The sequence below is a fragment of the Variovorax sp. PBL-E5 genome, assembly GCF_901827185.1.
Classification (GTDB): Bacteria; Pseudomonadota; Gammaproteobacteria; order Burkholderiales; family Burkholderiaceae_C; genus Variovorax.
This window is the reverse complement of record NZ_LR594671.1, coordinates 4073267-4177500: the sequence shown is the minus strand read 5'-3', so window position 1 is coordinate 4177500 and position 104234 is coordinate 4073267. Positions and strand designations below refer to the sequence as shown.

The window sequence follows — 104234 nt, the reverse complement described above, 5'->3', positions numbered from 1 at the left end:
AAGTGAATAAGAGCATGTGGTGGATGCCTTGGCGATGATAGGCGACGAAGGACGTGATAGCCTGCGATAAGCTTCGGGGAGCTGGCAAATTAGCTTTGATCCGGAGATTTCCGAATGGGGAAACCCACCGAAAGGTATCGCATGATGAATACATAGTCATGCGAGGCGAACCGGGTGAACTGAAACATCTCAGTAGCTCGAGGAAAAGACATCAACCGAGATTCCGAAAGTAGTGGCGAGCGAAATCGGAAGAGCCTGTTAGTGATAGCACAAGACTTAACGGAACAGCTTGGAAAGGCTGGCCATAGCGGGTGATAGCCCCGTACGTGAAAAGACCTGTGTGGTACTGAGCTGACGAAAAGTAGGGCGGGACACGAGAAATCCTGTCTGAATATGGGGGGACCATCCTCCAAGGCTAAATACTCATCATCGACCGATAGTGAACTAGTACCGTGAGGGAAAGGCGAAAAGAACCCCGGGAGGGGAGTGAAATAGATCCTGAAACCGCATGCTTACAAAAAGTAGGAGCCCGCAAGGGTGACTGCGTACCTTTTGTATAATGGGTCAGCGACTTACATTCAGTGGCAAGGTTAACCGAATAGGGAAGCCGTAGAGAAATCGAGTCCGAATAGGGCGATAGTCGCTGGGTGTAGACCCGAAACCAAGTGATCTATCCATGGCCAGGATGAAGGTGCCGTAACAGGTACTGGAGGTCCGAACCGACTAGTGTTGCAAAACTAGCGGATGAGCTGTGGATAGGGGTGAAAGGCTAAACAAACTTGGAAATAGCTGGTTCTCTCCGAAAACTATTTAGGTAGTGCCTCAAGTATTACCGTCGGGGGTAGAGCACTGTTTTGGCTAGGGGGTCATGGCGACTTACCAAACCAAGGCAAACTCCGAATACCGACGAGTACAGCTTGGGAGACAGAGCACCGGGTGCTAACGTCCGGACTCAAGAGGGAAACAACCCAGACCGCCAGCTAAGGTCCCTAAAATTGGCTAAGTGGGAAACGAAGTGGGAAGGCTAAAACAGTCAGGATGTTGGCTTAGAAGCAGCCATCATTTAAAGAAAGCGTAATAGCTCACTGATCGAGTCGTCCTGCGCGGAAGATGTAACGGGGCTAAGCCAGTTACCGAAGCTGCGGATTTGCAATTTATTGCAAGTGGTAGGAGAGCGTTCTGTAAGCCTGTGAAGGTGCGTCGTAAGGCGTGCTGGAGGTATCAGAAGTGCGAATGCTGACATGAGTAGCGTTAAAGGGGGTGAAAAGCCCCCTCGCCGTAAGCGCAAGGTTTTCTACGCAACGTTCATCGGCGTAGAGTGAGTCGGCCCCTAAGGCGAGGCAGAGATGCGTAGCTGATGGGAAACAGGTCAATATTCCTGTACCGATGTGTAGTGCGATGTGGGGACGGATCTTAATAGGTCATCCGGGTGTTGGATATCCCGGTTTAGGCAGAAGTAGGCGATGGGTAGGCAAATCCGCCCGTCATATACCGAGGCTGCCGATCGAGCAAGCTTGCTTGTGAAGTGACTGAACGAGGTTCCAGGAAAAGCCACTAAGCTTCAGCTACACACGACCGTACCGCAAACCGACACTGGTGCGCGAGATGAGTATTCTAAGGCGCTTGAGAGAACTCAGGAGAAGGAACTCGGCAAATTGACACCGTAACTTCGGAAGAAGGTGTGCCCTATTAGTGTGAAGTGAACAACGGAGCATGAATGGGTTGCAAAAAATCGGTGGCTGCGACTGTTTATTAAAAACACAGCACTCTGCAAACACGAAAGTGGACGTATAGGGTGTGACGCCTGCCCGGTGCTGGAAGATTAAATGATGGGGTGCAAGCTCTTGATTGAAGTCCCAGTAAACGGCGGCCGTAACTATAACGGTCCTAAGGTAGCGAAATTCCTTGTCGGGTAAGTTCCGACCTGCACGAATGGCGTAACGATGGCCACACTGTCTCCTCCTGAGACTCAGCGAAGTTGAAATGTTTGTGATGATGCAATCTCCCCGCGGAAAGACGGAAAGACCCCATGAACCTTTACTGTAGCTTTGTATTGGACTTTGAACAGATCTGTGTAGGATAGGTGGGAGGCTTTGAAGCAGGGTCGCTAGATCTTGTGGAGCCAACGTTGAAATACCACCCTGGTGTGTTTGAGGTTCTAACCTAGGTCCATTATCTGGATCGGGGACAGTGCATGGTAGGCAGTTTGACTGGGGCGGTCTCCTCCCAAAGCGTAACGGAGGAGTTCGAAGGTACGCTAGTTACGGTCGGACATCGTGACGATAGTGCAATGGCATAAGCGTGCTTAACTGCGAGACTGACAAGTCGAGCAGATGCGAAAGCAGGACATAGTGATCCGGTGGTTCTGTATGGAAGGGCCATCGCTCAACGGATAAAAGGTACTCTGGGGATAACAGGCTGATACCGCCCAAGAGTTCATATCGACGGCGGTGTTTGGCACCTCGATGTCGGCTCATCTCATCCTGGGGCTGTAGCCGGTCCCAAGGGTATGGCTGTTCGCCATTTAAAGAGGTACGTGAGCTGGGTTTAAAACGTCGTGAGACAGTTTGGTCCCTATCTTCCGTGGGCGCTGCAGATTTGAGGAAGCCTGCTCCTAGTACGAGAGGACCGGAGTGGACACACCTCTGGTGTATCGGTTGTCACGCCAGTGGCATTGCCGAGTAGCTAAGTGTGGAAGAGATAACCGCTGAAAGCATCTAAGCGGGAAACTCGTTTCAAGATGAGATCTGCCGGGGCCTCGAGCCCCCTGAAGAGTCGTTCAAGACCAGGACGTTGATAGGTCGGGTGTGGAAGCGCAGTAATGCGTTAAGCTAACCGATACTAATTGCTCGTGCGGCTTGACCCTATAACTTTGATCTCCGATCAAGGTGTTATGCCAAGTTGACGCATTCAAAATACCAAAAGCTGATTCCAAACTCTATGAATTCGTTGTCTTGATCTACCCTCAAGACAGCAACCAGTTATGCCTGATGACCATAGCGAGGTGGTCCCACTCCTTCCCATCCCGAACAGGACAGTGAAACGCCTCAGCGCCGATGATAGTGCGGGTTCCCGTGTGAAAGTAGGTCATCGTCAGGCTCTTACAGCCCCCTGAACCGCCCAACCAATCCCTTGGTTGGGCGTTCTTGTTTGTACGCTAGCAGTTTCGAATGTGCTCGCGATCTGAGTGGCGCATGCGACTTCGTTGAACCTCCCGCCGCGGTACTGACGGAAATTCTAGCAATCACCTGCCTTCGGCCGGGCGCATCCGGCACCCGAACGCGAGCGCGTCAGAAGAGCGATGCCGTCCTCGCTGCCGGCTCTTCGGCACGGAGCGCCCGCTGGCCGCTCATTACCGAGGCAGTGCCTGCGCGAGCATCGGCACTGTCAGCCTTCACCAGTGCGCCGACCCGTACGCCCAACAGACGCAGCGAGCGCGCGAGCGGCACGCGTTTGAGGCACTGGCCGGCCGTATGGCGGATCTCCTTTCCATCGGCCGTGAAGCGATCGATGGTCTGATCGCGCGTTGCGATCTTGAAGTCGTCGTAGCGCAGCTTGATGCCGATGGTCTTGCCGACATAGCCCTTGCGCTGGAGGTCTTCGGCGAGTTTCTCGCACAGGTGCGTGAAGATCGCGCCGAGCTCCGCGCGGTCACGTGTCGCATGCAGATCGCGATCGAATGTCGTCTCGCGGCTCATCGAGATCGGTTCGCTCTCTGTCACCACGGGACGGTCATCACGGCCCCACGCCACCTCGTGCATCCAGGCGCCCGTGGCCTTGCCGAAGGTCGCGATCAGCCAGTCGCGCTCCCTGGACGCCAGTTCGCCGATGGTCCGGATCTCGTGGCGCTGAAGCTTCTCGTCGGCCTTGGGGCCGATGCCATTCACCTTGCGGCATGGCAGCGGCCAGATCCGTGTCTGCAGGTCGCTCTCGAACACGATCGAGATGCCGTTGGGCTTGTCGAACTCGCTCGCCAGCTTGGCCAGCAGCTTGTTGGGCGCCACGCCGATCGAGCAACTCAATCCCGTGGCCTCGAAGATCGATTTCTGGATCAACCGTGCCAGCACACGCCCGCCCTCGCGCTGGCCGCCTGGAACCTCGGTGAAATCGATGTAGACCTCGTCGACACCGCGATCCTCCATTACCGGCGCGATCTCCGTGATGATCTGTTTGAACTGCCGCGAATAGCGCCGGTATTCATCGAAGTCCACCGGTAGAACGAGTGCCTGCGGACACAACTTGGCAGCCTTCATCATTCCCATCGCAGAGCCGACGCCGAACTGCCGGGCCGGGTAGGTCGCCGTGGTGATCACGCCGCGTCCGACATAGTCCTTGAGCAGCGGAAAAGTCTCGACCGGAATGTCGGCCAGCGTCCCGCCCTCGGGCAGGTTGCGCAGCGCTTCATCGACCCTGCGGCGGCTGCCCCCGATCACGACCGGCAAGCCCTTGAGCTGCGGGTAGCGCAGCAACTCCACCGACGCATAGAAGGCGTCCATGTCGAGATGCGCGATGCGGCGAATCGGTGCGGTCGTCACATCCGCCATTGTCGTCGGAGCCTCCGATCTTCGCTTCGACGGGCGCCGTTCGACTCGCGCGGCCATGTCGCCTGAACATGATCCAGGTCAGGGTTGCGCGGAGCGGGCTGCCGGTGCCATCATGCGGCGGATGCAAACCGTCGCTTCCATGCTCTGGCGCCGGCTCGGAACGCCGGGCCATGACGTCTGTCGCCTCGAGCGTGCCGGCGAACACTGGCAGATCGACGGCGCCGCCGTGTTCCGCGGCGAAGACGGCCGCGCCGCGCAGCTGCACTACCGGGTGCGCTGCGACCGGGCCTGGCACACGCAATGGGGCACCGTGCGCGGCTGGCTTGGCGGCGAGGCGATCGACCTCTCCATCGTGCACGACGCCCATGGCGGATGGAAGCTCAACGACACGCCCGTGCCGGAACTCGGCCACTGCGTGGATCTCGACATGGGCTTCACCCCGGCCACCAACCTGCTGCAGCTGCGCCGCCTGCACCTTGCGCCCGGCGAGGCTTCCGACGCGCCGGTCGCATGGATCGATCTGGACAACGGCAGCCTGGCCGAGCTGCACCAGCGCTACGAGCGGCGCAGCGAAAGCGGCTACTGGTACACCGCGCCGCGCTTCGACTACGCGGCGATGCTCGAGGTCACGGGCGACGGTTTCGTGCGCAGCTATCCGAAGCTCTGGGAAGCCGAGACCTGATCCGGTCGCCGCAGCGCGAGCCCGCAAGCCACGGGCCCTTGCCCGCCTCAATGATCGTGATGCAGGTAGCTCGCCTGCCGAGGCAGCCGCAAGCTCACCAGGAAGGCAATCACCATCATGCCGGTGACGTACCAGTAGAACGCCGATTCGTGGCCCATCGACTTCAGGCCCAGCGCCACGTACTCGGCCGAGCCACCGAAGATCGCATTCGCCACCGCATAGGCGAGCCCGACGCCGAGCGCGCGCACTTCGGCCGGAAACATTTCGGCTTTCACGATGCCGCTGATCGAGGTGTAGAAGCTCACGATCGCCAGCGCCACGACGATCAGAGCGCACGCGACCACCGGGCTCTTCACGCCTTGCAGCACGGTCAGGATCGGCACCGTCGCGATCGCGCCCAGCGCGCCGAACAGCATCATGTTGGTACGCCGTCCGATGCGGTCCGACAGCGCGCCGAACAGCGGCTGCATGCACATGTAGACGAACAGCGCGAAGGTCATCACATAGCTGGCGGTCTTGATCGGAATGCCGACCGTGTTCACCAGGTACTTCTGCATGTAGGTCGTGAAGGTGTAGAAGATCAGCGAGCCGCCCGCCGTGTAGCCCAGCACCGTGAAGAACGCTGCCTTGTGATGGCGAAACAGGCCGGCCAGGCTGCCGGCCTCCTTGTTGGCGCGCGCCTCGGCGCTCTGGGTTTCGTGCAGCGTGCGGCGCAGGAAGAGCGCCACCACGGCCGCGACCGCGCCGACCACGAAGGGAATGCGCCAGCCCCAGGCCTTGAGCTCGGCCTCGCTGAGCAACTGCTCGAGCACCACGATGACCAGCACCGCGAGCAATTGGCCGCCGATCAGCGTGACGTACTGGAACGATGAGAAGAAGCCGCGCTGCCCGCGCAGCGCGATCTCGCTCATGTAGGTGGCCGTGGTGCCGTATTCGCCGCCCACCGAAAGCCCCTGGACCAGCCGCGCGACGAGCAGCAGGAACGGCGCCAGCGCGCCGACGGCCGCATAGGTCGGCAGGCATGCGATCGCGAGCGAGCCGGCGCACATCATCGTGACCGAGATCAGCATCGAGATGCGGCGCCCGTAGCGATCGGCGATGCGACCGAACAGCCAGCCGCCGATCGGCCGCATCAGGAAGCCGGCCGCGAACACGCCGGCCGTGTTGAGCAACTGCGCCGTCGGATCGGACTTGGGAAAGAAGGAGGGCGCGAAATAGAGCGCGCTGAAGGCGTAGACGTAGAAGTCGAACCACTCGACCAGGTTGCCCGAAGACGCCGCCATGATCGCGAAGATGCGGTGCCGTTTCTCCTCGGCGGTATAGGCTCGATGGACAGGCATGGAGCCGGCCGGAACCGAACCGGCGGCGGGCGTGATGGTGCTCATGCGATCGCCTCTCTACATGTTGTGGTGGCGACGGCATCGTGCGCCACCGGCGGCGCACGCGCTGTCAGTCAGCGCCGCATATCCTTCTCCATCAGAAGGTGCCCGGCAGCAGAATGCTCGAATCGACCTCGTCGATCTGCGTGCGACCGCAAAAGGCCATCGTGAGGTCGAGCTCGCGCTGGATGATCTGCAGCGCGCGCGTCACGCCGGCCTCGCCGTAGGCACCCAGGCCATAGAGAAAACTGCGGCCGATCATCGTGCCGCGGGCACCCAGCGCACGTGCCTTCAGCACATCCTGGCCGCTGCGCACGCCACTGTCCATCCAGACCTCGATCTCGGTGCCGACCGCTTCGGCAATGGCCGGCAGCGCCTCGATCGACGAGGGTGCGCCATCGAGCTGGCGGCCGCCGTGGTTCGAGACGATCAGCGCATCGGCGCCGCTGGCCGCCGCGAGGCGCGCGTCTTCGACATCGAGGATGCCCTTCAGGATCAGCTTGCCGCCCCACAGTTTCTTGATCCATTCCACGTCGGCCCAGTTCAGCGTGGGGTCGAACTGCTCGGCCGTCCACGAGGACAGCGAGGACAGGTCCTTCACGCCCTTCGCGTGGCCCGCGATGTTGCCGAAGGTGCGGCGCTTGGTGCCCAGCATCCCCATGCACCACCGCGGCTTGGTGGCGAGGTCGATGAGGTTCCTGAGCGTAGGCTTGGGCGGCGCGGTGAGGCCGTTCTTGATGTCCTTGTGCCGCTGGCCGAGGATCTGCAGGTCGAGCGTGAGCTGCAGCGCCGACACGTTGGCCGCGCGCGCTCGCTCGATCAGGCGCTCGATGAAGTCGCGGTCCTTCATGACATAGAGCTGGAACCAGAACGGATGGCGGTCGGTGTTCTCGGCGATGTCCTCCAGCGAGCAGATGCTCATGGTCGACAGCGTGAACGGAATGCCGAAGGCCTTGGCCGCACGCGCGCCGAGGATCTCGCCGTCGGCATGCTGCATGCCGGTCAGGCCCGTCGGCGCGATCGCCACCGGCATCGTGACCTCCTCGCCGACCATGGTGCTGCGGGTCGAGCGCCCGTCCATGTTCACGGCCACGCGCTGGCGCAGCTTGATCTTCTGGAAGTCGCTTTCGTTGGCACGGTAGGTGCCCTCGGTCCAGGCGCCGGAATCGGCATAGTCGTAGAACATCCGCGGTACGCGCCGCTGGGCGACCACGCGCAGGTCTTCGATGCAAGTCATTTTCGAGAGGTCGGGCACTCGGGGATCTCCTGGGTCGTTCGCTGATTGCGCAAGCCCGCATTATCCGCAGCGTGAACAACAAAAGTTCACAAGCGCAGAATTCGCCTTTCATCCACGCGAAGAGGAAGAATGCAATGAGGTTCCTGGTTGTAGGCGCCGGTGCGCTGGGCGGGTATTTCGGTGGGCGGCTGCTGGAGGCCGGCGAAGACCTGAGCTTTCTCTTGCGGCCGCGGCGTGCGGCGCAGATCGCGCAGACCGGCCTCGTGGTCCGCAGTCTGTTCGGCGATCTCCACATTCCGTCGCCGCCCCACGTGCTCGCGAACGGCATCGGCGCGCCCTTCGACGTGGTCATCGTCGGCTGCAAGGCCTATGACCTGGCGGACACGATGGCCTCCTTCGCGCCCGCCGTCGGGCCGCAGACCGCCATCCTGCCGCTGCTCAACGGCATGCGGCATCTGGACGAACTGGCACAGCGCTTCGGCCGCGAGCGTGTGCTCGGCGGCCTGTGTCTGATCTCGGCCGTGCTCGACCCGCAGGGCACGGTGCTTCATCTGAACGACACGCATGGCCTGACCTACGGCGAACTCGACGGCTCGCGCTCCGCCCGCGTGCAGGCGCTGGAGGCGGCCTTCTCGAAAGCCAAATTCGAGGCGCGCGCCTCCGGCGAGATGCTGCAGGAGATGTGGGAGAAGTGGATCTTCATCGCCTCGGTGGCCGGCATCACCTGCCTGATGCGCGCGACCATCGGCGACATCGAGCAGGGCGGCGGCGCCGGCATCGCGAGCGGCCTGCTCGACGAATGCGCGGCGATCGCGGCCCACAACGGCTTTGCACCGCGTGCCGCGATGATCGCGCGCGCACGCGGCATGCTGACCGCGGCCGGCTCGCCGATCACGGCGTCGATGTTCAAGGACATCCAGCGCGGCGCGCAGATCGAGGGCGAGCACATCATCGGCGACCTGCTGCGGCGAGCGCCGAACGACGGCCGCGATGCGCACCTGCTGCGTGTCGTCCATGCGCATCTCAAGGCCTACGAAGCAGGGCGAGCGCGGACCGCCGAAGCGGCAGCTTGAGTCGCGACCATCGCGCGGCGCACGCCTACTGCGCCGAGATGTGCTGCTCGTGAATCACCTTGCCCCAGCGCGCCGATTCCTGCGCGAGACTGGTGGCGAGCGCGGCCGCTGGCAGGAAGTCCGGCACCGCGCCCTGCACCGCGGCAGCCTGCGCCATGTCGGGCGCGGTCATCACGCTGCGGACCGCCTCGCCGAGCCGGTCCACGATCGCGGCCGGCGTGCCGGCCGGTGCCAGCAGGAACAGGCGCGGCGCCACGTCGATGCCGGGCACGGCCGTCGACAGGGCCGCGACGCTTTCCGCGCCGGGCAGCCTGTCGTTGCTCATGATGGCCAGCGCGCGCAGGTTGCCGGCCCTGGCCTGCGCCATGCCGGCGGTTGCGCTCACCACGCCGAGCGGCACCTGTCCGCTGATCACGTCGGGCACGATCTGCGCCGCGCCGCGGTACGGGATGTGAAGCGCGAAAGTGCCGGTCTGGCCCTTCATCATCTCGAAGCCCAAATGCTGCACCGTGCCGACGCCGGAGGTCGCGAACGCGTAGACGCCCGGCCTGGCCTGCAGCGCGGCCACCAGCTCGCGCGGCGTCTTCGCCGGGAAATCGTTGTTGGCGACGATCAGCAGCGGTGACTTGAACACGCCCGCGATCGGCGTGAAGCTCTTGATCGGATCGAAGGCCAGCTTCGGCTGCATGTACTTCGCGATCAAGGTCGAGCTGTCGCCCAGCAGCAGCGTGTAGCCGTCGGGCGCTGCCTTGGCCACCACATCGCCTGCGATCACGCCGGCCGCGCCGGCCCGGTTCTCCACCACCACCTGCTGGCCCAGCAGCGCCGACAGGCGCGGTGCGAGCAGGCGCGCCACCGCGTCGACCCCGCCGCCGGCGGAGTAGCCGACCAAGAGGCGGATCGGCCGCTCGGGATAGGTCTGTGCGTGGGCCAGCGTGGCGCCTGCGGCGAGCAGGGCAGCGCCGAATGCCAGCGCGGTGCGCCGTGAGGTGAATGCGTTCATTTGTCTTGTCTCCGGAAATCGTTCGAGGGTCGCTGCGCGCATCAGGCCTTGCCGACGCCGTGCGAGCCGGGCCGCTTCGCGAGTTCCGCCACGCGCTCGCGGTTGGGCGCGAAGCCGAGCCCCGGCAGTTCGGGCAGCGCGAGCACGCCGTTCGACGGCACCGGCAGATCGTCGAACACCAGCTTGCAGCAATCGACCGCCACCGAGTGGTACTCGACCAGCGAGCCGTTGGCCAGGCCCGCATGCAGGTGCATGTTGTGATGCGGCCAGGCGCCGCCGTTGGCGAAGCGGGTGTTGAAGGCCGCGGCCATGCCGGCGATGCGCATGCATTGCGTGAAGCCGCCGGTGATGCAGGCGTTGGGCTGCACCACGTCGACCGCCTGCGCCACCAGCATGTCGCGAAAGCGGCTGGCCAGGCCTTCGTTCTGTCCGGCGGCCAGCGGGATCGAGGTCTTCTGGCGCAGCTTCACGAGATTGGGGATGTCGTTCTGCGACACCGGCTCCTCGAAGAAGCTGATGCCGAAGTCCTCGATGCGCCGCGCCAGCGAAAGCGCGTGGAAGTAGTCGAGGCTGCAGTTGGCATCGATGTAGATCTCCACCTCGGGCCCGACCGCCTCGCGCACCGCGCGCACGCGCTGCATGTCCTCGGCGATCAGCGCATCGAGCGGGCGCGGCTCGTCGCGCCGCTGCAGGCCATGGTGGCCGACCGTCATCTTCAGGCGCGTGAAGCCGCGCTCGACCCAGCTGCGCGCCGCGGCGGCGAGCTCGTCGCGGTCGAAGAAGGCGAAGCCGAAGGTCGCGTACACCGGCACCTCGGCGCGCGCGCCGCCGAACAGGCGCCAGCACGGCTGGCCCAGCGCCTTGCCCTTCAGGTCCCACAGCGCGAGGTCGATGGCCGCCATCGCATGGCTCGCATAGCCGGACTGCCCGCGCGGCGCGAGCAGCCAGTAGAGCCGTTCCCAGACCTGCTCGTGCCGCATCGGGTCCATGCCGACCAGCGCGTGCGCCGCGATCTCGTTGACCACCGAGGCGATCACCTCCTCTTCGGTGATGGCGGTCATGCCGGTGCCGACCAGGCCGTCGTCGGTCTCGATGTCGACCAGGCACAGCGACAGGGAGGTGGTCTTGCTGCGACCCGACACCTCGACCGATATCGGCAGGTGCAGCGGCGTGGCGGTGACGCGGGCGATCTTCATGCGAATGTCTCCAGGTTCGCGCGCAGTCTAGGGAGCACCCGTGGCCGCCCACAAGCACGCGCGCCGAACGCCGCTTTCGCCAATGGCGAAATCAAGGGTTTGCCCGCAGTGGATGCTCAGCGCGTGAGCAACTCGACCAGCGTGCGCGTGGCCGGCGCCGGCGGTGTCCCGCTGCGCAGCGCGATGCGGTGCGTGCGCGCGGCCCAGGCATCGCTCAGGCGCACCGCGCGCAACGGCAAGCTCGCCAGCTGCGGCGCCACCGCTTCCAGCGGCAGCACCGCCACGCCCAGGTTGCCGGCCACCATGCGGCAGACCGTGTCGAAGCTGCGCATCTGCATGCGGATCTTCAGCAGCTTGCCGAAGACCGAGGCCGAGGCCACCAGCCGGCTCGACAGCGCGGTGCCGTTCGAGAGCGCGATGAAGTTCTCGTCCAGCGCATCCTCGAAGGCGATGGTGCTCGCACCGGCCAGCGCGTGGACGGCGGGCACCACCAGCACCAGCGTGTCGGTGAAGCAGTCGCGCAGCGTGATGCCGTGCGGCGCATGCGCCATGTCCACGATGCCGAGGTCGGCGCGGCCGTCGAGCAGCAGCATCGGGATGTCGAGGCTGCCGTGCTCTTCGACGTCGATGCGGATCAGCGGATGCTCGCGCGCCATCTGCTCGAGCCGGGTGGGCAGCAGTTCCAGCATTGCCGAGGTGTTGGCGACCAGCCGCACGTGGCCCTGCAGGCCCTTGGCATAGTCGTGCAGATCGACCGAGAGACGGTCGGAATCGGCGAGCAGTTCGCGCCCGCGCCGCACCAGCATCTGGCCGGCCGGCGTGAGGCGGACGCCGCGCGAGGAGCGCTCGAACACGCGCAGGCCGAGCGCGTCTTCGAGCGCCGTCACGCGCGCGCTGGCCGCGGCCACGGCGAGCTGCAGCCGATCGCTCGCCGCGCTGAGCGAGCCGAGCTCGGCCGCCGCGACGATCACGCGCAGCGTCGTGAGATCAAGCGGCGCGTTCAAGAGCCCGTTCGGCTGCGAAGAGCTGTCCGTGCCCGGGCGACGAGGCATCGAGTCCGGCGGCCCTCATCAGGTCCCAGAAGCCGGCCGGCGAGCTCGACGTGACCGGTAGCCCGAGCCTGTCTTCGAGCGGTACGTGCAGGTCCAGCGTCAGCAGCCCGCCGCAGGAAATCAGCAGGCCCTGCGCCGAAGGGTCGGCCGCGACCGTGCGTTCGGCCAGCGCCATCAGCGTTTCGGCTGGCACCTGGCCCACGGCATCGACGTCGGTGATCGACAGGCCCTCGATGTGCGTGACCGTGATGCCGCGGCTCGCGAGATAGGCGACCAGCCGGTGGTTGAGCGTGTCAATGTACGCCGTGGCGACCGCCACGCGCTCGATGCCCAGCCAGTGCAGGCTGGCGATGATCGCATGGCTCATCGTCGTGCAGGGCAGGCCGGTGGCCTCGTGCATGCGGTCGCGCAATGCATCGGTGAAGTCGGCGCCGCGGTAGAAACTCAGCGAGGTGCCCATCAGCGAGATGGCCTGCGCGCCGGCATCGCGCAGTTCCACCCCGCACTGCAGGATGCGGTCGACCACGGTGTCGAATCCCTCGGGCGAGATGGCCGGCAAGGCCAGGCCGCGGGCGATGAAGCGGACATCGCGGCCCGCGTAGAGCGCCCGCCCGTCGATGGGGACGCGTCCGGCCGCAGGGGGCACGATCAGGCCGAGGGTGGGGGTCTTCATGGTCCGTGTCGGCGCAAGCCTTGGTTCTTCCAGCGCGGGATTGTGCGGCAATCCGCAGCGCGCGTCAGCGTTTGGTGCTTTTCACGACGCCGGCGCCGCGCACTTCGAGCCGCACCCGATCGGCCACCTGGCCGTCGGCATCGAGCAGTTCCACGACATGCCGGCCCGGCCAGGGCAGCCACTGCGCGCTGGCGCCGCGTGCGAAGGGCCGGCCGTCCATGCGCCACCGGAGGCCGCGTCCCTCGGCCTCGAAACGCACGCGCTGGTGCTCGGGGGGAATGTCGGGGTCGAGCGCGATGATGGTGCCGTCCGAGGGTGCGGTGATGCGCGCCGCCGAGTCGGCCGCGGAGGCCGCGGGCGGGAGCGTGAACAGGGCCTGCTGGGTGCCAGCGACGAACCATTCGCTGCGCGCCGCCTCGAGCTCGTTGCCGAAGCGCACGTGCGTCTGCACCAGGCCTGCGGGCGGCGCCGGCGCGCGGCTCGGCAGATCGCGGTGCAGGAATCCCATCACCTCGGCCCACACCGGCGCGGCGCCGCTGGTGCCGCTCACGTCCCACATCGGCGCGCCGCTCGCATTGCCGACCCACACACCGACGGTGTAGCGCTGGGACCAGCCGACGGCCCAGTTGTCGCGCATGTCCTTGCTGGTGCCGGTCTTCACCGCCGTCCAGAAGCGGGTGCCGAGCACGCTGTCGAAGCCGAAGGTCCGCGCGCGTGCATTGCCGTCGCTGAGGATGTCGCCAATGATGAAGCTCGCGCGCTCATCGAGCGCGCGCCGTTCGCTCCCTCTCCCGCTGGCGGAAGAGGACCGGGGTGGGGGTGGCGATACCGGCAGGAACCGCGTCTCCCCATACCGCCCCCCGTTCGCCAACGTCCGGTACGCATTGGTCAGCCCCAGCAGCGACACTTCCGCGCTGCCGAGCGCCAGGCTGTAGCCGTAGTAGTCCCCGCTCTGCGGCAGCGCCAGCCCCGCGGCACGCAGCTGCCGTGCGAAGGCTTCGGGCGACACCATCACCAGCGTGCGCACCGCCGGTACGTTCAGCGAGGCGGCCAGTGCCGTGCGCACCGACACATAGCCCTTGAACTGGTGGTCGTAGTTCTGCGGAATGTAGAGCCCGCCGGCCGTGTTGATCTGCGCCGACGAGTCGTCGAGCAGCGAGGCCGCCGTGAGCCGACGCTCGGCGATCGCCTGCGCGTACAGCAGCGGCTTGAGCGTCGAGCCCGGCTGCCGCTGCGCGAGCACGCCATCGACCTCGGCCGCGCGGCTGAGCGCGCCCGAGGAGCCGACCCAGGCGAGCACCTCGCCGCTCGCGTTGTCGAGCACCACCAGCGCGCCGTCCTCGACATGGCGTCCGCGCAGCTCGCGCAGATGCCGCTGCAGCGTGCCGAGTGCGAAGCGCTGCAGCGGCGCGCGCAGAGTGGTGCGGATCCCGGCTTGCTCGCTCTCCCTTTGGGAGAGGGCTGGGGTGAGGGCCGCAGCCTCCTGATTGCGCGCAACTTCCCTCAACACATGCCGCGCCAGATGCGGCGCGATCCCCTCGCTCGCATCGAAGTCGCGCCGCTGCAGCGCGGCGCTCGCGAACATGTCGAGCGCTTCGCAGTCCGTCTTCTGCGGCGCTTCCATCGCGCGCATCACCTCGCAGGCGCGCTGTGCCACGCGCGCCGCACTGGCGTTGGGTGCCCGCACCAGCGCCGCCGCCACCGCGGCCTCGCGCACGTCGAGTCCGTGCGGCGCCTTGCCGAACAGCGTGCGCGAGAGCGCGTCGATGCCGACGATCTCGCCGCGGAACGGCACGATGTTGAGGTAGGCCTCGAGGATCTGGTCCTTGCGCCAGTTCAGCTCCAGCCTTTGCGCCGCCATCGTCTGGCCCAGCTTCTGCGCCAGATTGCGTCCGCCGCTGCCACGCCGCAGGTCGTCGTCGAGCAGGCCGGCGAGTTGCATGGTGATGGTCGAGGCGCCGCGCGTGCGCGTGGCCCACAGATTGCCCCAGGCCGCCGCGGACACGGCGCGCCAGTCGACGCCACTGTGTTCGTAGAAGCGCTTGTCCTCGCTCAACACCATCGCCGTGCGCAGGGCCGGCGAGATGTCGGCCAGCGCCACCCATTGGCCGCGCCGCGCGCTGGCGTCGGTGCGCATGCGCTGCAACAGCGCGCCATCGCGGTCCAGCACCCGCGTGTCCGAAGGATGGAAGTCGCGCCGCACCTCATCGAAGCTGGCGAGCGCCCAGGCGGAGCGCGCCAGCGTGCCGGCCAGCGCGATGACCAGGAGAAGAGGGCGGATGGAGCGAAGGCGCGGCACCTCGCTAGCTTGCCACAGCCCGGTCGTCCGGGCGCCGCAAGACGAGAACGAGGCCTACCCGCAGACGGGCGTCCGTCCCGGCCTTCCCTGCGCGGCGGCGGGGCACTTTGGGGTCTTTCAGGAAACAGGAGATCTCATGAAAACACTCGCCGCATTGCTCATCGCGTCCGCCACGCTCGCCGGTTGTATCGCCGTGCCCTACGACAACGGCCGCCCGCCGCCGCGGGCCTATGGCGACCGCGATCGCGACGGCGTTCCGAACCGCTCCGACCGCGATCGCGACAACGATGGCGTGCCCAATCGCTACGACCGCGCGCCCAACAATCCGAATCGCAATTGAAGCGCCTCAGCCCGGGCGCTTGGCCAGCAGCGCCCAGACGCCGGCCGCGGACAGCAGCGAGCCGCCGGCCAGGTGGAAGCGCTTCTGCGCGCGCGGCGACGCGAGCAGCTTGCGTGCCGAGCCGGCAAACACCGCATAGAGCGTCGCATTGATCGTCGCCATCGCGACGAAGGTCAGCGCCAGTACCCAGAGCTGGTGCGTGACTTCGCTGTGCGGGTCGATGAACTGCGGCAGGAAGGCGACGAAGAACACGATGCCCTTGGGATTGAGGGCCGTCACCAGGTAGGTGTTGGCGAACAGCCGCCAGCGCGAGCGGGGTGCGGCGGGCGCGGCCAGTTCGGCCGTCGAGACGCCGGCACGCAGCAGCTTGATGCCGAGGTACAGCAGGTACAGGCCGCCGATCCACTTGATGACCATGAACCAGAACGCCGAGCTGGCCAGCAGCGCGCCCAGGCCGAGCAGCGACACCACCAGCGCGGTCGAATCGCCGAGCGCGACGGCCGCGACCAGCGGCACGTTGGCGCGCCGGCCGTGCGCCATGGAATAGCTGATGACCGTCAGGATGGTCGGGCCGGGGATGATCAGCAGCACGGCCGAGGCGGCGACGAAAGCGAGCCAGAGTTCAACAGGCATGGGAGGCACTCCTTGGGATGACGGAGATTACAACGCGGCGGCGGGCCGCATCGTCGTTGCGCTCAGGCCTCCATCACGAGCTGCGTCTGCGTGACGACCGCGCACAGCTTGCCTTCGGCCGTCCGGATGCTGGTCTGCCACACCATCGTCGTGCGGCCGCGGTGCAGCGCGATCGATTCGCCCGTCACCGTGGTGTCGATGCGCGCGCCGCCGATGAACTTGGTGCTGGAGTCGGTGGTGGTGGTGCGTTTGCCCGCGGCCAGATTGATGATCGTGCCGACCGCACCGAGCGTGTCGGCGAAAGCCATGTAGGCGCCGCCGTGCAGGATGCCGCCGGCGGTGCAGAGCGCGGCGCGCACCGGCATTTCGGCCAGCACGCGTTCGGGTTCGAGCGCCAGCAGGCGCACGCCCATGAGTCCGGGGAACAAGGGTTCGAGAGCCCGTTGCATTTCTTCGATCGAGGGCATGGCGTCAGTCCGGCGAGATGACTTTGTACGGGGCGGCGAAACGCGCAGCCGACCGGGCCTTCGCCCGCACCGCCTCGATCTCGCGGTCGCGCGGATCGGCGGTGGTGACCAGCGATTCGATCAGCGTGCGCGCGCTGGCGGCCACCTCGGCCACCGCGCGATCGAAGGCCGCCTGGTTGGCCTTGGAGGGCGCCGTGAAGCCGCTGAGCTTGCGAACGAACTGCAGCGAGGCGGCGCGCACCTCGTCGTCGGTGGCGGGCGGCTCGAAATTGAAGAGGGTCTTGATATTTCTACACATCGTCGCTCCATGGAGGGCCGCCGTCGGCCCGACGGCAGCGCGAGGTTTCATCTATTTTGCGATGCCGCGCGGACCTCGGTTCGGCTCGGACGCGCCCTTCGCCAGGCGCCGGTGGTACCAGGCCGCGGCCTCGCCGCGCGAGGCCAGGTCCAGGCGATCGAGAATGCGCGCCACGTGGCGCTTGACGGTGTGCGGGCTGAGGTCCAGTGCGCGCGCGATCAGCTTGTTGCTGTCGCCCGCGGCGATGTGCGTCAGCACCTCGAACTCGCGCGCGCTCAGCGGGGTGTCGAGCGACGCCGCCGGCGGGGTCGCCTCGGCGGGATGCGCACCGACCTGCAGCGCCTGCGAGCGCTGCGCCCAATGCTGCAGCTCGGCGAGTCCTTCGCGCGGCACTTCGCCGGGCCATGGGAAACGGGCCAGCTCGGCGAGGGCGGCCGGTCCGCAGAACAGCACGCCGAGCACCTCACCGGAACTCCGGATCTTCCCCACCAGCGGCTCGACCGCGCGCCATGCGGCCGTCGCCGAACCGGTGCGCATCTCGGCGATGGCCAGAAAGACGCGCACCAGCGCGTCGAAGCCGAAGCGATCGCGATCGCTGGAGGTCTTGACGCATTCGCGCAGGAGCGCGAGCGCATCTTCATCGCGCTGGTCGTGCAAAGCGAGCCTGGCCTCGAACAGAGCCGGGAAAATGCCCCAGTAGGAGAAGCTCAGATTGGGGTGCTGAGTCAATCCCGCGAGAGCGCCCGCGACCATTTCCATGTTGCACAGCGTGATGCCGGTGACGCCCAGCGTGCCGTATTCGAGCGTGGTCAACCGCCGGAAGAATTCTGTCGACTTGCCTCGTGAATCCTGCAGGACTGTGCGATCGCCGGTCACCATGCCTGCGACGCCCAGCAGGCTCCACGAGCCGAAACGCGACTGCGCCGGCCGGCCGGCCCATTGCTCGTCCAGCTGCAATTGCCGTATCCGCTCCTGGGCTTCGTCCACGCGTCCTTGCCAGAAGAAGAGATACGCTTCGGCGCTTCGGGCCTGCAATTGCAGCGGGAAATACCCGTCCCCCGCCGCGGCCAGCGCACCCGAGACCAGACGCATGGCCAGCGCGCGCGCCCCCGGTATCCCGAAGTGGAAGTGCACCCAAGGGAAGAAGCTGAACCAGAGTGCGGGCGGGGCGCCGCTTTCCAGCAGTTCGGTCAAGCGCGCCAGGTGCTGGTGGACTGCACTCTGCGGCCCGTTGAGGACCGCCCTCCAGTGCAGGTGGCTGGCCTTCGCCAGTTCCGTTTCGAGGTCCGGGTCGGCGTCCTCGTGGTCCAGCGCTGCGGCGATGGCCTCGGATGTCGCGACATGGGGTCGCAACGTGGCGTTGGCATGCGCTTGGTGCGCGAGCGCACGCCGCATGCGCCGCAGGTCGCCTTCGCGCTCGAAACCCGCGGCCGCCTCGCCCATGTGCTTCGTGCTCGCGATATCGATTTCGCTCCAGGCCACCACGCCGCGCACATAGGCCAGACGCGGTGAGCGCGCGCGCGCGTCGGCCGGAAAGCGCTCCATCAGGCCGGCGATCCGGCCGCTGTCGCCCTGTGCCAACAGGATCGGCGCCACCTCGCAGAGCAGTTCCTCGGCCTCGCGCCAGGCGCCGGCACGCAGCAGCATGTCGGTCTTGCGCATCGGATCCGGTTCGTCTTGTGCAGCGCGCAGCAGCAGTTCCGGAATCTCTTCGGCATGTTCACGGCGCAGGCGATCGTCGAGGAAATCGCGGAACAGATCATGCATGCGCAGCGTCAGCTCTTCGCCATCGAGCACCGAGACGAACATGCCGCGTTGCTCGATCTCCTCGAGCATGCGGGCCGAATTCGCGTTGCCGCTGACCCTCGCGCAGCGCGTGGCCGTGAGTTCCGGGAGCACCGAGCAGCGCATGAGGAAGTCGCGCCATGATTCGGACATGCTCCCGAACACTTCGCTGGCCAGATAGTCGAACTGATGCCTCTGGCTCAGGCGCCGGCCGGCCGTCGGCGTGCCGGCGCGGCTCAGGACATCCAGCGTGAGGCACAACCCGGCCACCCATCCCTGCGTGCGCTCGAGCAGGCTCTCGGCCGACTGGTCGTCATGGTGCTGGCCGGCGGCGTTGCAGAGGCTGCGAATCTCCTGCAGGCTGAAGCTCAGATCCGAGGCCCCGAACTCGGCCAGTTCGTGATGCACCCGAAGACGCGCCAGCGACAACGGCGGAGCGATCCGCGAGGCGATCGCGAAACTCCAGTTCGTCGGCGCGCGTTCGATCAGCAGTTGCAGGAACTCGAACACCCTGGGGTCGGCGACCAGGTGCATGTCGTCGAAGGCGATGACGCCGTGATCGACCTGCATGGCGGCGAATGCGTTCGTCAATTCGGCGACGACCGCGTGCAGTTCCCGCGCTTTGGACACCTGCTCGACGAGGCTCTGGGTCGCGACGCGCCACGGCGGGTCGTGCGCTTCGAGCGCCTCCGTCAGGCAGGCCAGCAGTCGCGGCAAGTCGTCCTGCTCGTCCGCCGTGATCCAAGCGGTCGCGCAGCCGGGCGGCAGGTTCAGCAGCTGGCGCGACAGTGCCACCGTCTTGCCGTAGCCCGCCGCTGCGATCAACAGCACCAGGCGACGGCTCAGCAGCGCCGCGCCGAGGCGTTCCTCAAGGCCACTGCGCTCGACCAGGCCGGCACGAAAGCGCGGCGGCTGGACCTTGGTCTGGGCGAAGGAAATGGAGGTCTCGTTTGGCATGCATGGGCATTCGACGAACTGGCGCTTGCGCTGAAAACATCGCGCGGGAAATATCCTACGCTGGATTCGCCGGCACACCCCATCGCGTGCCGGCGCCAAGTTCAGGAACGCTTGCGCGCCGTGACTTCGATCTCGATCTTCATGCGCGGATCCGCGAGGCCGGCGGAAATCATCATCGCGGCCGGCCGCACCTCGCCGAAGTAGCGGCGCAGCACCGGCCAGCAGGACGCGAACGCGGCCCCGTCGGGCAGCACGTAGGTCACGCGCACCACGTCCGCCAGGCTGGCGTCGGCCTGCCGCAAAGCGGACTCGATGTTCTTCAGGCACTGCTCGGCCTGCGCGACGACGTCGTCGGCAATCGACATGGTCGCGTAGTCGAAGCCGGTGGTGCCGGAGACGAAGACCCAGTCGCCGTCGACGACGGCGCGCGAATAGCCGATCTCGGCTTCGAAGGTCGAGCCGGAGCTGATGAATCTGCGGGTCATGGGATTTCCTTCATCGTGATGCGGCGCGTGCCGCTGGTCTATTTCACCGCCTCCACCTTGATACGCTCGTTCGGCGCCTCGCCGAACATCTCCGGCGCATACAGCGCCTCGACGCGGCTCGGCGGCAGCGCGAAGTCGCCGACGTTGTTGAGGCGCACCGTGTACTCCATCTTCACCACGCCCTTGGGCAGGTACTCGTAGTAGCTGCGGAAGGCCTCGAAGCTGCGCTCCTCGAAGGCGGCCCAGCCGGCGCCCGTCTTCTTCTCGCCCTGGGTCGCGATCTGCGAGTCGCGACCGAGGCCGCCGCCGAGGATGGTCGCGCCGCCGGGGATCGGGTCGGTCACCGCGACCCAGGTCATGTCGGCGCTGGCATTGATCTCCAGCGTCACGCGCAGCACGTCGCCGCGCGTGTAGATGCCCTTCACGGCCTGCTCGACCGGCGTGACGGTCTTCTTGATCGCATAGCCCGCCGCGAACGGCGCCTTGAGCTGCACCGCGGCGATCGACTGCAGCGTGAGCCAGGGCTTTCCGCTGCCGCTTTGCGTCACCAGCAGCGTGTCGTGCGCCGCGCCCGCGGGCCACGGAAGGAACATGCTGTTGTTGCGCAGGTTGCCGGGCGAGGCCGGTGCACCGAAGAAGGTGGTCTGGTTCGGTGCGCCACCCGCGTCGCCGGTCTTGATGCGCTCGACCTTGCGCCAGTCGACCTGCGCCTTGGCCGCGCCGAGGGTCGCTGCGGTGATGCCGGCGACCGGCGCGCTCTCGAATTGCTTGGAGAACTTCTCCAGCGCGAGCCCGCCCCACAGGTTGGCGGTGGTGGTGTGCCAGGCGCCGTTCTGCTGGCGGCCGATGAAGCCGTTGACCAGCTTGGCCGTATCGTCCTTCCAGGCCGGGTCGTCCATCACCGCGAGCAGCAGGCGCGCGGTGTTGACGTCGCCGTTGACCATCAGCCACCACCAGTAGTCGTCCTGCTCGGTGCTGAAGATCAGCTTGGTGCCCTGGTAGCTCAGGCGCGCCTTCAGCACGTTGTTCGCCTCGTCCATGCGCTGCTGGCGCTGCGGCACGTCCGTCACGCGCTTGAGGATGTTGAGCCAGTCGATCACCGCACTGGTCGGCCATTGGTTGGGCGCGATGGTGATGCTGCCGGTCATGCGGCCTTGCGCCTTGCCATAGCGCGACAGCGCTTCGAGCGCGGCGAGCTTGCGCACATCGAGGTCCTTGCGCGGGCTCCAGAAGTCGCGCTGAATCTTGCCCTCGACGAAGGCGATCAGGCCCTCGGTCATCGGCGTCACCACGTCGTCGGGCAGCGCGAAGGCGGGGTCGAGCGCCGCGGCTTCGTTGGTGGCCGCGAGCACGTAGGCGGTCAGCGTGTCGCTGCCGCGGTTGGCCTCGCCGTCGCGCGGCGGGAAGTAGCTGGCCAGGCCGTCGCCGTCGAGGTAGCTCGGCAACTGCGCGACCACCTGCTGCCAGGCCTTGCCGTCGCGCAGCCCGACTGACTTGCTGGTCTTCTGCTCCAGGCAGATGTAGGGATAGTTGGCGAACCAGTCGCGCACGCCGGTCAGCCCTTCGGCCAGCCGCGGCTGCAGCGAGAGCTTGAGGCCGCCGCGCCCGGGCAGTGCATCGGCGGGCGGCGCGACGTCGAGCGTGAACGGCCCGTCGAGCTGCACCAGCGTGGCCTGCTGCACGGTCAGCGGCACGGCCGGCACGATGCGCTGGCGCACCTTCAGCGCATCGCGCGCGCCGCCGAGCGTGTCGTGGGCCTCGATCTCCCACAGGATGGCTTCGGCGCGCGTCTGCGCGAGCTGCGCGGGCGCGGTCACCGTCCATGCGAGCTCGCGCGCTTCGCCGGCCGGGATGTCGACCGTTTGCGGCGCCAGCGTGAGCAGCGTCGCGCGCGGCGCGGCCTCGACCTTCATCGGCTTCTGCGTCGTGTTGCGCAGCGTGATCTGGGCGCGGAACTGGTCGTCCTCGCGCACCAGCGGCGGCAGGCCGCTGACGATCTGCAGGTCCTGCGTGGCCTGGATCGAGGTCTGGCCGGTGCCGAAGAGGCCGGTGCCTGCATCGGCCACGGCGACGATCCTGAAAGTGGTCAGCGCGTCGTTGAGCGGCACGGTCACGGTGGCCTGGCCGTTCGCATCGAGCACCACTGCGGGGTTCCACAGCAGCAGGGTGTCGAGCAACTCGCGCGTCTGGGCCTTGCCCCCGCCGCCGCCCGCCGGCACGGCCTTGCGGCCGTAGTGGCGACGGCCGACGATCTCCATCTGCGCGGTCGAGGTGCTCACGCCCCAGCTGCGCCGCTGCAGCATCGCATCGAGCAGGTTCCAGCTGTCGTTGGGCATCAGCTCCAGCAGCGCCTGGTCGACCGCGGCCAGCGCCACTTCGGCGCCTGCGGCCGGCTTGCCGCCGGGCAGCCTGGCCGAGATGGTGATCTGCGCCTTGCCGCGCACCGGATAGCTGGGCTTGTCGCTCGTCACCTTGACGTCGATCAGGTGCGCCTGCGTGCCGACGCGGATCTCGGCGAGGCCGAGCCGGAAGGCCGGTTTGCTGAGATCGACCAGCGCGGTCGGCGCGACGTACTCCTTGCCCTCGTACCAGAAGGCGGTCCACCATTCGCGCGGCGCCTTGTAGCCCCAGGTGAAGAAGCTGTACCACGGCACCTCGCGCAGCCGCCCGCGCAGCGCGAGCACGCTCACGTAGGCGTTCGGCCCCCACTCGGGCTTCACCTGCAGCGTGACGGTCGGGTCCTTGCCGTCGAGCTGCACCACGTGGGTTTCGATCACGCCCTCGCGCTCGACCGACACCAGCGCGGTCGAGAAGCGGAACGGGCTGCGCACCTGGAACTTGGCGGTCTCGCCGGGCTGGTAGTTCTTCTTCTCGGGCAGCACGTCGATGCGGTCATGGTCCTCGCCGCCGAACCAGAGTTCGCCCTGCTTCGTCACGTAGACTGAACTCGCGGCGCGGCTGTCGCGGCCGTCCTTGTCCGTGGCGCTGGCGATCAGTTCGACCTCGCCCGCCTCCTTGAGTTCGGCCTCGCACAGCAGCAGGCCGCGCGCGTCGCTCTTGCCACTGCAGATGGTGCCGATGTCCTTGACGTCGGTCTTGTTGTCGTAGGTGTAGAAGCCGCCCACCATGCGCTTGCGGCTGGTGGTGGTGATGCGGGCGACGGCGCGCACGTTGAGCGTCACGCCTTCCTGCGGCTTGCCCGACAGGTCGAGCGCCAGCGCCTGGAACCTGAGCTTCTGGCTGGTGGAGACCCAGCCTTCGGTCTTCACGCCCGCGATCACCGAGGCCGGCCACAGCGTCTGCACGCTGCTCAGCGTCTGCACCTCGCCGTTCGGGTCGGCGTAGGTGGCTTCGAGCAGCAGCTCGCGCGGCGTCGCCTTGGCGAGCGGGATCTTGTCGATGCTGAGCTTGCCGGCGCCGTTGCGGTCGAGCGTGAGCGGCAGCTTGTCGGCGATGACGCGCGCGTCATCGCCGACGGCGGGCGCATCGCCGGTGTCGGTGGCGACGGTGCCATCCTTGGTCGGCGGCGAGAAGCTGAAGGCATCGAAGTCGGCGAAGGCGAGGCTCTTGCCGCGCACCATCGCCGAGACACGCACCGGCAGGTTGGCCGCGCCGCCGCCGGCCACGTAGTTGACCTGCACATCGGCCGGCAGTGTCGTGGCGGCCACCAGCGGCTTCTTGTCGCTCGGCGTGATGCGGCCTTCGAGCACGGGCAGCCGGAACTCCTCCACGCGGAACTCGCCGGTGGCGTAGCTGCGCTGTCCGCCTTCGCCGGCATCGGCGTCAGCGCCGTTCTTGCCGTTGCGCAGCTCGACCTGGTAGACGCCGAGCTTGGCAGCCGGCGGGATCGCGAAAGTGTTCTCGCCGCTCTCGCCGCCGGTCGCGGTCTTGCGCCACTTGATCGGCTGGGTGTATTGCTGGCCGCTGCCGACGTGCGTGATGACCAGCGTCTCGGGCAACGTGTCGGGCAGGCCGAAGCCGGTGCGGGTCTGGGTGCGGATCAGGTGCTTCATCGACACTGTCTCGCCGGCGCGCAGCAGCGTGCGGTCGAAGATGGTGTGCGCGATGCGGTCGGGCTCGGGCTGCAGGCTGGTCGGCACGTTGAAGCGCCAGGGCTCGATGCCGCGCTGCCAGTCGCTCCAGGTGAAGGCCAGGTCGTTCACGCCCTCGGCGTCCTTGGCGCGGGCGCTCACGAAGTAGGCGCCGCCACCGCTGTCGTCGGCATCTTCGTCGGCTGCACCAGGGCAGCCCGGCGCATTGGGCGAGATGCCGGCGAGCTCGACCAGCCCGCGCGCATCGGTCGTGCCGGTGGCCACCTGCTTGCCGTCGCAGCTCGACACGCGCACGGCGGCATTGGCGACCACCTGGCCCTTGTCCAGCGTCGTGACCCAGGCCACCGCGTTCTCGCGACCGAGCTTGAAATGCACTGCGAGGTTGGTCGCGAGCGCGGTGGTGCGCACGTACATCGTGCGGCCGCTGCCATAACGATCATCGAGCAGCGCATCGCCGAGTTTCTGCGACGCGATCTCGAGCACGTGGAAGCCGGGCGTGAGCGGGATGCCGATCACCTCGAAGGGGCGCGGGTCGCCGCTCTCGGACTTGGGCATGTCCAGCGTCCTGACGCCGCCCTGGCCGCCGAGCAGCGACACCATGCGGGTCTGGATGTCGTCGGCATCGTCCTTGTCGATCACCTTCGGCAGCGCGGCCTTGACGTCGCGCGCCGCCTCCTTGCGCGAGATCGTGGTGTTGCTGTCGTAGCGGCGCACCTTGCGGAACCACGCGATGATCTCGGCGTCGGTCTTCGGATTCATGTCGCTGACTTTGCCCGGCGTCAGCGCCTGCACCTGCAGCGCGGTCTCGACACGCCGCACCGTGACCGGCATCAGCGCCACGCCGCCGGGTTCGGCCAGGCGCTCGACCACGCCGAAGGGCGAGGCCGCGAACTTGGCCAGCGGCGGCATCGCGCCGGTGGCGACCTTCATCGGGAAGCTGTCGGGTGCGGCCAGCGCGCGGCCCGATGCGTCCTGGAACTTCGGCGGCAGCTCGATGCTGAACTGCCCTTGTTCCGCGAAGGGCGGCGGGAAGCTCACCGAATCGACCACTGCGTCGTCGTCGGGCGGCGCGTTGCCGTCGTCGTCGAATTTGGGTTTGAAGAGCTTGTCGCCGCCCTTGAGTGTGATCGCCGCGGCCAGCTTGCGCGACACCGGCGCGTTGAACCGCAGCACCAGCGGCTTGAGCGGCAGGCAGGCGGACTGCGCGTTCTCGCGCTCGCAGGTGAAGGACACGGCGAAGGGCTCGCGCACCTCGAACTTGAGCCGCCGCTCGATGGTGTTGGGCACGCCCGAGGGCGTGGCCACGCCCTTGCCGTAGACCAGCTGCACGCGGCTGGCCGGCGTCAGCGTGCGGTTGCATTGCAGCGTGACGAAGCGCAGCGGCGCCTTCTCGGCCTGCTTGTCCAGGCCCAGGGACTTGAGCAATGCCGCGCGCTGCTCGCCCTCGATGAGCCGCACAGGAATGCGCTCGCCGATGCCCTCGGCCGCGCACCACACGTTGTCGCGCACGCTGTCGAGCGTGGCCGGACCATTGAGCTGCAGCATGAAGAGCTGCTGCTCGTCGATCTTGCCGTAGCTCGGCTGCCAGCTGCGGATGAAGGGGCCGCCGGTGCTGAACTGGTAGCGCTCGGGGCCGCTCAGGTCGGAGCCCGAGGCCGACTTGAAGGCGGCGACCCGCGTGACGGTGCAGCGCACGCCGGGCGGCAGGTCATCCTCGAAGTCGAAGACCCATTGCCGGTCGGCGGTCCAGCGGCCGTTGCCCTTGCCGGCCTGTGCGTCGCTGCAGCTCACGGCCAGCGGTGCCGGCGCCTTCGGGTCGCCGAAGCTGACGGCGGCCTGGTCGAACTTGGCGACCACCTGCCGCACGCGGGCGACTTCGCCCTGCGGCGTGAGGCTGGTGATCTGCAGCGCATGGGCGCCGAGGGCGGCCAGGGTCAGCACGGCAGTGGCCAGCGCACGCATCGTCGTTCTTGTTTTCAACAGTCTTCTCCTTCGGGCTCGCAGCGTAGCGCAACTCGACGCCAAGGCCCCTGATGCGCAGGATCGCTCCACTATGATCGATCGGTATGAAACTCCTGTTCAGCCATCCCGCGGGCAACCAGAACGTCCGCGCGATGCTCGACGCCCTGGACAGGGCGGACATGCTGGCCCGGTTCGCGACCACGCTCGCCGCCTCGCCGCACGGCCTGGCGGCGAAGCTGCTGCCGGGCGGGCTTCGCCGGGAGCTCCAGCGGCGGCAGTTCGACCTGCCGCCGGAAAAGATCCTGCAGCATCCGTGGCGCGAAGTCGCGCGCGCGGTCTGCGGCAAGGCCGGCTGGAACCACTGGCTGCGGCACGAGGAAGGCTTCGCCTCGATCGACGGCGTGATCCGCGACTTCGATCGCTTCGTCGCGAAGTCGCTGCCCGGGCTGCACCGCCGGCATCGGCTGGGCGCCGTCTATACCTACGAGGACGCCGCGCTCGACACCTTCCGGGCGGCCAAGGCACTGGGCCTGAAGCGCGTCTACGACCTGCCGATCTCCTATTGGGAAACGGGCCGCCGGCTGATGCAGGAGGAAATGCAGCGCGTGCCCGAATGGGCCGAGACGCTGGGCGGCGGCATCGCCGACTCGCAGGCCAAGCTGGACCGCAAGACGCAGGAGCTGGAACTGGCCGACCTGGTGGTGGTGCCCAGCCGCTTCGTGGCCGATTCGCTGCCGGCCTGGGCGTCGCAGAAGGCGTGGGTTCTGTCGCCCTTCGGTTCGCCGGTGTCGCGCGGCGGCGCAGCGCGGCCGCCGGACGATCCCGCGCGGGCGCTGCGGGTGCTGTTCGTCGGCTCGATGGGCCAGCGCAAAGGGCTGGCCGACCTGTTCGCGGCCATGCGCCTGCTCAAGGGCGAGAACATCGAGCTGATCGTCATGGGTGCGCCGCAGACCGACCTGGCCTTCTACCGGCGCCAGTACGACGGCTTCACGCACGAAGGAGGCCGGCCGCATGCCGAGGTGCTGGCGCTCATGCGCAGCTGCGATGTCTTCTGCCTGCCTTCGCTCTATGAAGGCCGCGCGCTGGTGATGCAGGAGGCCATGAGCCAAGGGCTGCCGGTGGTCATCACGCCCAACACGGGCGGCGACGATCTGGTGATCGACGGCCGCACCGGCTTCCTGGTGCCGATCCGCGCGCCCGAGGCCATCGCCGAAAAGCTGGCCTGGTTCAATCAGAACCGGCAGGCGCTGCCGGCGATGCGGGAGGCCGCCGTGCAGCACGCCGCCACCTACACCTGGAAGCACTACGGCGATGTCGTGGTCGATGCCATTCGTCAACTCGCCTGACCGCCGAACCGCATCACTGTCCGACGCGCAGGGGTCGATGAAGCGCTACTGGGAAATCGATGCATTGCGCGGGCTCATGCTCGTGCTGATGACGCTCACCCATCTGCCCAGCCGCCTGACCGATCCGATGGGGCAGCCCATCGGCTTCGTCTCGGCGGCCGAAGGCTTCGTGCTGCTGTCGGCCTTCATGGCCGGGCTGGTCTACAGCCGGCGCGCCTATCGCGAAGGCGTCGACGCGATGCGCCGCGCCTTCTGGCGGCGGGCACTCAAGATCTACCTGTGCCAGGCGGCGACGCTGCTGTTCCTGTTCACGATCATCACGGCGGTCGGACTGCACATCGACCAGCCGGCGGTGAAGAATCTGCTGTCGTACTACCTCGCGCAACCGCACAAGGCCTTCGTCTACTCGCTGCTGCTGGTCTACGAGCCGGCGCTGCTCGACATCCTGCCGATGTACATCTTCTTCATGCTGATGAGCCCGTGGGTGCTGGCCTTCGCGCTGCGCCATGGCTGGACCGGCGTGATGGTGGCGAGCGCGACGCTGTGGGGACTGGCGCAGTTCGGCCTGAGCGAGTGGCTCTACGAACTCGCCGCGCGCTGGCTGGGCCTGCCGGTGCCGTTCCACGAGATGGGCGCGTTCAATGCCTTCGCGTGGCAGTTCCTTTGGTTCGTCGGGCTGTGGATGGGCGCGAGCCGCAACGCGCCCGACGCACGGCCGTTCCGGTTCCCGCGCTGGCTGCTGGCGCTGGCCATGGCCGTGGCCGTCTACGGCATCTGCTGGCGCCATCACGGCATCAATGGCCAGGCACCGTTCGGCGGCGACGTGCAGCGCAACCTGCTGTTCGACAAGTGGCAGCTCGGTCCGCTGCGCATCGTCAACCTGGTGGCACTCGGTATCCTGGTGGTCCGCTTCGGGCCGGGCTTCGTGCAGCGCATCCCGCGCCTGCGCTGGCTCGAAGCGATGGGCTCGGCGTCGCTGCCGGTGTTCTGCGCGCACCTGGTGGCGGTGCTGTCGGTGCTGGCCTTCTACGGCGACAGCCAGACGGTGCGGCCCTGGTGGGGCGACGTGCTGCTGCTGGGCGCGGTGTTCACGTGGCTCTATGGCGTCGCGCGGGCCACGCTCTGGTGGGAAGGGCGGAGCAGGGCCTGAGGGCCACTACCGTGCCGCGGCATCGGCCTGCATCGCGGGCGGCGGCAGATGCGGCCCGATGACCGATTGCCAGAGCCGGTAGCCGTCGTCGTTGAGGTGCAGCATGTCGCTGCGAAAGAGCTCGGGCCGCAGCCGGCCGTCGGCGTCGAGCATCGGCGTGAAGACGTCGATGTACTCGCTGTTGGGCAGGCGGCTCAGGTAGGCCTCGATGATGTGGTTGGTCTCGCGGATCTGCGGCATCAGCTTCTCGCGCGAAGGGCTGGGCTTGACCGAGATGAAGGCGATGCGCGTGTCCGGCAGTTCCGTGCGCACGGTGTTGGCGAAACTGGCGAAGCTTTCGAGCACCTGCATCGGCGTGCGGCCTTCGGCGAGGTCGTTGTCGCCGGCGTACACCAGCACCTCGCGCGGCTGGTAGCGCACCACGAGCTCGTGCGCGAACAGGCTGCAGTCGGCCATGGTGGAGCCGCCGAAGCCACGGTTGATGACCACCGGCTGCCGGCTGAAGTCCTGCGCCACGTGGGTCCAGAACCGGATGGTGGAGCTGCCGACGAACAGCACGCCGTTCCTGCCGGGCGGGCTCTTCTGGTCGGCGCGCGCGAAGGCGGCGAGCTCGCCCTGCCAGCGGGTCTGGGCTGCGAGGTACGCGGGCGAGGGAGGCGCGTCGGTCGCGGTCTGCGCCTGCGACGCGAACGCCCCCAGCAGCGTCAGCGCCAGCGCGGCCAGACGGATCGCGGTCTTCATCGTCAGAGCGTCTTCTCGATCAGCGGGCCCTTGAAGAGCACCGGCCCGGTCGGACCGCGTTCGCTGGGCACGCCGCCGCGCGGCTCGAGGCTCACCGCCAGCGCCGGCACGGCACGCACGTCGGCTTCCGTGGCCTTGAGTTTGAGGGCCTGTTCATGGCTCAACACGCCGAGCGAGCGCGGCGCGCCGCCGGGCGGCAGCGCCCAGAGCTGCAACGACTTGTCGCTGCCTTCCTGGTAGCTGCCGACGCGCTGCAGCACCAGCTGGCGGTTCTTGGGGTCGAAGGTCACGAGCATCGAGGCGGCGGCCTTGTCGTCCGACAGCACGGCCACGTACTGCACGGCCGGCGCATGGCGCAGCTGCTCGCTCAGGTTGACGCCGACCACCACGGCCGCGACGGTCGCGAGCGCGCCCGCCGCTGCCGCGCCGCGCCAGAGCGCAAGGCTGCGCAGCCAGCCGCCCTCAGCGCGCTGCGGCGCCGGCGTTTCGCGCTGGCGCGAGAGCGCCTGCTGCTGTTGCTCGGCCTCGATCAGGTTGCGGATGCGCACCCAGACGGCGGCATCGGGCACCACGGTCGGCTGCATCTCGGTCATGCTGGCGAGCCGGCCCTGCCACACCAGCGCGGCCGCGCGCACGGGCGCCTGCTCGCGGGCGATGGATTCGAAGCGGCGCCGCGCGCCGCCGCGCAGCGTGCCGAGCGCATGGCTGGCGGCCAGCAGTTCGAGCAGTCGGGGATGGGCGGACAGGTTCATGCGGTCCTCACGCGAATCGCTGCATGCAGGTGCGCAGCTTCTCCAGGCCGCGCCGGATCCAGGTCTTGACGGTGCCCAGCGGCAGCTTGAGCTGCTGCGCCAGTTCGCTGTGGCTGAGGTCGCGCAGATAGGCCAGGCTCACGACCTCGCGCTGACGTCCCTCGAGCTGGCTCAGGCACTGGTGCAGCGCCCAGGCCTGTTCGCTCGCATCGGCGCTGTCCATCGGATTGGTCGCATCCGATTCGAAAGTCTCGGCCATCACGTCGTCGAATTCCTGCGTGAGCTGCGCCCGGTCGGCCGTGCGCCGACGCAGCAGGTCGAGCGATCGGCTGCGCACGATCAGGCCCAGCCAGGCCAGCGGCGGGCTGAGCGAGGCGCGGTAGTCGCCGGCCACGCGCCAGATGGTCAGGAAGGATTCCTGCAGCACGTCCTCGGCCCACTCGCGCTGCCGCACGACGCGCATGGCGAGGCCGAAGAGCTTGGGGGAAGTGCGGTCGTAGAGCAGGCGAAGGGCCGCTTCGTCTCGATGGCCAACGCGATCGATCAGCGCCATCAGTTCGGCGTCGGGACTGGGTGCACTCATGCGTGGATTGTCGGACATCGATCGGCATGTTAGCGGTACGGTCCCGGCACCCCGTCGGATTCAAGGCTGGGGTCCTGAATCCGAAGGCCGCGTCTCTGCGTAAGCCTGTATGAGGCCGCAATTCGAAAGCGCCGAGTGGATACCCGGCGGTTCGCGGTGCGCTGCGGCCGGCGTTCAGACGCTGTTGCGCCCGATGCCCTGGTAGACAACGCCCGCTTCCTTCATGGTGGCGGGCTCATAGAGATTGCGCCCGTCGAAAATCACGGGCGACTTCATCAGCGACTTGAGGCGCTCGAGGTTCGGGCTGCGGTAGGCCTTCCACTCGGTGACGATGATCAGCGCATCGGCACCGGCGAGCGCTTCCATCGGATCCTTGCCGGCGACGAAGCTGATGCGGTCGAGCAGCGCCGGTGCATCGGCGAAGTCGAGTTGCAGCACGCGCTTCGTCTCCTCGACCGCGATCGGGTCGTGCGCCACCACGCGGGCGCCCGCACGCACCAGCACGTCGAGCACCACGCGGCTGGGCGCCTCGCGCATGTCGTCGGTGTTCGGCTTGAAGGCCAGGCCCCAGAGCGCGAAGGTGCGGCCGGTGAGATCGTTGCCGAAGCGTGTCAGCACCTTGTTGGTGAGCACGCGTTTCTGCTCGTCGTTGACCGCTTCGACCGACTCGAGCACGCGCAGCGCCTGCCCGTGGTCGCGCGCGGTGCGCGTCAATGCCTGGATGTCCTTCGGAAAGCAGCTGCCGCCGTAGCCCGTGCCGGCATAGAGAAAGCTGTAGCCAATGCGCGGATCGGAGCCGATGCCCTGGCGCACCGCCTCGATGTCGGCGCCGACGCGGTCGGCGAGGTTGGCCAGCTCGTTCATGAAGCTGATGCGGGTGGCCAGCATCGCGTTGGCCGCGTACTTCGCGAACTCGGCGGACTTCACGTCCATCACGCGCGTGCGCTCGTGGTTGCGGTTGAAGGGCGCGTAGAGCCTGCGCATCGCGGCCAGCGCCTCGCGGCCGGGCTCGTCGTCGGTGTAGCCGATGACGATGCGGTCCGGGCGCATGAAGTCCTCGACCGCCGCACCTTCCTTGAGGAATTCGGGATTGCTCACGACCGAGAAGCGCAGGTCGGAACGCCCGCGCTTGTCGAGCTCTTCCTGGATCGCTGCGGTGACGCGTTCGGCGGTGCCCACCGGCACGGTCGACTTGTCGACCACGACCTTGAAGCTTTCCATGGTCCGGCCGATGCTGCGCGCCGCGGCGAGCACGTATTTCAGGTCGGCGCTGCCGTCCTCGTCGGGCGGCGTGCCGACGGCGATGAACTGGATGTCGCCGTGGGCGACGGCGGCTTCGACGTCGGTGGAGAAGGTCAGCCGTTTGGCCGCCGCGTTCGATTCGACGACGTCCTCGAGGCCGGGCTCGTAGATCGGGATGCCGCCCTCGTTGAGGGTCGCGATCTTGCGCGCGTCGAGGTCGAGGCAGAACACGTTGTTGCCGATGTCCGCCAGGCATGCGCCGGTGACAAGCCCGACATAGCCGGTGCCGATGATGGTGATGTTCATGGGAGCGTCAGGCGGTCTTGGGTTCCGACAGGATCTGGTCGAAGTAGGCGATGGTCTTCTTGAGCCCTTCGTCGAGCTGGGTGCGCGGGGCCCAGCCGCCGAGCTCCTTCTGCGCCATCGAGATGTCGGGGCGCCGCTGCTTGGGGTCGTCCGCCGGCAGCGGCATGCGCACCAGCTTGCTCTTGGAGCCGGTGATCTCGATCACCTTGTTGGCCAGCTCCAGCATCGAGAACTCGCCGGGATTGCCGATGTTGATCGGGCCCGGCACCTCGTCGCCGGTGGCCATCATGCGCAGCATGGCCTCGACCAGGTCGTCGACGTAGCAGAAGCTGCGCGTCTGCTGGCCGTCGCCGTAGATGGTGATGTCCTGGCCCTTGAGCGCCTGCACGATGAAGTTCGACACCACGCGGCCGTCGTTCAGGTGCATGCGCGGTCCGAAGGTGTTGAAGATGCGAACCACCTTGATGCGCAGCTTGTGCTGGCGGTGGTAGTCGAAGAACAGCGTCTCGGCGCAGCGCTTGCCCTCGTCGTAGCAGCTGCGGATGCCGATCGGATTGACGCGGCCCCAGTAGGCCTCGACCTGCGGATGGATCTCGGGATCGCCGTAGACCTCGCTGGTGGAGGCCTGAAGGATCTTGGCCCGCACCCGCTTGGCCAGGCCGAGCATGTTGATGGCGCCGTGCACGCTGGTCTTGGTGGTCTGCACCGGGTCGTGCTGGTAGTGGACCGGCGAAGCCGGGCAGGCGAGGTTGAAGATCTCGTCCACTTCCACGTAGAGCGGAAAAGTCACGTCGTGACGCATCAGCTCGAAGCGCGGATGGTCGAGCAGGTGCTCGACGTTGTGCTTGGTGCCGGTGAAGAAGTTGTCGACGCACAGGACGTCGTGCCCCTGCTCGATCAGCCGGTCGCACAGATGGCTGCCGAGGAAACCGGCGCCGCCGGTGACGAGCATTCGCTTGGATGCGTTGTATTGCCGCATGGGTGTGGTCACTCCGTAAAAAGTCAGTGAGGGCGCTGCGCGTTCGCGCTGCGCTGTTCGTACATCTTCGCGTCGATCAGCATGCGAAACCACAATGCCTGAAAAAACGCGAAATAGAAGCCTTCCTTGCCGTCCAGAAAGCCAAGCCGAAAGAAGTAGCGGTAGACGAAATAGCTGAGCGCGCGCAGGCCGATCGGCAGCTTGTAGTAGACCTCCTTGATGAAGCGCGTGCGCTCGCGGGCATCGCCCGTGAGGCGCGGCTTCAGGACGTCGTCCGGCAAGGCGCTGGGCCCGAGCTTCTCCTTGGCTTCGGCATCGCTCCAGCGATTGTGGCTCGCGATCCAGTCGCTGAGCTGCGCCGAATTCTTGTCATGCATGAAGCCGTCGATGCGGCCCGGCCTTGCAGGGCTGATGAAGTGCTGGTCGTAGAGCCTCGCTTCGCAGCGCCCCTGGCCCGATCGGAAGAGCCTCAGATGCCAGGGATTGACGCCACTGTGGCGCAGCATCTTGCCCATGAAATAGTCGCGCCGGCGCAGGATGTAGGCGTCGAAGCGCGGCGTGCCGGCCAGCAGGGCCCCGATCTCCTCGACCGCCTGGGCGTCCAGCACCTCGTCGGCGTCCAGGTGCAACTGCCAGGGGTAGGACTTCTCGACCTGCGCGATCGCCCAGTTGCGCTGGTCGCTGTAGTTGACGAAGGGCCGCTGCACGACAGTGCAGCCCAGTTCTTCGAGGATGGCGGGCGTGCCGTCCAGGGAGTGCGAATCGACCGCGAACACGTGCGGGCTGACCTTCTTCGCTGCGCCCACGGTCTCCCGGATGATCGACGCGGAATTGAAAGTGAGAAGGACGACGACGCAGCTGGGATGTTCCATGGCATTCGGAGCGGATGGCAGACGCCGTGGGACGGTACGTTCACCGTCGCGTGGTCTGCCAATGAATGCCAAACTTTAGCACTACATTCTTACATTTGGGAACAAACTTCGGGGGTAAACCCGGATGCATCAGTCCAATCGTGCACGATGTCGCAGGATTTGTTGCCGAACCTGCGCCGGCGCGGTGCCGCCGAGGATGTTGCGGGCATTGAGCGAGCCGCGCAGGCTCAGCACGTCGTAGACATCTTTCTCGATCTTCGGATGGAAGGTCTGCAGCACGGCCAGCGGCAATTCCGACAAGTCCACCTGGTGGGAAATGGCGGCCTTCACGGCATGGGCCACCGTTTCGTGCGCGTCGCGAAAGGGCAGGCCCTTCTTGACCAGATAGTCGGCCAGGTCGGTCGCGGTGGCATAGCCGCGCAGCGCGGCTTTTTCCATGGTCTCGGGCTTGACGGTGATGCCGCCGACCATCTCGGCAAAGATGCGCAGCGTGTCCTTGAGCGTGTCGACGGTGTCGAACAACGGCTCCTTGTCTTCCTGGTTGTCCTTGTTGTAGGCCAGCGGCTGGCCTTTCATGAGTGTGATCAGCGCCATCAGGTGGCCGACCACGCGGCCGGTCTTGCCGCGCGCGAGTTCGGGTACGTCCGGGTTCTTCTTCTGCGGCATGATCGAGCTGCCCGTGCAGAAGCGGTCGGCGATGTCGATGAAGCCGAAGGCCTGGCTCATCCACAGGACCAACTCCTCGCTGAGCCGGCTGATGTGCACCATGGCCAGCGAGGCGGCGGCGGTGAATTCGATCGCGAAGTCGCGGTCGCTGACGGCGTCGAGGCTGTTCTGGCACACCTCGTCCATGCCGAGCGTGCGGGCGACCGCCTCGCGGTCGAGCGGGTAGCTGGTGCCGGCCAGCGCGGCGGCGCCGAGCGGCAGACGGTTCACGCGCTTGCGCACGTCGGCCATGCGCTCGGCATCGCGCGCGAACATTTCGACGTAGGCCAGCATGTGGTGGCCGAAGCTCACGGGCTGCGCCACCTGCAGATGGGTGAAGCCCGGCAGGATCACCTGGACGTTCTTCTCGGCGATCTCGATCAGCGCCTTCTGCAGGTCGGTCAGCAGACCGCCGATGAGGTCGATCTCGCCGCGCAACCACAGGCGCACGTCGGTGGCGACCTGGTCGTTGCGGCTGCGGCCGGTGTGCAGCCGCTTGCCGGCATCGCCGATCAGCTGCGTGAGGCGCGCCTCGATGTTCAGGTGCACGTCTTCCAGGTCGAGCTTCCAGTCGAAGCGGCCGGCTTCGATCTCTTCGCGAATCTGCGTCATCCCGCGTTCGATCGCGGCGTGGTCCTGCGTGCCGATGATGCCCTGGGCTGCCAGCATGCCTGCATGCGCCAGAGAACCCTCGATGTCAGCCTGCCACAGCCGCTTGTCGAAGAAGACGCTGGCGGTGTAGCGCTTGACCAGGTCGCTCATCGGCTCGGAGAACAGGGCGGACCAGGCTTCGGATTTCTTGTCGAGTTGGTTTTGGGTCATGGAAGACGGCCTGGGAGGCAATAATGGGTTTGTCACCCGATGTTTCTGTGATGCGCAACCCATCGATTTTATCGGCCACCTCCGCAGCGCCGGCCGGTGTTCGCCCGCGGGTGCTCGCGCGCCAGCCGGCGGCATCGTTCGATGCATGCCAGATCGGCGTGGTGCTGCGGGCCGTGCTCTTCGTCGAGGCGGTGGCGGCGGTCGCCGCCTTGTTTCTTGCGCCGACGCTGGCCGAGTGGCTGTCGCTGACGGCCGTCGTGACGGGCGGCGCCCTGCCTGCGACACTGCTCTGGCTGCTCGCGGCCTGCGGTCTGAAGAAGCCGCTCGGCCGCCTGCCGAGCCAGGCCCAGTACGGTGCTGGCGTGCTGCTCGGCGCGCTGGCCGGGCTCTACGGCTGCGGGCTGCTGCGGCTGACCGGCGTGCTCGGCACCGCGCCGTGGCTTGCGAGCGCGCTGGCCGGCGCGTTGTTCGCCGGCGTGGCCGTCACGGCGCTGGTGCTGCGCGCCCGTGGCCGAACGCCCGCGGCCACCACCGCGCGGCTCGAAGAACTGCAGTCGCGCATCCGCCCGCATTTTCTTTTCAACACGCTCAACAGCGCCATCGCACTGGTGCGCGAGGAGCCGGCCAAGGCCGAAGCCATGCTGGAAGACCTCAGCGAGCTGTTCCGCCAGGCGCTGGCCGATCCGGGCGAATCGGTCACCCTGGCCGACGAGATCGGGTTGGCCGAGCGCTACCTGGCCATCGAGCAGGTGCGTTTCGGCGAGCGGCTGCGCATTCGCTGGGACCTCGACGCCGCGGCCAGCGACGCGCGCCTGCCGCCGCTGCTGCTGCAGCCGCTGGTCGAGAACGCGGTCAAGCATGGCGTGGAGCCGAGCCCCGACGGCGCCCGGGTCCGCATCCGCACCCAGCGCCGTGGCGGCATGGTGGTGATCGAGGTCGTCAACAGCCTGCCGCCGCTGCGCTGGGCCGATGCGCCGCTGCCGCGCGGCCACGGCATCGCGCTGGCCAACGTGCGCGACCGGCTGCGCCTGCTGCACGACGTGCAGGCGCAGTTCAGCGCCGGCATGGACCAGAAGAACTACCGCGTGCGGATCGCCATCCCCGCCTCCTCATGACTTCACTTCGAACCCTGATCGTCGACGATGAAGCGCTGGCACGGTCGCGCCTGCGCAACCTGCTGGCCGATTGCCGATCGCCGGCGGCCGAAGTGGTGTCGGAGGCCGCGCATGGCAAGGCTGCGCTGCAGCAACTGAACGGCACGCAGATCGACCTCGTGCTGCTCGACATCCACATGCCGGGCATCGACGGCATCGAACTCGCGCGCAGCCTGCGCAGCCGGCCGGAGGCGCCGGCCATCGTGTTCGTCACCGCGCACGCGGTCCATGCCGTCACGGCCTTCGAGCTGGAGGCCGTCGACTACCTGACCAAGCCGGTGCGGGCCGAACGTCTGCAGCAGGCGCTGCAGAAGGCGGAACGCCACCTGAAGGAACGGCGCGCGCCGTCGACGGAAGCGACGCAGGAAGCGCTGGTCATCCAGGACCGCGGCCGCACCGAGCGCGTGCCGCTGGCCGAGGTGCTCTACCTCAAGTCCGAATACAAGTACCTCACCGTGCGGACCGCGTCGCGCAGCCACATCCTCGACGGTTCGCTGGCCGAGATCGAGGATCGCTATCCGGCGCGCTTCGTGCGCGTGCATCGCAATGCGCTGGTCGCGCGCGAGGCGATCCGCGCGCTCGAGAAGTACGACGACGGCGAGGACGCCGAAGGCTGGGCCCTGCGGCTCGAGGGCATTCCCGAGCCGGTGGCGGTGTCGCGCCGCCAGCTGAGCGCGGTGCGCGAAGTGCTCAAGGATCCGCGATGAACGCGCAGGACGAGGACCCGGCCGAACCCGCGGTCCCGCAGCGCGAGCCCGATCGCGTGCTGCTGCACATGCCGGTCGACGTGCGCAGCGCATCGCTGGTGGTGCTCGCCGTGCTGGCCGCGGTGTTCGTGCTGCAGTGGGCGCAGGCGGTCTTCATTCCCCTGATGGTGAGTCTGATGCTGACCTATGCGCTCGCGCCGCTGGTCGACCGGCTGGAGCGCTGGAAGATCTCGCGCTGGATCGGCGCGGCAGCGGTCCTGATCGCGATCGGCGGCGGGGTGGGCTGGACCGGCTATTCGCTCTACGGGAACGCCACCGCGCTGGTCGATTCGCTGCCCCTCGCGGCGCAGAAGCTGCGGCTCGCGGTACGCAGCGGCAACCGGCCCGCCGATCCCAGCGCGATCGACACGGTGCAGAAGGCGGCGGCGCAACTCGAGCAGGCCGCGCAGGAAAATTCGGAGAAGGTCGCCGCGCGCAAGGGCGTCGCGCGGGTGATCATCGAGCGGCCGGCCTTCAATGTGCGCGACTACCTGTGGACCGGCACGGTGGGGCTGCTGAACGCGGCCGGGCAGCTCACGCTGATCGCCTTCCTCACCTACTTCTCGCTGGGCTCCGGCGACACTTTCCGCCGCAAGCTGGTCAAGATCACCGGGCCCAGCCTGCAGAAGAAAAAGATCACGGTGCATGTGCTCGACGACATCACCGGCCACATCGAGCGCTACCTGCTGGTGCAGATCTTCTCGAGCGCGCTGATCGGCGTCGCGACCGGACTGGCCTTCTGGGCGATCGGGCTGGAGAACGCGGCCGTGTGGGGCATCGTGGCGGCGGTGACCAATCTCATCCCGTACATCGGTTCCGTCATCGTGATGGCGGCGGCCGGGCTGGTCGCCTTCCTGCAGTTCAACAGCATCCAGATGGCCCTGCTGGTGGGCGGCACGTCGCTGGTGATCCACACGCTGGTCGGCAACCTGCTGGTGCCCTATCTCACCAGCCGTTCCAGCCGCATGAATCCCGTCGCGGTGTTCGTCGGCGTGATCTTCTGGGGCTGGCTGTGGGGCATCTGGGGGCTGCTGCTGGGCATTCCGATCATGATGGTCGTGAAAGCCATCTGCGACCGCGTCGAAGACTTGCAGCCCATCGGAGAGCTGCTCGGGGATTGATCCTCAGCCCACCTGCAGCACGGCCTTGTCCGGCAGCGTGCGCCACACCACCCATTCGCCGATCCCGGCATGGTGCGTCGGCGGCGTCACTGCGACGCCATGGCGGATCACCAGTTCGCGACCGCCCAGCTTCAGCGTGATCTCGAAGCCCGGCCAATGCGCCGGCACGCGCGGCGTCAGCGAGAGCCGCTCGCCGCGCACCGTCAGGCCCAGCAGGGTCTCGATGGCGGCGCGATGCATCCAGGCGGCCGAGCCGGTGTACCAGCTCCAGCCGCCGCGCCCGACATACGGTGCGGCGCCATACACGTCGCCCGCCATCACGTAGGGCTCGATCTCGTAGGCCGGCCCACGCACCGCATCGCGCGCGCGATGCGCGGGGCTCAGGCCTTCGAAGCTCTGCCACGCGCCCTCGATGTCGCCATGCAGCGCCTGCGCCATCAGGCCCCACACCGCGGCATGCGAATACTGGCCGCCGTTCTCGCGCACGCCCGGCGGGTAGGCCTGGATGTAGCCCGGGTTGTTGGACGAGTGGGCCAGCGGCGGATGCAGCAGGCGCAACAGGCCGGCGGGCTCGTCGTGCAGCTGCTGCTTCATCGAGGCCAGCGCCGGCGTCGTGTGCGCGTCGTCCGAAGCGCCCGAAAGCACCGACCAGGCCTGCGCGATCAGGTCGATGCGGCACTCGTCGTTGGCCGACGAGCCGAGCGGCGCGCCGTTGTCGAAGAAGGCGCGGCGGAACCACGCACCGTCCCAGCCGGCAGCGTGCAGCGCCGCGATCCAGCCCTTGCGCGCCGACTGCCAGCGCTGGGCGCGTTCGCGCTCGCCGCGCACTTCGGCGATCGGGGCGAAGCGCTCGACCACGCTGCACAGGAACCACGCGAGCCAGACCGATTCGCCGCGGCCTTCGTTGCCGACGCGGTTCATGCCGTCGTTCCAGTCGCCGGTGCCCATCAGCGGCAGGCCGTGCGCACCTGTCGCGAGGCTGCGATCGATGGCGCGCGCGCCATGTTCGTACACGGTGGCGGTGCGGCCGCTGATCTGCGGCGCGTAGTAGGCGTCCTCGGCGCCGGCGGGAATCGCGGGGCCTTCGATGAAAGGCACGACCTCGTCGAGCACCGACCGGTCGCCGCTCACCTCGACGTAGTGCGACGACGCGTAGGGCAGCCACAGCAGGTCGTCGGAGAAATGCGTGCGCACGCCGTTGCCGCCGGGCATGTGCCACCAGTGCTGCACATCGCCTTCGGGAAACTGGCGCGCCGCATTGACGAGGATCTGCTCGCGCAGCCGTGCCGGGTCAGTGAGCGCGAAGGCCATCGCGTCCTGCAATTGATCGCGAAAGCCGAAGGCGCCGCCGGCCTGGTAGAAGCCGGCCTTGGACCAGAGCCTGCAGGCCAGCGTCTGGTAGACGAGCCAGCGGTTCACCAGCGCATCGAAGAGCGCATCGGGCGTGCGCACCTGCAGGCGGCCGAGCAGCTCGTCCCAGAAGCCGCGCACCTGCGCCAGCGCCTGCGGCACGTCGCGCTGCTGCCAGCGGCGCGCCAGCTGCATCGCGGCTTCGGCATCGTCCGCATGGCCCAGCATGAAGGCGAAGCTGGCGCTCTCGCCGGGCGCGAGCGCGAGTTCGCCGGCCACGGCGGCGCAGGCATCGAGGCCGCTGCCGGCGCGCTGCAGCAGCAGCTCGGGCAATTCGACCGCGCCGCGGCCGGAGAAAAATTCGCTGCGGTCGCAGGTCCATTGCGTCGCGCCCTTCAGGCCCGCGAGCATCACGAAGGCCGTGCTGCCGCCGAAGCCGGCGCTCGACTCGCGCTGCTGGCCGAACGCCGCCGGCAGGTCTTCGGGCTTCCACGTGTGCACGGTGCGGCGTTCGCCGCGGGCCGCGCCGAGCTGCCATTCGACCATCGCCAGCGCTCGCAGGCGGCGCTGGCTGGTACCTTCGTTGCGCACGTTCACCTGCACCAGCTTCACGCGATCGTCGCGGTCGGCGAAGAAGGTGGTCTCCAGCATCATGGAGCCATGCAGGCATTCGAAGACCGTGTAGCCCTGGCCATGGCGCACGCGGTGCCTGTCCACGCCGCTGCTGCTGCCGCGGCCGGCCGGCGTCAGCGGCAGCAGCTCGCGCGAGTCGAGGTCCTGCAGCAGGTAGTGCTCGAAGGCCGGGTCCTGCACCGGATCGTTGGACCATGGCGTCAACTGGTGCAGGCGGCTGTTTGCCGCCCAGGTGTAGCCGGTGCCGGATTCGGAAATCTGGAAGCCGAAGGACGCGTTGGCGGCGATCACGTTGATCCATGGCCTGGCGGTGCGGCGGCTCAGGTCCACCTCGAAACGGAACTCGCCGCTGTCGGCATCGAAGTCGCCCTGCGGTGCCGTCACCGGCCCGGCCACCTGCGCCGCGGACGGCAGCACCGAGAGCGCGACGCGCGGCCCGATCTCGTCATCCGTCGGACCGGTGGCGGCGTCCCGCAGCGCCGCCACCTGCACTTCGAGCGCCCGCCCGTCCGCGGTGAAGACCGCGCGGGCCAGGCTCGACAGCGCTGCCTTCTCCGAGGGCGCGACTTCCTGGTCGCGCAGCAGATAGAAGCCGGCCGCATCGTTGCGCGGGAAACTGTTCTGGGTCTGGTTCGCCACCCGGTCGCGCAGGGCTTCGATCTCGCGCTGCAGCGGCATCAGGTAGGAGTTGGGCTCGCCGTTGAGCACCACCAGGTCACAGGCCACGCCGCCGAAACCCCACCACGGCTGCGCGCGCAGCAGGGTGTCGACCAGGCCCTTGCCGGCCAGCGAATGGATGTAGACCAGCACGATCGGCTTGTCGCCCGAAATGCCGAAGCGCCAGATCTGCCGCAGGTCGATCAGGCCGCGGTCCTTCATCACGCGCGGCGTGGTGTAGGTGAGGATGGTGGTCAGGTCCTGCAGCGCCAGGTTCTTGGCGGGGTCGATGCTGAGGTCGCGCAGGCGCACCTGTGCCAGCGTGGCCGCCATGCGCATCGCGCGCTCGACGTGCATCGGCTGCAGGTAGCGGTCGATGCAGGGCATCAGGTCGTCGATGTTGTCGTCGGCCGCGGTCGCGAAGGTCACGCGCGCGGTGGCGCCGGGCGCGATCGTGAGGCGCACCCGCAGCGAGGCGATCGGATCGAGCCCGGTCACCGGCGCGCCGTCGGCGGCCATCGGCTGCGCATCGAGCGCCGGCGCGGCGAGCGAGCGGTTGCGTCCGACGAAGGCGCGCCGGTCGACCATGCAGTCGATGGAGAGCACTTGCGCATCGGCCGAGGCCACGAAATGCGCCGCGGCCACCACCGGATCGCCATGCAGCCGGGGCTTGCGCCACATCAGCAGCGCGCGCCAGCCCGGCTCCCAGCGCGACTCGATGAACATGTTGGCGAAGGCCGGATGCGACTCGTCGGCCTTCGGGTTCGACAGCACGGGCTCGAAGTACGAGATGAGCTCCAGCGTGCGCGTCTCGCTGCCGCTGTTGTGCAGCGCGACGGTGCGCAGTTCGGTGTCGTCTTCCGGGCTGATGAGCACGGTGGTGCGCGCCTGCAGCTCGGGTCCGCTGGCGTCGAACTGCACCTGGTCGGCCAGGAAGCGGGCCCGGTAGCGCCAGCCCTCGCCCGGCGCGGGCAGCGCGGTCAGCGAGGTGAGCGCGCCGCTCTGCACGTCGCGCACGTAGAGGAAGGTGCCGTAGCCGTCGCGCAGCGGATCGTCGCGCCAGCGGCTGACGTTGAAGGCGCGCCAGCGGCTCACGCCCGCACCGTTGGCGCGCAGCGCGACGGTGTAGCTGCCGTTCGACAGCAAGTGCGTGGGCTGGAAGGCCGGCGCCATCGGGTCGACCACGCGCGGCTGGAACACGGGCGCCGTCTCGCCGGTGGCCGGCTCGGGCGGCGTGCGCGGATCGGCACTGCCGATGATCTGGCGCGGCGTGCGCTCGTGCAGCAGCGCGTCGTGCGCCTGCACCAATGGCGAGCTGCCGAACCAGCGGCGCGGCGCGTCGTCGCAGACCGCGTTGCACAGCGCCACCAGCGACATGCCGTGGTGATGCGCCATCACGTTGCGCACCACGGTGAAGGGCTGGCCCTCCGGCTGGCGCGAGACGGTGAAATCGATCGCGTCGAAGAAGCCGAAGTCGCCGCGCGCGCCGAGCGATTCGAGCAGCTTCAGGTTGATCACCGCATCGTCGGGCGCCAGCAGCGTCGCCATCGCGGTGGCGTAGGGCGCGACCACGCGGTCGGTCGGCGGCGTGCGGCGCAGGGCCAGCCGCGGCACGCCGAAGGGCGAGTACTGGTAGGCGAGCGAATGGTCGCGTGCGAAATAGGCCGACTCGGAGACGCCCCAAGGCAGATCCTGCACGGTGGCGAAGGTCTGCTGCTCGATGATCGCGGCCAGGTTCGCGACCTGCAGCAAACCGCCTTCGGGCTCGGCCATCACCAGTGCCGGCATCAGGTACTCGAACATCGAACCCGACCAGGACTTGAGCCCCGGCTTCACGCCCACGGACAGGAAGGGCCGCCCCAGCGCCATCCAGTGGCGCAGCGGCACGTCGCCCTTGGCGATCGCAAGGAAGCTCAGCAGGCGCGATTCCGAAGCGAGCAGGTCGTAGTAGCTCGCGTCGAGCACGTTGTCCTCGACCTGCAGGCCGATGTGGAAGAGGTGGCGCTTGGCGTCGTAGAGGCCGCGGAAATCCATGCCGGCGCACAAGGCCTCGCAGCGCCGCGCGAGGGTTTCGAACGCCGTGCCCGGCGGGCTTTCGGCATCGAAGTCGCGGCAGGCCTGCGCCACCGCGACCAGGTGGCCGGCCAGGTTGCCGCTGTCGACGCTGGACACATAGGCCGGCGGCAGCATCTTGAGCGACTGCGTGTCGTACCAGTTGAAGAGATGGCCCTGGTGCTTGTCGAGGCGGTCGACGGTGTCGAGCGTGGCCGTGAGCCGCGCGGCGAGCGCGTGCGTGTCGATCCATCCGAACTCGCGCGCGCAGCAGCACGCCAGCAGGTACATCCCGATGTTGGTGGGCGAGGTGCGGTGCGCGACCGTGGGCTCGGGCTCGAGCTGCAGGTTGTCGGGCGGCAGGTGGTTGTCCTCCGGGCCGACGACATGCTCGAAGAAATGCCAGGTATCGCGCGCGATCTGCTCGAGATAGACGCGATGCGCGGGGTCGAGCGCGCCCTCGGCCGCGGCCGGCACGCGGCTGCTCCACCAGGCGACGAAGGGCGACAGCGCCCAGAGCAGGAAGAGAAGGGCACCGACCCAGGGATGCGGGCTCAACGCCGCGGCCAGCGCCAGCAGCACGCAGAGGCTGCTCGTGAGCGCGCCGCGGCGGATGAAGGGCGCCAGCTCGTACCGGGCCTGCGCCTGCGCTTCGGCCGCAGTCGTCCATTCCAGCAGATGCCGGCGGCTCACCGCCAGCCGCCATGTGGCGCGCGCCGTGGCGTCGAGCAACTGCCGCGTCTGTGCGGCAAGCCGCACGAAACGCCATGCGGCGCCGGCGAGCGCACGCAGCAGCTCGGTCGAGCCGACATCGAAGAAGTGGCGCAGTTCGATCGAGCGCCGGGTCGGCACCAGTCCCGCGAGCGCACCGAGCAGCGGCCCCAGCACGAGCGCCGCGGCGACGGACGCGAAGGCCCAGGGCAGCGGAAACGAATCCGTGAAGACCACCCAGGCCAGCAGCACGGTCGATGCCGGCACCACCATGGCGCGGCGCAGGTTGTCGCCCATCTTCCAGAGGCCCAGCGCATCGATGCCGTAGCGCCGCGCGCGCAGCATCAACGGCAGCAGTTGCCAGTCGCCGCGTGTCCATCGGTGCACGCGCGACGCGGCGACGCCGGCATGGTGAGGATGGTCCTCGATCAGCACCAGATCGCTCACCACGGCGCAGCGCGCGACCGTGCCTTCGAGCAGATCGTGGCTGAGCACCGCGCCCTCGGGCAGGCGGCGGCCGAGCGTCGCGTGGACGGCCTCCACGTTGAGCAGGCCCTTGCCGGTGAAGGAGCCGGTGCCGAACACGTCCTGGTAGATGTCGGACGCGCTGCTGCTGTAGGGGTCGAATCCGCACTGGCCCGCGAACAGCCAGTGGAAGAACGAGCGTTCGTTGCGTTGCGGAAAGGGGGTGGCGATGCGCGGCTGAAAGATGCCGAAGCCCGCGACCACGCGGCGGCTGGCGGCGTCGATCTGCGGTGCATTCAGCGGGTGGGCTGCCACGGCGACGAGCTCGCGCAGCGCGCCCGGCGGCAGGCCGGTATCGCCGTCGAGCGTCATCACGTAAGGGATGCGCGCAGCCAGGCGCAAGCCCGGCGCCATCGGAAGAAATCCGCTCGCGTCACCCGCGGCCAGCAGGCGCAGCAGCATTTCGATCTTGCCGCGCTTGCGTTCCCATCCCATCCATCGCTGCTCGGTCTCGGACCAGCTCCGCGGACGGTGCAGCAGCACGAAGCGCGGGGTTGCGGCATCGGGCGCCGGATAGGTCTGGTTGAGCACGGCGATGCGTTGCAGCGCATCGTCGAGCAAGGCGGCGTCGCCGGGCATCGATGCGAGCCGCGCATCGGCCCAGTCGGTCAGCAGCGCGAACTGTGCATGGTCTTCGCGGTTGGCCAGCCAGTGCAGCTCGAGGCGGTGCACGAGCCCGGCATTGGCCTCGACCGAACTCAGGAACGAGGGAATGACGACCAGGACGCGATGGGCTTGCGGAATGCCGGCCGCGAACTCGAGCCGAGGCAGCCGCCGCACGCGCACCGACTCGGCGACGATGCGGTGCACCAGCGCCATCACCGCTTCGGACAGCGGCCAGGCGAGCAGGAACAGCGCGACCACCGCAGTCCATCGCGCATCGGGCCAGCCGTTGCGGTCGAGGCCGTGCACGGCGGCCACCAGCAGCAGCGCGGTGCTGGCGACGATGACGAAGGCATAGAGCGGCAGGCGCCAGTCGCGCGCGGCGCTGGCACGGGGCAGCGCGGCCGCCTTCGCGCCGCGTCGCGGATTCAGCGCCGTGGCCAGCGCCGGACGTCCCTGCCCGAAGAGGTAGTAGCCCGCGGTGCGTTCGGCGCGCGACCAGCGGGTTTCGTCGTCTTCCTCGGCCGGTGCGAGACTGGCCGCGTCGAGCGCCAGACGCACCACGGCCTGCGCGACCTCGCGTTCCGGCTGGCGGCTGGTGCGCGCGATCTGTTCCATCGCGTGCGTGATCTGCTGGCGCGTGAGTTCGCTTTCGCGGCTGAAGCTCGGCAGTTCGCGCAGCACGCGCAGCGAGCGGCTGACCGGCTCGATCAGGTCGGCCCATTCGACCTGCCCGACCATGCGCAGGGTCGTGATGATGTTGCCGACGGTGAGGTTGGCCGCGGCCTGCGCGGTCTGCGCATCGCCGATCAATGCGGGGCCGTTCGGGCAGTGCTGCTCGGTCCACTTCACCAGGGGCGCGACCTTTTCGTCGTGCTCGACGGGCACGCGCTGCCACAGCTGCGTGAGGTAGCTTTCCTGCATGCCGCGGCTCTGGAGCGCGCGGTAGAGCACGTCGAGGTCCTGCGTCGACAGCGTTTCGGCCGCGTCCCAGACCGCATGCGCGACCTCGCGCGCCACCTTGCTCTCGGCAATGCTTTCGGCCACGCGCCGCAGGTTCTCGAGCAGCACGACGCGCAAGGTCGTCGGCAGCGCCCACAGCTCGCCGAGCGTGAGTTCGTCGATGTCCTGGTAGGCATTGAGGAAGGCGGTGAACAGCTCCTTGTTCAGCACGCTGTCCGTGTGCGCGACGTAGGCCCACGCGATGCCGTAGACGCGCGGCAGCCCTGCCAGCGGTGGCGCGGCGAGCTTGGGCAGTCGCGCGTAATAGCTGCGCGGCACGCCTTCGCGGATCTGCTGCAGTTGCGCTTCGACGAGGTGGAAGTTGTCGAGCAGCCACTCGGCTGCCGGCGCGACGTAGCGGCCGCTGCGGGAGGTGAGCGCGATGTAGTCGAAGGCCTGGCGCAGCGACTCGAGGTTCTTGTCGACGCGCGGAAAGAAGGGCGTGGCGTCGCCGCGCGAGGCCTCGCTCTGAATGGCCTGGGCACGCGCCAGGCTGTGGCCATGCTGTTCGAAGCGCTGGGCGCCGAACAGCTCGGCCCGGATGGGAGGCTCGACCGGCTCGTGGGGGCCGAGGAGAAGCTTGCGCGCGTACTGTGTGAGCGAATCGAGCCGGTCGACGACCGCCGCGGCGCTCAAGCGATTGCGAACAGTCCGATGCCGAGCACCACGGCCACGCAGGCCATGGTCACGATGCGGCCGGCGGCGACCGAGCGCACCCGTTGCAGATGGCTCCTGACGGAAAACCACCGGCCCTGTGCGCTGGCGCAATGTCGCATGTGGGAGGCAAGCGCTTCGAAATCGCCGGTGACGAAGTCGATGTGGGAACGGGCAAGCGATTGCGGGGAAGACATGGCGGGATTCCTGTGAACGACCTTTGAAGCCGCCGCGCGATTGCGAGAGCTGAGAACGTGGAGGACAGGGTACTCCCTATCCGGCCGACCCCCCCGTCGCCTTCGCCGGCTGTTCACGTAGGAGAGCGCGCACAACGTGCGCGCCGCGCGTCAACCGGTGTTGCGCAGCCCGGCCGCGACGCCGTTGATGGACATGTGGATGCCGCGCTGCAGCCGATCCTCGTCCTGTCCGGCACGGTAGCGCCGCATCAGCTCGACCTGCAGATGGTGCAGCGGATCGATGTACGGGAAGCGGTAGCGGATCGAGCGCTGCATGTCGGCGTTGCCTTCCAGGCGCTGCTTGGCGCCCGTGATCAGCGTCAGCGCATCGGAGGTGCGATGCCATTCGGCCTCGATCATCGCGAACACCTTCTGGCGCAGCTTGCGGTCGGCCACCAGTTCCGCGTAGCGCGAGGCCAGCGCGAGGTCGCTCTTGGCGAGCACCATGTCCATGTTCGACAGCAGCGTGCGGAAGAAGGGCCACTGCGCATACATGCGCTGCAGCAGGGCCTGGCGTTCCTTGCGCGCCGCGGCGCTGCCGTCCGTGGCCAGGAAGCTTTCGATCGCGGACCCGAAGCCGTACCAGCCGGGCAGCGTGAGACGGCACTGCCCCCAGCTGAAACTCCAGGGGACGGCACGCAGGTCGTCGATGCTCCGGCTCGGGTTGCGCGAGGCAGGCCGCGAACCGATGTTGAGTTCGGCGATCTCGCGGATCGGCGTCGCGCTGAAGAAGTAGTCGCCGAAGCCGGGCGTCTCGTAGACCAGCGCGCGGTAGGCCGCCATGCTGGCGGCAGAGAGTTCGGCCGCGGCCGCGGTGAAGGTGGCCGGCGCGGCCTTGGTCGCCGGCAGCAGCGTGGCTTCGAGCGTGGCGGCGACCAGCGTCTCGAGATTGCGCCGGCCGATCTCGCGGTTGGCGTATTTGGAGCCGATGACTTCGCCCTGCTCGGTGAGGCGGATCTGTCCGCGCACCGTGCCAGGCGGCTGCGCGAGAATGGCCTGGTAGCTCGGGCCGCCGCCGCGACCGACGGTGCCGCCGCGGCCGTGGAACATGCGCAGCCGGATCGGCACGCCGGATTGCGCGTTGAGCTCATCGAACATCGCCACCAGCGCCAGGCCGGCGCGGTAGAGTTCCCAGTTGCTGGTGAAGATGCCGCCGTCCTTGTTGCTGTCGCTGTAGCCGAGCATCACGTCCTGCTCCGCACCCGAGCGCTGCAGCAGCGCATGGATGCCGGGCAGCGCATAGAAGGCCCGCATGATCGGCGCCGCGTTGCGCAGATCCTCGATGGTCTCGAAGAGCGGCACCACGATCAGGTCGGCCGTGGCGTTGTGCTCGAGCGTGCCGCGCAGGAGGCCGACTTCCTTCTGCAGCAGCAGCGCTTCCAGCAGGTCGCTGACGGTTTCGGTGTGGCTGATGATGTAGTGGCGGATGGCCGCCGCGCCGTAGCGCGCACGGGCGGTGCGCGCGGCAGCGAAGATCGCGAGTTCGCTCTGCGCCAGCGGCGAGTAGCCGGCATCCGGCACGCGCAGCGGCCGCGCGTCGTCGAGCAGGCGCAGCAGCAGCGTCTGCTTGGCGTCCTCGGCCAGCGCCGCGTAATCAGGTTCGATGCGGGCGGTGGCGAGCAGTTCGGCCACCACGGCCTCGTGCTTGTCCGAGCTCTGCCGCAGGTCGACGGTGGCGAGGTGGAAGCCGAAGACCTCGACCGCGCGGATCAGCGGGCCGAGGCGCGGCGTGACCAGCACCGCGCCGTGCTTGTCGGCGAGCGACTCCTCGATGGTGAGCAGGTCGGCGAGGAATTCTTCGGCATGGACATAGGGGTTCTGCGGTGCGACGGCGTGGCGCGCGGCCTCGCCGCCGGTGAGCTCGCGCAGCGTGGCCGCCAAGCGCGCGTAGATGCCGGTCAGCGCGCGGCGGTAGGGCTCGTCGACGCGGTGCTCGTTCTTGTCCGGCGAGCGCTCGGCCAGCGCCTGCATCTCGACCGAGACGTCGATCAGCGTGGCCGACAGCGACAGCTCGCCGCCGAGGTAATGGACCTCGGTCAGGTAGTGGCGCAGCACCAGTTCGGCCTGGCGGCGCAGCGCGTAGTTGAGCGTGTCGGCGGTCACGTTCGGGTTGCCGTCGCGATCGCCACCGATCCATTGGCCCATGCACAGGAAGGAGGCGACGGAAGGCGTCGTGCCGTTCTGGCCGAGCGCTTTTTCGAGGTCGGCATAGACGCGCGGAATCTCGCGCAGGAAGGTGGCTTCGTAATAGCTCAGCGCATTCTCGATTTCGTCGGCGACGGTGAGCTTGGAAAAGCGCAAGAGCCGCGTCTGCCAGAGTTGCGTGACGCGCGTGCGCATCTGCGTTTCGTTGTCCGCGTATTCCAGTGGCGTCAACGCATCCTTGCCGCCGGCGAAGGCCTGCCGGCGCCACTGGATCTCGTCGCGCGCCGCGAGCAGCTGCGCGATCGCGCGCTCGGCATCGAGGATGCTCTTGCGCTGGACCTCGGTCGGGTGCGCGGTGAGCACCGGCGACACGTAGCTGTGCGCGAGCGACTCGACCACGGCCTCCTGCGTGATGCCCGCCTTGCGGATGCGCGCGAGCGCGGTCTGCAGGCTGCCCTCCGCGCTCTCGCCGCTGCGTTCGGCCTCGGTGCGGCGACGGATCTGGTGGCGGTCCTCGGCCAGGTTGGCCAGGTGGCTGAAGTAGGTGAAGGCGCGGATCACGCGCACCGTCTCGGCGGCGCTCAGGCCCTTGAGCAGCGTCTTGAGCGCGCGATCGGCGGCGTGGTCGGCGTCGCGGCGGAAGGCAACGGAGAGGGTGCGGATCTTCTCGACCAGCGCGTAGGTGTCCTCGCCTTCCTGTTCGCGGATCACGTCGCCGAGGATGCGGCCGAGCAGGCGGATGTCGTCGATCAGCGGCTGGTCTTCGCTGTGCCGCCGCTTCGACACGGCGGGTGCGGGGCTCGTCTTCTTCTTCATTCGAAACTTCTCCTCGTCGGGGTGAGCGGTGGCATCGTTGCTGCGCCGCAGCATGCTAGCATCCCTCCGCTTCTCTTCATCATTGGAAAACGGCTGTGAGCAACATCGTGATCGCCACGCGCGAAAGCCGCCTGGCCATGTGGCAGGCCGAGCATGTCAAGGCGCTGCTGCAGCAACAGGGCCACGGGGTCCGTCTGCTCGGCATGACCACGCAGGGCGATCAGATCCTCGACCGTTCGCTCAGCAAGGTCGGCGGCAAGGGCCTGTTCGTCAAGGAACTCGAACTCGCGCTCGAGCAGGGACACGCCGACATCGCGGTCCATTCGCTCAAGGACGTGCCGATGGACCTGCCCGAGGGCTTCGCGCTGGCCTGCGTGCTGGAACGCGAGGATCCGCGCGATGCGCTTGTCTCGCCGCGCTACGCATCGCTCGACGAATTGCCGCAAGGCGCCGTGGTGGGCACGTCGAGTCTGCGCCGCGTGGTGCTGCTGCGCGCGCTGCGGCCGGATCTGCGCATCGAACCCTTGCGCGGCAATCTCGACACGCGGCTGCGCAAGCTCGACGAGGGACATTACGACGCGATCGTGCTGGCCGTCGCAGGGCTCAAGCGGCTTGGTCTCGAAAGCCGCATCCGCATGGCCTTCGAGCCGGATGTGATGTTGCCCGCGGCAGGGCAGGGCGCGCTCGGCATCGAGGTGCGTGCGGATCGCCATGACCTGATCGCGTCGCTGCAGCCGCTCTCGCACCGGGCCGATGGATTGGCCACCGCGGCCGAGCGCGCCGTCAGCCGCGCCATGGGCGGCAGTTGCTCGATGCCGCTGGCGGCGCATGCGCGCTGGGAGCCCGACGGCCGCCTGCGCATCGACGCGGCCTGGGGCGATCCCGAAGGCGCGACGCCGCTGGTGCGGGCGCACTCGGTGGCGGCCGCAGCCGATCTCGCAGAGGCCGGCGCGCTCGGCGAGGATGCTGCGAGGATGCTGCGCGCTGCCGGCGCGCACTGAGATGCCGACGTCGAGAGTGATCGTCACCCGCCCCGCGCGCGAAGCGGCGCGGTGGGTCGACGATCTGTGCACGGCGGGGGTGGACGCGATCGCGTTGCCCTTGATCGTGATCGACGCGCTCGATGATCCAGCGCCGCTTCGCTCGGCGTGGCAGTGTCTGTCCGACTACGACGCGCTGATGTTCGTCAGCGCTGCCGCGGCCGAGTATTTCTTTCGCGATACGTATGCCGAAGCTGCCGCCGCGCTGCGCATGCGTTTCTGGGCGACCGGATCGGGCACGACGCGCGCGTTGCAGCTCGCGGGTGTGCCGGCCTCCGCCATCGACGCGCCGCCCGCCGATGCGGCGCAGTTCGATTCCGAAGCCTTGTGGGCGTGCGTGCGCTCGCAGGTTCGTGCCGGCGTGCGCGTGCTGGTCGTGCGGGGCGGCGATGCATCCGGACAGGCCGAGGGACGCGACTGGCTGGCGCGCCAGATCGCGGCGGCCGGTGGCACTTGCGACGCCGTGGCTGCGTACCGTCGGCTGACCCCGACCTTCGGAGACGTTGAGAAGAAGCTGATCGGCGAGAGCATGGACGGCCATTCGATCTGGTTGTTCAGCAGCTCGCAGGCGATCGCCAACCTGTGCCGCGCAGTGCCCGATATCGACTGGACGTCGGCACGCGCCGTCGCCACCCATCCGCGCATCGGCGAGGCCGCGCGGGATGCGGGCTTCGGTTCCGTGCAGGTGTCGCGGCCATCGCTGACATCGCTGGTCGCGTCGATAGAATCCTTCGAATGAGCGACGCCTCCGTGTTGAACGACGATCTTCAGGGCCCCGCGGTGCGTGCGCCGGTGCCGGCCCCGCTGCAGACGGTGCCTTCGTCGGCCGCCGTGCTGCTGTCGAGGATCGCATTCGGCCTGCTGGCGATCGTTGCACTGCTGGCGCTTGTGATCGGGCTGGCGCTGTGGCAGAAGGTCAACGGCATGCAGGAGCAGCTCGCGCGGCAGAGCGCCGATGCGCTGGCGCAGTCCCTGGAAGCCCGCACCCTCGCGCGTCAGGCGCAAGAGGTGGTGCGCGACACGGCCGCCCGGCTTGCGCTGACCGAAACCCGTGTCGGCGAAGTCGCCCTGCAGCGCGCGCAGCTCGAGGAGCTGATGCAGAGCCTGTCGCGTTCGCGTGACGAGAACCTGGTGGTCGACATCGAATCGGCCGTGCGCCTCGCGCTGCAGCAGGCGCAGGTCACCGGCAACGTTCAGCCGCTGCTGGCGGCGCTCAAGGCCGGGGATCTTCGTATCGCGCGCGCCGCGCAGCCGCGGCTGGCACCCCTGCAACGCGCGATGCAGCACGATGCGGACCGCCTTCGCAGCAGCGCAAGTGCCGACAACGGCGAAGCGCTCCAGAAGCTCGACGAGCTGATGCGGGGCATCGACGAGCTGCCACCGCTCAATGCGGTGGCCACGCGCGGCGATGGCCTGAATTCATGGCAGCCCGAACCGATCCCGGCAGATGCGCCCTGGTGGCAGCGCTTCCTGCTGATGGTCCAGGCCGAGGCGCGTTCCCTGTTGCGGGTCGGACGGATCGAGCGCCCGGAGGCGGTGCTGTTGACGCCGGATCAGACCTTTTTCCTGCGCGAGAACCTCAAGCTCAAGCTGCTCAATGCGCGGCTGGCGCTGCTGTCGAGGCAGATCGACACGGCACGCAATGAACTGGCCAACGTGTCGGCCTCGATCAACCGCTATTTCGATCCGGCCTCGCGCCGCGTGCAGGCCGCCGCGACGCTGCTGCAGCAGCTGCAGGCGCAGATGAAGACAAGCGAGCCGCCGCGCATCGATGAAACGCTGGCCGCTCTCGCGACGGCCGCTGCCGGGCGCTAGTCGAACCATGCGGGCGGTACTCTGGTTTCTCGCACTCTTCGGCATCGCGTCGGCGGTGGCGCTGTTCGCCGGCAACAACCAGGGCACGATCACCGTCTTCTGGCCGCCCTGGCGGGTCGATCTCTCGCTGAATCTGGTCCTGCTGATCCTGCTGGGCACCTTCGTGCTGCTGCATCTCGCATTGCGCGGCCTGTCAGCGCTGTTCTCTTTGCCCAGACAGGCGCGGCAATGGCGCCTGCAGCAGAAGGAGCGGGCCCTGCACGCCGCCTTGCTCGACGCGCTGGCGCAATTGCTCGCCGGCCGCTTCTCGCGTTCGCGCAAGGCGGCGCAGGCGGCGTTGGCGCAGGAGCGCACGATCGCGGCACTCGATGCCCACCTGCCGCAAGCCCAGCAGATACGCGTGCTTTCGCACCTGCTGGCGGCGGAAAGCGCGCAGGCCTTGCAGGACAGGGCGGCGCGTGATGCCCATCTCCAGCAGGCGCTCACCGAAAGTGCCGGCCGCAGCGCGCTGCCCGGCTCCGAAACCCGCGAGGGCGTGCAGTTGCGCGCAGCGCGCTGGGCGCTCGACGATCGCGATGCGCCTGCCGCTCTGGCGAGGCTCGAGGAACTCCCGCTCGGCGCACAGCGGCGGACGCTGGCGTTGCGTCTGCGGCTGAAGGCCGCGCGCCAGGACCGGCGAACCCTGGAAGCGCTGGAGACGGCCCGTCTGCTGGCCAAGCATCGCGCTTTTTCGGAATCGGCTGCACAGAGCATCGTGCGCGGGCTCGCGACGGAGCTGCTGTCGGGTGCGCACGATCCGGCCCAATTGCTGCGCGCCTGGAGCGAGCTGGAGACGCCGGAGCGCGAGATGCCCGAAGTGGCGATCCATGCGGCGCAGCGAATGGTCGTGCTGCGCGGCGATCTCATCCTGGCGCGCGCCTGGCTGCTGCCCGTGTGGGAGCGCATGGTCGAGCACGCGAACGGCCTCGGGGAGGCATGGCGCGTGAAACTCGTGCGCGCGCTGGAGGCCGGCCTCGAATCGATCGACGCCGAATGGCTGGCGCGCATCGAATCGGCGCAGCGCAACAATCCGCGAGACCCGAACCTGCAGTACCTGGCCGGCATGGCCTGCATGAAGCGTCAGCTCTGGGGCAAGGCGCAACAGTTGTTGACGCAGGCGGGCCTCGGGCTTCAGGATGCCAACCTGCATCGTCGCGCCTGGCAAGCGCTGGCACAGCTTGCCGAAGCCCGCGACGACGCCGATCAGGCGTCGGCCGCCTGGAAGCGCGCGGCCCAGACCGAAAGCCCCTGAGGCTACGCCCTGAAAGGGCAGGGCGCTATTTTTTTGATAGCAGGAGATACCAATGCATTGCATGTTGGGCGAGCTTGCGGCTATTGTTCCAGGACTTCTTTTTGGCCTCGGCCGTGTGTTTCTGCTCGTCCTGACGATCTACCCCAAGAAAGAATTTGAGTGATTCGGTTCCCTGAGGTACAGTCGTAACTGTTTGCAAAAGTATTCATTTAGAGTCACGACGCGGAGTTGGGTTTGAAACGTTTTCTATTACACGTCGCTGTATTTGCCTCGACCAGTCTGTTGCTGCAGGCCTGTGCGCCCCTCGCGCCCGGGTTCAGCTCTGCCAGCAGCGATGCGGCCCAGGCAGTCTCCCCGTCGGGTTTCTCGACCCCCGACATCGATCCGCCGCCGCCGGGGGCGATCACCGAGATCACGCCTGCATTGCTGCGTGCGCAGCGCGCGGCCGTGTCCAAGGCCTTGAGTCCGGACGTGATGGCGCTCATCGGCGAGCCGCAGCCCTACAAGATCGGTCCGGGTGACGTCGTGGGCATCGTCGTCTACGACCATCCCGAGATCGTCTTCAGCGCGACGCCGGCGACCACGGTGGCCGATCCGGCCAGCATCTCGCCCGCGCCCGGCTACATCGTCTCGGGTTCCGGCCAGTTGAGCTTTCCCTACGCGGGAACGGTGAACGCCGCCGGCATGACCATCCAGGAGCTGCAGGACACGCTGGTGCAGCGGTTGTCCCGTGTCTTCAAGTCGCCGCAGCTCAGCGTTCGCGTGGAGGCGTTTCGCAGCAAGCGCGCCTACGTCGAAGGTGATGTCGGAAATCGCGGCCTGCAGATCTTCACCGACATCCCGATGACCCTGGCGGAATCGCTGGCCCGTGCCGGCGGCGTGCTGGCGACGGGCGACCGCTCTGCCGTCACGCTTACGCGCGACGGCAAGACGACGCAGCTCGATCTGAATGCGATGGCCGACGCCGGCATCGCGCCAAGCCAGATTCCATTGAAATCCGGCGATCTCATCTTCGTGCGCAGCCGCGAAGAGCGCAAGGTGTCGGTGTTCGGCGAAGTCAGCCAGCAGGCCGGCGTCCTGATGCGCAACGGCAAGCTCAGTCTGAACGACGCGCTGACCGAAGTCGGTGGTGTCAACCTGGCTTCCGCGAACCCGCGCCAGATCTATGTGATCCGCAATGAAGCACAGGGCGGTCAATCGATCTTCCACCTCGATGCCCGGACGCCCACCTCGCTGGCCATGGCGGAAGGTTTCGCGTTGCGGCCCAAGGACGTGGTCTACGTCGACCCGGTCCCGCTGGTGCAGTGGAACCGTGTGCTGAGCCTGATCCTCCCGACGTCGACGACCGCGACCTCTTACCGCGATCTGAGCACTCGGCGAGCCGGACAGTGACCATTCAGAACGTTCTCATCGTGTGCATAGGAAACATTTGCCGCAGTCCGATGGCCGAAGGCTTGATGCGCGAGGCCTTGCCCGGCCGGGACATCGGTTCGGCGGGACTGCACGCTTTGCTCGGCCGGGGAGCCGACCCGATCGCCTGTGAACTGATGAACGAGCGGGGCATCGACATCAGCCAGCATCAGACGCGCCAGATCGAGCTCGAACTGGTTCAGCGCGCGGATCTGATCCTGGTGATGGACCGCGAGCAGCGACGTGCGATCGAGGAGCGCTATCTTTTCGCCGCCGGCAAGGTGTTTCGTCTTTGCGAGTTCAGCGATCAGGACGTGCCCGACCCGTATCGCGCGGATCGCAGCATTTTTCAGCGCTCGCTCGCGCTCATTGAGGACGGTGCGCAGCAATGGGTCAAACGAATTTCAAGAGTATCCAGTCGATGAATTCCTCTCTCACTCCCAAAACGACCCCTCCCCTTTCGAGCGCGGAGGAGGAGGACAGCCTCGACTTCGGGCACTACGTCGATGTCCTGCTCGCGAACAAGTGGCTGATCGCCATCATCACGCTGGTGGTGTTCGCGATCGGCATCGTGTATGCGTTCCTCGAACGGCCGATCTACGAATCCAACATGGTGATCCAGGTCGAGGATCCGGACACCGGCTCCAAGAGCATCCTGAGCCAGGCCGGTGGATTGGCCGACGTCAAGACGCCGGCCAGTGCGGAAATCGAGATCATCCGTTCGCGCAGGATCGTCGGCGAGGCCGTGGATGCCAGCAAGCTCTACATCGCGGCCAGTCCGCGTTACGTTCCCTATATCGGCGGCTGGATGGCGCGGCGCGCGACCGGCCTGTCCGATCCGGGATTCATGGGCTTCGGTGGCTATGTGTCGGGGCTCGAGCGCATCACCGTGGCGGATTTCGACGTGCCGGTTTCGCTGGAAGGCCGGCTTTTCACGGTGACGGCCAGGGCCGGCGGACAGTATTCGCTCGAATACCCGGGCCTGCAGGCGATCACGGGCACCGTGGGAACGCCGCTGAAGGCGAACACCGCGAGCGGGCCGATCGAGTTGCTGATCACCGAACTGGCCGGCAAGCCGGGTGCCCAGTTCAATGTGGTGCGCAATCCCAAGCTGCCGACGATCATCGGGCTGCAGTCGAGCCTCAATCTGGCCGAGCGCGTGAAGGCCTCCGGCATCATCAACGTTTCCCTGCAGGATGGCGACCCCTACAAGCTGGTGCGCGTGCTGAATGCGGTGGGTGACCAGTACGTCAAGCAGAACGTCGAGCGCAAATCTGCTGAAGCGCAGAAGACCCTGGCGTTCCTCGATGTCCAACTGCCTCAGTTCAAGAAGCAGATGGAAGCGTCCGAGGAGATCTACAACCGCTATCGCAACCAGAAGGGGACGGTTGCTTTCAACGAGGAAGCGGCGTTGATTCTTGGCCAGGCCGTGGATCGCCAGACGAAGCTGCTCGAAGCGCAGCAGCGCAGGACCGAACTCGAGGCCCGATTCACTGCCAACCATCCGAGCGTCCAGACCCTCGACACCCAGATCGCGACGCTGAAGACCGATATCGCCAACATCCAGACGCGCATCAAGGGCCTGCCCGCGATCCAGCAGGAGGCGGTGCGCATGGAGCGCGACGTGAAGGTGAATACGGATCTGTATTCGTCGCTGCTCAACAATGCGATGCAACTGCGGCTGGTGAAGGAAGGCAAAGTTGGCAACGTTCGTGTACTGGACGAGGCGATCCTGCCCGAGGCCCCGATCAAGCCGCAGCGCTCGGTCATCATCTCGGCCGCGCTGGCGCTGGGTCTGCTGCTGGGCATCATCGTCGCGTTCGTCAGGAATTCGTTCATCGAGCAGCGCATCCGCGACCCGCACGAGGTCGAGGCCGACAGCGGCCTGCCGGTCTTCTCGACCATTCCGCTCAGTTCCGCGCAGACGGCCATCGCCAAGCGGCGCCTGAGCGGCGCGACCGGCGTGCGCCTGCTGGCGATCGAGAATCCGGACGACAGTGCCGTGGAAAGCCTGCGCAGCCTGCGTACTGCGATGCAGTTCGCGATGCTGGAGTCGCCCAACAACCGCGTGATGATCTCGGGCCCGACACCCGGCGTCGGCAAGAGCTTCGTGACTGCGAACTTCGCCGCGCTGATGGCGGCTGCCGGACGGCGCACGCTGCTGATCGACGCCGACCTGCGGCGTGGGCATACGCACCAGTACTTCGGCCTGCAGCGCCATGGCGGCCTGTCGGAATTGATCGCGGGCAGCCTGACGGTGCAGCAGACGGTGCATCGCCAGGTGGTTCCCAATCTCGACTTCCTGGCCACGGGCCAACTGCCTCCCAACCCGGCGGAACTGCTGGTGTCCGATTCGTTCAAGACCACGCTGGAGCGTCTGTCGGAGCAATACGACCTGGTCGTCATCGACACGCCGCCGATCCTGGTAGCGGCCGATTCGTCGACCGTGGCGGCGCACGCGGGCACGGTGCTACTGGTCGCGCGGGTCGATCATTCCACCATGGGTGAACTCAAGGAAAGCACGCGCCGGCTGGCCATGAGCGGCAAGGCGGCGACGGGTGTGCTGCTCAACGCCATGAACGTCGGACGTCGCGCCTACGCTGCCTACAAGTACGGCCGCTATCGCTACACCAACTACAACTACGAGAGCATCCTGCCCGAAGAGCAGTGAAGAAAAGGGGCCAGGCGACACGCGATGTCGCGACCGGCCCGCACCCTTGCCGAAACGGCCCGCCACAGCGGGCCGTTTCGCTTTCAGCGTCGCGAGTTGCCGGCCAGGCAGGCTTCCAGGTCGCGCTCGAACTGGGCCAGCACCGCGTTGCGATCGAAACGCTGCTCCGCATAGGCGCGCGCGCGGACGCCGAGCTCGCGCCGCCGTTCGGCGTTCGAGGCCAGCGAGACGACGGCATCGGCAAAGGCCTGTGCGTCGTCCGGTGCCACGGCGATGCCGCATTCGGCGGCGACCTGGCCGAGTTCGGTTTCGGGGCGCGCACCGGCCACCACGGGCCTGCCGCTGCTCAGCATGCCGGTGAGCTTGGAGGGCATCACCAGGTCCGCGGCATCCGCGCGCTGCGGCAGCAGGTGGATGTCCGCCAGTCCAAGCAGATCGCCCAGCCGTTCGACCGGTTGAAGATCGAGGAAGCGGACGTTGGTCAGCGCTTCGCAGCGCTTCATGAGCTCCGCACGGCCTGCTCCGTTGCCGCAGAACACGAACTCCAGGCCGGGCTGGTCCTTCAGCCTCAGTGCCATCTCGGCCAACAGTTCCAGGCCCTGCTTGGCGCCCATGTTGCCCGAGTAGAGCGCCACCACCGCATCGGAACGAATGCCCAGTTCGGCGCGGTATGGACTGTCGGCGCCGAGCGGCTGGATGGCCGAGACGTCGGCCCAGTTGGGAAGGAACACCAGTCGCGCGTCGTCGGTGCCCTTGCTGCGTGCGCGCTCGATCATGCGCTGGGAGATGGTGGAAATCCGGTCGAAGCGGCGCATCAGGCTGCGTTCCATCGAGGCCACCCGTGCGCGCAGCCATGCGCCCTTGAGCAGCCCGAGGTCGAAGGCGGCATCCACTTCGTAGTCCTGGATGTGCAGCCATGCCTTGGCCGAGCGCAGCCGCGCGAAGATCAGTGCGGCCGGCGTGCAGAACATCGGCGGTTCCGTGACCCACACCACGTCCGGCTTCCAGCGCCATTGCGCGAGCAGTGCGGGCACGCTGGTCAGTGCGAAGCTCGCCAGATGGAGCAGGCGCTTCGCGCCGCTCACCTTGCGCGGAACCCACAGCGGCGTGCGCAACACTTTGGCTCCGCGCCAGTTCTCCGTGGTGTAGCGAGAGGCGCTGTAGCCGGGCCAGACCGCCCAGTCAGGGTAGTAGGGCGGCGCCGTCACGACGCGCACGTCGTGCCCCTGCGCTGCCAGCCATGCCACCATCTCGCCGGTGTATTTGCCGATGCCGGTGAGCTCTGGTGCGAAGTTGATGCCGTAGACGAGCAGTTTCATGGATCACGAGCTTAGCGGCGAGTGCTCGCGAATGATCCGGACCAGCTTTTCCGCCACGTGCTCCATCTGGAATCGATGATCGAAGCAACGCAATGCGGCCATGCGCATCGCTGCGAGTTCGGCCGGCGTGGAGGCCAGCCAGCGTTGCAGCAGCGACGTCGTGCCATCCAGCGTATCGGTCTCGACGAAGCCTGCGCTATCTTCTTCGATCTCGCGCCAGATGTTGACCTTGTTGCTGATCAGGACCGGCCGGCTGCAGGCCAGGGCTTCGGCGACGGCGATGCCGAAGTTTTCCTGGTGCGACGGCAGGCAGAACACCTCCGAGGCGTAGAAAGCCCCCCACTTGAGATCGCCCGCCAGCATGCCGGTCCAGGCAATGCGCGAAGAAAGGCCCAGTGCGGCTGCTCGGCTCTGCAATTGGCGGGTCAGGCCTTCTTCGCCCGGCCCGGCCATCACGAGCTGGACCTCCGGTGCCGCCGCAGCCACGCGTGCGAAGGCTTCGATCAGCAGGTCGCAGCCCTTCTTTTCATGGATGCGGCCGAGAAAGAGGAGCAGGCGTTTTTGCCTCAGGTCGGGAAACGCAGAGAGGAAAGTCTCGGACAGGGCTTGTGCGTTCTGCGGTGGTGCGGAGGTGCCATACGAACTGACCGCCTCGCGGCAGCGATACAGCCAGAACGATTCGCGGGCCAGCAGCCGCTCTTCCTCGCAGGTGAAGAGCACGGCGGCCGCGTCGCGCAGCACGCGGTACTCGGCCCAGGGCCAGTAAAGCCACTTCTTCAGGTGCTTGAGCGGGTAGCGGCGCTTGAACCACGGATCGAGCATGCCGTGGCTGTAGACGAAGTAGGGAGTGGGCGAATCGTGCAGCGCACGCCAGGCGCCGAATCCGATGTACTGCCACAGACCGTTGACGATGACGGCATCGTAGTCGCCCGCATGCGCCTTGAGCCACGGGACCAGGCGCGAGTTGTAGCCGTAGCCGGCGACCGAAGGCCCCAGCGCGGTCACCTTGCCCGGAAAGTCGGCGACGAATGCGGCGTCCGGATTGTCCAGGCTCACCAACTCGCCGTGGTGCCCCATGGCACTCAAGGCGTCGTGGATTCGCCGCGCGCCCTCGATGGGGCCTCCGCCACGAGGGTCGACGGAGGGGATGAGGTGGAGCAGCCTCACTGTCGCGAGGTGCGGGGCGGGAAGATCTCGAGCCTCGGATACCGGAAGAGCAGGAGAGCGAAGGTGAGCATCACGCCGAGCAGTCCGTTCGCGGTCAATTGCCCGATGGACGACCACGTGAGCAGCGCGATGGCTGTCGTCAGCCAGATGAGAAGGGGAAAGGGCGAATTCGTCCTGGCCGAAATCCTGACGCTTTTCGCGATACCGAGGCCGAGCGCGATCGCCTTGAGGGCGAGGAAGGCGACGCCCACCAGGCCGCCTTCCAACACGATGCGGCCGCCCTCGGATTCGGCGAGCGCGAAGAAGGCTCCACCGGTGCGGAAGAACGTGGCCAGGTTCGAGCCGAATCCGATGCCGTAGCCCAGCCACGTCATGAGGTTGTAGGCGATGGACTCGCCGAACAGGACGGTGAAAACGCGTCCGCCGAAATCCTCGGCCGCGGAGGCCTGTTCGAAACGTGTCTGCGTGACGTCGATCGCATCCTGGAAGAAGTAGGCAAGGAGCGCGGTGAATGCCAGCGCGACGACGACGGCGACCGCCGCCGCCGGCTTGTTGCGCATCTTCGAGAACAGCAGTCTGCCGACCAGGTAGGCCCCGAACATTGCACCCGACGAGATCACCGCCGTCCGGGATCCGCTCATCACGGCGCCGATGCCGAAGGCCAGGAAAACAGCGAGCGCCAACAGGTACTGGAAGGTCGTTCTCTTTTTCGCGCCGAGGAGACCGAACACGATCGGCGCCACGAGCGTCATGAAGTTGGCGAAGCCGGTCGTGAAGCTGAACGTGCCGGTGGTTCGAACCACGCCCGCGACGACCACGAAGACGTCGTCCTCGTTGCCGTCCAGCTGCATGTTGATGCGGGCTCCCGGCGGGGAGTAATGCTGCACCAGGGCCAACGGCGCCAGGATGAGCATGATGACGGCGGCCACCATGATCGCAGCGCGATAGTCCGCTTCGTTCATGGTGCATGCGGCGGCGACGGCGAACCACGTGTAGAGGAGCCAGAAACGCATCCCGATGATCAACACGATCGGCGAGCTTTCCCCGCCGACGATTTGCACGAGACCCCACAAGAGCACCAGACAGGACCACGCGAACATGATCGCGGCGATCTTCTTTTCCTTCTTGAAGTGGCCACCCTTCCAGGCCTGGATGATCAGAATGAAAGCCAGCAGGTCGCGCATCAGGACCAGCAACAGCGATGCCGATTGCGACGACGAGACCCACTTGCGTACCGCGCCCTCGAAAACGACGAGCAGGAAGACGGCCAGAAAGAGATACCCGGCGCGGCTGAGCGACGCCGGTCTGCTCAGCGCCCGGGGATAGGTTGTTGTTGCGGCCACGTTCATGTGTGGGTACCGAGTGATGGGGCGCCGGCGGCCGGCTTCGTGATCTTGCTCACCTGCGCACCTCGGTGGTCATTGTCTTCAAGGCCACGACATGGGCTTCGATGTCATGCTGCTCATACCATTGGCGCGCCTGACCACCGATCGTGCGCGGATCGACGATCGAGCGATCGAGCGCATCGATGCCCGCCGCATAGTGGACGTTGGCTTTCAGGCCGTCGTGCATGTCGTAGGTTTTCGAAAGCAGAAGAGGGCAAATGCCATGCGCGCAGTAGGCGGCGAAGATACTGCTCTTGGACACGAATCGCGTCGGATAGGCCAGTGCGCCGTAGCTGGCCCGGGACAGCGCCAGACTCACTTCCTCGGCCGGCAGCATGCCGCGCGCAATGACGCCTTCCTGCGCCAGTCGCTGCGCAAGCGGGCCTTTGGGAAGCGGCGTGCCGATATCGTGGATCTCGAGGCCGTGGCGTTGGGCACAGCGGAAGATCTCGCCGTCCGCCCATTCATAGGCACGGGCTCGAACGGAGCCGGAACCGAAGACGACAAGCTTGCGCTCGCGTTCGGTGCCGGTCGACGCCGGCTCTCCGACGGTGGAGAACACCGGAAGGACGCGGTGGGGCGTGTCGTGCGCCTGCTTCAGCAGCCAGTGTGCGTAGGTTTCCCCGTTGGCGAGCCAGAAATCGGCGAGCGAGAGAAGTTCGCGCGCAATGCGCCGCTGGCAACCGCTGAGCCAGAAGGCGGAGCCCCAGGGCGGCCCGGTCGCAAAGAGCTCGTGAAAGACAATGCCGAAAGCCTTGAAGCGGGTGCGCAGGCTGCGGATCTTGCTGACCAGCCACAGCGGGATGCCGCGCTTCTGGAATCCGTAGCCGCTGAAATGCAGGAACAGGAATTCACCGGAGAGGGACGCGACGTCGGTGCTGTGCGTCAGCTCCATCGCCGGCGCACCGAGCCGGTTGCCGAGGATGGACGCATAGTCTCGCACTCCCCCGGAGCCTGGTGGAATGAGTGAGATGGACGCAGCGTTCATACGCAGGATCAGGACCGGAAAGGCAGGCCGTCAGGCCACGAGCACTTCGTTGCAATAGTCTTCATACGCACGCTCGATGCCTGCGCGCAGCGACGTGCTGGGCTGCCATCCGAGCTTGCGAATCCGGGAGATGTCGAGCAGCTTTCGCGGCGCCCCGTCCGGCTTGCTGGCATCGCAGCGGATGGTGCCACGATAACCCACCACGTCGCTCACCAGGTGCGCGAGATCTGCGATCGACAGGTCTTCGCCTGTGCCGACATTGATGTGGCTCATGGTGACCTCGGTGTGGGCCGTATAGGTTTCCCGGGGAAGGTCCATGACGTGGACACATGCGCTTGCCATGTCGTCGACGTAGAGAAACTCCCGCTTCGGTGATCCCGTGCCCCAGATGACGACGGAGGGCGCATCGGCCAGCTTGGCTTCGTGGAAACGCCGGATCATGGCAGGCAACACATGGCTGTTTTCGGGGTGGTAATTGTCGCCCGGGCCATAGAGGTTGGTTGGCATCACGCTGCGGAAATCGGTCCCGTACTGGCGGTTGTAGCTCTCGCAGAGCTTGATCCCTGCGATCTTCGCGACGGCATAGGGCTCGTTGGTCGGCTCCAGCTTGCCGGTGAGCAACGCATCCTCGGCCATGGGCTGCGCCGCAAGCCGCGGATAGATGCAGCTCGAGCCGAGGAACAGGAGCTTCTCCACGCCTGTGCGCCAGGCTTCGTGGATCAGGTTCGCTTCTACCATCAGATTCGAGTAGATGAACTCTGCCGGATAGGCGTTGTTGGCATGAATGCCGCCGACCTTCGCCGCGGCGACGTAGACCTCTTGCGGTCTTTCTTCGGCGAAGAAAGACCGGACGTGCGCCTGGTCGGTCAGATCGAGTTCGGAGCGGCTTCGGCTGAGGATGTTGGTGTAGCCCCGGGCTTCGAGGCAGCGCACGATGGCACTGCCCACCATGCCGCGATGCCCTGCAACGAAAATTCGCTTCTGAAACTCGCTCATTGGAATGTCGGCGTTGCGGATGGAATGGAAGCCGGCGAGTTGCCGGCGCGAAGGTCAGGCCAGTTTCTTTTCGCGATCGACCGCCGGCAAGGGCACGTCGTCGAAGCGCACGATGTCGTCTTCGCCGAGGTAGCCGCCCGTCTGCACTTCGATCACCTCGAGGAGCGTCTTGCCGGCATTTTCCAGTTTGTACATGGCGCCCACGGGGATGTAAATGGATTCATTCTCCTTGACAAGCCGCGTCCTGTCGTCGCACCTCACCCTGGCCGTGCCCTTGACGACAACCCAATGCTCTGCCCGGTGATGATGCATCCGCAGCGCGAGCTGCGCGCCGGGCTTCACCGTCAAGCGCTTGACGGCGAAACGTTCACCATCGTCGATGCTGTCGTAGGCGCCCCATGGCCTGGGGATGCGACGATGCCGTGTCGCCTGGCTGTGACCTCGCGTAGTGAGCAGCGCGACCACGTCCTTGACCTGTTCGGCAGAATTGATGTGCGCCACCAGAAGAGCGTCCGGCGTGTCCACCACGAGCAGGTCCTTCGTGCCCAGCGCCACGACAGGGCGGTCGGGGGCGTAGACGAAGGTGTTGTGCGCGCCCATGGCAAAGCCCTGGCCGCTGACCCGATTGCCATGGTCGTCGGGTGTGTGCAATTCGGCGACGGCATTCCAGCTGCCGACATCGCTCCAGCGGCCCTGGAAGGGAAGAACAGCGACCCGTTCGCACTTTTCGAGCACTGCGTAGTCGATGCTCTGGCTGCGGCAGCGTCCGAACGCGGCACTGTCCATGCGCAGAAAATCGCCGTCCGCTTCGACGGCAGCCGTTGCGAGCCGGCAGGCCTCGAGGATATCGGGCGCATGCTGCTCGAGCGCGGCGATCAATACCTTGGCCTGCACCAGCAGGATGCCGGCGTTCCAGAGATGACCACCGGCCAGCAGCAGCTGCTCGGCCTTCGGTGCCGCAGGCTTCTCGATGAACGCGGCCACGGCATGGCCTGCGTCGGTGCCCAGCGTGTCCAGCGGGTCGCCCTGGCGGATATAGCCATACGCGGTGCTGGGGAAGGTCGGCTCCACGCCGAATGCCACGAGGTAGCCGGCGAGTGCGGCGGGAACGCCTTTTCGGATCGTCTTGACGAAGCGATCGGCGTCCGGGATATGGTGATCTGCAGGCGCAAACAGCAGCAGGCTGTCAGGGGCGGCGAGAAGCGCCACCGCCGCCATTGCGGCAGCGGTGTTGCGAGCCACCGGTTCGAGCAGTTGCTTGCCGCATACGTGGGCAGCCTCGATGCTTTCCTGAACCAGAAAGCGGTGCTCCTCTGCAGCGACGCATGTGACTTCCTCATTGAGGAGCCGCAGACGCTCGAGCGTAAGCAACAGGAGATTCTTGCCGCCGATCAAGGGCACGAATTGCTTGGGCAAGGTCTGTCGCGAGAGCGGCCACAGTCGCGTGCCGCTGCCGCCGCAAAGAACGACCGGCCGAATGACTGTCACCGCGAGCCCTCGCCGGTGATCACTGCGCGGACCGTCTTGAACAGGATCTTGATGTCGAGCCAGAGCGACCAGTTGTTGACGTATTCCACATCGAGCTCAACGCGCCGTGCATACGAAAGTCGATTGCGGCCGCTGACCTGCCACAGTCCGGTGATGCCGGGACGCATTGCGCAATAGTGCTCCCAACCCTTGCCGTAGAGGCTGCGCTGCCGCTCCATGCAGGGACGCGGACCGACGATGCTCATATCGCCCTTGAGCACGTTCCAGAACTGAGGCAACTCGTCGAGGCTGAGCTTGCGAATGAATTGGCCGATGGGCGTGATGCGCGGATCCTTTTCCAGCTTCTGGAAGGTGTCCCACTCTGTGCGGGCCATGTCGTTGCGGCTCAGGAATTCGTCCAGCACATGCTCCGAGTTGTGGACCATCGAGCGGAACTTGTAGAAGCGAAACCTCTGGCCGCGTTCTCCGAGGCGGTTCTGCCAGAAGTGCACCGGACGTCCCATGCTGATCCGCACGCCCAACGCGACAAGCAGGTACAAGGGACCAAAAACGGCAAAGAAAATCAATGCACCAACGATGTCCATTGCACGTTTCGTCGTGCGCTCGAGATAGCTGAGCCTGCGCGGTTGTACATGCAAGGGCGGGGTCGAAGAGCCGCCGCCGTCTGGCGTAAAGCGTCGAACTACGTGGCCGTGTGCGGTCGAGTCGGAACGAAACATTTTGAAAGTCCCCCGTGTCGGGTGCTGCCTCAATCTTCAATGCGTGGCAGTGTAACGCTTTACTACTATTGGCAAGAATTTGAACACATCATGAAGGCGCTGTGTTGTGAACAAAAGCCGTACATCTTCCGATAAATGATGTGCGCCGTCCCTCTGTAAGGTGAGTTCAGAAGACTCCTTGTGCGGCGCAACATCTTCGCCGAGATTGTAGTCCTTTTGTATGACAATATGTTAACGCTTCTGGGCCAACAAGTGTTGTAGAGATGCGGCGTTTTGCATTCTTGTGACTTAATGCTGCGGCCGAGCCTGCTGCAATGCAGCAAGAACGTACCGATACGCGTGAATTCAAAAGGTTACACAGGAGACTGTGATGCCAAGGACGGTGCCGTGGCGTGTCAGGGTGGCCTGGCGCGACCCCTTGCACCGGTTGGCGTATCTCGGCGCCGGCGCAAAAAAGGAGGCGCGATGGCCTCCCTTTTTTCCTCAGTGACGCGTCGCGTCGTCCAAGGGTTGCTCGAACGGCAGCAGCATCGTGCTCAGGTCGCGTCGAGTTTCGACGAGGACGAGCGGGCCTTCGTCCACCACGATCATCGGCGGACGCTCGCGAGGCACATGAGCAGGCTTGGGTTCCGCCGCAATGGCGGCGCGAACCTGCGCGACCCGGTCGGCGTCGGAATTCACCCAATGCAGCCCTGAGCCTTCGGCGACCTGGGCGAGTTCATCGATCGGCAGTTCGAAAGGCTGGACCTTGGGAAGTGCGCGCGAGGTCGGCGCCTTGAGGTCGACCACGATGGGCGACGAGGGCGACGAGGGCGACGAAGGCATCGCGGGTCGTTCGGCGCGTGCGGCAGGTTGCTCAGTGGCCTGAGCGTCGCTGGCAGAGCTCGCTGCGAACGCTTGTGCGGTGGTTGCGTCGGCCTCCTCGCGCGGGCTGCGCTCGCGGCGGTCACGTCCGTAGCGATCGCGCGAGCGTCCGCGGCGTTCGTCGCCGTCCTTGCGCGGTGCAGAGACGCCCGCATCCTCTTCGTTCGCGGCAGTGCCGACGGCGCCGGCGTCGTGTGGCTGTGCGTCCGCAGGTTCTTCGATGGCCCGCGGCGCAACGTCGCTGCGTCGCTCGCGACGTCCCTCATTGCGCTCGCCGCGAGGGGCGCGCTCCTCGCGTGCATTGCGGGCGCCGCGGTCTGGGGCCGCGCCGTCCTGCAACTGCGATGCGTCGCCGTCGATCTCGCGTGCGGCGTCGGTAGTGCCTTCGCGTGTCGCATCGGCGTTGCGCTCACCGCGTTCCCGGCGCTCTCCGCGTCCACGCGGCGTACGTTCCGCTGGTGCGGCGCCTTCATCGCCGGCGAACGCCACGGGGGCAGTGGTGCGCGCGTCGAGCTGAGCCTCGCCCGATTCCTGCGGTGCAAGACGGGCTTCACCGTCGCGGCGCTCGCCGCGACCCCGGCGTTCGCCGTCGCGCGGGCCGCGTGCTTCGCGCGGCTCTCGTGGCTGGGCATCGCTGCGAACTTCGCGTCCCTCGCGACGCTCGCCGTCGCGGCGTTCACCTGATCGGCCGCCCCGGCGTTCGCCGTCGCGACCATTGCGGCCCTCGCTGCGACCGCCGCGGCGCTGATCGCCGTCGCGCGGGGCGCGGGCCTCGCCATCACGGCCTGGTCGGCCTTCGCGGCGTGGCTTCGGTGCCTCGACGGGAATCGCGACCGGCGGCGTCGGCGCAGCTGCAGGCGCAGGTGTGGCAGCGAACAGGCTCTTGAGCCAACCGATGAAGCCCGTTTCGGCAGCTTTGTTGGCGGCGACGGGCACAGGCGGCGTTGACAGGGGGGCAGGCGCAACGGCCGGCGGACGCGGGGCTTCCTGCTTGGGCGCGACGATGGGCGCGGGCGCATCCGGCAACACGCCCTTGATCACCGGCGTCTGCTTGTTGGTCGGTTCTTGCGAGCGCCGCGTGACCGAAGTGGGGTCTTCGATTTCGTCGGCCATCTTGTAGCTGGCCTCGATATGGTCGAGGCGAGGATCGTCGTGCTTGAGCCGCTCCAGCTTGTAGTTGGGCGTTTCGAGCGTCTTGTTGGGCACCATCAGCACGGTCACGCGCTGCTTGAGCTCGATCTTCGCAATCTCGGGACGCTTTTCATTCAGCAGGAAGGACGCGACTTCGACCGGCACCTGGACATGCACGGCCGCCGTGTTGTCCTTCATGGATTCCTCTTGAATGATTCGCAGGATTTGCAGTGCGCTCGATTCGGTGTCGCGGATGTGGCCAGAGCCGCCGCAACGCGGGCAGGGGATCGAGGAGCCTTCGCTCAGCGCCGGCTTCAGGCGCTGACGGCTCATTTCCATCAGGCCGAACTTGCTGATCGAGCCGAATTGCACGCGGGCACGGTCTTGCCGCAGCGCGTCACGCAAGCGGCTTTCGACTTCGCGGCGGTTTTTCGATTCATCCATGTCGATGAAGTCGATCACAATCAGTCCGCCCAGGTCGCGCAGGCGCATCTGGCGGGCCACTTCGTCCGCGGCCTCGAGGTTGGTGCGGGTGGCCGTCTCCTCGATGTCACCGCCCTTGATGGCGCGGGCGGAGTTCACGTCGACCGAGACGAGCGCTTCCGTATGGTCGATCACGATGGCGCCGCCGCTGGGCAATTGCACCGTGCGCGCGTAGGCCGACTCGATCTGGTGTTCGATCTGGAAGCGGCTGAACAGCGCGGCGTCGTCGCGGTAGCGCTTCACGCGTGCCGCGTGTTCCGGCATCACGTGCGCCATGAACTGCTGCGCCTGATCGTAGATGTCGTCGGTGTCGATCAGGATGTCGCCGATGTCGTGATTGAAGTAATCGCGGATGGCCCGGATCACCAGCGACGACTCCTGGTAGATCAGGAACGCACCCTTGCCGCCCTTGGCCGCGCCGTCGATGGCGGCCCAGAGCTTGAGGAGGTAGTTCAGGTCCCACTGGAGTTCGGGCGCCGAGCGACCGATGCCCGCCGTGCGGGCGATGATGCTCATTCCCTTGGGATATTCGAGCTGATCCATCGCCTCCTTGAGTTCGGCGCGATCATCGCCTTCGATACGCCGGCTCACGCCGCCGCCGCGCGGGTTGTTCGGCATGAGCACCACGTAGCGGCCGGCCAGCGAGATGAACGTGGTCAGCGCCGCGCCCTTGTTGCCCCGTTCTTCCTTTTCGACCTGGACGACCAGTTCCTGGCCTTCCCTGATCGCGTCCTGGATCCGGGCCTGGCTGGCCGAGACCCCCTCTGCGAAGTACTGCTTGGAGATTTCTTTGAAGGGCAGGAAGCCGTGGCGATCTTCGCCGTAGTCCACGAAGCAGGCTTCGAGCGACGGCTCGACGCGCGTCACGACCGCCTTGTAGATATTGCCCTTGCGCTGTTCGCGTCCTTCGATTTCGATTTCATAGTCGAGGAGCTTCTGCCCATCGACGATGGCCAGGCGGCGTTCTTCGGCCTGCGTGGCATTGATCAGCATCCGTTTCATGATGCGTTGTCCTTATATCTGTTCGTATCGCTCTACCGGTCCATGACGGACCTAACGATGCACGGACGACGCTCGCGAAACGAAGGAATTGCCGCTGTGCCCTGGCTGCTGTGGTGGCATCGGCGCGTGGCGCGTCGATGCCATCGAGTGTCAACTCAATAGCAGACGGGGTGGGGGCGCATGGATGGGCGCGAGCCCGATGTGGTGCTGATTCGCCATGTCTTCCATGGCGCTTGGCGCAATGGTGGCGCGTATCGCCGATGACTCAATAGCCCGGGTCGCCGGCAGCAGCCAGCGAAGGCACAGTTGAATCAGCAGCATCAACACAAGGTACTCGCTTCGATCCGCCGGCAGCTGGAGCCTGCAGGCTGGGTATTCCGTATCGGTGTTTCGTGGGCGTCGGCTTGACTTGGGTGCAGGGCCTGCCGCCTTGCGCGCTTGCGCGTGGCTTGCAGGCCCAACGCCAAAGCGGCATCGACCTCGCAACGCTTCCCGCAGTGCTCTAAACTTCTGATTAATCAAGCACTTACAAGACCGCGCTGGTGAAAAACATTATAGGTGCGAAGCCAAGTCCCGCGGCAGCAGAAGTTCGCTTCCTGACGGTGGATGGGGAATCCGCGGGTCAGAGGCTCGATAACTTCCTGTTTAAACAGCTGAAAGGCGTGCCCAAGACCCATGTCTACCGGATCATCCGGTCGGGAGAGGTGCGCATCAACAAGGGGCGCGCGCAGGCGGAGACACGCCTCACGCCCGGCGACGTATTGCGGCTGCCGCCGGTGCGGACATCGGCACCGGCGCAGGCGGGAGGCCAGCCGCTGGCGCCTGCTCGCGAATTCCCGGTGCTGCTGGAGGACGAAGCAGTGCTCGCGATCGACAAGCCGGCCGGCGTCGCGGTGCACGGGGGCAGCGGCGTGAGCTCCGGGGTGATCGAGCAATTGCGCGCCGCCCGTCCAGCCGCGCGTTTCCTGGAACTGGTCCATCGGCTCGACCGCGAGACTTCGGGCATCCTGTTGGTCGCCAAGAAGCGCAGTGCATTGACTGCGCTGCAGGAACAGTTTCGCGAGCGCGAGACCGGCAAGACCTACCTGGCGCTGGTCGAAGGGCGCTGGCCCGCGAACAGGAAGGTGCTCGATGCCCCGCTCGCCAAATACCTGCTGCCGGGCCCGAACGGAGCCCCCGAGGCCGGCGAGCGGCGGGTGAAGGTCGTCGCCAAGGATCATCCCGATGCGATGCGTGCGGTGACGCTCGTGAAGGTCATCGCGGGGTTGACGCTGGGCTCCGAAGCTGGCGAATGCTCGCTGCTGGCGGTGACCATCAAGACCGGTCGCACCCATCAGATCCGGGTCCACCTTGCATCGGCCGGACATCCGATCGCCGGCGATGACAAGTACGGTGATTTCGAGCGCAATCGCGCGCTCCAGAAGCTCGGCCTCAAGCGCATGTTCCTGCATGCCTGGCGCCTGCAGTTCACACATCCTGCGACAAGCGCGCGCCTGTCGCTTCAGGCCGCCTTGCCACCGGAGCTGAAGGCATTGACGCCGCAGGAAGTACAAGATGCACTTGCCACCTACCTTTCGACTGATTCCGCATGACTGATGCCAGCCTTCGCCGCTTCGACCTGATCGCCTTCGATTGGGACGGCACCCTGTACGACTCGACCCGCCTCATCGTGCGCTGCATCCAGGCGGCCGTGATCGACGTCGGAGGCGCCAAGCCGAGCGAGAACGATGCCGCATGGGTGATCGGTCTCGGCCTGGCCGAGGCACTTGCCCGTGCCGCGCCCGACGTGCCGAAGGAAAAGTACCCCGAGCTGGGGGCACGCTACCGCTACCACTATCTGCAGCACAAGGATGATCTGGTGCTGTTCGACGGCGTTCTGCCGATGCTGGACGCGCTTCGCGACCGTGGCCACAAGCTGGCCGTGGCCACCGGGAAATCGCGGCGCGGCCTGAATGAAGCGCTCACGACCGTGGCGTTGCGGGATCGCTTCGATGCATCACGCACGGCCGACGAGACCTTCGGCAAGCCGCACCCGCGCATGCTGCTGGAATTGATGGAAGAGCTCGAGGTGCCGGCCGATCGAACCTTGATGATCGGCGACACCACGCACGATCTCCAACTCGCGGTCAACGCGGGTTGCGCGAGCGTGGGCGTGAGCTACGGTGCGCACGAGCCGGACAGTTTCGACACGCTGGCGCCTCTTCACGTGGCGCATTCGGTTTCCGATCTCAAGCAATGGCTTCTCGAGAACGCCTGAAAATTCGCCGATGAGCGAAAGCATTCCCTTGTGTAACGCCGCCGATCTGGTCGAGGGTGGGCGTGCCGTTCCCTTCGATGTGGTCCACGGCGGCGAAACCTGTCGTGCCTTTGCCGTTCGCTACGAAGGTCTGCCGCACGCCTATCTGAACCGCTGCAGCCACGTCGCCATGGAACTGGATTTTCAGCCCGATCGCTTCTTCGACGACAGCGGCCAATGGCTGCTTTGCGCCACGCACGGTGCGGTCTACAAGCCGGACACTGGCGCGTGCGTCGGAGGCCCCTGCCGAGGCGGTCTCGTGAAGATCGAGCTCAGCGAACGGGACGGTGTGGTGCACTGGCATACTGCCTGGAACCTCCAACCCCTGGCGTTCTGACATGACCGATTCCAACCGCACGGAACCTGAAGGTTTCGAGCCTTTCGAGCGCACAGCGCCCAATTCTCCTGTTCAAGGTGGCACAAGAAACATGTCCAGAAACGATCCGACGCAGCAATCCGGCTGGGAGCGCGCGACGCTGGAGAAATTGGCTTTTGCTTCGTTGCGGGAACAGAAAGCCACTCGCCGCTGGAAGACCTTCGTTCGCCTCAGCTGGCTTGCCTTCTTCGTCTTCCTGGTTTGGTTCGCCATGTCGCGCGCCGCGCCGACCAGCACCAAGGCCACGCCGCACACTGCCGTGGTCGAGATCAAGGGCGAGATTGCCGCCGGCGCCGATGCCAGTGCGGAATTCGTGGTCGCAGCCATGAAGACCGCTTTCGAAGACGACGGTGCCAAAGGCATCATCCTGCTGATCAACTCGCCGGGCGGAAGCCCAGTGCAGGCGGGCATCATCAACGACGAGATCAAGCGTCTGCGCGCCAAGTACAACAAGCCCATCTACGCTGTGGTGGAGGAAAGCTGCGCATCGGCGGCGTACTACATCGCCGCGGCGACCGACAAGATCTACGTCGATAAGGCCAGCATCGTCGGAAGCATTGGCGTCCTCATGGATGGCTTCGGCTTCACGGGCCTCATGGACAAGCTCGGCGTGGAGCGCAGGTTGTTGACCTCCGGTGAAAACAAGGGCTTCCTGGATCCTTTCAGTCCGATGAACGATGCCCAGCGTGCGCATGCGCAGCAGATGCTCGACCAGATTCATGCGCAGTTCATCGACGTGGTCAAGAAGGGCCGTGGCGATCGATTGAAAGTCAATACGCCCGGTCTCTTCAGCGGCCTGTTCTGGAGTGGGCAGGAAGCGGTGGACCTGGGCTTGGCCGACCAACTCGGGAACGTCGACTTCGTTGCACGCGAGGTGATCAAGGCCGAGGACGTGATCGACTACACGCGGCGGGACAATGTGGCCGAGAAGCTGGCCAAGAAATTCGGCGCGGCGATGGGCGATGCTTCGGTGCGGGCGATGCGCTTGGCACCGGCATTGCACTGAGTCAGTCGGGACTTGCGTATCGGGCCGATGCAGCGAGCGCAGCGGCAAAGGCCACCACGACATAGAGCGCAGCGGTCAGCGTGCTCACTTGGGCCAGAAAGCCGATCACCGGCGGCCCGGCCATGAAACCCAGGTAAGCTGCCGCCGAAACCGCCGCGATGCCGCGCGCGGGCTCGACGCCCGGCACGCGCGCCGATGCAGCGAACAAGATCGGCACCACATTGGCAAAGCCGACGCCCACGCCTGCAAATCCGATCAGGGCCAGCCAGGGTGCATGGCTGATCAATACCAGTGTCATTGACGCGGCCGCCAGCAAGGCGCTTGCGCGCAGCAGGGCCGAGGGCGTCACGCGGGCCCGCATCGCATCGCCGCTGAAGCGAGCCGCTGCCATGGCCGCCGAGAAGCTTGCGTAGGCCAGTGCGGCCTGGTGCTGAGGACTGCCGAGCTCCTGCTTCAGATAGAGCACGCTCCAATCGTAGATCGCGCCCTCGGCGATCAGCCCCAGTGCCGCCAATAGCCCAAGCACGATGAGCGCGCCGCGAGGGAGCCGGAAGCCGCTCTCCGTGCTGGCGAAAGCAGTCGCTGCCTTGGGCAGCATGCCTCTGGCGGAAAGGGCGATGACGAGAGCCATTGCCACGGCAACCAGTGTCAGATGATGCTGCGGCGGCATGCCCGTTGCGAGCGCTGCGCCGCCGGTCACGGCGCCCGCCATGCCCCCCAGGCTGAACATCCCGTGCATGCCGCTCATCAAGGGTTTGCCGCCTCGAAGTTCGAGCTGCGCTGCCTCGGTGTTGATCGCCACGTCGAAAACGCTCGTGACGATGCCGAACACGGCGAGCAATCCCAGCAGCGCGGCATAGCCTGGCATGACCAGCAAGCCGGCCAAAAGAAGTGCGTAGACCGCCCCGCAGAATCGAGCAGTGTTCCGTGCGCCCTGGCGGCCGATCCAACGGCTTGCTTGCGTCAGACCCAGAAGCGCCCCGATCCCTGCGGCCAGCATGGCGAGGCCGAGTGCGGCTTCATCGACACCGTAGTGGGCCTTGACGGTCGGAATGTGAACCCCCCACGTCGCGAAGATGAACCCCGAACCGAAAAACTGTGCGCGTGAAGCCCAGCGCGTGCGGGCAACGATCATCAATGGGTTCGACAACGCTAGCGTCCGATGGCAAAGATCGCCGGTGCTCGCTCGTCGGCAGCCGACGGGCGGGCGCGCCATGCTTTCACGGTTTCGCTGCGCAGGCTCGCATCGGCGAGCGTCAGTCCGCGGGCCACCGCGAGCCTTGTGTCGTGCTGCAAGGTCTGGATCAGCGCGTACAGCAACGCGGCGTTGCGGTACGGTGTTTCAATGAAAAGTTGTGTCTGGCCGGTCTTGAGCGCGAGCACTTCGAGTTCCCGGATACGCTGCACGCGTGCAGCGGCGTCCTGCGGAAGATAGCCCACGAACGCGAAGTTCTGGCCGTTGAGTCCGCTCGCTGCGAGTGCGAGCAGGAGCGATGTGGGTCCGACGAGCGGAACCACCTGGATGCCCAGGTCGTGCGCCGCCCTCGCCACCGAAGACCCCGGATCGGCAACGGCCGGCATGCCCGCCTCGCTGAGCAGTCCGATGTCATGGCCTTCGAGTGCGGCCGCGAGCAAGGGGCGGGCGTCGAACTGGCCGGCATGGTCGCCCTTCTTGTGAACCTCGCGAGGAAGCTCTTGGATGTGCTGAGCCTGCAACGGCGCAGCAAGCGGGGCGACGGCATCGATGCGCCTCAGGTAGGCGCGGGCCGATTTGGCGTTCTCGCAGATCCAATGGGTGATGCCGGCGGCAGTTAGCAGGGTGCCGAGCGGCAGCACCTCCTGGAGCGGCGCCTGCGTATCGCAGCCGAAGTCCAGTGGCGCTGGCACCAGATAGAGTTTTCCGCGGCTCACAGCAGCGCGATTCCCGCAGCGCGCAACATCCTGGCGGTGCGAATCAAAGGCAGGCCGACCAAGGCTGTCGGATCGTCGCTTTCGATGGTGTTGAGCAGGGCAATGCCGAGGCCTTCACTCTTGGCACTTCCGGCGCAATCGTAGGGCTGCTCCGCACGAAGATAGGTTTCGATCGCTGCCTCGCTGAGGTCGCGGAATGTGACACGCACGGAGGCCAGGTCGCGCTGCGTGAAGCCTGTTGCCCCGCAGACTACCGCAACCGCTGTCTGAAAGACCAGGGTCTGACCGCTCATGCGTTGCAGTTGAGTTGTTGCACGCGCGTGATCCCCGGGCTTGCCGAGCGCTTCACCTGCAAGATCGGCCACCTGGTCGGAGCCGATCACGACGGCCTCGGGAAAGTGGGTGGCGACAGCGTTTGCCTTTTCCAGTGCGAGACGCTCCGCGAGCGCACGCGGCGTCTCGCCAGCCAGCGCCGTTTCGTCGACTTCGGGTGCCTGCACGTCGAAAGGCAGGCGCAGCCGCGCAAGAAGTTCGCGACGGTAGCGCGAGGTCGAGGCAAGAATGACGGCACGTTGCATGGGCCATGATTGTGCGCGAGCGGTTTAGACTGAGCCCGATGACGAGAGAATTTCACCCCAGCCGACTCGACGTAGATGCTTTTGCCGAGACCGCGGCCACTGTTTCGGGAGAGGAGCCGCTCGCAAGCTACCCGCGCCTGCAAGCGGAACTGGCCGCCCCGGCTCCTGGATCGACAGTCCATTGGAAAGCCACAGGGGCTTGCCGAGGCGGCTCTGCCGGGGGGACGGTTCCCTGGTTGCATTTGTCGGCGGGGGCTCGCGTTCCTTTGATTTGCCAGCGCTGCCTCGGTCCGGTCGACGTGGACCTGCAGATCGACCGCTGGTTCCGTTTCGCCGGGGACGAGGCCATTGCGGCGGCAGAGGATGAAGCGTCGGAGGAAGATGTCCTGGTGTCGAGCCGCGACTTCGACTTGCGCGCGCTGGTCGAGGACGAGTTGCTGATGGAAATCCCTATCACGCCGCGGCATGAGGTGTGCCCAGAGCTGATTCGATTTTCTGCCGAGGATCCCGATTTCAATGGCGAAGAGGGTGCGCGCCCCAATCCCTTTGCTGTTCTGGGCACCCTTCGCCCCCGAAAGCCGGAATGAAGCGCAGACGCGAGTGCGTGGCGCCACTTGCGCGGCTTGGGCTATAATCATGGGCTTCGCGCGCGCCGCTGTGGACGTTTTATCGTTGCTGTCGCCTCGCATGCCCACCAATCCATCCGCATTTCTTCAGGAGCCAGTATGGCCGTCCAGCAAAACAAGAAGTCGCCGTCCAAGCGCGGCATGCACCGTTCGCACAACGCCTTGGGCGTGCCTGGTATCGCGGTCGAACCGACCACGGGTGAAATCCACCTGCGCCACCACATCAGCCCGAACGGTTTCTATCGCGGTCGCAAGGTCCTCAAGACCAAGTCCGAAGCCTGATTCCTATTTCAAGGCCAAGGCCCGAGGCTACTTTCTTTGTAGCGTCGGGCCTTTGTTTTGATGGTCACTTCTTCCGAAGCCCCTACGGGGCGCCCTGTGATCACCCTTGCAGTTGATTGCATGGGCGGCGATCACGGGCCGCGCGTCACGCTCGCGGCCTGCAGGGCATTTCTTGAGCGGCATGCCGAGGCCTCGCTGCTCCTGGTCGGAGCGCCCGCAGCGCTCGCAGACTTCTCTCATCCGCGCGCCACGGTGATTGGTGCCAGCGAAGTGGTTGGCATGGATGACCCTATCGAGGTTGCTCTGCGCAAGAAAAAAGACTCCTCGATGCGTGTGGCAATCCAGCAGGTCAAGGACGGTGCTGCACAGGCAGCAATATCTGCTGGCAACACTGGCGCTTTGATGGCTATTGCCCGCTATCTTCTGAAAACCCTCGATGGCATCGACAGACCCGCCATCGCTCCTCAACTTCCCAACAGCAAGGGCGGAGCCACCACAGTGCTCGACCTTGGTGCCAATGTGGATTGCGATGCCGAGGATCTGCTGCAGTTTGCCGTGCTGGGATCGGCTCTCGTATCCGCACTCACAGGCAACGAATCGCCCAGCGTGGGATTGCTGAATGTGGGCGAAGAAGCGATAAAGGGCAGTGAAGCGATCAAAAGAGCCAGTCAACTGCTTCAAAAGGCCGCGAGTTCTCAGGATCTGAATTTTTATGGAAACGTCGAGGGCAACGATATTTTCAAGGGCACGACCGACATCGTGGTGTGTGACGGTTTTGTCGGCAACGTGACATTGAAGGCAACCGAAGGTGTCGCCTCCATGATCGTGGACTTTCTCAGGATTGAGTATTCGAACGGCTTTTTCAGTAAATTTGCTGCCATCGTCTCCTATCCTGTTCTAAAGGCGCTTAAGCGTCGACTCGACCACCGTCGCTACAACGGCGCAGCCTTGCTCGGGCTGCGGGGGCTGGTGTTCAAGAGCCATGGGTCCGCGGACGAAGTGGCCTTCGGCCATGCGCTGGATCGCGCTTATGATGCCGCTCGCAACAACCTGCTCGATCGCGTGCGGGCCCGCATCGCCCACGCCGCGCCATTGCTTGCCCGGCAGAAATCGGCGGTGCCGGCCGACGCGGCGGCACTCCACGCTTGATGACCGCTTTTTCCCGCATTACCGGCACTGGCAGCTATCTGCCCCCACGCCGGGTGACCAACGATGATCTCGCGCTCGAACTCGCTGCACGCGGCATCGAGACCTCCGACCAATGGATCATCGAGCGCACTGGCATTCGCGCTCGACATTTCGCAGCGCCTGAGGTCACGAGCAGTGATCTGGCACTGGAAGCCGCCAGGCATGCCATCGAGGCAGCCGGCCGCACTGCCGCCGACATCGATCTGATCATCGTTGCCACTTCGACGCCCGACATGGTGTTCCCTTCCTCGGCGGCGATCCTTCAGAACAAGCTCGGCATTGCCGGATGTCCGGCATTCGACGTCCAGGCGGTTTGCAGCGGCTTCGTGTATGCGCTCACGGTCGCCGACGCAATGGTTCGCACCGGCACCGCCAAATGCGCCTTGGTCGTCGGTGCAGAAGTGTTTTCGCGCATTCTTGACTTCAACGATCGCACGACTTGCGTTCTGTTCGGCGACGGCGCCGGCGCCGTAGTGCTCGAGGCCAGCGAAGAGCCGGGCATCCTTGCGAGTGACTTGCACGCCGATGGCAAGCACGTGGGCATCCTGTGCGTCCCTGGTCATGTGTCCGGCGGCAACGTGCTCGGGACGCCACTGCTTCACATGGACGGACAGGCTGTTTTCAAACTGGCCGTTCGCGTGCTGGAGGATGCCGCACGCAACACATTGCAGAAGGCGGGCAAGACGGAGGCGGATATCGATTGGCTGATTCCTCATCAAGCCAACATCCGCATCATGGAGGGAACTGCAAGAAAGCTGAAAGTGCCGCTCGAAAAGCTGATCGTGACGGTCGGCGAGCACGGCAACACTTCTGCGGCTTCCGTTCCGCTGGCCCTGGACGAGGCCGTGCGTTCAGGCAAGGTCAAAAAGGGTGATACCGTCATGCTCGAAGGCGTGGGTGGCGGCTTCACCTGGGGTGCAATACTGCTGGACTTGTAGCGCGGGCGCTGCCTTGGGAAAGGCTGTGACGCGATCGGAGATACCAAGAATGAAGTCCTTTGCTTTTGTCTTTCCGGGACAGGGCTCTCAAGCTGTGGGGATGCTGGACGCCTGGGGCGATCATCCCGCGGTCGCTGAAACGCTGCACGAGGCATCCGATGCGCTGGGCGAAGATGTCGCACGGCTCATCCACGAAGGCCCGAAAGAAGCGCTTGCCTTGACCACCAACACGCAGCCCGTCATGTTGGTCGCGAGCATCGCGGCATGGCGGGCATGGCTCGCAGAAGGCGGCGCCAAGCCGTCGGTCGTGGCGGGCCACTCGCTGGGCGAATATTCCGCATTGGTGGCATCCGAAGTCTTGACCTTGGTGCAGGCCGCGCCTTTGGTGCGTTTCCGGGCACAGGCCATGCAGCATGCCGTGCCCGTCGGCGTTGGCGCGATGGCGGCGATCCTTGGCATGGATGCTGAGAAGGTGAAGGAAGGTTGCGCCGAAGCGACGGCCACATTCGGCCCCGGTAGCGCTGAAATCGTCGAGGCGGTGAATTTCAATGATCCGGTGCAGACCGTGATCGCAGGCAGCAAGGCGGCCGTCGACAAGGCCTGCGAGATCCTCAAGGGCAACGGCGCCAAGCGCGCGCTGCTGCTTCCGGTATCCGCGCCTTTCCATTCGAGCCTGATGAAGCCGGCTGCCGAGGCGTTGCGCGAGCGGCTGGCGTCGATCAGCCTGGCCACGCCGCAGATTCCCGTTGTCAACAACATCGATGTCAGCATCGAAGTCGACTCCGATCGCATTCGGGCGGCATTGGTCCGGCAAGCGGCCGGGCCGGTGCGATGGGTGGAAAGCGTTCAGGCGTTGAAAAACAGGGGCGTCGACGCCATTGTCGAATGTGGTCCGGGCAGGGTTCTGGCGGGGATGGCCAAGCGCATCGCGCCGGAACTTGCCGCTGTATCGATGTATGACCCGGCGACGCTCGCCGAAACCAGGCAACTGCTCGGTGGCTGAAAGCCGAGATTCCGGATTTTCTTCTATGAGTACACCAAGATTCGAAGGCCAGATCGCACTGGTTACTGGCGCGTCGCGCGGCATCGGCGCGGCGATTGCGCTCGAGCTGGCACAGCGTGGTCTCAAGGTCATCGGAACCGGGACCACAGACGAAGGGGCTGCCAAGATCACGTCCGCTCTGAGTGCCCATGACGGCCGAGGGCGGGCGCTTAACGTCAACGACGTGAAGGCGGTCGAAACGCTGGTCGATGAAATCGTCAAGGCTTACGGTGCCATTCATGTGCTGGTCAACAACGCCGGCATCACCCGCGACACCCTCGCCATGCGATTGAAGGACGACGACTGGGATGCTGTGCTCGACACCAACCTCAAGGCCGTTTTCCGCGTGTCCCGTGCGGTGATTCGCCCCATGATGAAGCAGCGCTATGGCCGTATCGTCAATATCACCAGCGTCGTGGGCGCGGCGGGCAACGCTGGCCAGGCCAACTATGCGGCCGCCAAAGCCGGTGTTGCTGGAATGACGCGTGCCTTGGCGCGCGAGCTCGGCAGTCGCAATATCACGGTCAATTGCGTGGCGCCCGGCTTCATCGAGACCGACATGACGGCCAGCCTGCCCGAAGCGCAGCAGCAGGCGCTGCTTTCGGCGATTCCGCTAGGCCATCTCGGCAAACCAGCCGATATTGCGCATGCGGTCGCGTATCTGGCTTCACCCCAGGCGGCTTACGTCACGGGGCAGGAGTTGCACGTCAACGGCGGCATGCACATGTGAGCGCCCGCGGGGCCACCCACTTTTCTCGAACGGCCGCGTGGCAAATGCCACAATGCGGCCGGCTAAAATCCCCGATTACCTACAACCCTCAGAGGGAACCAAATGAGCGATATCGAAGCACGTGTCAAGAAAATCATTGCCGAGCAGCTCGGCGTTGAAGAGTCCCAGGTCACCAACGAAAAGGCTTTCGTCGCCGACCTTGGCGCAGACTCGCTCGACACGGTCGAACTCGTGATGGCGCTCGAAGACGAGTTCGGCATCGAGATCCCCGACGAAGATGCCGAGAAGATCACGACGGTCCAGAATGCCGTCGACTACGCCACCAAGAATCAAAAGGCCTGAAATCGGCCTCGCTGAACGCTCGTTCCGGCCTGCGGCGTTGATGTCCGCATGCGTCGCACGACAGCCTCGGCGCTTCCAGAAAGGTTTGCCGGCATGACCAAACGCCGCGTCGTCGTGACCGGGCTCGGTTGCCTCTCTCCTGTCGGAAATACCGTCGCCGAATCCTGGGCCAACCTGTTGGCCGGGAAGTCGGGCATCGACACGATCACCAAGTTCGATGTGAGTGCCTTCGCCTGCAAATTCGCGGGCGAGGTCAAGGGCTTCGACATCACGAAGTACATACCCGAGAAGGAAGCGCGCCATATGGATCGCTTCATCCATCTGGGGCTCGCGGCTGCGATACAGGCAGTGCAGGACAGCGGCTTGCCGACCGGCGACGCGCTGCCTCACGAGGAGGCGGTACGCATCGGCTGCAATATTGGTTCCGGAATCGGGGGACTGCCTCTGATCGAGGCAACCCATGGCGAACTGGTCAATCGCGGGCCGCGCCGCGTATCGCCGTTCTTCGTGCCGGCGTCGATCATCAACATGATCTCGGGCCACGTGTCGATCAAATACGGGTTCAAGGGCCCGAACATTGCGATCGTCACCGCATGCACCACCGGCCTGCACGCGATCGGCGTCTCCGCGCGCATGATCGAATATGGCGATGCGGATGTGATGATCGCCGGTGGTTCGGAATCCACGGTATCGCCGCTCGGCATCGGCGGATTCGCCGCGGCGCGTGCGCTGTCGACGCGCAATGACGATCCGGCCACCGCCTCCCGTCCCTGGGATTGCGATCGCGATGGCTTTGTTCTCGGAGAAGGCGCTGGCGTGCTGGTACTCGAGGAATACGAGCACGCGAAGGCACGCGGAGCCAAGATCTACGCCGAGGTGTCGGGTTTCGGCCTGAGCGCCGATGCGTTTCATATGACCGCTCCTGACGTCGACGGGCCGCGTCGGTCCATGGTGATGGCCTTGAACAACGCGGGCGTCAACACTGATCAGATTCAGTATCTGAATGCGCACGGCACCTCGACGCAGATCGGCGACGTCAATGAAACCAACGCGATCAAGAATGCCTTTGGCGACCATGCCCGCAAATTGGTCGTGAATTCGACGAAATCGATGACGGGTCACCTGCTGGGCGGTGCCGGCGGCATCGAGTCCGTGTTTACCGTGCTGGCGGTGCATGAGCAGAAGAGCCCCCCCACGATCAACATCTTCAATCAGGATCCGGAGTGCGATCTCGACTATTGCGCCAACGAGGCGCGCGATCTCAGGATCGACGTCGCGCTCAAGAACAATTTCGGCTTCGGCGGCACCAACGGCTCGCTGGTGTTCAAGCGCGTTTGATTTCCTCCGACCTATGCACGGCGCCCCGTCGGTGAGTTATCCGGTGGGGCGCTCGCGCAATGCGGATCTGCTGGTCCTGATCATTTGGATCTTCGGCGTCGGTTCATCCGTTTTCGTGAGCATTCGATTCGAGGCCTTCGGTTGGCGGCAGGCGTCGTTGACCCTGGGCGTCGCCCTTGCCAGCGCGCTGGCCTGGCGAGATTTCAGCCGCCGTGCCGCGCCCGCCGAACTGAGTTTCGACGGCCAGCATTGGTCGCTTTCAGGCAGCACGGTGCTGCGGGCCGCGGCAGCGCATGTGGCGCTCGACTTGCAATCCTTGCTGCTGGTGCGCGTGATCGAGTCCGGTCGCACGCAGCGCTGGATCTGGCTCGACCGACATGCAAAGCCGGAACGCTGGCGAGATCTGCGCCGTGCGGTATATTCGCGCGCTCCGTCAGCGGGATCGGCCGCCGGCTCCGGGCGCGCAGCGTCCGCCAGCGGACATCACCCCCTCTCATGACCGCTTCCTTGCCGCCCGTGCCACCGGACGCCGGTTTGACCGGCGCGCCCGCCGCAGAGCCGAGGCCTGGCGAAGTCGACTTTCAACTCGTGCAGCGAACGGTCGCCGGCGACCAGAAGGCATTCGAACTGCTGGTGATCAAGTACCAGCGGCGCATCGAGCGGCTGATCGGCCGGATGGTGCGGGACGTGAATCTGGTCGAGGACATTGCGCAGGAAACCTTCATCCGGGCCTACCGGGCGCTGCATCAGTTCCGCGGCGAAGCGCAGTTCTACACCTGGCTCTACCGCATCGCCGTCAATACGGCCAAGAAAGCCCTGGTCGACATGAAGCGCGACCCGACCGTCTCCGAAAGCGCCCTGCGCTCGTCTTCCGAAGACGACGATGAAACTTACCGGCCCGGAAACGAACCAATCAGCGACGAGACGCCCGAATCCGTCATGGCTGCCAACGAGATCGCCGAGGCCGTCGAAACGGCCATGGAGGCGCTGCCCGCCGAATTGCGGCAGGCCGTCACGCTGCGCGAGATCGAAGGGATGAGTTATGAAGAGATCGCCGAAGTGATGAACTGCCCGATCGGCACGGTGCGGTCGCGGATTTTCCGGGCGCGTGAAGCCATTTCGGCAAAGGTCAAGCCATTGCTGGACAACCAGTCCGGCAAACGTTGGTAAGCAGGTGAATGAAATGAACCACACAAGTACAGGTCGCGAGCAGGTGTCGGCACTCGTCGATGGCTATTTGCAAGGCGATGAATTCGCGCAGGCGATCGGCAAGGTCGGCAGCGAAGGCGAGTTGCGCGCGACCTGGCACACGTACCACCTCGTCGGCGACGTGCTGCGTTCCGGTGTTCATACCGCCTGCAGCGATTCTTCCGAATTCCTTTCCCGGCTGCAGCGTCGCCTCGAGGCGGAGCCGGCCGCGCCTGTTTCGCTGTTCGTCGAGCCGCAGCCTGCTGCCACGCCTCGTCTCGAAGCAGCCAATGAGCCGGTCTTTCGATGGAAGCTCGTTGCGGGGGCGGCCTCGTTGGCGGCGGCGGCGGCGATCGGATGGAATTGGGTCGGCGGCAGCGCCGCCCCCCAGCCCGGCGATGCACAACTGGCGCAGCAACAGACCTCGAATTCGGTGCTTGCCGCGTCGATTTCGCCTCAGCAGGCCATGTCCTCGTTCACGCCGACGCGGGTGGTTGTCGGAAGCGGCGGCCCGCAGGTCATGCTGCGCGATCCTCGTCTGGATCAGTTGCTCGAAGCGCACCGGCAGGTCGGCGGCGCGCAAATGCCTTCCGGCTTTCTGCGCAATGCCACCTTCGAAGGCCCCTCGCGCTGAACGCGCGCCTGCAACTGTCGAGATGATTGTTCCAATGTCGACTTCCGCGCGCGGGGCCGTGGTTCTGATGGCTGCCTTGTGCGCCGGGCAGGCCGCGGTGGCACAAGGTCGCGCGCCCGTGCCGCCTCCAAAAAGCTGGGCCAACGCCTCAGGCGGGGAGATGCCAAAGCTCGGGGCGGTCGAATGGCTGCAGCGCATGCATGCCGCCTCACGACAGCGCAGCTATGCGGGCACCTTCGTGGTTTCCGCGGCGGTGGGCAACCTGTCGAGCGCCCGTATCTGGCACGTGTGCGAAGGCGATCTCCAGATGGAGCGCATCGAGGCTCTTTCGGGGCCGCCGCGCTCGACCTTCCGCCGCAACGATCAGGTCATGACCTTCTTGCCCGAGGCCAAGATCGTTAAGAGCGAGAAACGGGAAAATCTCGAACTGTTTCCCAATCTCCTCGGCAGTCCTGATTCTTCCATTGACGATTTCTACAACGCGCGCGTGCTCGGCAAGGACCGGGTTGCCGGGTTCGATGCGGACGTGGTCCAACTCGAGCCGAGCGACGGCCTGCGCTTCGGCTACCGCGTCTGGAGCGAACGGCGCACGGGCCTGGTGGTCAAGCTTCAGACCATCGACAACGAGAACCGGGTGATCGAGCAGTCCGCATTTTCTGAGCTTCAACTCGATGCACCGGTCAAGGCGCATGCGCTCGCACAGATGATGAGCAGCACCGCGGGCTACCGGATCGAGAAGTCCGAGCTCGAGCGCACCACGGCGTCGAAAGAAGGCTGGTCGCTCAAGACGCCGATCGCCGGCTTCAGGCCGATCAGCTGTTACCGGCGTCCGATGGGTGATGGTCCGCAGGGCCACACGATGCAATGGACTTTTTCGGACGGCCTTGCATCGGTTTCGCTGTTCGTCGAGCCTTACGATGCGCAGCGTCAGCCTCGGGAAGTTGTTCTTGCGCTGGGCGCCACCTACACGCTGACGCGCCGACTGACCGGCAAGGATGGCGATTGGTGGCTGACGGCGGTCGGCGAAGTGCCGCCACAGACGCTCGACGCATTTGCCCACAGTCTTGTCCACACGCACTGATCGCTCTCCGGACGCCTGAAAACTTCGGCGAGCCGTTGAAGGTATTGTTGTTGTCTTAGCTCTCTCATACGAAAGAAACCGATGATGTTCAAGATCGAGGGGAACAAAATCCGTTCATACCTGATGGCGGGCGCGCTTGCCCTTGCTTCCGCCGCCGCTTTCCTGCCGGCCATGCCGGCCCATGCGCAGGTGCGGACCCTTCCCGACTTTACCGATCTCGTCGATCAAGTTGGACCGGCGGTGGTCAATATCCGAACCGTCGAAAAGGTGACGTCGCAGGGCAATGGCGAAATGGACGAGGAAATGCAGGAGTTCTTCCGCCGTTTCTTCGGCCAACCGATGCCCGGGACGCCGCGCCAGGGACCGCGCTCGAACCGGCCGCAAGCGCCGCAGGAGGAAGAGCGCCCGCGAGGCGTGGGTTCCGGCTTCATCCTCACGTCCGACGGCTTTGTGATGACCAACGCACATGTGGTGGAAGATGCGTCGGAGGTGCTCGTCACGCTGACCGACAAGCGCGAATTCAAGGCGAAGTTGATTGGCGTCGACAAGCGGACCGATGTGGCTGTCGTGAAGATCGATGCGACGGGGCTGCCGGCGGTCAAGGTGGGCGACGTATCCAAGCTGCGCGTGGGCGAATGGGTGATGGCCATCGGGTCGCCGTTCGGCCTCGAAAATACCGTGACAGCAGGCATCGTGAGCGCCAAGCAGCGCGACACGGGCGACTACCTGCCGTTCATACAGACCGACGTTGCCATCAACCCCGGAAATTCCGGCGGCCCGCTGATCAACATGCGGGGCGAGGTGGTGGGCATCAACAGCCAGATTTACTCGCGCTCGGGCGGATTCATGGGCATTTCGTTCTCGATCCCGATCGACGAAGCCATCCGCGTCAGCGATCAGCTGCGTGCCACCGGCCGGGTTTCGCGTGGGCGCATCGGTGTGCAGATCGACCAGGTCACGAAGGACGTTGCCGAGTCCATCGGCCTGGGCAAGGCCCAGGGCGCTCTGGTGCGCGGCGTCGAAGCCGGATCGCCGGGCGACAAGGGCGGAATCGAGCCGGGCGACATCATCACCAAGTTCGACGGCAAGACCATCGAAAAACCCAGCGACCTCCCGCGCCTCGTGGGCAACACGAAGCCGGGCACCAAGAGTTCCGTCACGGTGTTTCGCCGCGGCAGCACGCGCGATCTGTCCGTGACGGTGGCGGAGATCGAGCCCGACAAGCCTGCCAAGCGTGCGTCGGAGCGGGATGAGTCACCCACCAAGTCGCCCGCGTCCGCCGCCGCCAAGTCGCTGGGACTCGCACTCAGCGATCTCACGGAGGCGCAGAAAAAGGAGCTCAAGCTCAAGAACGGCGTCAGGGTCGACGCGGCCGCCGAAGCCGCCGCCAGGGCTGGCTTGCGCGAGGGTGACATCGTGCTTGCGATCAGCAACGTCGAGATTTCCAGCGTCAAGGAATTCGAGTCGGTGCTGGCGAAGGCTGACAAGGCCAAGCCGATCAGCGTGCTTTTCAGGCGAGGTGACTGGGCCCAATACGCACTGATCCGGCCTTCACGCTGATCCGGCGCTCAGCGTCAAGTGGCCCCACCCTGCAGTCGGGTTTGGGGCCCTTTTTTGGTAGCTTTGCGACGACGGCGAGCACGGAAATAAAAAATTCTTGGCGCATCGGAAGATCTATATTTGTTTGTATTCACTAACTTGTTGCCGAGCTAACGATGAATTTCAGTAGAATAGGCTCCGTCGCCTCGCCGGAGTGCGCATAAGCAAGGGCCCTCTCTTCACCATGCGAGATGTGAGGCACCCGTCCACCGGCGCTCCACAGATCGCCCACAAGTTGTTAAGGAAACGGTCCACCGATCGTGTTGATAAGCTGTTCATAACCTCCATGTTGCTGACCTGCAACGACGGTTCCGGGGCTTCGGCCCGGCTGTACGCGCCCCCCTTTTTGCCTACAATGAAGTTCCAACTACTGCAGTTGCCATTGCTTGTTGGTTCAGGGCGCGTCTCTCGGGGACGCGCCCTTTTTTCTTGCCTGTCGCTTTCCGCGCACGAACCAATTCAAGTACTTAAGCGTTCTCGTTGATGAATCACATCAGAAACTTTTCGATCATCGCGCACATCGATCATGGCAAATCGACGCTCGCGGACCGCTTGATACAGCGTTGCGGCGGACTTGCCGACCGCGATATGGAAGCACAGGTTCTCGACTCGATGGACATCGAGAAAGAGCGTGGGATAACCATCAAGGCGCAGACCGCTGCACTGCACTACACGGCGCGCGATGGACAGGTCTATAACCTCAATCTGATCGATACGCCGGGGCATGTCGACTTCTCTTACGAAGTGAGCCGCTCGCTGTCCGCGTGCGAAGGCGCGTTGCTCGTCGTCGATGCCAGCCAGGGTGTCGAAGCGCAGACGGTTGCCAACTGCTACACCGCGCTCGATCTCGGCGTCGAGGTCGTGCCGGTGCTCAACAAGATGGATCTGCCGCAAGCCGATCCCGACAATGCGAAGTCCGAGATCGAGGACGTGATCGGCATCGATGCGACCGATGCGATTCCCTGCTCGGCCAAGACCGGCATGGGCATCGACGAGATCCTCGAAGCCATCGTCAGCAAGGTGCCCGCGCCCCGAGGCGATCCCAACGCCGCCTTGCGGGCCATGATCGTCGACAGCTGGTTCGATGCCTACGTGGGCGTCGTGATGCTGGTGCGCGTGGTCGATGGCCGCCTCGCAAAGGGCGAGCGCATCAAGCTGATGGCATCGGGTGCGACCTACAACGCGGACAACCTCGGCGTCTTCACCCCGGCGACGGAGCCTCGTCCATCGCTCGAAGCGGGTGAAGTGGGCTTCATCATCGCGGGCATCAAGGAACTGCAGGCCGCGAAGGTGGGCGACACCGTCACGCTGATCAAGCCCGGCACGGGTGGCGCAGCCGCCACGGCGACGCAAGCCTTGCCTGGCTTCAAGGAAATCCAGCCGCAGGTCTTCGCCGGCCTCTATCCGACCGAGGCCAGCGAGTACGACTCGCTGCGCGACGCGCTGGAAAAACTCAAGCTCAACGATTCGTCGCTGCACTATGAACCGGAAGTGTCCCAGGCGCTGGGCTTCGGATTCCGCTGCGGTTTCCTCGGCTTGCTGCACATGGAAATCGTGCAGGAGCGGCTGGAGCGCGAGTTCGATCAGGACCTGATCACGACCGCGCCCAGCGTCGTCTACCAGGTCATGAAGAACGACGGCGAAGTGGTGATGGTGGAGAACCCGTCGAAGATGCCCGACATCGGCAGGATGTCGGAGATCCGCGAGCCCATCGTCACGGTTCATCTCTACATGCCGCAGGAATACGTCGGCGCCGTGATGACGCTTGCCAATCAGAAGCGCGGCGTGCAGATGAACATGGCCTACCACGGCCGACAGGTCATGCTGACCTACGAGATGCCGCTCGGCGAGATCGTGCTGGACTTCTTCGACAAGCTGAAATCGGTCTCTCGCGGCTATGCGTCGATGGACTACGAGTTCAAGGAATACCGCGCGTCGGACGTCGTCAAGGTCGACATCCTGCTCAACGGCGACAAGGTCGACGCGCTGTCGATCATCGTTCACCGCAGCCAGAGCCAGTACCGCGGCCGGGCGGTCGTCTCCAAGATGCGCGAGATCATCAGCCGCCAGATGTACGACGTCGCGATCCAGGCCGCGATCGGCGTCAACATCATCGCGCGTGAGACAATCAAAGCCCTCCGCAAGAACGTGCTCGCCAAGTGCTACGGCGGCGACATCACTCGCAAGAAGAAGTTGCTCGAGAAGCAGAAGGCGGGCAAAAAACGAATGAAGCAGATCGGCACGGTCGAGGTCCCGCAAGAGGCCTTTCTCGCCATCCTGCAAGTCGAAGACTAACGATGGCATTTCTCACCTCACTGATCCTCGCGGCCTTTGCGGGCTATATCGGCGCCTGGTACTTCGGCGCGATCGAAGGCAACTTCGCATTGCTGCTTTTCCTGGCCACCGTCGTCACGGGTATCTATTGGCTGGCGGAACGGTTCTACTTCCTGCCGAAGCGTCGGCGTGCGGCCGAGACGCTCGACGCCTCGCTGGCGCAGCGGCGCGAAGAGCTGGCCCGTCAGGGCATCACGCAGGTCGACAAGGTCGACACCACGGCGCGCGAACGGCTGATCATGCAGCCGTGGTGGCTGGATTGGACCGCAGGCCTGTTCCCGGTGATCCTGGCGGTTTTCCTGTTGCGCTCGTTCCTGTTCGAGCCGTTCAAGATCCCGTCAGGTTCGATGATGCCGACCCTGCTGACCGGCGATCTGATCCTGGTCAACAAGTTCACCTACGGGTTGCGGCTTCCGGTCATCAACACCAAGATCACCGAGGGGACGCCGCCCGCACGTGGAGACGTGATGGTGTTCCGCTACCCGCCCAAGCCGAGCATGGACTACATCAAACGCGTGGTCGGCGTGCCGGGCGACGAGGTGGCCTACCTCAACAAGAAGCTCACGATCAACGGGCAGCCGATCAGCAAGGACCCGGTGCCCGACTATTTCGATGAGGAGACGATGAGCTACCTCAAACAGTACTCGGAAAATCTTGGCGGAAAACAGCACAAATTGCTCAATGACGATAACCGGCGCGCAGGCCTGTCCGAGGCCGAGATCATGCCCTTCCCGAATCAGGAAAATTGCCGCTACAGTGTCGAGGGTGTCGTCTGCAAGGTGCCGCCGGGCCACTATTTCATGATGGGCGACAACCGTGACAACTCGCTCGATTCGCGCTACTGGGGCTTCGTTCCGGACCAGAACATCGTGGGCCGGGCGTTCTTCGTGTGGATGAATTTCGGCAATCTCAAGCGCATCGGCGGATTCCAATAACGATTCAGATTTTTCATTCGAGGGGAAGAGGGCAAGCATGAGAGCAATCGAGTCGAAACAAAAGCAGCGCGGCATCTCCTTCATCGGGCTGCTGTTCGTGGCCATCGTGCTGGCCTGCCTCGGCGTCGTCGTGGCGCAGGTGATTCCGACGCTGATCGAATACCAGGCGATTCTCAAGGCAGCCAACAAGGCCACGGAGGGCGCGACGGTCCCCGAGGTACGGGCCATCTTCGATCGCGCCCAGGCCATCGACGACTTCACCTCCGTCGCCGGCAAGGACCTCGACGTCCAGAAGGTCGGCGACAAGGTCGTGGTGTCGTTTGCGTACCAGCGCGAGATCCATCTCTTCGGCCCGGCCTACCTGACGCTCAAGTACCAGGGCCAGTCGCACTGAATGAAACACCCCCCGGAGGGCGGCCTTGCCGCGCTGCAGGCGCGCATCCAGCATTCGTTCTCGGACGGACGCCTCCTCCAGCTTGCGCTGACGCACCGCAGTTTTTCGGCGGACCACAACGAGCGGCTCGAATTCCTGGGCGACTCGGTGCTCAACCTCGCCGTGTCTCATCTGCTCTACGCGCGTCTGTCGGCGCTGCCCGAAGGCGATCTGTCCAGGGTGCGCGCCAGCCTGGTCAGGCAGGAGACGCTGCATCAGCTTGCGATCAAGCTGGCCCTGTCACCGCTGCTTCGCCTCGGTGAAGGAGAGGCGCGCTCGGGTGGTTCGAGCCGGCCTTCGATCCTGGCCGATGCGCTGGAAGCGTTGATCGGTGCGGTGTACCTCGATGCGGGCTACGGTCCCGCGCAGGCGCTGGTGCATCGCCTTTACGAGGCGGTCGAAATCAATCCGCGCATGGAAGCGGCGGCCAAGGACCCGAAGACCGAATTGCAGGAATGGCTGCAGGGCCACAAAATGAAGCTGCCGGCCTATCGCGTCGTCGGGACGCTGGGTGCGGCCCACAAACAAACTTTCGATGTCGAGTGCGAAGTGGCCGAACTGGGCCTGTGCGAACGCGGCATCGGCGGCTCGCGCCGCGCCGGCGAGCAGGCCGCCGCGGCGGCCATGTTGATCCGGCTCAAGGCGCGCGGCGCGAAGGCATCCCAATGAACGACGCAACCGACCCTTCCATGACCCGGCCCGAAGAGCCAGGCGGTTCCGAGGGCACTCCATCCTCGCAGCGCTGCGGTCTCGTGGCCATCGTGGGCAAGCCCAATGTCGGCAAGTCGACACTGCTCAATGCACTGGTCGGCCAGAAGATCAGCATCACCTCGCGCAAGGCGCAGACCACCCGGCACCGTATCACCGGCATGCGCACCCTCGGCGCGACGCAGTTCGTCTTCGTCGACACGCCCGGCTTCCAGACCCTGCATGCCAATGCATTGAACCGGTCGCTCAACAAGACCGTGGTGGGTGCCGTCTCGGATGTCGATCTGATCCTGTTCGTGGTGGAGGCCGGCAGTTTCACGCCGGCCGACGAACGGGTGCTGAAGCTGCTCGGCACCGGCATTCCGACGGTGCTGATCGCCAACAAGCTCGACAACGTCCATCGCCGCGGCGATATCGCGCCCTGGCTGCAGACCATGCAGGGCAAGCACGCCTTCGCCGAGTTCGTGCCGATGTCGGCCAAGAATGCCAAGGATGTCGAGCGCCTCTTCGGCATCTGCGAGAAATACCTGCCCGAGCAGGCCTGGTGGTATGCCGAGGACGAGCTGACCGACCGCAGCGAACAATTCCTGGCCAGCGAGCTGGTGCGCGAGAAGCTGTTCCGGCTCACCGGCGACGAACTGCCCTACACCTCGACGGTCATCATCGACAAGTTCGAGGAAGAGCCCCCCGCGCGCAAGGGCCAGAAGCGCCTGCTCAAGATCGCCGCCACCATCGTGGTCGAGCGGGACGGCCACAAGGCGATGGTGATCGGCGACAAGGGAGAGCGCATCAAGCGCATCGGCACCGAGACGCGGCAGGAACTCGAGAAGCTGATGGATGCCAAGGTCTTCATCGAGCTCTGGGTCAAGGTGCGCTCGGGCTGGGCGGACGATGAGGCGCGCGTGCGATCTTTCGGGTATGAATGAGCTTGCATGGCGGTCAAGCGCACCTCCCATGAGCCGGCTTATGTGCTGCATCGCTACGACTGGAGCGAATCGAGCCTGATTCTCGAGGTCTTCACCCGGCACCATGGGCGCATCGCGCTGGTCGCCAAGGGCGCCAAGCGACCGAGCTCCAACTTCCGGCCGGTGCTGCTCCCGCTGCAGCCGCTGCAGCTGTCCTATGGCGGTGATGCCGAGATCCGGAGCCTCAAGGCGGCCGAGTGGATGGGTGGCCACGTGATGCCGACCGGCGAAGCGCTGCTGTCCGGCTACTACCTCAACGAACTCCTGCTGCGTCTGCTGGCCCGCGACGACGCGCACGAGGCGCTGTTCGACGCCTACGCCGGCGTCGTCCAGGTGCTGGCCGGCGACCATGCGGGCGCTCAGGCCGCGACGCAAGCCGCGGCCCTTCGCGCCTTCGAGCTGCTGCTGCTGCGCGAAGTCGGCTTGCTGCCGGCACTCGATGCTGAGACGCTCACGCTGGCGCCGCTCGAGGACGACGTGCGCTACGCCCTCGTGCCGGAAGCCGGCCTGCGTCAGGCCGCGCAGGACGAGGCAGCGCTCGAAGGTTCGGAATGGCGGGCGGTGGAGCGCACCCTCGGCGAGCGCGCGCCGCTTCCTGCCGCGCTGCGCCAGGTCGCCCTGATGAATGCCGGAACCAACAGTTCGCTGCGCAACCAGCTGCGCACGCTGCTCAACTACCATTGCGGTGTCGCAACGCTGCGCACGCGGCAGATGATGAGAGACCTGCAAGCCCTATGAGCACATTCCTTTCGGTCAACCTCAACAAGGTGGCGCTGGTGCGCAACACCCGGCCCCTCGGCATCCCCAGCGTGCTCTTTGCCGCCGCGCTGTGCCTGGATGCCGGCGCGCATGGCATCACGGTGCATCCGCGGCCCGACGAGCGTCATATCCGTCCGCAGGACGTGCGCGACCTGTCGGCCCTCCTGGCGAAGGACTGGGCCGGCCTCGAGTTCAACATCGAAGGCAATCCGTTCCACAACCTGATGGAGTACGTGCGCGAGCTGCGTCCGCACCAGGCGACCTTCGTGCCCGACAGCGAAACGCAATCCACCAGCGACCACGGCTGGAGCTTTCCCGAGGACGCAGCTCGCCTGCGCCCGCTGATCGCCGAAACCCGCGCGCTCGGGGTTCGCGTGAGTCTTTTCATGGACCCGGAGCCGGACATGATGGCGGCCGCCAAGGCCGTCGGTGCCGATCGCGTCGAGCTCTACACCGAGGGTTATGCCGCCTCGCGCAACACCTCCCGGGCGGACGCCGTCCTGCAGCTGTATGTGGAGGCAGCGCGCGCGGCGCAGGCCGCGGGACTCGAGGTCAACGCTGGGCATGACCTCAGCCGCGAGAACCTCACCGAATTCCTGCGCGCCGTCCCGGGCGTGCGCGAGGTGTCGATCGGCCATGCCTTCGTCGCCGACGCGCTGGAGCTCGGCTATGCCGCGACCACGCGCGAGTACCTGCGCTGCATCGGTGAGGCGAAGTAGATGCGGCTGCCGGCGCCGGGGGCGCTGAGATGATCTACGGCATCGGCACCGACATCTGCGACGTCCGGCGCATCGCCGCCACCTTCGCGCGTCAGGGCGAACGCTTCGCCGAGCGCGTCCTCAGCGACGCGGAGCTCGGTGTCTGGCGCACGCGCAGCGCGCGCTGGCCGCAGCGCGGCCTGCGTTACCTCGCCACTCGCTTTTCCGCCAAGGAGGCCTTCAGCAAGGCCATCGGCACCGGCATGCGCACGCCGATGGCCTGGCGGCTGTGCGAGATCGCGAACCAGCGCAGCGGCAAGCCCGTGATCGTGCTGCACGGCGGCCTCAAGGATTGGTTCGACGCAGAGCGCCTGACGGCGCATGTCACCGTGACCGACGAGACCGACTTCGCGGTGAGCTTCGTCGTCGTCGAGCGCCGCGAATGACCCAGGCTGCATCGCATGCCCCGCTGATCATCGACGTCGCGGGGCTCGCATTGAACGATGCCGACCGGCGGCGGCTGGCCGATCCGCTGGTGGGCGGCGTGATCCATTTCGCCCGCAACTGGCAGGACCGCGCGCAGCTCGCCGCCCTCAACGCGGAGATCAAGGCGCTGCGGCCGGACCTCCTGATCTGCGTCGATCACGAAGGTGGCCGGGTCCAGCGCTTTCGCACGGATGGCTTCACGCGATTGCCGTCCATGCGCGCACTCGGCGAACTCTGGATGGCGGATCCGATGCGCGCCACGCAGGCGGCCACGGCATGCGGCTTCGTGCTCGCTGCCGAACTGCGCGCCTGCGGTGTCGATTTCAGCTTCACGCCGGTGCTCGATCTCGATCACGGCGCGAGCAGCGTGATCGGTGATCGCAGCTTTCATCGCGATCCGCGCGTCGTCGCGCTGCTCGCCAAGAGCCTGATGCACGGCTTGCTGCAGGCTGGGATGGCCAACTGCGGCAAGCACTTCCCCGGCCACGGCTTCGTGCGGGCCGACTCGCACGTCGCGATACCCGTGGACCGGCGCGGGCTGAAGACGATCCTGGCGGACGACGCCCGGCCCTACGACTGGCTGGCCGGCACCCTCGCGGCCGTGATGCCGGCGCATGTGATCTATCCCAAGGTGGATGCGCGGCCGGCCGGCTTCTCGTCGAAGTGGCTGCGGCAGATCCTGCGCGGCCGACTGGGCTTCGACGGCGCAGTCTTCAGCGACGACCTCAGCATGGAGGCCGCGCGCCGCATCGACGGCCAACTGCTGAGCTACACCGATGCCGCACTGTCGGCGCTCGACGCCGGCTGCGATCTCGCCTTGCTGTGCAACCAGAGCGTGGGCGAAGGCAGGGTGCTCGACGAGCTGCTCGACGGCTTTGCCGCGGCACGGCGCAGCCGGCGCTGGCGGCCGGATGCCGACAGCGAGGCGCGCCGGCGGGCCTTGCTGCCGCGTGCGCCGGCGCTCGATGGGGATGCGCTGCGACGTTCTCCCGTCTACCAGCGCGCGCTGGAGATGGCGCTGCCCGGCCGTCCAGCCTGAACAGCGGCCTTCAGCTTGCGGCCGGCCAGAGCGGGCCGCCGCCGCCGTCGAGATGGGTCAGATAGAGCCGCAGGTCGAACTCCAGCTGGTGATAGTCCGGCTCCATGTGCGTGCACAGCTGGTAAAAAGCCTTGTCGTGCGCGCGTTCCTTCATGTGCGCCAGCTCATGGACGGCGATCATGCGCAGCCATTCGATCGGCACTTCCTTGAACAGGCTCGCGACGCGGATCTCGCGCTTGGCCTTGAGCTTGCCGCCCTGCACGCGTGACACCGTCGTGTGGGTGCCGAGCGCATTGCGGATCACGTGCAGCTTGCCGTCGAACACCACCTTCGACAGCGGCTCGGCATTGCGCATGAAACGGCTCTTCAGATCGCTCACGTAGTCGTACAGCGCGCGGTCGGTGCGGATGTCGTGCGTGCGGCCATAGCGTTTTTGCAGCCATTCGCCGAGCTGATCCTGCACCACCAGCTGCGCGACCTGGGCCTGCAGCGCCGCGGGATAGGCAGCCAGGTACTTCATGCCGCTTGCGGCGCGCGTGCGCCGGCGGCGGCATAGGCCAGGCCGGCAGCCACGCCACCGAACAGATCTCCTTCGATGAGCTCGGTGCCCGGAAATGCGTCACGCAGTGCCTGCTGGAACGGGCGCAGCGCCGAAGAGCCGCCCGTCAGGTAGATGGCATCGAGCCTGCCGGTGCCGAGGTTCGCGCGCTGGACGCAATCGCGCGCGCACGACACCACGTTGTCGATCGGCGTGGCGAGATGCCGCCGCATGTCGCGGGCCGTGAGCGCGGACGCGAGGCCCGCCTGCGCGCACGACAGGTCGATCGCCACGCCATCGCCCTCGTCGCGCGTGCCGCTGCGGATCTTGGCCTGCTCGACCTCGTTGGCGATGCGATGGCCATGGCGATGCACGAGCACGTCGACCAGGCGGTCATGCAGCCGCGTGTCGGCATAGTTGATCCGCAGTTCCTGCACCTGCCGGATCGCCCGCGGCGCATACAGCCAGTTGATCAGATGCCAGGACGACAGATCGAAGAAGGACTTGCTCGGCACCTCGCGGCCGCGCGGGCCGATGTGCCGGAAGCCGAGATGCGGCATCACGCATTCGAGGCTGAGCCGCTGGTCGAAATCCGTGCCGCCGATGTGCACGCCGGCGGTGGCCAGCAGGTCGCCGGAGCGATCGGCCAGTGCGACGCGCTTCGGCCCCAGGCGCACCACCGTGAAGTCCGAGGTGCCGCCGCCGATGTCGACGATCAGGACCAGCGCCTCGCGATCGATCCGGCGCTCGTAGTCGAACGCGGCGGCAATAGGTTCGTACTGGAAGCGGACTTCGCCCAGCCCCGCATGGCGCGCGGCCCGGCGCAGCGCGGCTTCGGCCTGCCGGTCTCGCTCGTCGTCGTCGTCCACGAAGCGGACCGGGCGGCCGATGACGACCTGCGCCGGCGGCGCGCCGAACTGCGCCTGCGCGCGCTTCGCGAGCTCATGCAGGAAGAGGGCGATGATGTCCTCGAAGCTCACCTTCTCGTTGCCGATCTCGGTCTGGTCCTGCATCAGCGGCGTGCCGAGCAGGCTCTTGAGCGAGCGCATCAGCCGGCCTTCGGTGCCCGCCAGGTACAGCGCGATCGCCTCACGGCCGAAATGCGTGCTGCGCTCCTCGGCGTTGAAGAAGACCGCGGTCGGCATCGTCGTGGCCGATCCTTCGAGCGGCAAGAGGCGGGCGAGCGAATCGCCCTGCACCGACGCGACCGCGGAGTTGGAGGTGCCGAAATCGATGCCGATCGCGGGCGCAGAGCGGTTCAAGATTCCCGGCGCAGCGCAGGAAAGAGGATGACGTCGCGAATGCTCGGCGAATCGGTCAGGAGCATCATGAACCGATCGATGCCGATGCCGCACCCGCCTGTCGGCGGCATGCCGTATTCGAGCGCGCGAACGAAGTCATGGTCGTAGAACATCGCCTCGTCGTCGCCGCTGTCCTTGGCCGCCACCTGCGCATTGAAGCGCGCGGCCTGGTCTTCGGCATCGTTGAGCTCGCTGAAGCCGTTGCCGAATTCGCGGCCGGTGATGTAGAGCTCGAAGCGCTCCGTCACTTCGGGACGTTCGTCATTGGCGCGCGCCAGCGGCGAGATCTCGGTCGGGTGCTCCATGATGAAGGTCGGCTGCCAGAGTTTTTCTTCCACCGTCTCTTCGAAGTACATCACCTGCAGGCTGGCGAGGCTGCGCTGCGAGAGCTTGCCCTTGTCCTCGGTCAGGCCGAGCTTGCGCAGGGCGTTGACGAGCCAGGCGGCATCGTCGACATGGTCGCCCGCGTCGGTGTGGCGCAGGATCGCCTCGCGGATCGTGAGCCGCTCGAACGGAAGACTCAGGTCGACAGGTTGGCCCTGGTAGTCGAGCGCGAGCCGGCCGACGGTCTTCTCTGCGATGGTGCGGATCAGCGTCTCGGTGAAGTCCATCAGGTCGCGGTAGTTCCAGTAGGCCGCGTAGAACTCCATCATCGTGAACTCGGGGTTGTGCCGCACCGAGATGCCCTCGTTGCGGTAGCTCCGGTTGATCTCGAACACGCGCTCGAAGCCGCCGACGATCAGCCGCTTCAGGTAGAGCTCGGGCGCGATGCGCAGGAACATCTCCTGGTCGAGCGCGTTGTGGTGTGTCTTGAAGGGCTTGGCGTTGGCGCCGCCGGGGATCGGATGCAGCATCGGCGTCTCGACCTCGAGGAAGTCGTTGGCCACCATGAACTCGCGCAGCGCGCTCACGGCGCGGCTGCGCGCCGCGAAGCGCTCGCGCGCCGATTCGTCGGTGATCAGGTCGACATAGCGCTGGCGGTACTTCTGCTCCTGGTCGGCCATGCCGTGGAACTTGTCCGGCAGCGGCCGCAGGCTTTTGGTCAGCAGGCGCAGCTTCGTGACCTTGACCGAGAGTTCGCCGGTGCGGGTCTTGAAGGCCGAGCCTTCGGCGCCGACGATATCGCCCAGGTCCCAGTGCTTGAATGCGGCGTAGGCGTCTTCGCCCACCGCGTCGCGCGTGATGTAGAGCTGGATGCGGCCGGTGGCGTCCTGCACCGTCGCGAAGCTGGCCTTGCCCATCACCCGCTTGAGCATCATGCGGCCCGCCACGCTGACGGCGATCGGCGCGGCTTCGAGCACCTCGGCCGGCGTGTCGCCGTGCGCTGCGATCAGTCCCGCGGCGCGGTGGCCGGGCTTGAAATCGTTCGGGAACGCGACGCCCTGGCCTGCGGCCTGCGCCGCGCGCAGGCCTTTCAGTTTTTCGCGCCGCTCGGCGATGAGCTGGTTGTCGTCGATCGTGGCGGCCGCCGTGGAAGCGGGCGCGGCGACAGTGGCGGAAGCGGAAGGAGTCGATGAATCGGACATGGAAGCAGGGTAGGGGCGCGAACGCAACTCGCCATTTTAGCCGCCAGCGCTTCCTGCCGGACCGGCCGCCAGCGCGCGCCGATGCTTTGTCGGTTGCTATCCAATCGATAGCGGCCTATTCAACGATGCCGGTGCGTGCGAGCAGATCGCCGACGAGTTCGAGGCGCATCAGCGGGCTGTCGAGTTCCATCAGGCGCTGCTTGATCTCGGGCTGTACCGGCAGCAGCTCGCACCAGCGATTGGCCACCCACCCACAGTCGTCGAACCGATAGGGCGGCTCGATCGGCAGCCGCACGCGGTCGTTGCCCTCCATCCGCCGCCGCTCTTCCAGCGCGGTGACCAGCCGGCGCAACGAATCCGCACTCTGCTGCAGATCCTGCGGGACTTCGAGCGCCTGGTCATCGGGCAGCGCTTCGACGCTGGCCGTCCACAGTCCATGCCTCTGCAACTCGCTGGAATGAATGCGAAAGCGCTGCGTGCCCGCGCATTCGATCTGCATCAGGCCGGCCTGGGGAACGTCGAATTCGCGGATGACGGCGAGCGTCCCGATGGCCGAGAAGCTTTCGGCCTCTGCGCCGGCCCGGCGAACCTCGCTGCCCAGCGTGAGGCCGACCACGCCGAACGGCGCGCCCGTCTTGTGGCACTTGCCGATCATGTCGAGGTAGCGGACCTCGAAAATGCGCAGCGGCAGCAAGCCGCCGGGAAACAGCACGGTGCCCAGCGGAAACAAGGGCAGGTCGTGCAGAAGGGAGGGTGTCGTCATCGATGAACCTTGCATGGCTATCATCGCATTCCGTTCACGACCGCGACCCATGTTCTATCAAATCCCCGCGTTTCTGCTCGACGTGATCGTCGGCCTCCTCGGGGGCGCCTGTCTGCTGCGCCTCTACATGCAGTATCACCGGGTGCCTTTCGGTAACCCGCTGGGCCGCTTCGTGTTCGCCATCAGCGACTGGATCGTGTTGCCGCTGCGGCGCGTGGTGCCGCCGGTCAAGCGCTGGGATCTCGCCAGCGCGATCGCCGCCTGGCTGCTGGTGATGGCCAAGTTCCTGCTGCTCTGGCTGCTGATGGGCGGCCTGGGCCGCTGGACGATCCTGCCGCTGGTGTCGCTGATCGGGCTGTTGCAGCTCGCGGTATCGGGGCTCACCGCGCTGCTGATCGTCTATGCCGTGTTGTCGTGGGTGCCGAGCGCGTCTTCGATGCTGCAGGATCTCATCGCGCGGCTCGCGGAGCCGCTCGTGCGGCCGCTGCGGCGCTTCATTCCGCTGGTGGGTGGCGTCGACCTGTCGCCGCTGGCCGCCATCGTGCTGCTGCAGATCGTTGCCATCGTGCTCGGCAATCTGATGGGCTCGGCGTTCACCCTCGGACGCTGAGGTCCGCGCCGCCCGTCAGACCACTGCGTCGGCGGATTGGCGCAGCAGCATCGCCAGCGTGCTGGCCACGGTCTTGCGCAGTTCGCGCCGGTCGCAGATGAAATCGATTGCGCCCTTGGTCTGCAGGAACTCGGCGCGCTGAAAGCCTTCCGGCAGCGTCACCCGCACGGTCGATTCGATCACGCGCGGCCCGGCGAAGCCGATCAGCGCCTTCGGTTCCGCGATGACCACGTCGCCGACGAAGGCAAAGCCCGCGCTCACGCCGCCCATGGTCGGGTCGGTCAGCACGCTGATGTAGGGAAGGCCCTTCTTGGCCAGCCGGGTGAGCGATGCGTTGGTCTTGGCCATCTGCATGAGCGACAGCAAGCCTTCCTGCATGCGCGCGCCGCCGGTGGCCGTGAAGCAGATGAACGGCACCTTCTGCTCGATGGCGGTCTCGACGCCGCGCACGAAGCGCTCGCCGACCACGCTGCCCATGCTGCCGCCCATGAAGTCGAACTCGAAGCAGGCCACCACGACATTGATGCTGTGCACCGAGCCGCCGATGACCACGAGCGCGTCGGTCTCGCCGGTGTTCTCGAGCGCCTCCTTGAGCCGCTCGGGGTACTTGCGGCTGTCCTTGAACTTGAGTGCGTCGACCGGCAGCACTTCCTGGCCGACTTCGTAGCGGCCTTCGGGATCGAGGAAGGCGTCCAGCCGCGCGCGCGCGCCGATGCGGTGGTGGTGGCCGCAGCTCGGGCACACGTTCTGGTTGTGTTCGAGGTCGGTCTTGTAGAGCACCGTGTCGCAGCTCGGGCATTTGATCCAAAGGCCTTCCGGCATTTGGCGGCGCTCGCTCGGATCGATGGGCGCAATCTTGGGGGGAAGCAGTTTTTCTAGCCAGCTCATGAAGTCTCCATCCGGGGTGAGGGCATGCGGATTATCGGCCAGCCGTGTTCTTGGGCGTGGCCGTGGGCAGGGCGTCCAGTGCCTGCCGGATTTCGGACAGGAATTCGCGCACCACCGGCACCACCGCCTCCCGCGGCTGGTTCTCTATCAGCTGGATGATGCGGGTGCCGATCACGACCGCATCGGCAGCCGAGCCGACGGCCTGCGCGGTGCGCGCGTCACGAATGCCAAAACCGACGCCGACCGGCAGCTGCATGTGCTCGCGGATGCGCGGGATCATCCGGCCGACCGCTTCGGTGTCGAGATGGCCCGCACCGGTCACACCCTTGAGCGAGACGTAGTAGACGTAGCCGGTGGCAATGCGGCCGACCTGTGCCATGCGCTCGCCGGTGCTGGTGGGCGCGAGCAGGAAGATCAGGTCGATGCCGCTCGCCCGAAGCTTGGCGGCGAATTCCTCGCACTCTTCGGGCGGGTAGTCGACGACCAGCAGGCCGTCGACGCCGGCTGCCGCGGCATCGCGGATGAACGAATGCTTGCCGTGCACCAGGTCGTAGTGTTCGACCGGATTCGCGTAGCCCATCAGCACCACGGGCGTGCTTTCGTTCTGCCGTCGAAAGGTGGCGACCATGGCCAGCACCTGTTTCATGCCGATGCCCAGCGCGAGCGCGGCCTCGCCGGCCTTCTGAATTACCGGACCGTCGGCCATTGGGTCGGAGAAGGGCACGCCGAGCTCGATCACGTCGGCGCCCGCCTCGGCCATGCCGTGCATGAGTTCCGGCGTGATGTCGGCGAAAGGAAAGCCCGCGGTCACGTAGGGGATCAGCGCCTTGCGGCCGTCCTTGCGCAAGGCGTCGAAAGTGGCAGCGATGCGGCTCATGCACGGCCTCCCTTCACGCTGAGGCCGCGCATCGACGGCCGATCGTAGAAGTCGATGCCGGAGAGGTCGGCCACCGTGCCGATGTCCTTGTCGCCGCGACCCGAGAGATTGACCAGGATCGACTGATCGGGGCGCATGGTCTTCGCCAGTTTCATCGCGTGGGCGAAGGCATGGCTCGATTCGAGGGCGGGGATGATGCCTTCGGTGCGGCACAGGTAGTGAAAGGCTTCGAGTGCCTCGGCATCGGTGATGCCGACATATTCGGCGCGACCGATGTCGGCCAGGTAGGCATGCTCCGGGCCGACGCCGGGGTAATCGAGCCCGGCGCTGATGCTGTGCGTCTCGGTCACCTGGCCGTCCTCGTTCTGCAGCAGGTAGGTCCGGTTGCCGTGCAGCACACCGGGACTGCCGCGCAGGATCGAGGCCGAATGCTTGCCGCTGTCCAGGCCTTCGCCCGCGGCCTCCACGCCGATCAGGCGCGTGCCTTCGAAGGGAATATAGGGATGGAAGATGCCCATCGCATTGCTGCCGCCGCCCACGCAGGCAACCACCACGTCGGGTTGCCGGCCTCCGGCTTCGCCGCCGAGGCCTTGCGCGGCCAGCATGGCGGGCATCTGTTCGATGCATTCGATGCCGATCACGCTCTGGAAGTCGCGCACCATGGTCGGATAGGGATGCGGGCCGGCGACGGTGCCGATGATGTAGAAGGTATTTTCGACGTTGGTGACCCAGTCGCGCATCGCCTCGTTGAGCGCGTCCTTCAGGGTCTTGCTGCCCGATTCCACTGGCACGACGGTTGCGCCCAGCAGGTTCATGCGATAGACATTCGGGCTCTGGCGCTTCACGTCCTGACTGCCCATGTAGACCACGCATTCGAGCCCGTAGCGTGCGCAGATGGTGGCCGTGGCCACGCCGTGCTGGCCGGCGCCGGTTTCGGCGATCACGCGCGGCTTGCCCATGCGCTTGGCGAGCATGGCCTGGCCGATGGTGTTGTTGACCTTGTGGGCGCCGGTGTGATTCAGGTCCTCTCGCTTGAGGTAGATCTGCGCGCCGCCCATTTCGCGGCTGGTGCGCGCCGCATGGTAGATCGGCGAGGGTCGGCCCACGAAATGCGCGAGCTCGTAGTGGAATTCGGCCAGGAATTCGGGGTCGTCCTTGTACCGGGCGTAGGCGTCACGCAATTCATTGATCGCGTGGGTCAGCGTTTCGCTGGCGAAAGTGCCGCCGTAGATGCCGAAATGGCCGGTGGCGTCGGGTTGCTGGTAGGTGGTCATGGTCTCGATCGGTGGGCCGGCCGCGCCAGACGATCGAGGCGCAGTCAGCTAGAACAGGGCGTCGGCCGCACGCACGGCGGCCACGAATTCGCGAATCTTCCGGGCGTCCTTGATGCCTTTGCAGGCCTCGACGCCGGAACTCACGTCAACGGACAGCGACCGGGCGGCCGTCCGCAACTGGCGAATGCCATCGCCCACGTTTGCAGGTGTGAGCCCACCACTCAAGACGAGGTGAGCGTCGACGGCGGGTGGAAGATGTGACCAATCGAATGCCTTGCCGCCACCGCCATAGGCTTCGACGTGGGCGTCGAGCAGGATGGCGTGGGCGCGGGAGTAATCGGACGCGTATTTTACGAGATCGAAGCCGGCGCCGGCCGCACCGACCGGAATCCGGGCCGCGCGCAGGAAGCGGTGCGCGCCCTGGCCGCTCGCCTGCCAGCATTGATCGGGTGTTTCATCGCCATGGAACTGCGCGACGGCACCGGGCACGGCAGCGAGGGCGGCCCTTGCGGCTGCGGCCTCTTCGTTGACGAACAGCAGCACCGGCGTGACGAAGGGCGGCAGCCTGGCGGCCAGCCGCGCCGCGCGTTCAACGGTGACTGCGCGCGGGCTGGCCGGATACAGCACGAAGCCGATCGCATCGGCACCGCCATCGACGGCTGCGTCCACGTCCTCCTCGCGTGTCAGCCCGCAGATCTTGATGCGTGTACGGGCAACGTGGCGAATGGAAGTCATGGCGGATCATCATACGCAACGCCCCCCGCCTGCAGCGTTGCCTGCGGCGGCAAGCCCCAGCCGGCGTCGTAGAGCGGTCCCAGAAAGTACAGGCCATCCGCCGAGAAAGTCGGGGCGGCGACCTTGCGGCTGCGGGCCTCCAGTACCTTGCGCATCCATTCCGGACGCTCGTCGCCATGGCCGATGCGCACCAGGCAACCCATGATGTTGCGGATCATGTGATGCAGGAACGCGTCGGCCTCGAACTCGAAGTGCCAGCGGCAGCGTTCCGTCTCGCCGTGCCGCGTGACCGTGATGCGCCGCAGGTCCTTGATCGGCGAACGTGCCTGGCAGGCCGAAGCGCGGAACGAGCTGAAGTCGTGCTGGCCCAGCAGCATCGTGGCCGCCTCGCGCATCGCGTTGCCGTCGAGTGCGCGCATCG

At 66.2% G+C, this 104234-nt stretch carries 86 protein-coding genes and 2 rRNA genes (2 of these 88 running past the window's edge); 44 read left to right on the top strand and 44 right to left on the bottom strand.

The window, feature by feature from the left end; genetic code table 11:
• A 23S ribosomal RNA gene (locus tag WDLP6_RS20270) occupies positions 1–2866 on the top strand; it begins 4 nt to the left of the window's first position.
• A 120-nt stretch (positions 2867–2986) separates the two neighbouring features.
• Positions 2987–3099 (top strand): 5S ribosomal RNA (rrf, locus tag WDLP6_RS20265).
• Between the two features lie 191 nt (positions 3100–3290).
• Here rrf and WDLP6_RS20260 read toward each other — a convergent pair.
• Entirely contained in the window at positions 3291–4544 is a 1254-nt protein-coding gene (locus WDLP6_RS20260; protein WP_162593805.1) for a Y-family DNA polymerase, read from the bottom strand.
• Between the two features lie 112 nt (positions 4545–4656).
• Between WDLP6_RS20260 and WDLP6_RS20255 the strand changes: the two genes are divergently transcribed.
• Positions 4657–5226, top strand: coding sequence for a putative glycolipid-binding domain-containing protein (locus WDLP6_RS20255; RefSeq protein ID WP_232077153.1), 570 nt, complete (start codon positions 4657–4659; stop codon positions 5224–5226).
• A gap of 47 nt (positions 5227–5273) precedes the next feature.
• On the opposite strand, the gene WDLP6_RS20250 is transcribed toward WDLP6_RS20255, so the two are convergent.
• Together WDLP6_RS20250 and WDLP6_RS20245 are read right to left on the bottom strand one after the other, a co-directional pair.
• Entirely contained in the window at positions 5274–6566 is a 1293-nt protein-coding gene (locus tag WDLP6_RS20250; RefSeq protein ID WP_232077506.1) for an MFS family transporter, read from the bottom strand.
• Positions 6567–6702: 136 nt separating this feature from the next.
• Positions 6703–7860 carry an alpha-hydroxy acid oxidase gene (locus tag WDLP6_RS20245; RefSeq protein ID WP_162593802.1) on the bottom strand — a complete coding sequence of 386 codons (1158 nt, stop codon included), beginning with the start codon at positions 7858–7860 and terminating at the stop codon, positions 6703–6705.
• Positions 7861–7976: 116 nt separating this feature from the next.
• On the opposite strand from WDLP6_RS20245, the gene panE reads away from it, so the two are divergent.
• Entirely contained in the window at positions 7977–8915 is a 939-nt protein-coding gene (gene panE, locus WDLP6_RS20240; RefSeq protein ID WP_162593801.1) for a 2-dehydropantoate 2-reductase, read from the top strand.
• A gap of 25 nt (positions 8916–8940) precedes the next feature.
• Here the strand turns inward: panE and WDLP6_RS20235 are convergent, their stop codons facing one another.
• The 5 genes from WDLP6_RS20235 to pbpC all read right to left on the bottom strand — a co-directional run bounded on the left by WDLP6_RS20235 (position 8941) and on the right by pbpC (position 15138).
• On the bottom strand, positions 8941–9918 hold the full coding sequence (locus WDLP6_RS20235) for a tripartite tricarboxylate transporter substrate-binding protein (RefSeq protein ID WP_232077151.1): 978 nt from the start codon (positions 9916–9918) through the stop codon (positions 8941–8943).
• 41 nt (positions 9919–9959) lie between these two features.
• Entirely contained in the window at positions 9960–11114 is a 1155-nt protein-coding gene (locus tag WDLP6_RS20230) for a mandelate racemase/muconate lactonizing enzyme family protein (RefSeq protein WP_162593799.1), read from the bottom strand.
• 116 nt (positions 11115–11230) lie between these two features.
• Complete coding sequence (locus WDLP6_RS20225; protein ID WP_162593798.1) at positions 11231–12118, bottom strand: LysR substrate-binding domain-containing protein; 888 nt, start codon at positions 12116–12118, stop codon at positions 11231–11233.
• Positions 12102–12839 (bottom strand): arylmalonate decarboxylase, encoded by a 738-nt coding sequence (locus WDLP6_RS20220; RefSeq protein WP_162593797.1) that lies wholly within the window; start codon positions 12837–12839, stop codon positions 12102–12104. The genes WDLP6_RS20225 and WDLP6_RS20220 overlap by 17 nt, the downstream gene beginning before the upstream one ends.
• Before the next feature lie 64 nt (positions 12840–12903).
• Entirely contained in the window at positions 12904–15138 is a 2235-nt protein-coding gene (pbpC, locus tag WDLP6_RS20215) for a penicillin-binding protein 1C (RefSeq protein ID WP_162593796.1), read from the bottom strand.
• A gap of 136 nt (positions 15139–15274) precedes the next feature.
• Between pbpC and WDLP6_RS20210 the strand changes: the two genes are divergently transcribed.
• Positions 15275–15478 (top strand): thrombospondin type 3 repeat-containing protein, encoded by a 204-nt coding sequence (locus WDLP6_RS20210; RefSeq protein ID WP_162568931.1) that lies wholly within the window; start codon positions 15275–15277, stop codon positions 15476–15478.
• A gap of 6 nt (positions 15479–15484) precedes the next feature.
• On the opposite strand, the gene WDLP6_RS20205 is transcribed toward WDLP6_RS20210, so the two are convergent.
• The 6 genes from WDLP6_RS20205 to WDLP6_RS20180 form a co-directional block, all read right to left on the bottom strand.
• A complete protein-coding gene (locus WDLP6_RS20205) occupies positions 15485–16111 on the bottom strand; it encodes a LysE family translocator (RefSeq protein WP_162593795.1) in 627 nt (208 codons plus the stop codon).
• Between the two features lie 62 nt (positions 16112–16173).
• Complete coding sequence (locus tag WDLP6_RS20200) at positions 16174–16578, bottom strand: PaaI family thioesterase (RefSeq protein WP_162593794.1); 405 nt, start codon at positions 16576–16578, stop codon at positions 16174–16176.
• A 4-nt stretch (positions 16579–16582) separates the two neighbouring features.
• A complete protein-coding gene (locus tag WDLP6_RS20195) occupies positions 16583–16876 on the bottom strand; it encodes a DUF2277 domain-containing protein (protein WP_162593793.1) in 294 nt (97 codons plus the stop codon).
• Between the two features lie 51 nt (positions 16877–16927).
• Entirely contained in the window at positions 16928–19618 is a 2691-nt protein-coding gene (locus WDLP6_RS20190; RefSeq protein WP_162593792.1) for a helix-turn-helix transcriptional regulator, read from the bottom strand.
• 101 nt (positions 19619–19719) lie between these two features.
• Positions 19720–20103: a RidA family protein gene (locus tag WDLP6_RS20185; protein WP_162593791.1), complete on the bottom strand. Its 384-nt coding sequence runs from the start codon at positions 20101–20103 to the stop codon at positions 19720–19722.
• A 38-nt stretch (positions 20104–20141) separates the two neighbouring features.
• Positions 20142–26117 carry an MG2 domain-containing protein gene (locus tag WDLP6_RS20180; protein ID WP_162595172.1) on the bottom strand — a complete coding sequence of 1992 codons (5976 nt, stop codon included), beginning with the start codon at positions 26115–26117 and terminating at the stop codon, positions 20142–20144.
• Positions 26118–26221: 104 nt separating this feature from the next.
• Between WDLP6_RS20180 and WDLP6_RS20175 the strand changes: the two genes are divergently transcribed.
• Both WDLP6_RS20175 and opgC read left to right on the top strand, forming a co-directional pair.
• A complete protein-coding gene (locus tag WDLP6_RS20175; RefSeq protein ID WP_162593790.1) occupies positions 26222–27463 on the top strand; it encodes a glycosyltransferase family 4 protein in 1242 nt (413 codons plus the stop codon).
• A gap of 37 nt (positions 27464–27500) precedes the next feature.
• On the top strand, positions 27501–28613 hold the full coding sequence (gene opgC, locus WDLP6_RS20170; protein ID WP_162593789.1) for an OpgC domain-containing protein: 1113 nt from the start codon (positions 27501–27503) through the stop codon (positions 28611–28613).
• A 6-nt stretch (positions 28614–28619) separates the two neighbouring features.
• Here the strand turns inward: opgC and WDLP6_RS20165 are convergent, their stop codons facing one another.
• The 7 genes from WDLP6_RS20165 to argH all read right to left on the bottom strand — a co-directional run bounded on the left by WDLP6_RS20165 (position 28620) and on the right by argH (position 35615).
• Positions 28620–29354: an SGNH/GDSL hydrolase family protein gene (locus WDLP6_RS20165; RefSeq protein ID WP_162593788.1), complete on the bottom strand. Its 735-nt coding sequence runs from the start codon at positions 29352–29354 to the stop codon at positions 28620–28622.
• A 2-nt stretch (positions 29355–29356) separates the two neighbouring features.
• A complete protein-coding gene (locus tag WDLP6_RS20160; protein ID WP_162593787.1) occupies positions 29357–30106 on the bottom strand; it encodes an anti-sigma factor in 750 nt (249 codons plus the stop codon).
• Between the two features lie 7 nt (positions 30107–30113).
• A complete protein-coding gene (locus tag WDLP6_RS20155) occupies positions 30114–30689 on the bottom strand; it encodes an RNA polymerase sigma factor (protein ID WP_174259886.1) in 576 nt (191 codons plus the stop codon).
• 174 nt (positions 30690–30863) lie between these two features.
• Positions 30864–32237, bottom strand: coding sequence for a UDP-glucose dehydrogenase family protein (locus tag WDLP6_RS20150; protein WP_162593786.1), 1374 nt, complete (start codon positions 32235–32237; stop codon positions 30864–30866).
• A gap of 7 nt (positions 32238–32244) precedes the next feature.
• Positions 32245–33216, bottom strand: coding sequence for a UDP-glucuronic acid decarboxylase family protein (locus WDLP6_RS20145; protein WP_162568908.1), 972 nt, complete (start codon positions 33214–33216; stop codon positions 32245–32247).
• 23 nt (positions 33217–33239) lie between these two features.
• Positions 33240–34088, bottom strand: a complete 849-nt coding sequence (locus WDLP6_RS20140) for a glycosyltransferase family 2 protein (RefSeq protein WP_162593785.1) — start codon at positions 34086–34088, stop codon at positions 33240–33242.
• 129 nt (positions 34089–34217) lie between these two features.
• Entirely contained in the window at positions 34218–35615 is a 1398-nt protein-coding gene (gene argH / locus WDLP6_RS20135; RefSeq protein WP_162593784.1) for an argininosuccinate lyase, read from the bottom strand.
• A gap of 50 nt (positions 35616–35665) precedes the next feature.
• Between argH and WDLP6_RS20130 the strand changes: the two genes are divergently transcribed.
• From WDLP6_RS20130 to WDLP6_RS20120, 3 genes are read left to right on the top strand one after another with little or no spacing between them, the layout of a single operon-like run.
• On the top strand, positions 35666–36730 hold the full coding sequence (locus WDLP6_RS20130) for a sensor histidine kinase (protein ID WP_443083419.1): 1065 nt from the start codon (positions 35666–35668) through the stop codon (positions 36728–36730).
• Entirely contained in the window at positions 36727–37476 is a 750-nt protein-coding gene (locus WDLP6_RS20125; protein ID WP_162593782.1) for a LytR/AlgR family response regulator transcription factor, read from the top strand. Before WDLP6_RS20130 ends, WDLP6_RS20125 begins: the two co-directional genes overlap by 4 nt.
• Positions 37473–38636 (top strand): AI-2E family transporter, encoded by a 1164-nt coding sequence (locus tag WDLP6_RS20120; protein WP_162593781.1) that lies wholly within the window; start codon positions 37473–37475, stop codon positions 38634–38636. Before WDLP6_RS20125 ends, WDLP6_RS20120 begins: the two co-directional genes overlap by 4 nt.
• Positions 38637–38639: 3 nt before the next feature.
• Here WDLP6_RS20120 and WDLP6_RS20115 read toward each other — a convergent pair whose 3' ends face one another.
• From WDLP6_RS20115 to ppc, 3 genes are all read right to left on the bottom strand, one after another.
• On the bottom strand, positions 38640–46805 hold the full coding sequence (locus WDLP6_RS20115; protein WP_162593780.1) for a GH36-type glycosyl hydrolase domain-containing protein: 8166 nt from the start codon (positions 46803–46805) through the stop codon (positions 38640–38642).
• Positions 46802–47020 (bottom strand): hypothetical protein, encoded by a 219-nt coding sequence (locus tag WDLP6_RS20110; protein ID WP_162593779.1) that lies wholly within the window; start codon positions 47018–47020, stop codon positions 46802–46804. The genes WDLP6_RS20115 and WDLP6_RS20110 overlap by 4 nt, the downstream gene beginning before the upstream one ends.
• Before the next feature lie 150 nt (positions 47021–47170).
• On the bottom strand, positions 47171–50020 hold the full coding sequence (ppc, locus tag WDLP6_RS20105; RefSeq protein ID WP_162593778.1) for a phosphoenolpyruvate carboxylase: 2850 nt from the start codon (positions 50018–50020) through the stop codon (positions 47171–47173).
• A gap of 137 nt (positions 50021–50157) precedes the next feature.
• On the opposite strand from ppc, the gene hemC reads away from it, so the two are divergent.
• From hemC to WDLP6_RS20070, 7 genes are all read left to right on the top strand, one after another.
• Positions 50158–51021, top strand: a complete 864-nt coding sequence (gene hemC, locus WDLP6_RS20100; protein ID WP_232077502.1) for a hydroxymethylbilane synthase — start codon at positions 50158–50160, stop codon at positions 51019–51021.
• A 1-nt stretch (position 51022) separates the two neighbouring features.
• Entirely contained in the window at positions 51023–51799 is a 777-nt protein-coding gene (locus tag WDLP6_RS20095) for a uroporphyrinogen-III synthase (protein ID WP_162593776.1), read from the top strand.
• On the top strand, positions 51796–52875 hold the full coding sequence (locus WDLP6_RS20090) for a uroporphyrinogen-III C-methyltransferase (protein WP_162593775.1): 1080 nt from the start codon (positions 51796–51798) through the stop codon (positions 52873–52875). Before WDLP6_RS20095 ends, WDLP6_RS20090 begins: the two co-directional genes overlap by 4 nt.
• 7 nt (positions 52876–52882) lie before the next feature.
• Entirely contained in the window at positions 52883–54166 is a 1284-nt protein-coding gene (locus WDLP6_RS20085; RefSeq protein WP_162570577.1) for a heme biosynthesis HemY N-terminal domain-containing protein, read from the top strand.
• A 234-nt stretch (positions 54167–54400) separates the two neighbouring features.
• Positions 54401–55558 (top strand): polysaccharide biosynthesis/export family protein, encoded by a 1158-nt coding sequence (locus tag WDLP6_RS20080; protein ID WP_232077149.1) that lies wholly within the window; start codon positions 54401–54403, stop codon positions 55556–55558.
• A complete protein-coding gene (locus WDLP6_RS20075; RefSeq protein ID WP_332105590.1) occupies positions 55555–56001 on the top strand; it encodes a low molecular weight protein-tyrosine-phosphatase in 447 nt (148 codons plus the stop codon). Before WDLP6_RS20080 ends, WDLP6_RS20075 begins: the two co-directional genes overlap by 4 nt.
• Entirely contained in the window at positions 55998–58247 is a 2250-nt protein-coding gene (locus WDLP6_RS20070) for a polysaccharide biosynthesis tyrosine autokinase (protein WP_162593773.1), read from the top strand. The genes WDLP6_RS20075 and WDLP6_RS20070 overlap by 4 nt, the downstream gene beginning before the upstream one ends.
• A gap of 83 nt (positions 58248–58330) precedes the next feature.
• Here WDLP6_RS20070 and WDLP6_RS20065 read toward each other — a convergent pair whose 3' ends face one another.
• From WDLP6_RS20065 to WDLP6_RS20030, 8 genes are all read right to left on the bottom strand, one after another.
• A complete protein-coding gene (locus WDLP6_RS20065) occupies positions 58331–59566 on the bottom strand; it encodes a glycosyltransferase WbuB (protein ID WP_162593772.1) in 1236 nt (411 codons plus the stop codon).
• Between the two features lie 3 nt (positions 59567–59569).
• Positions 59570–60643, bottom strand: coding sequence for a glycosyltransferase (locus tag WDLP6_RS20060; RefSeq protein ID WP_232077500.1), 1074 nt, complete (start codon positions 60641–60643; stop codon positions 59570–59572).
• 86 nt (positions 60644–60729) lie between these two features.
• Positions 60730–62082: a hypothetical protein gene (locus WDLP6_RS20055; RefSeq protein WP_162593770.1), complete on the bottom strand. Its 1353-nt coding sequence runs from the start codon at positions 62080–62082 to the stop codon at positions 60730–60732.
• Between the two features lie 49 nt (positions 62083–62131).
• Complete coding sequence (locus WDLP6_RS20050) at positions 62132–63106, bottom strand: hypothetical protein (protein WP_162593769.1); 975 nt, start codon at positions 63104–63106, stop codon at positions 62132–62134.
• Between the two features lie 30 nt (positions 63107–63136).
• Positions 63137–64102, bottom strand: a complete 966-nt coding sequence (gene fcl, locus WDLP6_RS20045) for a GDP-L-fucose synthase (RefSeq protein ID WP_162568887.1) — start codon at positions 64100–64102, stop codon at positions 63137–63139.
• Between the two features lie 54 nt (positions 64103–64156).
• The gene (locus WDLP6_RS20040; protein ID WP_162593768.1) at positions 64157–65590 is read right to left on the bottom strand and encodes a mannose-1-phosphate guanylyltransferase/mannose-6-phosphate isomerase; all 1434 of its coding nucleotides are present in this window, start codon (positions 65588–65590) and stop codon (positions 64157–64159) included.
• Entirely contained in the window at positions 65587–66309 is a 723-nt protein-coding gene (locus tag WDLP6_RS20035) for a sugar transferase (RefSeq protein WP_162593767.1), read from the bottom strand. Before WDLP6_RS20035 ends, WDLP6_RS20040 begins: the two co-directional genes overlap by 4 nt.
• A 483-nt stretch (positions 66310–66792) precedes the next feature.
• Positions 66793–69789: an Rne/Rng family ribonuclease gene (locus tag WDLP6_RS20030; protein ID WP_162593766.1), complete on the bottom strand. Its 2997-nt coding sequence runs from the start codon at positions 69787–69789 to the stop codon at positions 66793–66795.
• A 542-nt stretch (positions 69790–70331) separates the two neighbouring features.
• Here WDLP6_RS20030 and WDLP6_RS20025 point away from each other — a divergent pair.
• From WDLP6_RS20025 to WDLP6_RS20010, 4 genes are read left to right on the top strand one after another with little or no spacing between them, the layout of a single operon-like run.
• Entirely contained in the window at positions 70332–71381 is a 1050-nt protein-coding gene (locus tag WDLP6_RS20025) for an RluA family pseudouridine synthase (protein WP_162593765.1), read from the top strand.
• Positions 71378–72046, top strand: a complete 669-nt coding sequence (locus WDLP6_RS20020; protein ID WP_162593764.1) for an HAD-IIIA family hydrolase — start codon at positions 71378–71380, stop codon at positions 72044–72046. The genes WDLP6_RS20025 and WDLP6_RS20020 overlap by 4 nt, the downstream gene beginning before the upstream one ends.
• A 10-nt stretch (positions 72047–72056) precedes the next feature.
• Positions 72057–72422, top strand: coding sequence for a Rieske (2Fe-2S) protein (locus WDLP6_RS20015; protein ID WP_162568881.1), 366 nt, complete (start codon positions 72057–72059; stop codon positions 72420–72422).
• A gap of 1 nt (position 72423) precedes the next feature.
• Entirely contained in the window at positions 72424–73467 is a 1044-nt protein-coding gene (locus WDLP6_RS20010) for a S49 family peptidase (protein ID WP_162568880.1), read from the top strand.
• Between the two features lies 1 nt (position 73468).
• Here the strand turns inward: WDLP6_RS20010 and WDLP6_RS20005 are convergent, their stop codons facing one another.
• Genes WDLP6_RS20005 through WDLP6_RS19995 form a run of 3 tightly spaced genes read right to left on the bottom strand, consistent with a single transcriptional unit; the run spans position 73469 to position 75956 of the window.
• Positions 73469–74602: an MFS transporter gene (locus WDLP6_RS20005; RefSeq protein ID WP_162593763.1), complete on the bottom strand. Its 1134-nt coding sequence runs from the start codon at positions 74600–74602 to the stop codon at positions 73469–73471.
• A 17-nt stretch (positions 74603–74619) separates the two neighbouring features.
• Positions 74620–75378, bottom strand: a complete 759-nt coding sequence (locus WDLP6_RS20000; RefSeq protein ID WP_162593762.1) for an SAM-dependent methyltransferase — start codon at positions 75376–75378, stop codon at positions 74620–74622.
• Positions 75375–75956, bottom strand: a complete 582-nt coding sequence (locus WDLP6_RS19995) for a Maf family protein (RefSeq protein WP_162593761.1) — start codon at positions 75954–75956, stop codon at positions 75375–75377. The genes WDLP6_RS20000 and WDLP6_RS19995 overlap by 4 nt, the downstream gene beginning before the upstream one ends.
• Before the next feature lie 5 nt (positions 75957–75961).
• Between WDLP6_RS19995 and WDLP6_RS19990 the strand changes: the two genes are divergently transcribed.
• The 22 genes from WDLP6_RS19990 (at position 75962) to nagZ (ending at position 95301) form a co-directional block, all read left to right on the top strand.
• Positions 75962–76543 carry a YceD family protein gene (locus WDLP6_RS19990; protein ID WP_332105589.1) on the top strand — a complete coding sequence of 194 codons (582 nt, stop codon included), beginning with the start codon at positions 75962–75964 and terminating at the stop codon, positions 76541–76543.
• 138 nt (positions 76544–76681) lie between these two features.
• Positions 76682–76864, top strand: a complete 183-nt coding sequence (rpmF, locus tag WDLP6_RS19985) for a 50S ribosomal protein L32 (RefSeq protein ID WP_162593759.1) — start codon at positions 76682–76684, stop codon at positions 76862–76864.
• A gap of 96 nt (positions 76865–76960) precedes the next feature.
• The gene (gene plsX / locus WDLP6_RS19980) at positions 76961–78013 is read left to right on the top strand and encodes a phosphate acyltransferase PlsX (RefSeq protein WP_162593758.1); all 1053 of its coding nucleotides are present in this window, start codon (positions 76961–76963) and stop codon (positions 78011–78013) included.
• A complete protein-coding gene (locus tag WDLP6_RS19975) occupies positions 78013–78990 on the top strand; it encodes a beta-ketoacyl-ACP synthase III (protein WP_162593757.1) in 978 nt (325 codons plus the stop codon). The genes plsX and WDLP6_RS19975 overlap by 1 nt, the downstream gene beginning before the upstream one ends.
• Positions 78991–79039: 49 nt before the next feature.
• Positions 79040–79993 carry an ACP S-malonyltransferase gene (gene fabD / locus WDLP6_RS19970; RefSeq protein ID WP_162593756.1) on the top strand — a complete coding sequence of 318 codons (954 nt, stop codon included), beginning with the start codon at positions 79040–79042 and terminating at the stop codon, positions 79991–79993.
• A gap of 25 nt (positions 79994–80018) precedes the next feature.
• Positions 80019–80762: a 3-oxoacyl-ACP reductase FabG gene (fabG, locus tag WDLP6_RS19965; RefSeq protein ID WP_162593755.1), complete on the top strand. Its 744-nt coding sequence runs from the start codon at positions 80019–80021 to the stop codon at positions 80760–80762.
• Between the two features lie 102 nt (positions 80763–80864).
• Complete coding sequence (gene acpP / locus WDLP6_RS19960; protein ID WP_007830471.1) at positions 80865–81104, top strand: acyl carrier protein; 240 nt, start codon at positions 80865–80867, stop codon at positions 81102–81104.
• 93 nt (positions 81105–81197) lie between these two features.
• Positions 81198–82442: a beta-ketoacyl-ACP synthase II gene (gene fabF / locus WDLP6_RS19955; protein ID WP_162593754.1), complete on the top strand. Its 1245-nt coding sequence runs from the start codon at positions 81198–81200 to the stop codon at positions 82440–82442.
• Positions 82443–82473: 31 nt separating this feature from the next.
• Entirely contained in the window at positions 82474–82941 is a 468-nt protein-coding gene (locus WDLP6_RS19950; RefSeq protein WP_232077145.1) for a hypothetical protein, read from the top strand.
• Positions 82938–83612 (top strand): RNA polymerase sigma factor RpoE, encoded by a 675-nt coding sequence (gene rpoE, locus WDLP6_RS19945; RefSeq protein WP_162593752.1) that lies wholly within the window; start codon positions 82938–82940, stop codon positions 83610–83612. Before WDLP6_RS19950 ends, rpoE begins: the two co-directional genes overlap by 4 nt.
• 13 nt (positions 83613–83625) lie before the next feature.
• Complete coding sequence (locus WDLP6_RS19940) at positions 83626–84264, top strand: sigma-E factor negative regulatory protein (RefSeq protein ID WP_162595170.1); 639 nt, start codon at positions 83626–83628, stop codon at positions 84262–84264.
• 22 nt (positions 84265–84286) lie between these two features.
• Complete coding sequence (locus WDLP6_RS19935) at positions 84287–85345, top strand: MucB/RseB C-terminal domain-containing protein (protein ID WP_162593751.1); 1059 nt, start codon at positions 84287–84289, stop codon at positions 85343–85345.
• A gap of 81 nt (positions 85346–85426) precedes the next feature.
• A complete protein-coding gene (locus tag WDLP6_RS19930; RefSeq protein WP_162593750.1) occupies positions 85427–86905 on the top strand; it encodes a DegQ family serine endoprotease in 1479 nt (492 codons plus the stop codon).
• Positions 86906–87427: 522 nt separating this feature from the next.
• Positions 87428–89239 carry a translation elongation factor 4 gene (gene lepA, locus WDLP6_RS19925; protein ID WP_162593749.1) on the top strand — a complete coding sequence of 604 codons (1812 nt, stop codon included), beginning with the start codon at positions 87428–87430 and terminating at the stop codon, positions 89237–89239.
• Between the two features lie 2 nt (positions 89240–89241).
• On the top strand, positions 89242–90213 hold the full coding sequence (gene lepB / locus WDLP6_RS19920; RefSeq protein WP_162593748.1) for a signal peptidase I: 972 nt from the start codon (positions 89242–89244) through the stop codon (positions 90211–90213).
• 37 nt (positions 90214–90250) lie between these two features.
• Positions 90251–90607, top strand: coding sequence for a DUF4845 domain-containing protein (locus WDLP6_RS19915; protein ID WP_162568865.1), 357 nt, complete (start codon positions 90251–90253; stop codon positions 90605–90607).
• A complete protein-coding gene (gene rnc, locus WDLP6_RS19910; protein WP_162593747.1) occupies positions 90608–91315 on the top strand; it encodes a ribonuclease III in 708 nt (235 codons plus the stop codon).
• A 20-nt stretch (positions 91316–91335) separates the two neighbouring features.
• A complete protein-coding gene (gene era / locus WDLP6_RS19905) occupies positions 91336–92280 on the top strand; it encodes a GTPase Era (RefSeq protein WP_232077499.1) in 945 nt (314 codons plus the stop codon).
• Between the two features lie 6 nt (positions 92281–92286).
• The gene (recO, locus tag WDLP6_RS19900; protein WP_162593745.1) at positions 92287–93057 is read left to right on the top strand and encodes a DNA repair protein RecO; all 771 of its coding nucleotides are present in this window, start codon (positions 92287–92289) and stop codon (positions 93055–93057) included.
• A complete protein-coding gene (locus tag WDLP6_RS19895; protein WP_162593744.1) occupies positions 93054–93797 on the top strand; it encodes a pyridoxine 5'-phosphate synthase in 744 nt (247 codons plus the stop codon). Before recO ends, WDLP6_RS19895 begins: the two co-directional genes overlap by 4 nt.
• A gap of 29 nt (positions 93798–93826) precedes the next feature.
• The gene (gene acpS / locus WDLP6_RS19890; protein ID WP_162593743.1) at positions 93827–94222 is read left to right on the top strand and encodes a holo-ACP synthase; all 396 of its coding nucleotides are present in this window, start codon (positions 93827–93829) and stop codon (positions 94220–94222) included.
• On the top strand, positions 94219–95301 hold the full coding sequence (gene nagZ, locus WDLP6_RS19885; protein ID WP_162593742.1) for a beta-N-acetylhexosaminidase: 1083 nt from the start codon (positions 94219–94221) through the stop codon (positions 95299–95301). The genes acpS and nagZ overlap by 4 nt, the downstream gene beginning before the upstream one ends.
• A gap of 10 nt (positions 95302–95311) precedes the next feature.
• Here the strand turns inward: nagZ and WDLP6_RS19880 are convergent, their stop codons facing one another.
• The 4 genes from WDLP6_RS19880 to WDLP6_RS19865 all read right to left on the bottom strand — a co-directional run bounded on the left by WDLP6_RS19880 (position 95312) and on the right by WDLP6_RS19865 (position 99429).
• On the bottom strand, positions 95312–95821 hold the full coding sequence (locus tag WDLP6_RS19880) for a YgjP-like metallopeptidase domain-containing protein (RefSeq protein ID WP_162593741.1): 510 nt from the start codon (positions 95819–95821) through the stop codon (positions 95312–95314).
• Entirely contained in the window at positions 95818–97101 is a 1284-nt protein-coding gene (locus WDLP6_RS19875; protein WP_162593740.1) for an Hsp70 family protein, read from the bottom strand. Before WDLP6_RS19875 ends, WDLP6_RS19880 begins: the two co-directional genes overlap by 4 nt.
• Positions 97098–98666, bottom strand: a complete 1569-nt coding sequence (lysS, locus tag WDLP6_RS19870) for a lysine--tRNA ligase (protein WP_162593739.1) — start codon at positions 98664–98666, stop codon at positions 97098–97100. The genes WDLP6_RS19875 and lysS overlap by 4 nt, the downstream gene beginning before the upstream one ends.
• Positions 98667–98781: 115 nt before the next feature.
• On the bottom strand, positions 98782–99429 hold the full coding sequence (locus tag WDLP6_RS19865) for an LON peptidase substrate-binding domain-containing protein (RefSeq protein WP_232077143.1): 648 nt from the start codon (positions 99427–99429) through the stop codon (positions 98782–98784).
• A gap of 49 nt (positions 99430–99478) precedes the next feature.
• On the opposite strand from WDLP6_RS19865, the gene WDLP6_RS19860 reads away from it, so the two are divergent.
• Complete coding sequence (locus tag WDLP6_RS19860) at positions 99479–100039, top strand: YggT family protein (RefSeq protein ID WP_162593737.1); 561 nt, start codon at positions 99479–99481, stop codon at positions 100037–100039.
• Between the two features lie 15 nt (positions 100040–100054).
• Here WDLP6_RS19860 and accD read toward each other — a convergent pair whose 3' ends face one another.
• The 5 genes in view from accD to truA are tightly spaced (at most 48 nt apart) and all read right to left on the bottom strand, a layout consistent with a single transcriptional unit that may run on beyond the window.
• Positions 100055–100927 (bottom strand): acetyl-CoA carboxylase, carboxyltransferase subunit beta, encoded by an 873-nt coding sequence (gene accD, locus WDLP6_RS19855; RefSeq protein ID WP_162593736.1) that lies wholly within the window; start codon positions 100925–100927, stop codon positions 100055–100057.
• A 31-nt stretch (positions 100928–100958) separates the two neighbouring features.
• Entirely contained in the window at positions 100959–101804 is an 846-nt protein-coding gene (gene trpA, locus WDLP6_RS19850) for a tryptophan synthase subunit alpha (protein ID WP_162593735.1), read from the bottom strand.
• A complete protein-coding gene (gene trpB, locus WDLP6_RS19845; protein WP_162593734.1) occupies positions 101801–103078 on the bottom strand; it encodes a tryptophan synthase subunit beta in 1278 nt (425 codons plus the stop codon). The genes trpA and trpB overlap by 4 nt, the downstream gene beginning before the upstream one ends.
• A gap of 48 nt (positions 103079–103126) precedes the next feature.
• Positions 103127–103813: a phosphoribosylanthranilate isomerase gene (locus tag WDLP6_RS19840; RefSeq protein ID WP_162593733.1), complete on the bottom strand. Its 687-nt coding sequence runs from the start codon at positions 103811–103813 to the stop codon at positions 103127–103129.
• A protein-coding gene (gene truA, locus WDLP6_RS19835) for a tRNA pseudouridine(38-40) synthase TruA (RefSeq protein ID WP_162593732.1) crosses the window boundary here: on the bottom strand, positions 103810–104234 show its 3' portion. The gene runs 388 nt beyond the window's last position; the window shows 425 of its 813 coding nt (coding positions 389–813); the start codon falls outside the window, past its right edge; the stop codon is at positions 103810–103812. The genes WDLP6_RS19840 and truA overlap by 4 nt, the downstream gene beginning before the upstream one ends.

What these genes read in the sequence shown, in the direction of transcription:
- WDLP6_RS20260 (WP_162593805.1), bottom strand. Translation starts at nt 4,544, where the DNA reads ATGGCGGATGTGACGACCGCACCGATTCGCCGCATCGCGCATCTCGAC.
- WDLP6_RS20255 (WP_232077153.1), top strand. Translation starts at nt 4,657, where the DNA reads ATGCGGCGGATGCAAACCGTCGCTTCCATGCTCTGGCGCCGGCTCGGA.
- WDLP6_RS20250 (WP_232077506.1), bottom strand. Translation starts at nt 6,566, where the DNA reads ATGCCTGTCCATCGAGCCTATACCGCCGAGGAGAAACGGCACCGCATC.
- panE (WP_162593801.1), top strand. Translation starts at nt 7,977, where the DNA reads ATGAGGTTCCTGGTTGTAGGCGCCGGTGCGCTGGGCGGGTATTTCGGT.
- WDLP6_RS20235 (WP_232077151.1), bottom strand. Translation starts at nt 9,918, where the DNA reads ATGAACGCATTCACCTCACGGCGCACCGCGCTGGCATTCGGCGCTGCC.
- WDLP6_RS20230 (WP_162593799.1), bottom strand. Translation starts at nt 11,114, where the DNA reads ATGAAGATCGCCCGCGTCACCGCCACGCCGCTGCACCTGCCGATATCG.
- WDLP6_RS20220 (WP_162593797.1), bottom strand. Translation starts at nt 12,839, where the DNA reads ATGAAGACCCCCACCCTCGGCCTGATCGTGCCCCCTGCGGCCGGACGC.
- WDLP6_RS20210 (WP_162568931.1), top strand. Translation starts at nt 15,275, where the DNA reads ATGAAAACACTCGCCGCATTGCTCATCGCGTCCGCCACGCTCGCCGGT.
- WDLP6_RS20205 (WP_162593795.1), bottom strand. Translation starts at nt 16,111, where the DNA reads ATGCCTGTTGAACTCTGGCTCGCTTTCGTCGCCGCCTCGGCCGTGCTG.
- WDLP6_RS20200 (WP_162593794.1), bottom strand. Translation starts at nt 16,578, where the DNA reads ATGCCCTCGATCGAAGAAATGCAACGGGCTCTCGAACCCTTGTTCCCC.
- WDLP6_RS20195 (WP_162593793.1), bottom strand. Translation starts at nt 16,876, where the DNA reads ATGTGTAGAAATATCAAGACCCTCTTCAATTTCGAGCCGCCCGCCACC.
- WDLP6_RS20190 (WP_162593792.1), bottom strand. Translation starts at nt 19,618, where the DNA reads ATGCCAAACGAGACCTCCATTTCCTTCGCCCAGACCAAGGTCCAGCCG.
- WDLP6_RS20185 (WP_162593791.1), bottom strand. Translation starts at nt 20,103, where the DNA reads ATGACCCGCAGATTCATCAGCTCCGGCTCGACCTTCGAAGCCGAGATC.
- WDLP6_RS20180 (WP_162595172.1), bottom strand. Translation starts at nt 26,117, where the DNA reads ATGCGTGCGCTGGCCACTGCCGTGCTGACCCTGGCCGCCCTCGGCGCC.
- WDLP6_RS20175 (WP_162593790.1), top strand. Translation starts at nt 26,222, where the DNA reads ATGAAACTCCTGTTCAGCCATCCCGCGGGCAACCAGAACGTCCGCGCG.
- opgC (WP_162593789.1), top strand. Translation starts at nt 27,501, where the DNA reads ATGAAGCGCTACTGGGAAATCGATGCATTGCGCGGGCTCATGCTCGTG.
- WDLP6_RS20165 (WP_162593788.1), bottom strand. Translation starts at nt 29,354, where the DNA reads ATGAAGACCGCGATCCGTCTGGCCGCGCTGGCGCTGACGCTGCTGGGG.
- WDLP6_RS20160 (WP_162593787.1), bottom strand. Translation starts at nt 30,106, where the DNA reads ATGAACCTGTCCGCCCATCCCCGACTGCTCGAACTGCTGGCCGCCAGC.
- WDLP6_RS20155 (WP_174259886.1), bottom strand. Translation starts at nt 30,689, where the DNA reads ATGAGTGCACCCAGTCCCGACGCCGAACTGATGGCGCTGATCGATCGC.
- WDLP6_RS20150 (WP_162593786.1), bottom strand. Translation starts at nt 32,237, where the DNA reads ATGAACATCACCATCATCGGCACCGGCTATGTCGGGCTTGTCACCGGC.
- WDLP6_RS20145 (WP_162568908.1), bottom strand. Translation starts at nt 33,216, where the DNA reads ATGCGGCAATACAACGCATCCAAGCGAATGCTCGTCACCGGCGGCGCC.
- WDLP6_RS20140 (WP_162593785.1), bottom strand. Translation starts at nt 34,088, where the DNA reads ATGGAACATCCCAGCTGCGTCGTCGTCCTTCTCACTTTCAATTCCGCG.
- argH (WP_162593784.1), bottom strand. Translation starts at nt 35,615, where the DNA reads ATGACCCAAAACCAACTCGACAAGAAATCCGAAGCCTGGTCCGCCCTG.
- WDLP6_RS20130 (WP_443083419.1), top strand. Translation starts at nt 35,666, where the DNA reads ATGCGCAACCCATCGATTTTATCGGCCACCTCCGCAGCGCCGGCCGGT.
- WDLP6_RS20125 (WP_162593782.1), top strand. Translation starts at nt 36,727, where the DNA reads ATGACTTCACTTCGAACCCTGATCGTCGACGATGAAGCGCTGGCACGG.
- WDLP6_RS20120 (WP_162593781.1), top strand. Translation starts at nt 37,473, where the DNA reads ATGAACGCGCAGGACGAGGACCCGGCCGAACCCGCGGTCCCGCAGCGC.
- WDLP6_RS20110 (WP_162593779.1), bottom strand. Translation starts at nt 47,020, where the DNA reads ATGTCTTCCCCGCAATCGCTTGCCCGTTCCCACATCGACTTCGTCACC.
- ppc (WP_162593778.1), bottom strand. Translation starts at nt 50,020, where the DNA reads ATGAAGAAGAAGACGAGCCCCGCACCCGCCGTGTCGAAGCGGCGGCAC.
- hemC (WP_232077502.1), top strand. Translation starts at nt 50,158, where the DNA reads ATGTGGCAGGCCGAGCATGTCAAGGCGCTGCTGCAGCAACAGGGCCAC.
- WDLP6_RS20095 (WP_162593776.1), top strand. Translation starts at nt 51,023, where the DNA reads ATGCCGACGTCGAGAGTGATCGTCACCCGCCCCGCGCGCGAAGCGGCG.
- WDLP6_RS20090 (WP_162593775.1), top strand. Translation starts at nt 51,796, where the DNA reads ATGAGCGACGCCTCCGTGTTGAACGACGATCTTCAGGGCCCCGCGGTG.
- WDLP6_RS20085 (WP_162570577.1), top strand. Translation starts at nt 52,883, where the DNA reads ATGCGGGCGGTACTCTGGTTTCTCGCACTCTTCGGCATCGCGTCGGCG.
- WDLP6_RS20070 (WP_162593773.1), top strand. Translation starts at nt 55,998, where the DNA reads ATGAATTCCTCTCTCACTCCCAAAACGACCCCTCCCCTTTCGAGCGCG.
- WDLP6_RS20065 (WP_162593772.1), bottom strand. Translation starts at nt 59,566, where the DNA reads ATGAAACTGCTCGTCTACGGCATCAACTTCGCACCAGAGCTCACCGGC.
- WDLP6_RS20060 (WP_232077500.1), bottom strand. Translation starts at nt 60,643, where the DNA reads ATGGGGCACCACGGCGAGTTGGTGAGCCTGGACAATCCGGACGCCGCA.
- WDLP6_RS20055 (WP_162593770.1), bottom strand. Translation starts at nt 62,082, where the DNA reads ATGAACGTGGCCGCAACAACAACCTATCCCCGGGCGCTGAGCAGACCG.
- WDLP6_RS20050 (WP_162593769.1), bottom strand. Translation starts at nt 63,106, where the DNA reads ATGAACGCTGCGTCCATCTCACTCATTCCACCAGGCTCCGGGGGAGTG.
- fcl (WP_162568887.1), bottom strand. Translation starts at nt 64,102, where the DNA reads ATGAGCGAGTTTCAGAAGCGAATTTTCGTTGCAGGGCATCGCGGCATG.
- WDLP6_RS20035 (WP_162593767.1), bottom strand. Translation starts at nt 66,309, where the DNA reads ATGTTTCGTTCCGACTCGACCGCACACGGCCACGTAGTTCGACGCTTT.
- WDLP6_RS20030 (WP_162593766.1), bottom strand. Translation starts at nt 69,789, where the DNA reads ATGAAACGGATGCTGATCAATGCCACGCAGGCCGAAGAACGCCGCCTG.
- WDLP6_RS20020 (WP_162593764.1), top strand. Translation starts at nt 71,378, where the DNA reads ATGACTGATGCCAGCCTTCGCCGCTTCGACCTGATCGCCTTCGATTGG.
- WDLP6_RS20015 (WP_162568881.1), top strand. Translation starts at nt 72,057, where the DNA reads ATGAGCGAAAGCATTCCCTTGTGTAACGCCGCCGATCTGGTCGAGGGT.
- WDLP6_RS20010 (WP_162568880.1), top strand. Translation starts at nt 72,424, where the DNA reads ATGACCGATTCCAACCGCACGGAACCTGAAGGTTTCGAGCCTTTCGAG.
- WDLP6_RS20005 (WP_162593763.1), bottom strand. Translation starts at nt 74,602, where the DNA reads ATGATCGTTGCCCGCACGCGCTGGGCTTCACGCGCACAGTTTTTCGGT.
- WDLP6_RS19995 (WP_162593761.1), bottom strand. Translation starts at nt 75,956, where the DNA reads ATGCAACGTGCCGTCATTCTTGCCTCGACCTCGCGCTACCGTCGCGAA.
- WDLP6_RS19990 (WP_332105589.1), top strand. Translation starts at nt 75,962, where the DNA reads ATGATTGTGCGCGAGCGGTTTAGACTGAGCCCGATGACGAGAGAATTT.
- rpmF (WP_162593759.1), top strand. Translation starts at nt 76,682, where the DNA reads ATGGCCGTCCAGCAAAACAAGAAGTCGCCGTCCAAGCGCGGCATGCAC.
- WDLP6_RS19975 (WP_162593757.1), top strand. Translation starts at nt 78,013, where the DNA reads ATGACCGCTTTTTCCCGCATTACCGGCACTGGCAGCTATCTGCCCCCA.
- fabD (WP_162593756.1), top strand. Translation starts at nt 79,040, where the DNA reads ATGAAGTCCTTTGCTTTTGTCTTTCCGGGACAGGGCTCTCAAGCTGTG.
- fabG (WP_162593755.1), top strand. Translation starts at nt 80,019, where the DNA reads ATGAGTACACCAAGATTCGAAGGCCAGATCGCACTGGTTACTGGCGCG.
- acpP (WP_007830471.1), top strand. Translation starts at nt 80,865, where the DNA reads ATGAGCGATATCGAAGCACGTGTCAAGAAAATCATTGCCGAGCAGCTC.
- fabF (WP_162593754.1), top strand. Translation starts at nt 81,198, where the DNA reads ATGACCAAACGCCGCGTCGTCGTGACCGGGCTCGGTTGCCTCTCTCCT.
- rpoE (WP_162593752.1), top strand. Translation starts at nt 82,938, where the DNA reads ATGACCGCTTCCTTGCCGCCCGTGCCACCGGACGCCGGTTTGACCGGC.
- WDLP6_RS19940 (WP_162595170.1), top strand. Translation starts at nt 83,626, where the DNA reads ATGAACCACACAAGTACAGGTCGCGAGCAGGTGTCGGCACTCGTCGAT.
- WDLP6_RS19935 (WP_162593751.1), top strand. Translation starts at nt 84,287, where the DNA reads ATGATTGTTCCAATGTCGACTTCCGCGCGCGGGGCCGTGGTTCTGATG.
- WDLP6_RS19930 (WP_162593750.1), top strand. Translation starts at nt 85,427, where the DNA reads ATGATGTTCAAGATCGAGGGGAACAAAATCCGTTCATACCTGATGGCG.
- lepA (WP_162593749.1), top strand. Translation starts at nt 87,428, where the DNA reads ATGAATCACATCAGAAACTTTTCGATCATCGCGCACATCGATCATGGC.
- lepB (WP_162593748.1), top strand. Translation starts at nt 89,242, where the DNA reads ATGGCATTTCTCACCTCACTGATCCTCGCGGCCTTTGCGGGCTATATC.
- WDLP6_RS19915 (WP_162568865.1), top strand. Translation starts at nt 90,251, where the DNA reads ATGAGAGCAATCGAGTCGAAACAAAAGCAGCGCGGCATCTCCTTCATC.
- rnc (WP_162593747.1), top strand. Translation starts at nt 90,608, where the DNA reads ATGAAACACCCCCCGGAGGGCGGCCTTGCCGCGCTGCAGGCGCGCATC.
- era (WP_232077499.1), top strand. Translation starts at nt 91,336, where the DNA reads ATGACCCGGCCCGAAGAGCCAGGCGGTTCCGAGGGCACTCCATCCTCG.
- recO (WP_162593745.1), top strand. Translation starts at nt 92,287, where the DNA reads ATGGCGGTCAAGCGCACCTCCCATGAGCCGGCTTATGTGCTGCATCGC.
- WDLP6_RS19895 (WP_162593744.1), top strand. Translation starts at nt 93,054, where the DNA reads ATGAGCACATTCCTTTCGGTCAACCTCAACAAGGTGGCGCTGGTGCGC.
- acpS (WP_162593743.1), top strand. Translation starts at nt 93,827, where the DNA reads ATGATCTACGGCATCGGCACCGACATCTGCGACGTCCGGCGCATCGCC.
- nagZ (WP_162593742.1), top strand. Translation starts at nt 94,219, where the DNA reads ATGACCCAGGCTGCATCGCATGCCCCGCTGATCATCGACGTCGCGGGG.
- WDLP6_RS19880 (WP_162593741.1), bottom strand. Translation starts at nt 95,821, where the DNA reads ATGAAGTACCTGGCTGCCTATCCCGCGGCGCTGCAGGCCCAGGTCGCG.
- lysS (WP_162593739.1), bottom strand. Translation starts at nt 98,666, where the DNA reads ATGTCCGATTCATCGACTCCTTCCGCTTCCGCCACTGTCGCCGCGCCC.
- WDLP6_RS19865 (WP_232077143.1), bottom strand. Translation starts at nt 99,429, where the DNA reads ATGACGACACCCTCCCTTCTGCACGACCTGCCCTTGTTTCCGCTGGGC.
- WDLP6_RS19860 (WP_162593737.1), top strand. Translation starts at nt 99,479, where the DNA reads ATGTTCTATCAAATCCCCGCGTTTCTGCTCGACGTGATCGTCGGCCTC.
- accD (WP_162593736.1), bottom strand. Translation starts at nt 100,927, where the DNA reads ATGAGCTGGCTAGAAAAACTGCTTCCCCCCAAGATTGCGCCCATCGAT.
- trpA (WP_162593735.1), bottom strand. Translation starts at nt 101,804, where the DNA reads ATGAGCCGCATCGCTGCCACTTTCGACGCCTTGCGCAAGGACGGCCGC.
- trpB (WP_162593734.1), bottom strand. Translation starts at nt 103,078, where the DNA reads ATGACCACCTACCAGCAACCCGACGCCACCGGCCATTTCGGCATCTAC.
- WDLP6_RS19840 (WP_162593733.1), bottom strand. Translation starts at nt 103,813, where the DNA reads ATGACTTCCATTCGCCACGTTGCCCGTACACGCATCAAGATCTGCGGG.